Origin of the sequence: Nocardia sp. NPDC047654, assembly GCF_043205035.1 — a bacterium.
Taxonomy (GTDB): Bacteria; Actinomycetota; Actinomycetes; order Mycobacteriales; family Mycobacteriaceae; genus Nocardia.
In genome coordinates this window covers 1,696,611-1,811,953 of record NZ_JBIDDF010000001.1, presented here as the reverse complement: position 1 = coordinate 1,811,953, position 115,343 = coordinate 1,696,611, and the positions used below count along the sequence as shown (strand labels likewise).

Annotated in this window: 87 protein-coding genes and 2 pseudogenes (2 of these 89 cut by a window edge); 43 read left to right on the top strand and 46 right to left on the bottom strand. The window is 68.9% G+C overall.

Annotated features, from left to right (window positions below):
- On the top strand, nt 1-47 hold the 3' end of the coding sequence (locus tag ACGF7Y_RS08465) for a TetR/AcrR family transcriptional regulator (RefSeq protein WP_393230783.1). It extends 562 nt beyond the left edge of the window; the window shows 47 of its 609 coding nt (coding positions 563-609); its start codon lies off the left edge, out of view; the stop codon is at nt 45-47.
- A gap of 204 nt (nt 48-251) precedes the next feature.
- Here the strand turns inward: ACGF7Y_RS08465 and ACGF7Y_RS08460 are convergent, their stop codons facing one another.
- Nucleotides 252-1,109 (bottom strand): MerR family transcriptional regulator, encoded by an 858-nt coding sequence (locus tag ACGF7Y_RS08460; protein WP_393230781.1) that lies wholly within the window; start codon nt 1,107-1,109, stop codon nt 252-254.
- 209 nt (nt 1,110-1,318) lie between these two features.
- Between ACGF7Y_RS08460 and ACGF7Y_RS08455 the strand changes: the two genes are divergently transcribed.
- The 7 genes from ACGF7Y_RS08455 to ACGF7Y_RS08425 all read left to right on the top strand — a co-directional run bounded on the left by ACGF7Y_RS08455 (nt 1,319) and on the right by ACGF7Y_RS08425 (nt 7,953).
- Nucleotides 1,319-1,813 carry a DUF6764 family protein gene (locus ACGF7Y_RS08455; RefSeq protein WP_393230778.1) on the top strand — a complete coding sequence of 165 codons (495 nt, stop codon included), beginning with the start codon at nt 1,319-1,321 and terminating at the stop codon, nt 1,811-1,813.
- 66 nt (nt 1,814-1,879) lie between these two features.
- Nucleotides 1,880-2,998, top strand: a complete 1,119-nt coding sequence (locus tag ACGF7Y_RS08450) for a polyprenyl synthetase family protein (protein ID WP_393230776.1) — start codon at nt 1,880-1,882, stop codon at nt 2,996-2,998.
- A gap of 15 nt (nt 2,999-3,013) precedes the next feature.
- The gene (gene crtI, locus ACGF7Y_RS08445; RefSeq protein WP_393230773.1) at nt 3,014-4,549 is read left to right on the top strand and encodes a phytoene desaturase family protein; all 1,536 of its coding nucleotides are present in this window, start codon (nt 3,014-3,016) and stop codon (nt 4,547-4,549) included.
- A gap of 17 nt (nt 4,550-4,566) precedes the next feature.
- Nucleotides 4,567-5,487, top strand: a complete 921-nt coding sequence (locus ACGF7Y_RS08440) for a phytoene/squalene synthase family protein (RefSeq protein ID WP_393231038.1) — start codon at nt 4,567-4,569, stop codon at nt 5,485-5,487.
- 122 nt (nt 5,488-5,609) lie between these two features.
- Nucleotides 5,610-6,191: a TerD family protein gene (locus ACGF7Y_RS08435; protein WP_040871596.1), complete on the top strand. Its 582-nt coding sequence runs from the start codon at nt 5,610-5,612 to the stop codon at nt 6,189-6,191.
- Nucleotides 6,192-6,287: 96 nt separating this feature from the next.
- Entirely contained in the window at nt 6,288-7,637 is a 1,350-nt protein-coding gene (locus ACGF7Y_RS08430; RefSeq protein ID WP_393230770.1) for a family 1 glycosylhydrolase, read from the top strand.
- A gap of 136 nt (nt 7,638-7,773) precedes the next feature.
- Entirely contained in the window at nt 7,774-7,953 is a 180-nt protein-coding gene (locus ACGF7Y_RS08425) for a hypothetical protein (protein WP_393230767.1), read from the top strand.
- Between the two features lie 12 nt (nt 7,954-7,965).
- On the opposite strand, the gene ACGF7Y_RS08420 is transcribed toward ACGF7Y_RS08425, so the two are convergent.
- Nucleotides 7,966-8,793 (bottom strand): SDR family oxidoreductase, encoded by an 828-nt coding sequence (locus ACGF7Y_RS08420; RefSeq protein ID WP_393230764.1) that lies wholly within the window; start codon nt 8,791-8,793, stop codon nt 7,966-7,968.
- A 134-nt stretch (nt 8,794-8,927) separates the two neighbouring features.
- Between ACGF7Y_RS08420 and ACGF7Y_RS08415 the strand changes: the two genes are divergently transcribed.
- The 3 genes and pseudogenes from ACGF7Y_RS08415 (at nt 8,928) to ACGF7Y_RS08405 (ending at nt 12,742) form a co-directional block, all read left to right on the top strand.
- Nucleotides 8,928-10,604 (top strand): glycoside hydrolase family 13 protein, encoded by a 1,677-nt coding sequence (locus tag ACGF7Y_RS08415; RefSeq protein WP_393230761.1) that lies wholly within the window; start codon nt 8,928-8,930, stop codon nt 10,602-10,604.
- Nucleotides 10,601-11,661: pseudogene (locus ACGF7Y_RS08410) on the top strand (NAD-dependent epimerase/dehydratase family protein). Before ACGF7Y_RS08415 ends, ACGF7Y_RS08410 begins: the two are co-directional and overlap by 4 nt.
- 190 nt (nt 11,662-11,851) lie before the next feature.
- A complete protein-coding gene (locus ACGF7Y_RS08405; RefSeq protein WP_393230758.1) occupies nt 11,852-12,742 on the top strand; it encodes a manganese catalase family protein in 891 nt (296 codons plus the stop codon).
- Between the two features lie 88 nt (nt 12,743-12,830).
- On the opposite strand, the gene ACGF7Y_RS08400 is transcribed toward ACGF7Y_RS08405, so the two are convergent.
- The 4 genes from ACGF7Y_RS08400 to ACGF7Y_RS08385 all read right to left on the bottom strand — a co-directional run bounded on the left by ACGF7Y_RS08400 (nt 12,831) and on the right by ACGF7Y_RS08385 (nt 17,621).
- The gene (locus tag ACGF7Y_RS08400; protein WP_393230755.1) at nt 12,831-13,394 is read right to left on the bottom strand and encodes a hemerythrin domain-containing protein; all 564 of its coding nucleotides are present in this window, start codon (nt 13,392-13,394) and stop codon (nt 12,831-12,833) included.
- 96 nt (nt 13,395-13,490) lie between these two features.
- A complete protein-coding gene (locus tag ACGF7Y_RS08395) occupies nt 13,491-14,816 on the bottom strand; it encodes an FAD-binding domain-containing protein (RefSeq protein WP_393230752.1) in 1,326 nt (441 codons plus the stop codon).
- 133 nt (nt 14,817-14,949) lie between these two features.
- Nucleotides 14,950-15,633: a TetR/AcrR family transcriptional regulator gene (locus ACGF7Y_RS08390; protein WP_393230750.1), complete on the bottom strand. Its 684-nt coding sequence runs from the start codon at nt 15,631-15,633 to the stop codon at nt 14,950-14,952.
- Between the two features lie 185 nt (nt 15,634-15,818).
- On the bottom strand, nt 15,819-17,621 hold the full coding sequence (locus ACGF7Y_RS08385; protein WP_393230748.1) for a CocE/NonD family hydrolase: 1,803 nt from the start codon (nt 17,619-17,621) through the stop codon (nt 15,819-15,821).
- Between the two features lie 271 nt (nt 17,622-17,892).
- Here ACGF7Y_RS08385 and ACGF7Y_RS08380 point away from each other — a divergent pair, with 271 nt between their 5' ends.
- Nucleotides 17,893-18,549: a maleylpyruvate isomerase N-terminal domain-containing protein gene (locus tag ACGF7Y_RS08380; protein WP_393230746.1), complete on the top strand. Its 657-nt coding sequence runs from the start codon at nt 17,893-17,895 to the stop codon at nt 18,547-18,549.
- Nucleotides 18,550-18,552: 3 nt separating this feature from the next.
- On the opposite strand, the gene ACGF7Y_RS08375 is transcribed toward ACGF7Y_RS08380, so the two are convergent.
- Entirely contained in the window at nt 18,553-19,776 is a 1,224-nt protein-coding gene (locus ACGF7Y_RS08375; protein WP_393230745.1) for a cytochrome P450, read from the bottom strand.
- A gap of 285 nt (nt 19,777-20,061) precedes the next feature.
- Here ACGF7Y_RS08375 and ACGF7Y_RS08370 point away from each other — a divergent pair, with 285 nt between their 5' ends.
- Nucleotides 20,062-20,418, top strand: a complete 357-nt coding sequence (locus ACGF7Y_RS08370) for a nitroreductase/quinone reductase family protein (RefSeq protein WP_393230743.1) — start codon at nt 20,062-20,064, stop codon at nt 20,416-20,418.
- 72 nt (nt 20,419-20,490) lie between these two features.
- On the opposite strand, the gene ACGF7Y_RS08365 is transcribed toward ACGF7Y_RS08370, so the two are convergent.
- Nucleotides 20,491-21,111, bottom strand: a complete 621-nt coding sequence (locus ACGF7Y_RS08365) for a TetR/AcrR family transcriptional regulator (protein WP_393230741.1) — start codon at nt 21,109-21,111, stop codon at nt 20,491-20,493.
- A 240-nt stretch (nt 21,112-21,351) separates the two neighbouring features.
- Between ACGF7Y_RS08365 and ACGF7Y_RS08360 the strand changes: the two genes are divergently transcribed.
- The 5 genes from ACGF7Y_RS08360 (at nt 21,352) to ACGF7Y_RS08340 (ending at nt 25,466) form a co-directional block, all read left to right on the top strand.
- Complete coding sequence (locus ACGF7Y_RS08360) at nt 21,352-22,278, top strand: metal-dependent hydrolase (RefSeq protein ID WP_393230739.1); 927 nt, start codon at nt 21,352-21,354, stop codon at nt 22,276-22,278.
- An 11-nt stretch (nt 22,279-22,289) separates the two neighbouring features.
- The gene (locus tag ACGF7Y_RS08355; RefSeq protein WP_393230737.1) at nt 22,290-23,450 is read left to right on the top strand and encodes a hypothetical protein; all 1,161 of its coding nucleotides are present in this window, start codon (nt 22,290-22,292) and stop codon (nt 23,448-23,450) included.
- Nucleotides 23,451-23,598: 148 nt separating this feature from the next.
- Entirely contained in the window at nt 23,599-24,054 is a 456-nt protein-coding gene (gene msrB, locus ACGF7Y_RS08350; protein WP_357030550.1) for a peptide-methionine (R)-S-oxide reductase MsrB, read from the top strand.
- Entirely contained in the window at nt 24,051-24,566 is a 516-nt protein-coding gene (msrA, locus tag ACGF7Y_RS08345) for a peptide-methionine (S)-S-oxide reductase MsrA (RefSeq protein ID WP_393230735.1), read from the top strand. Before msrB ends, msrA begins: the two co-directional genes overlap by 4 nt.
- 303 nt (nt 24,567-24,869) lie before the next feature.
- Nucleotides 24,870-25,466 (top strand): DUF2165 domain-containing protein, encoded by a 597-nt coding sequence (locus ACGF7Y_RS08340; protein ID WP_393230733.1) that lies wholly within the window; start codon nt 24,870-24,872, stop codon nt 25,464-25,466.
- 21 nt (nt 25,467-25,487) lie between these two features.
- On the opposite strand, the gene ACGF7Y_RS08335 is transcribed toward ACGF7Y_RS08340, so the two are convergent.
- Nucleotides 25,488-28,397: a UPF0182 family protein gene (locus ACGF7Y_RS08335; RefSeq protein ID WP_393230731.1), complete on the bottom strand. Its 2,910-nt coding sequence runs from the start codon at nt 28,395-28,397 to the stop codon at nt 25,488-25,490.
- A gap of 67 nt (nt 28,398-28,464) precedes the next feature.
- Complete coding sequence (locus ACGF7Y_RS08330; RefSeq protein ID WP_393230729.1) at nt 28,465-28,866, bottom strand: TetR family transcriptional regulator C-terminal domain-containing protein; 402 nt, start codon at nt 28,864-28,866, stop codon at nt 28,465-28,467.
- Between the two features lie 68 nt (nt 28,867-28,934).
- Here ACGF7Y_RS08330 and ACGF7Y_RS08325 point away from each other — a divergent pair, with 68 nt between their 5' ends.
- Nucleotides 28,935-31,163 (top strand): glycoside hydrolase family 3 C-terminal domain-containing protein, encoded by a 2,229-nt coding sequence (locus ACGF7Y_RS08325; protein WP_393230727.1) that lies wholly within the window; start codon nt 28,935-28,937, stop codon nt 31,161-31,163.
- 14 nt (nt 31,164-31,177) lie between these two features.
- Here the strand turns inward: ACGF7Y_RS08325 and ACGF7Y_RS08320 are convergent, their stop codons facing one another.
- On the bottom strand, nt 31,178-32,476 hold the full coding sequence (locus ACGF7Y_RS08320) for a DUF3533 domain-containing protein (protein ID WP_393230725.1): 1,299 nt from the start codon (nt 32,474-32,476) through the stop codon (nt 31,178-31,180).
- A gap of 65 nt (nt 32,477-32,541) precedes the next feature.
- Here ACGF7Y_RS08320 and ACGF7Y_RS08315 point away from each other — a divergent pair, with 65 nt between their 5' ends.
- Entirely contained in the window at nt 32,542-33,141 is a 600-nt protein-coding gene (locus ACGF7Y_RS08315; RefSeq protein ID WP_393230722.1) for a TetR/AcrR family transcriptional regulator, read from the top strand.
- Nucleotides 33,142-33,168: 27 nt separating this feature from the next.
- Here the strand turns inward: ACGF7Y_RS08315 and ACGF7Y_RS08310 are convergent, their stop codons facing one another.
- The 6 genes from ACGF7Y_RS08310 to ACGF7Y_RS08285 form a co-directional block, all read right to left on the bottom strand.
- A complete protein-coding gene (locus tag ACGF7Y_RS08310; RefSeq protein WP_063917340.1) occupies nt 33,169-33,315 on the bottom strand; it encodes a hypothetical protein in 147 nt (48 codons plus the stop codon).
- Between the two features lie 61 nt (nt 33,316-33,376).
- Nucleotides 33,377-34,264, bottom strand: coding sequence for a VOC family protein (locus ACGF7Y_RS08305; RefSeq protein ID WP_393230719.1), 888 nt, complete (start codon nt 34,262-34,264; stop codon nt 33,377-33,379).
- Nucleotides 34,265-34,280: 16 nt separating this feature from the next.
- Nucleotides 34,281-35,330, bottom strand: coding sequence for a 2Fe-2S iron-sulfur cluster-binding protein (locus ACGF7Y_RS08300; RefSeq protein WP_393231035.1), 1,050 nt, complete (start codon nt 35,328-35,330; stop codon nt 34,281-34,283).
- 77 nt (nt 35,331-35,407) lie between these two features.
- The gene (locus tag ACGF7Y_RS08295; RefSeq protein ID WP_393230716.1) at nt 35,408-35,635 is read right to left on the bottom strand and encodes a hypothetical protein; all 228 of its coding nucleotides are present in this window, start codon (nt 35,633-35,635) and stop codon (nt 35,408-35,410) included.
- A 10-nt stretch (nt 35,636-35,645) separates the two neighbouring features.
- On the bottom strand, nt 35,646-36,788 hold the full coding sequence (locus ACGF7Y_RS08290) for a Rieske 2Fe-2S domain-containing protein (RefSeq protein ID WP_393230713.1): 1,143 nt from the start codon (nt 36,786-36,788) through the stop codon (nt 35,646-35,648).
- 93 nt (nt 36,789-36,881) lie between these two features.
- Nucleotides 36,882-37,388: a flavin reductase family protein gene (locus ACGF7Y_RS08285; RefSeq protein WP_393230710.1), complete on the bottom strand. Its 507-nt coding sequence runs from the start codon at nt 37,386-37,388 to the stop codon at nt 36,882-36,884.
- Nucleotides 37,389-37,612: 224 nt separating this feature from the next.
- On the opposite strand from ACGF7Y_RS08285, the gene ACGF7Y_RS08280 reads away from it, so the two are divergent.
- The 4 genes from ACGF7Y_RS08280 (at nt 37,613) to ACGF7Y_RS08265 (ending at nt 42,760) form a co-directional block, all read left to right on the top strand.
- Nucleotides 37,613-38,455: an IclR family transcriptional regulator gene (locus tag ACGF7Y_RS08280; protein ID WP_393230707.1), complete on the top strand. Its 843-nt coding sequence runs from the start codon at nt 37,613-37,615 to the stop codon at nt 38,453-38,455.
- 37 nt (nt 38,456-38,492) lie between these two features.
- On the top strand, nt 38,493-39,068 hold the full coding sequence (locus tag ACGF7Y_RS08275) for a PadR family transcriptional regulator (protein ID WP_393230705.1): 576 nt from the start codon (nt 38,493-38,495) through the stop codon (nt 39,066-39,068).
- Nucleotides 39,069-39,126: 58 nt separating this feature from the next.
- Nucleotides 39,127-40,362: a bifunctional 3,4-dihydroxy-2-butanone-4-phosphate synthase/GTP cyclohydrolase II gene (locus tag ACGF7Y_RS08270; RefSeq protein WP_393230702.1), complete on the top strand. Its 1,236-nt coding sequence runs from the start codon at nt 39,127-39,129 to the stop codon at nt 40,360-40,362.
- Nucleotides 40,363-40,480: 118 nt separating this feature from the next.
- Nucleotides 40,481-42,760: a LuxR C-terminal-related transcriptional regulator gene (locus tag ACGF7Y_RS08265; RefSeq protein ID WP_393230700.1), complete on the top strand. Its 2,280-nt coding sequence runs from the start codon at nt 40,481-40,483 to the stop codon at nt 42,758-42,760.
- A gap of 19 nt (nt 42,761-42,779) precedes the next feature.
- Here ACGF7Y_RS08265 and ACGF7Y_RS08260 read toward each other — a convergent pair whose 3' ends face one another.
- The 3 genes from ACGF7Y_RS08260 to ACGF7Y_RS08250 form a co-directional block, all read right to left on the bottom strand.
- Complete coding sequence (locus ACGF7Y_RS08260; RefSeq protein ID WP_393230697.1) at nt 42,780-43,634, bottom strand: alpha/beta fold hydrolase; 855 nt, start codon at nt 43,632-43,634, stop codon at nt 42,780-42,782.
- Nucleotides 43,634-44,797 (bottom strand): 3-hydroxy-9,10-secoandrosta-1,3,5(10)-triene-9,17-dione monooxygenase oxygenase subunit, encoded by a 1,164-nt coding sequence (gene hsaA, locus ACGF7Y_RS08255; protein ID WP_393230695.1) that lies wholly within the window; start codon nt 44,795-44,797, stop codon nt 43,634-43,636. Before hsaA ends, ACGF7Y_RS08260 begins: the two co-directional genes overlap by 1 nt.
- 97 nt (nt 44,798-44,894) lie before the next feature.
- Nucleotides 44,895-46,376 carry an FAD-dependent oxidoreductase gene (locus ACGF7Y_RS08250; RefSeq protein WP_393230692.1) on the bottom strand — a complete coding sequence of 494 codons (1,482 nt, stop codon included), beginning with the start codon at nt 46,374-46,376 and terminating at the stop codon, nt 44,895-44,897.
- 163 nt (nt 46,377-46,539) lie between these two features.
- On the opposite strand from ACGF7Y_RS08250, the gene ACGF7Y_RS08245 reads away from it, so the two are divergent.
- Complete coding sequence (locus tag ACGF7Y_RS08245) at nt 46,540-48,942, top strand: PEP-utilizing enzyme (protein ID WP_393230689.1); 2,403 nt, start codon at nt 46,540-46,542, stop codon at nt 48,940-48,942.
- A gap of 79 nt (nt 48,943-49,021) precedes the next feature.
- Nucleotides 49,022-49,927: a tyrosine-protein phosphatase gene (locus tag ACGF7Y_RS08240; RefSeq protein WP_393230686.1), complete on the top strand. Its 906-nt coding sequence runs from the start codon at nt 49,022-49,024 to the stop codon at nt 49,925-49,927.
- A gap of 218 nt (nt 49,928-50,145) precedes the next feature.
- On the opposite strand, the gene ACGF7Y_RS08235 is transcribed toward ACGF7Y_RS08240, so the two are convergent.
- From ACGF7Y_RS08235 to ACGF7Y_RS08225, 3 genes are all read right to left on the bottom strand, one after another.
- Entirely contained in the window at nt 50,146-50,835 is a 690-nt protein-coding gene (locus tag ACGF7Y_RS08235) for an esterase/lipase family protein (RefSeq protein WP_393230684.1), read from the bottom strand.
- Nucleotides 50,836-50,949: 114 nt separating this feature from the next.
- The gene (locus ACGF7Y_RS08230; protein ID WP_393230681.1) at nt 50,950-51,735 is read right to left on the bottom strand and encodes a tyrosine-protein phosphatase; all 786 of its coding nucleotides are present in this window, start codon (nt 51,733-51,735) and stop codon (nt 50,950-50,952) included.
- Nucleotides 51,725-53,887 carry a pyruvate, phosphate dikinase gene (locus ACGF7Y_RS08225; protein WP_393230678.1) on the bottom strand — a complete coding sequence of 721 codons (2,163 nt, stop codon included), beginning with the start codon at nt 53,885-53,887 and terminating at the stop codon, nt 51,725-51,727. Before ACGF7Y_RS08225 ends, ACGF7Y_RS08230 begins: the two co-directional genes overlap by 11 nt.
- A 281-nt stretch (nt 53,888-54,168) precedes the next feature.
- Between ACGF7Y_RS08225 and ACGF7Y_RS08220 the strand changes: the two genes are divergently transcribed.
- The gene (locus ACGF7Y_RS08220; RefSeq protein WP_393230675.1) at nt 54,169-55,764 is read left to right on the top strand and encodes a FadD3 family acyl-CoA ligase; all 1,596 of its coding nucleotides are present in this window, start codon (nt 54,169-54,171) and stop codon (nt 55,762-55,764) included.
- 243 nt (nt 55,765-56,007) lie between these two features.
- On the opposite strand, the gene ACGF7Y_RS08215 is transcribed toward ACGF7Y_RS08220, so the two are convergent.
- From ACGF7Y_RS08215 to ACGF7Y_RS08200, 4 genes are read right to left on the bottom strand one after another with little or no spacing between them, the layout of a single operon-like run.
- Nucleotides 56,008-56,826, bottom strand: a complete 819-nt coding sequence (locus ACGF7Y_RS08215) for an SDR family NAD(P)-dependent oxidoreductase (protein WP_393230673.1) — start codon at nt 56,824-56,826, stop codon at nt 56,008-56,010.
- Nucleotides 56,827-56,884: 58 nt separating this feature from the next.
- Nucleotides 56,885-57,616 carry a glucose 1-dehydrogenase gene (locus ACGF7Y_RS08210; RefSeq protein ID WP_393230671.1) on the bottom strand — a complete coding sequence of 244 codons (732 nt, stop codon included), beginning with the start codon at nt 57,614-57,616 and terminating at the stop codon, nt 56,885-56,887.
- Nucleotides 57,616-59,319 (bottom strand): 3-oxosteroid 1-dehydrogenase, encoded by a 1,704-nt coding sequence (gene kstD, locus ACGF7Y_RS08205; protein WP_393230669.1) that lies wholly within the window; start codon nt 59,317-59,319, stop codon nt 57,616-57,618. The genes ACGF7Y_RS08210 and kstD overlap by 1 nt, the downstream gene beginning before the upstream one ends.
- A 13-nt stretch (nt 59,320-59,332) precedes the next feature.
- On the bottom strand, nt 59,333-60,088 hold the full coding sequence (locus tag ACGF7Y_RS08200; RefSeq protein WP_393230666.1) for a glucose 1-dehydrogenase: 756 nt from the start codon (nt 60,086-60,088) through the stop codon (nt 59,333-59,335).
- Between the two features lie 217 nt (nt 60,089-60,305).
- Here ACGF7Y_RS08200 and ACGF7Y_RS08195 point away from each other — a divergent pair, with 217 nt between their 5' ends.
- Genes ACGF7Y_RS08195 through ACGF7Y_RS08180 form a run of 4 tightly spaced genes read left to right on the top strand, consistent with a single transcriptional unit; the run spans nt 60,306 to nt 63,576 of the window.
- Nucleotides 60,306-61,433, top strand: coding sequence for an LLM class flavin-dependent oxidoreductase (locus ACGF7Y_RS08195; RefSeq protein ID WP_357030635.1), 1,128 nt, complete (start codon nt 60,306-60,308; stop codon nt 61,431-61,433).
- A gap of 35 nt (nt 61,434-61,468) precedes the next feature.
- Nucleotides 61,469-62,227 carry a glucose 1-dehydrogenase gene (locus ACGF7Y_RS08190; RefSeq protein ID WP_393230662.1) on the top strand — a complete coding sequence of 253 codons (759 nt, stop codon included), beginning with the start codon at nt 61,469-61,471 and terminating at the stop codon, nt 62,225-62,227.
- A gap of 16 nt (nt 62,228-62,243) precedes the next feature.
- The gene (locus ACGF7Y_RS08185; protein WP_393230659.1) at nt 62,244-63,191 is read left to right on the top strand and encodes an alpha/beta hydrolase; all 948 of its coding nucleotides are present in this window, start codon (nt 62,244-62,246) and stop codon (nt 63,189-63,191) included.
- A 31-nt stretch (nt 63,192-63,222) separates the two neighbouring features.
- Entirely contained in the window at nt 63,223-63,576 is a 354-nt protein-coding gene (locus ACGF7Y_RS08180; protein ID WP_393230656.1) for a VOC family protein, read from the top strand.
- Between the two features lie 59 nt (nt 63,577-63,635).
- On the opposite strand, the gene ACGF7Y_RS08175 is transcribed toward ACGF7Y_RS08180, so the two are convergent.
- The 6 genes from ACGF7Y_RS08175 to ACGF7Y_RS08150 form a co-directional block, all read right to left on the bottom strand.
- Nucleotides 63,636-65,201 (bottom strand): flavin-containing monooxygenase, encoded by a 1,566-nt coding sequence (locus tag ACGF7Y_RS08175; protein WP_393230653.1) that lies wholly within the window; start codon nt 65,199-65,201, stop codon nt 63,636-63,638.
- Nucleotides 65,202-65,829: 628 nt separating this feature from the next.
- A complete protein-coding gene (locus ACGF7Y_RS08170) occupies nt 65,830-66,354 on the bottom strand; it encodes a hypothetical protein (RefSeq protein ID WP_393230650.1) in 525 nt (174 codons plus the stop codon).
- 218 nt (nt 66,355-66,572) lie between these two features.
- On the bottom strand, nt 66,573-67,145 hold the full coding sequence (locus ACGF7Y_RS08165; RefSeq protein ID WP_393230648.1) for a GNAT family N-acetyltransferase: 573 nt from the start codon (nt 67,143-67,145) through the stop codon (nt 66,573-66,575).
- A 60-nt stretch (nt 67,146-67,205) separates the two neighbouring features.
- A complete protein-coding gene (locus ACGF7Y_RS08160; protein ID WP_393230645.1) occupies nt 67,206-68,633 on the bottom strand; it encodes a phytoene desaturase family protein in 1,428 nt (475 codons plus the stop codon).
- A 26-nt stretch (nt 68,634-68,659) separates the two neighbouring features.
- Nucleotides 68,660-70,480 (bottom strand): DUF3556 domain-containing protein, encoded by a 1,821-nt coding sequence (locus ACGF7Y_RS08155; protein WP_393230644.1) that lies wholly within the window; start codon nt 70,478-70,480, stop codon nt 68,660-68,662.
- A gap of 98 nt (nt 70,481-70,578) precedes the next feature.
- Nucleotides 70,579-72,045 carry a class I adenylate-forming enzyme family protein gene (locus ACGF7Y_RS08150; protein WP_393230641.1) on the bottom strand — a complete coding sequence of 489 codons (1,467 nt, stop codon included), beginning with the start codon at nt 72,043-72,045 and terminating at the stop codon, nt 70,579-70,581.
- 170 nt (nt 72,046-72,215) lie between these two features.
- Between ACGF7Y_RS08150 and ACGF7Y_RS08145 the strand changes: the two genes are divergently transcribed.
- The 4 genes from ACGF7Y_RS08145 to ACGF7Y_RS08130 all read left to right on the top strand — a co-directional run bounded on the left by ACGF7Y_RS08145 (nt 72,216) and on the right by ACGF7Y_RS08130 (nt 75,721).
- Nucleotides 72,216-73,442: a PucR family transcriptional regulator gene (locus tag ACGF7Y_RS08145; RefSeq protein ID WP_393230638.1), complete on the top strand. Its 1,227-nt coding sequence runs from the start codon at nt 72,216-72,218 to the stop codon at nt 73,440-73,442.
- 149 nt (nt 73,443-73,591) lie between these two features.
- Complete coding sequence (locus ACGF7Y_RS08140; protein ID WP_393230636.1) at nt 73,592-74,512, top strand: TIGR04222 domain-containing membrane protein; 921 nt, start codon at nt 73,592-73,594, stop codon at nt 74,510-74,512.
- On the top strand, nt 74,505-75,377 hold the full coding sequence (locus ACGF7Y_RS08135) for a DUF692 domain-containing protein (protein WP_393230634.1): 873 nt from the start codon (nt 74,505-74,507) through the stop codon (nt 75,375-75,377). The genes ACGF7Y_RS08140 and ACGF7Y_RS08135 overlap by 8 nt, the downstream gene beginning before the upstream one ends.
- Nucleotides 75,374-75,721, top strand: coding sequence for a hypothetical protein (locus ACGF7Y_RS08130; protein ID WP_393230631.1), 348 nt, complete (start codon nt 75,374-75,376; stop codon nt 75,719-75,721). The genes ACGF7Y_RS08135 and ACGF7Y_RS08130 overlap by 4 nt, the downstream gene beginning before the upstream one ends.
- Nucleotides 75,722-75,732: 11 nt before the next feature.
- Here ACGF7Y_RS08130 and ACGF7Y_RS08125 read toward each other — a convergent pair whose 3' ends face one another.
- Entirely contained in the window at nt 75,733-75,861 is a 129-nt protein-coding gene (locus ACGF7Y_RS08125) for a hypothetical protein (protein ID WP_393230629.1), read from the bottom strand.
- Between the two features lie 266 nt (nt 75,862-76,127).
- Between ACGF7Y_RS08125 and ACGF7Y_RS08120 the strand changes: the two genes are divergently transcribed.
- Nucleotides 76,128-76,628, top strand: a complete 501-nt coding sequence (locus ACGF7Y_RS08120) for a metallophosphoesterase family protein (protein WP_393230626.1) — start codon at nt 76,128-76,130, stop codon at nt 76,626-76,628.
- A gap of 67 nt (nt 76,629-76,695) precedes the next feature.
- Here the strand turns inward: ACGF7Y_RS08120 and ACGF7Y_RS08115 are convergent, their stop codons facing one another.
- From ACGF7Y_RS08115 to ACGF7Y_RS08095, 5 genes and pseudogenes are all read right to left on the bottom strand, one after another.
- Complete coding sequence (locus ACGF7Y_RS08115; protein ID WP_393230623.1) at nt 76,696-77,487, bottom strand: class I SAM-dependent methyltransferase; 792 nt, start codon at nt 77,485-77,487, stop codon at nt 76,696-76,698.
- A 74-nt stretch (nt 77,488-77,561) separates the two neighbouring features.
- Entirely contained in the window at nt 77,562-78,653 is a 1,092-nt protein-coding gene (locus tag ACGF7Y_RS08110) for a mechanosensitive ion channel family protein (RefSeq protein ID WP_393230620.1), read from the bottom strand.
- 207 nt (nt 78,654-78,860) lie between these two features.
- Nucleotides 78,861-79,007, bottom strand: a complete 147-nt coding sequence (locus ACGF7Y_RS08105) for a hypothetical protein (protein WP_393230618.1) — start codon at nt 79,005-79,007, stop codon at nt 78,861-78,863.
- Between the two features lie 137 nt (nt 79,008-79,144).
- Nucleotides 79,145-80,602: a lipase maturation factor family protein gene (locus tag ACGF7Y_RS08100; protein WP_393230615.1), complete on the bottom strand. Its 1,458-nt coding sequence runs from the start codon at nt 80,600-80,602 to the stop codon at nt 79,145-79,147.
- 76 nt (nt 80,603-80,678) lie between these two features.
- Nucleotides 80,679-82,228 (bottom strand): annotated as a pseudogene (locus ACGF7Y_RS08095) (acyl-CoA carboxylase subunit beta).
- Between the two features lie 220 nt (nt 82,229-82,448).
- On the opposite strand from ACGF7Y_RS08095, the gene ACGF7Y_RS08090 reads away from it, so the two are divergent.
- Nucleotides 82,449-82,784, top strand: a complete 336-nt coding sequence (locus ACGF7Y_RS08090) for an MmcQ/YjbR family DNA-binding protein (protein ID WP_391465335.1) — start codon at nt 82,449-82,451, stop codon at nt 82,782-82,784.
- Nucleotides 82,785-82,803: 19 nt separating this feature from the next.
- Here ACGF7Y_RS08090 and ACGF7Y_RS08085 read toward each other — a convergent pair whose 3' ends face one another.
- Complete coding sequence (locus ACGF7Y_RS08085) at nt 82,804-84,207, bottom strand: hypothetical protein (protein ID WP_393230613.1); 1,404 nt, start codon at nt 84,205-84,207, stop codon at nt 82,804-82,806.
- A gap of 928 nt (nt 84,208-85,135) precedes the next feature.
- Between ACGF7Y_RS08085 and ACGF7Y_RS08080 the strand changes: the two genes are divergently transcribed.
- Both ACGF7Y_RS08080 and ACGF7Y_RS08075 read left to right on the top strand, forming a co-directional pair.
- Nucleotides 85,136-85,894 carry a PP2C family protein-serine/threonine phosphatase gene (locus ACGF7Y_RS08080; RefSeq protein ID WP_393230612.1) on the top strand — a complete coding sequence of 253 codons (759 nt, stop codon included), beginning with the start codon at nt 85,136-85,138 and terminating at the stop codon, nt 85,892-85,894.
- 102 nt (nt 85,895-85,996) lie between these two features.
- On the top strand, nt 85,997-86,479 hold the full coding sequence (locus ACGF7Y_RS08075) for an adenosine-specific kinase (RefSeq protein ID WP_393230610.1): 483 nt from the start codon (nt 85,997-85,999) through the stop codon (nt 86,477-86,479).
- A 112-nt stretch (nt 86,480-86,591) separates the two neighbouring features.
- On the opposite strand, the gene ACGF7Y_RS08070 is transcribed toward ACGF7Y_RS08075, so the two are convergent.
- Nucleotides 86,592-87,467 carry an LLM class F420-dependent oxidoreductase gene (locus tag ACGF7Y_RS08070; protein WP_393230608.1) on the bottom strand — a complete coding sequence of 292 codons (876 nt, stop codon included), beginning with the start codon at nt 87,465-87,467 and terminating at the stop codon, nt 86,592-86,594.
- 92 nt (nt 87,468-87,559) lie between these two features.
- Nucleotides 87,560-87,922, bottom strand: a complete 363-nt coding sequence (locus ACGF7Y_RS08065; RefSeq protein ID WP_040866835.1) for a metalloregulator ArsR/SmtB family transcription factor — start codon at nt 87,920-87,922, stop codon at nt 87,560-87,562.
- A 93-nt stretch (nt 87,923-88,015) separates the two neighbouring features.
- On the opposite strand from ACGF7Y_RS08065, the gene ACGF7Y_RS08060 reads away from it, so the two are divergent.
- Complete coding sequence (locus ACGF7Y_RS08060; RefSeq protein ID WP_393230605.1) at nt 88,016-89,974, top strand: heavy metal translocating P-type ATPase; 1,959 nt, start codon at nt 88,016-88,018, stop codon at nt 89,972-89,974.
- Nucleotides 89,975-90,038: 64 nt separating this feature from the next.
- Here ACGF7Y_RS08060 and gndA read toward each other — a convergent pair whose 3' ends face one another.
- Nucleotides 90,039-91,484, bottom strand: coding sequence for an NADP-dependent phosphogluconate dehydrogenase (gene gndA / locus ACGF7Y_RS08055; protein WP_393230603.1), 1,446 nt, complete (start codon nt 91,482-91,484; stop codon nt 90,039-90,041).
- Nucleotides 91,485-91,671: 187 nt separating this feature from the next.
- Nucleotides 91,672-91,866 carry a hypothetical protein gene (locus tag ACGF7Y_RS08050; protein WP_393230601.1) on the bottom strand — a complete coding sequence of 65 codons (195 nt, stop codon included), beginning with the start codon at nt 91,864-91,866 and terminating at the stop codon, nt 91,672-91,674.
- A 40-nt stretch (nt 91,867-91,906) separates the two neighbouring features.
- Here ACGF7Y_RS08050 and ACGF7Y_RS08045 point away from each other — a divergent pair, with 40 nt between their 5' ends.
- A complete protein-coding gene (locus ACGF7Y_RS08045) occupies nt 91,907-92,545 on the top strand; it encodes a TetR/AcrR family transcriptional regulator (protein WP_393230599.1) in 639 nt (212 codons plus the stop codon).
- Here the strand turns inward: ACGF7Y_RS08045 and ACGF7Y_RS08040 are convergent.
- Nucleotides 92,540-93,061: a MarR family winged helix-turn-helix transcriptional regulator gene (locus ACGF7Y_RS08040; RefSeq protein WP_393230597.1), complete on the bottom strand. Its 522-nt coding sequence runs from the start codon at nt 93,059-93,061 to the stop codon at nt 92,540-92,542. The genes ACGF7Y_RS08045 and ACGF7Y_RS08040 overlap by 6 nt on opposite strands.
- A 217-nt stretch (nt 93,062-93,278) precedes the next feature.
- On the opposite strand from ACGF7Y_RS08040, the gene ACGF7Y_RS08035 reads away from it, so the two are divergent.
- On the top strand, nt 93,279-94,508 hold the full coding sequence (locus ACGF7Y_RS08035; protein ID WP_393230596.1) for a TetR/AcrR family transcriptional regulator: 1,230 nt from the start codon (nt 93,279-93,281) through the stop codon (nt 94,506-94,508).
- 216 nt (nt 94,509-94,724) lie between these two features.
- Nucleotides 94,725-96,560, top strand: a complete 1,836-nt coding sequence (locus ACGF7Y_RS08030) for an acyl-CoA dehydrogenase (RefSeq protein WP_393230594.1) — start codon at nt 94,725-94,727, stop codon at nt 96,558-96,560.
- A gap of 362 nt (nt 96,561-96,922) precedes the next feature.
- Here the strand turns inward: ACGF7Y_RS08030 and ACGF7Y_RS08025 are convergent, their stop codons facing one another.
- Nucleotides 96,923-115,343, bottom strand: partial view of a non-ribosomal peptide synthase/polyketide synthase gene (locus tag ACGF7Y_RS08025; RefSeq protein WP_393230592.1) — the 3' portion only. Its footprint extends 6,038 nt past the window's final position; 18,421 of the gene's 24,459 nt are visible here — the last part of the coding sequence; its start codon lies off the right edge, out of view — the gene reads right to left on this strand; its stop codon occupies nt 96,923-96,925.

Below are 115,343 nucleotides of genomic sequence, written 5' to 3'. Positions count from 1 at the left end.
AAGCCGTCCAGCTCGCCGGCGAATACCTTTTGCGTCCACCGCGGTGAAGGCCCCTGCCGAAAGGCCGCGTTCGATGAAGGCGGTTGCTGCCGGTAGCCGAATCCGATGCGCGGTCTCGGCCGTCCCCCGCGGCGGACCGCAGCGATGACGCACGCGACCGCTTCCCCGGAGCGGATGACGCAGGCCACCTCCGATGCGGCGGCGTCGGCGCTGCGACGTGCACGGTTCGAGACGCGCCGGGGCGAACGCCTTCACCCGGCGGCGCGCCCGATTTCGCACAGAGTCGCGAGGGCGTCCTCCAGCGTGCGGACGTAGGACACCTCGAGCGGCAGACGGACCGCGGACCAGCCCGGTCCGGCGACGAGCACCCGTCCCGCGGTCCGGCGCACAGCACAGATCGTTTCCGGTGTGGCGGTGGCGGGCACCTGTGACCAGAGCGTGAGCACGCACGGGCTGTCGTGGTGCGACAGGGCGTCGGTCAAGGCCGAGTCGGGCACCGCCGCGCCCAGCAACAACGCCACGACACCCCGCTCGGCCAGCGCGGCCCGCAGCACCTCCAGGGGCAGCACGTGGTACTCGCCCGCGGTACAGGAGAGCAGAATCGGCGGTTGGGAGCGCGGGCGCCGCACCGGCGGGAACATGCGGTGCAGGCCGGCGATCACCGCCCAGGACAGCAGATGCTCGACCTCGATCAGACCTCGGCCGCCGGCCTGCCCGGTGACGATCGTCGCCAATGCCGGACGGCACAGCCGGTTCCAGGTCGCGACGACACCGTCGTGTGCCAAACCGGCCATGACCTCGGTGAGCGCGAGATCGGGCTCGAGCTGTTCGGCCGCCGCCAAGAGGGGGCTGCGACCCACTGGCCCTCCCGGAGCTTCGGCGCGTGCTTGTCGTGCCGCACTGGCCGGTGTGACGCCGGCTCCGACGAGTTCGATCATGCGCCGCAAGGCGGCGATATCGGATTCGGAATAGCGACGGTGTGCGCCCGGCCGCTGTCTCGGCGGGCCGATCGCGTAGCGCTGGTTCCAGCTGCGCAGGGTGGCGATCGGAACGCCGAGCCTGGCCGCCACCGCGCCCACCGTGTAACGGGCGGATTGTTCGTCAACCATCGCCGCACCGCGTGGGCTGGTCACGGTTCGGAGTGCCGGGCGAGCCGTCAGGCCACGCACCCACGACGCCGCGGGCCGAGCGGCTGTCCGGCGGCCTCCGCATCAGCACGTCCTCCGCTCCTTTCGAACAATCGACCGATGCATCGATTTTGCATCATTAGAAGCGTAGTGTGAAGCCCGGTAAGCCAATGCTCCCGAAGGAGAACGTCATGAACCGACTCACCCTCACGCGATCGATCGGGTTGACGGCCGGTGCGGGCGCGGCATCACTGGGCCTGCTGTTCGCCGCACCCGCCGCCACCGCCGCCCCGGCGGGGTGCCCCGCTCCGGGCCTCGCGGCGACCCAGAACTCCGACGGTGGCGCCTCGTGCTCGGCGACCAGCGGCGCGGGCGGCGCCGCAGCCGCGTACGGCTTCGATGGAAAGGCCACCGCGGATGCCGCGCCGACCAGCCTCTCCCTGGCGATAGCGCAAAACGGCGGCGTCGCCACCTCGAACTCGGCGGCACTGTCCGGCCCCGCCGCGATCGCGCTCGGCCCCGGCGCGACGGTCACGACGACCGGCGCGCGCCCGGGGTTGTCGATCGGAATCGCAGGCCCCGGCGCGACGGTCTCGGTCACCGGCGTCTCGACCCCGACATGCAGCGGCGGTTTCGGCTTCGCGGGTGACTTTCAGACCTGGCAGGGCTGCTTCTCGCCTCGATAGTGCATCATTATGAGTAACATCGCTGAAGCAGCAATAGGCGCCCGAGGCGTACGAAGGGGATCGGGAATGAGCGTCGTGTCGTCCGAGCCGACATCGACCGATTCGGTCAGGGGATTTCCGGCGCTCGGTGCCGCGCCCTCTTTCTCGCTGTGGCGGGACGCGGTGCGCCGGGAAGTACTCGACGAGATCAGTGATTTTCTCGTGCGGGCGTGCCCTGCCGCGCTCACTCGCCTGGGTGCGCAAGATGTTCTGCGCCAATACGCCATGGGCGGCAAGTGTGTGCGGTCGACGTTCATGTACCTCGGCTGGCTGTGCGGAGCGCCGGATGACCCGGCAGCCCTGCGCGCGGCGGCCGGTCTGGAACTGCTGCACGCGTTCGCGCTGTTGCAGGACGACGTCATGGACCAGTCCGCGACGCGGCGCGGCGCCCCGTCCGCGCACGTCCGGTTCGCCGCGGCGCACCGCGGGACCGGTGCGCCCGGCTCCTCCGTCCGGTACGGCGAATCCGCCGCGACACTGCTCGGGGATATGTGCCTGGTGTGGGCCGAGCAGATGCTCCGGGAAAGCGGGCTCGCCGATTCCGTGCTCGCGCGGGTTCGGCCGCGCTACGACGGCATGCGGGTGGAGCTGGCGACCGGCCAGTTCGCGGATCTGCTCAATGACGCGCGCCTGGAGCCGGCGCTGGACTCCGTCCTGGCGATCGCACGAGCCAAATCCGGCAACTACACCGTGCGACGCCCCTTGGAGATGGGCGCCGCGATGGCCGGCTGCGGCGCGGCCGTGGTGGACGCCCTGGGCCGGTACGGCGCCGCGATCGGCGAGGCGTTCCAGTTGCGCGACGACGTTCTCGGCATCTTCGGGTCGCAGGCCGTGACCGGCAAACCCGCCGACAGCGACCTCGCCGAACGGACGGCGACCAGCGTTGTGGTCCTCGCGCGCGAACTGGCGACCTCGGCGGCGCGGGCCGAACTGTCGGATCTGTTGCGTCGGCCCCGGCTCGGTGCCGCCGAGATCGCCCGCGCCCGAACGCTGATCGCCGAATCCGGCGCCCCGGCGAGGATCGAGACGATGATCGCCGAGCTGGTCGACAGCGCACACGGCGCGCTGGACACCGCGAACTTTCCCACACCGATGCGGGCCGCCCTCGCGCACATGGCAGCCGCCTGCACCGAACGCGTCGCCTGACAGGAGGTCGAACCGATGCGCACCGTCGAAGGCGCCACCGATCGAATCGTGATCGTCGGGGCCGGCTTGGCGGGGTTGTCCGCAGCCCTGCACCTGGCCGGCCGATCACGCGAAGTGATCGTGGTGGAACGCGACTCGGTACCGGGCGGGCGAGCCGGGCACGCGGAGGTCGGGGGCTACCGGTTCGACACCGGCCCGACGGTCCTCACCATGCCGGACATCGTCGAGAGCGTCTTCGCCGCCGCCGGAGCGCGGGCTGCCGACCATGTGCGGCTGACACCCGTGGAACCTGCGTACCGGGCGCATTTCGCCGAGGGCCGGACGCTGGAGGTGCACACCGACGCCGAGCGGATGCAGGAGGAGATCCGCCGGTTCGCCGGAGCCGGCGAGGCTGACGGGTATCGCCGTCTGCGGCACTGGCTGACGCGGTTGTATCGCGCGGAGATGGACCGGTTCATCTCGGCGAATTTCGATTCGCCGCTGTCGATGGCGACTCCCGCACTGGCCCGGCTGCTCGCCGCGGGCGGTTTCGGGCGGTGGGATGCCGCTGTCCGGCGCTACATCCGCGACCCGGACCTGCGGCGTGTCTTCACCTTTCAATCGCTGTACGCGGGCGTCGCGCCCAGCCGGGCGTTGGCGGCCTACGCGGTGATCGCCTACATGGACACCGTCGGCGGGGTGTTCTTCCCGCGCGGCGGCATGCGTGCGCTTCCGGATGCGCTGGCGAGCGCGGCGACAAATGCCGGTGTTCGCTTCCGCTACGACACCTCGGTCACCGCCCTGGACCGCGCGGGCTCACGGATCACCGGCGTGCTCACCCAGGACGGCGACCGAATCCCCTGCGACGCAGTGGTCTTGACTACCGAACTGCACGAGGCGTACCGCCTCGTCGCGCGGGCGCCGCGGCGCCCGGTTCCGCTGACCTCCGCGCCGTCGGCGCTGATCGCCCATCTCGCGTGCGCGCCCACGGCCGGAATCGCGCATCACAGCCTGCTGTTCGGGGCCGCCTGGGAGGAATCGTTCGACGACATCATCGTGCGCGGACAGGTGATGCGCGATCCTTCGCTGCTGGTCACCCGCCCTACCGCGACCGATCCGGCTACGGCTCCGGCAGGACGGGACCTGCTGTCGGTCCTCGCGCCGGTGCCGAACCTCGAACGCCGCCGGATCGATTGGCAGCGAGCGGGCACCGGCTACGCCGACCAGATCCTGACGATCGCTCAGCAACGACTCGGCGCGCGACTCGGCGATGTCGAGGTCCTGCGCATCGACACGCCCGCCGACTGGGCGCGGCGCGGCATGCGCGCGGGAAGCCCGTTCGCGCTCGCGCACACGTTCACCCAAACCGGTCCGTTCCGACCGGCCAACATGATCCGCGGTATCGACAACGTCGTCTTGGCCGGGGGCTCGACCGTGCCGGGAGTGGGGATTCCGCCGGTGCTGATCTCCGGGCGGCTCGCCGCGGATCGCGTCACCGGCCTCGAGCCGCAAAAACACCGGCGCACCGTACCCGTGCGAGCCGCGCTCAGCACCAGCCGAATTGATCGATGACAGTGATCGGAGCCGAGATGACCCGCACCGCCCCCGAAACCGGAATCAGCGGCCCGGCTTTGCACCGGTCCTACCGGTACTGTCGACAGCTCAACGCACGCCACGGCAAGACCTTCTTCCTGGCGACCCGATTGCTCGCGCCCGATCAACGCCCGGCAGTGCACGCCCTGTACGGATTCGCGCGCCGAGCCGACGACATCCTCGATGAGTTCGACCCGCGTCGCGAACCCGCCGAAAGGGCCCGGCAACTGGACGCACTCGCTGTGCACTTCCGCGATCGTGACGCCGACGCCGACGCCGTGCTTCCCGCGATTCTCGACACCGCCGATCGCTATCGCATTCCAGCGGCCCTGTTCGACGCCTTCCTCTCCTCGATGCGGATGGATCTGACGGTGACCGACTATCCCGACCGCGCCGCACTCGACACCTATATCTACGGTTCGGCCGAAGTCATCGGTTTGCAGTTGCTCCCGGTCTTGGGCGCAACCTGCGCCGACGACGCCGCACCCCATGCCGCCGCGCTCGGTAAGGCGTTCCAACTGACCAACTTCCTGCGGGACGTCGCCGAAGACCTGATGCGTGGCCGGGTCTACCTGCCCACCGAAGAACTGGCCGCGTTCGGCGTCGACCGAGATCTCCTGCGCTGGTGCCTCACACGCCGGCGCACCGAGCCGCGAGTCCGCGAAGCCTTGGCGGCGCAGCACGCGATCACCCGCGATATCTACCGTTTCGCGCACGCCGGAATCGCTCTGCTGCACCCTCGTTCCCGCCCGTGCGTCACGACGGCCGCCACGCTGTACGCGGAGATTCTCGACCGCATCGAGGACAGCGATTTCGCGGTGTTCGACCGCCGCGCCACGGTGCCGAACCGGAGGCGCGCGCAGGTCGGCGCGACCGGCCTGGTCAAGGCCTGGTGGGCACGCCGCGTGGAGCGGTGATCGTTTCGGCGCGCAGGCGGCCGGGTCCTGCGATAGCGTGCCGCGACGAATCCGGAGCGCCGTGAGCAGCCGGGGTTTTCGTCATCGCGGGCGCGGCGGCGCGGCGTCAGTATCCTGATGTCGTGATTACGCTCAGAAAAGAAGACGGTGCCGCGGACCTCGCGGGGATCACGAAGTTGAGTGTGGGGGTGAGCTGGGATCCGTCCTCCGGCACGAGCGGCGGCGCACTCGGCTGGGCGCGCCGCAAACGCGGTGTCGACCTGGATCTGGTCGCCGTTCTCATGCAGGGCAGCGAACCGGTGCGCTTCGCGGGACTCGATTCGCTCGACCCACTGGGCAACGGCTCGGTCGCGCATACCGGCGACGAGCAGACCGGCGCCGCCTCCGGCGACGACGAGACCATCCACGTCACCTTCGCCGACGTCCCCACCGCGATCGACGCCATCATCTTCGTCGCCGCCGCCTTCAAGAAGGGCAGTTCGTTCGACAAGGCCAACAACATCTCCTTCAAGGTCTACGACGCCACCGGCGGCAACAGCCAGCAGGTCGCCGACATCTGGCCCTCACTGCTCGGCACCGACAACGCCAATGCGGTGGCCCGCGCCTTCCGCAACGGCGACCAATGGCAGCTCGAAGTCCTCAACCGCCAAGGCAAGATCAAACAAGGTGACATGCAGGCACTTTTGCGCTTCGCCATGCAATAGCGACGGCGAACCAGGGGCCGGGATCGTCCGCGTCTCCGAATCGCGCTGATACGCGGATTCCGCCACTCGGTGGACTGCCCCAGTTACTCTGGGCCAATGCGATCTCGGTTCCGTCGGTACGTCCTGGCCGCGCTCGCCGGCGCGGCATCCACGCTGCTGCTCGCCACGCAATCGCCGGCCACCCCGCCCGTACAGCCGGTGGCCGGCCTACCGGCACTGGGCGGGAATTTCCTCTGGGGCGTATCGACTTCTGGTTTCCAGTCCGAAGGCCATGCGCCCGACAGCAATTGGACGCGGTACATCGGGGCCACCCCCGGCTACGACGGCCTGGGCGATTCGGTCGACTTCTACGGCCGATACGCGTCGGACATCCAGCTCGCCGCGGACCTCGGCGCGCGGGTTTTCCGGATCGGAATCGAGTGGGCCCGACTGCAACCCGCGCCGGGAGTCTGGGACGACGCCGCATTCCGCTTCTACGACTCCGTCATCGGCGCCGTCGAGCAGGCCGGGATGCGACCCATGATCACGCTCGATCACTGGGTGTATCCCGGCTGGGCCGCCGACCGAGGGGGCTGGCGCAACCCGCGCATGGTCGACGACTGGCTGGCCAACATGCGCGCCGTCGTCGACCGCTATGCCTCCCGCAACCCGTTGTGGGTGACCGTGAACGAGCCCGTGGCCTACATCGTGCACGAGGTCCGCCGGGGCGCCGCGGACTCCGGCGAGATGCTGGAGCGGGTCGCACAGGTACACAACGCCGCCTACGACTACATCCATCAGAGGCAGCCGGGTGCGCAGGTGACCAGCAATGTGGGCTACGTCGCCGGCTCGGAGGCGCAGGTCAACGGCCCGCTCATCGATCGCATCGCCGATCGCCTCGACTACGTCGGCGTCGACTACTACTTCGCCTACGATCCGGCGCAGTCGCTGATCGAGTCCATCGCGCGAGCCAGCGGTTCGGCCATGCCCAACCTGCCCGGACCGCAGATCTGGGACCTGCCGTTGCGCACGGAGGGCATCTACTATGCGCTGCAATACTATTCGCGCCGGTTGCCGGGTAAACCGCTCTACATCGTCGAGAACGGGATGCCCACCGAGAACGGCCGCCCCCGCGCCGACGGTTACACCCGCAGCGATCACCTCCGCGACACCGTCTACTGGATCCAGCGCGCCGCGGCCGACGGCATGAACATCATGGGATACAACTACTGGAGCCTCACCGACAACTACGAATGGGGCAGCTACACACCGCGATTCGGGCTCTACACCGTGGACGTGCGCACCGACCCCGGCCTCACCCGCCGCCCCACCGACGCCGTCGGCACCTACACGCAGGTGATCGCCGGGGGCGGAGTCCCCGGCGACTACCGGCCCACCCGCGGCCCGGCCATCTGCGTGTTCGTCGATCCACCCGCCAGCTGCCTGTCCCCAGTAGCGGAGCGGTAGCAGTCACGGCGCCGGTGTCCAGGATCTTGGACACCGGCGCGCTCGCTCGCGTCATAGCCTGGCTCGAGTGCTGACCGGGCGATCGGTCCGGCACTCCCCCCGGAATGGAGAAGTGCTCGCTATGCCGACTGCTGAAATGAGTTCTTTCGACCGCGAACGACCCGCCATCAGACGCTGGGTACCGGTGGCCGATCCGCATCCGTACACCCTCGACGACCTGCACATCGCCGCCCGGGTACTGGGCTTCCCCGACGCCCGCACCCTGGTCGACAGCCTTCTCGAACTCAGCGCGCTGCCCCGCAGCGGCGAGGAATAGCCGGATCAGCGGTCATGGCGTGCGCCATTTCTCGTCGGTCAGCATGCTGCTCGCCTGCGGGCCCATCAAAAGCATGCCGCCGTCCACGACGTAGGACGCGCCGGTGACATAGCTTGCCTCCGGTCCGGCCAGGAACGCCACCACTGCGGCGACTTCTTTGGCGTGACCGGTTCGCCCCAGGGGTACGCCGGGGCGGGACTGCTCACGCGGATCGACGTCTTCCTGACCGGTCATCGGTGTCGAGATCTCGCCCGGCGCGACCGAATTCACGGTGATGTCGTATTCGGCGAGTTCCTGCGCCAGGACTTTCGTCAGCGCTCCCAGACCCGCTTTGGCCGCGCAATACGGCGCGGCGCCGACGCGCGGCGCGTGCTCGTGCACGCTGGTGATGTTGATGATCCGGCCACCGCTGCCCGCGGCGATCATGTGCTCGGCGGCGCGCTGGGCGCACAGGAACGCGCCGTCGAGGTCGACCGACAGCACGTGCCGCCAGGTGTCGAAGTCCATCTCCATCACCTTCTGAGCCGACCCGGTACCTGCGCAGTTCACCAGCACATCGAGGCCACCGAGTTCGTCGGCGAGTTCGTCGACGACCGACGCGGCGGACGGCAGGTTCGCCAGGTCGAGGCGGCGCACGGCGGCGGTTCTCCCCTGTTCGCGCACTTGCGCCGCGGTGTCCTCCGCGCCGCGCCGGTCGCTGTGGAAGGTCAGACCGACGTCGGTCCCGCCCGCGGCGAGCGCGACCGCGATCGCCGCACCGATCCCGGAGTCTCCCCCGGTCACCACGGCTCGCCGCGGAGCGCCTGCTCGATCTTCCGGAAGTGGAGCTGTAGTAGCCATGCTCCGCGACTACCCGGCCGGGCACCGACCACACCCGCGGTCGCGGCCACCCCTGGCCGCCGTCGGAACACGCGACGTTACGACTTTCGATTCCGGGTACCCGACCTGCAGCGAACCGAGAGGAGAGCGTGACGATGGCTGCGGAGGCCCCTTGGTGGCGCGACGCCGTGATCTACGAGATCTACATCCGAAGCTTCTGCGACGGTAACGGCGACGGTGTCGGCGATATCGCCGGCATCCGGTCTCGGCTGCCCTATCTCCGCGACCTCGGGGTGGACGCGATATGGATAACTCCCTGGTACCCGTCGCCGATGGCGGACGGAGGCTACGACGTCGCGGACTACCGCGACATCGATCCGCGCTTCGGCACGCTGGCGGACGCGCAAGCGTTGATCGAAGAAGCGCACGCGCACGGCCTGCGCGTCATTGTGGACCTGGTCCCCAATCACACCTCGGATCGGCACCCCTGGTTCGGGGAGGCGCTCGCGGCCGGGCCGGGTTCGCCGGAGCGAGCCCGCTACCTGTTCCGGGACGGCGCGCCCTCCGGCGGTCCGCCCAACAATTGGCGAAGCGTGTTCGGCGGCCCGGCGTGGACTCGGGTGACGGACGGGCAGTGGTATCTGCACCTGTTCGACGTCCACCAGCCGGATCTGGATTGGGCGCATCCGGATGTCCGTGCCGAATTCGAGTCGATCCTGCGTTTCTGGCTGGATCGAGGCGTGGACGGCTTCCGCGTCGACGTGGCCCACGGGCTGGTCAAACACGCCGATCTGCCGGATATCGAGACCGATCACGAGGACATCTTGGAACCGCCGGATCGGACCGGCCACCCGCACTGGGACCGGCCGGAAGTGCACGAAATCTACCGCGGCTGGCGCGAGATCGCGGATTCCTACGGGCCGGATCGCGTCTTCGTCGCCGAAGCGTGGGTGGCCAAACCCGAGCGCCTCGCCTGCTATGTGCGTCCGGACGAACTGCACACGGCGTTCAACTTCGATTTCCTGCGGTGCTCCTGGAATGCCGCCGCGCTGCGGGCCGTGGTCGATTGCACGACCGAAGCGCTGGAGGCGGTCGGGGCCCCACCGACCTGGGTGCTGTCCAACCACGACATCACCAGGCACGTGACCCGCTACGGCCGGGCGTCCACCCGCGGTGGCGGTTCGCAACACGAACCGCACGGCCCTGTCGACGTGGCGCGGGGGCGGCGGCGCGCCAGGGCGGCGTTGCTGCTGATGCTCGCGCTCCCCGGCAGCGCGTACCTCTATCAGGGGGAGGAACTCGGCTTGGAGGAGGTCGAGGATCTTCCCGCGGAGGTGCTCGAGGACCCGACCTGGGAGCGCTCGGGCCACACGGTGCGCGGCCGCGACGGGTGCCGCGTCCCACTGCCGTGGAGCGGGTTCCGGCCCCCCTTCGGGTTCGGTCCGGACGGCACGCCCCCCTGGCTGCCACAGCCCCGGCGCTGGGTGTCATCGACAGCCGAACTCCAGATGCGGGAACAGGATTCGATACTGGATCTCTACCACAGGGCGCTGCGTCTGCGCCGCGACCATCCCGCGCTCGGGGAAGGCGCTTGGTCGTGGTTGCCCAGCGCGACAGGGGTGCTGGCCCTCCATCGCTCCCCCGGCCTGGTCTGCGTGGTGAACATTTCGAGCGCGCCGATCGCGCTGCCCCGGCACGAGCGGGTCTTGCTGTCCACCGAGCCTCGGACGTCGGACACCCTGCCCGCCGACGGCGCGGCTTGGCTCGAGGTCACCGACCACCAAGACGCCCCGGCGATGGTCCGGAACGGGTTCGAGCGGGGCCGCGTATGAAGGTGGTCGTCACCGGCGCCAGCGGCAATGTGGGGACGGCGTTGCTGCGCGCGTTGCGGGCCGATGGTTGCGAGATCGTCGGAATCGCTCGCCGCATCCCGACCGCGCACGCGAACCGTATTCATCGGTGCGGTGGGTGTCCTGCGATATCGGGCTCGCCGGTTCGGTCGAGACCCTGCGTGCCGCCTGCGCCGGTGCCGATGTCCTCGTTCACCTGGCATGGGCGATCCATCCGCGTCGCGGTGATCCGCCGATGCGGCGGACCAACTCGATCGGCACCGACAACGTGCTGCGCGCCGTGGCGGAGGCGGCAGTGCCGCAGCTCATCGCCGCGTCTTCGTGCGCCGCCTACACCTCCGCCGAACGCTGGCGGCGGGTATCGGAAGGATGGCGGCTGTCGGGAGTGCCCGGCAGTGCCTACAGCGTGTCCAAGGCGGAGTTGGAGGCGAAGCTGGACCGCTTCGAGGCGAGCCACCCCGAAACGCGCACTGCGCGTATTCGCCCGTGCGGCATAGCCCAGGCCGAGTCCGCCGCCGAATTGGCGGACTGGATTCTGCCGCCGTGGCTGCCGCGGTGGCTGCTCGGCCGACGCCTGTTGCCCGTGCCGCTGTGGCGCGATTTCCGGCTGCAGCTGGTGCACAGCTCGGACGTGGCTTCCGCGATCGGGCGCATCGCGCACCAACGGGCGGGGGGAGCGTTCAACCTCGCCGCCGAACCGTGCCTGGGCGCGGACGCGCTCGCGGCGGCATTCGGGGGTTTCCGCCTGCCGGCGCCCCGGCGGGTACTCGACGCCGCCGCCTGGACGGGATGGCGCACCGGCCTCCTGCCCCTGCACCCGGCGTGGCTGACCCTCGCCGACCGCGCGTGCCTGATCGACTCCTCGGCGGCGCGACGGCAACTCGGCTGGGCGCCGCGCTTCGGCGCGCACGAGATCTGCGCGGAACTGGTATCCGCGATGCGTACCGGGCAGACCGGTCACAGCGCACCGCTCGCGCCCTCCCGGCGGATGCGGATCGGACGCCCGTCTCACCAAAGTCAGCGGCCGCGCGGCCGCTAGCGACGTCACCGCCCGGGACCGAAAGCGACGGAGTGTTATCCCCTTTCCACCGCTCGTGTCGTTGCGAACGACCGGGTCCCGGAACCCGTATCGTCGCCAGCGAACACGTAACGCATCTCTTGCTCGTCCTGCGCTGGATCAGGCACTGGAAGCCATTTCGAACAGCCGACCCGTACTGGTAAGGAGAGCGATGTTCACACACAACAAGGATTTGCAATTCGAAGTTCGCGTGGACCGGCCGGATCCGCGTTTCGCGACTCTGCTGCAAGAGCAGTTCGGCGGCGCCAACGGCGAATTGAAGGCCGCCATGCAGTATTTCAATCAGGCGTTCCTGCTGCGCGGTAAGCATCCGAAAACCTACGACCTGTTCATGGACATCGCCACCGAGGAACTCAGTCACCTCGAGATCGTCGGCGCCATGATCACCATGCTGCTCGACGGGCTCAACGACGATCTGAAGCAAGCCAACGAGCGGTGCGACTGGATGCCGATGGTGTCCACGTCCGACGGACGTGACCAGGTGATCCATCAGGTCGCGGCCAATCCGTTGTACTTCGCGCTGAGCGGCGGCGGGCCCGTGGTCACGAACGCCGCGGGCGTGCCGTGGTCGGGTTCCTACGTCGACGCCAACGGGGAACCCTCGGTCGACCTGCGCAGCAACCTCGCGGCGGAGTCTCGCGCCAAGATCGTCTACGAGTATCTCAAGCAATTCACCGACGATCCCGGTGTGCAGGACACGCTTTCGTTCTTGATGACCCGCGAGATCGCGCACTTCCAGCAGTTCACCGCGGCGCTGAACGAATTGCCGGTCAACTTCCCGCCGGGAGCACTGCCCGGAGACGACCGGTTCCAGAATGTCGCGTTCAACATGTCCAACGGCGCCGCGAGCGCCCGCGGCCCCTGGAACGAAGGACAGGGACCGTGGCCCGCGGGCACGGAATGGCGCTACATCGATAATCCGGTCACCGAATGGCTCGACTCCGACGAGCGAGTCAATCACGGCGCCGAGACCAACCCGGAAGGCGAGCCCGCGGTCCGAGGCACCAAGCCGTTCACCCACGAACTGCACATCCCGGACTGACCTGCGATATGCCCGACGGGCGGTCGGGCGTCCGACGACGCGGCGCGCGGCACCTCGGGGCCGCGCGCCGCGGGCATTCACGTCGGGATCAGTGCCTCGGCCTGCTGATCATGTCTTTGGCTCGGTCCATCATCGCCGCGAACGGACCGACCAGCACGTTCGCGGTGGCCGATTCCACGCCGGGATGCGGCCGGGTCGGCGCCATCGTCTCGGCGAGTTCGACCGTCTTACGCAATCGCCGCAGGGCTTCGTCGTCGAGTTCCTCGCGCAGCCGAGTGAATTCCTCGCGTTCTTCGTGGTCGGCATGCGCCAGTACCGCTGCACGCAACTTCGCCAGCCGCACCTGGAATTCCATCGAGCTGATGTCGAGCGATTCCATCTCGGCGAGCTGTTTTTTCGCCTTGTTCTCCTCTTCCAGCCGTGCGTCGACGATGGACGCGCCATCACCGATCTCACGCCGGGCGCGCGGGTGGATGATCTCTTCTTCGGCGGTCTCGTGCACGGCGAGCAGGCGCCGCAGTTCGAAGAACTTGCTCTCCCGCTCCACGGGGTCGGAGGTGTCGGCGGTCTCGATGAACAGTTGCTTGATCCGGCCGTGCTGATGGATGAGGAAATCGATCGCGTCGGTGGTGGAGTCGATCGTGGTTGCCATAGTTGATCTCCCCTCGGGCTCTCGAGTCGGGCTGACGAACTACGTCCGTCGCGGCGGTACCCGGCAGCGAGCACGCGAAACCGCGGGCCCGGCCGGTCAGTTGCTGGTGGTGCCCGTGATGGGAGCGGGATAGACCGAGGTCGGCACGCTATGGCGCCACGGGCGATGGATCTCCGAACCCGGCAGCGAAGCCAGTTCCGGGATCCAGCGCCGCACATAGTTACCGTGCGGGTCGTAGCGTTCGGCCGTGCCGAGGGCTCCCCGGTACAGACGCCCCGCCTGCTGCCAGGTGCAGCGGTCGCTCGCTGCGTCGGCATCGAGCAGCCATCGCCGGAAATGGTCGGCGCCGACTCGCCAGTCCACCCGCAGCGTCGTGGTGAGAAAACTGGCGGCGATCACCCGGGCGCGTTCCGGCATCCATCCCTGTGCGGCCAATTGCCGCATGCCCGCGTCGACGATCGGGTATCCGGTACGGCCGTCGCACCAGGCACGGGCCGCGATCGGATCGTGCGCCCGCCGATCACGCGGGCGGTCACCGGACCGCGCGATGCCGGCGCGGGCGGCGAGGAACTGGAGCCGGAAATCGCGCCGGGCGAGCAGACGGACGAAGGCGCGTCCGTCCGCCGTCGCCATGTCGGTGCGATACACCATCTCCGCCGCGGACAGGCAACCGAAATGCAGGTAGGGCGACAGCCGGGAACATCCCTCCCGCGTGAGGTCGCCGCTGGAGGGGTCGCGTGGTTGTTTCCGGTCGGCGGTGCAGCCCCGCCACAGCGCGCGACCCGTGATCTCGCCGCCGACGGCCAGTTGCGGTGAGACAGCGGCGTCGCCGAGTTCGTCGAACTTCGGTACGGGATCACTGTCGACGCGCGGGACGATCAACTCGGTGGGCGTGTCCAGCGGACGCCGCTTGGGAACCTCCAGCCACCGGCGAAAGTAGGTAGCGAAGTCCGGAACCGGGTCGTTCGGTCCGCGCGAGGCGCAATCGAACGGATCGACGGCCGTGAGGGTGGCGGAATGGGTGTGCAGTAGGCAACTGCGTCGCGCCAGCCGTTCACGCAGCGCTCGTGCTCGGCACCGGCCGTACCAGGTGGCGTCGTCGGCGATGTGGACGCTGTCGGCGTGCACCTGTGCCGCCACCCGATCCACCGCGTCGACGTAGTCACCATGCCGGATCACCAGTTGCCCTCCGGCGCAGCGCAGTTCGGCATCCAGTTCGGCCAGCGCGGCGGAGAGAAAGCGCAGCTGATTCCCGGCCGGGTGGGCACTGCCGACGATCCGGTCGTCGACGACGAAGAGCGGAACCACCCCGGCACCCTCGCGCACCGCGGCCAGTAGGGCTGGATTGTCGTGCACGCGCAGGTCACGCGTGAAAAGTGCGATTGTTACGGCCATTCGATGGTCATTTTCGACGACAGGCATCCGTCGCGATCGACGACGGCGGTATCGGACATTCGGCTGCGGCCACGCGGATGCGGGCAGGTATCGGGGTAAAATTATTTACGCCAATGCTGAGGGACGGTGACTGTCGTGTCAAGCCGGCGACGCGGTCGCCTCAGCGTTCGCGGAAGAGATCGGTGAGCCAGGGTTCCAGGTCGGCGCTGAGCGCGGGCAGATCCGGTGCGTCCGACTCGTCGAGCGCGTCGGCGGTGAGTTGGCGAACGGCGTAGACCACGCCCATGTAAGCCGTGACGGACAGCAATGGTTGCCGATTGCCGGTCGCGGCCTGCACCAGACCGCGAATGAACTCGGCGAACAGCCGGATCGAGCGCCGTCTGCGCCGCCGCACCGCGGGCCCGAGCGCGTCGATCTCCACCTGGTAGGCGCGAGCGACGACCAGGTCGTTCTGCAGGGAGCGAAGGTACCGACCGAGCGCGTCGGCGACGATGAACCGGCGGTCTCGGCCCCTGATGTCAGCGCCGGTCAGTTGGGTCAGCAGCACCTGGATGAAGCGGTCGTATCCCGCGAAGACACATTCGTCCTTGTTGGCGAACGCGTCGTAGAAGGCCGCCAGCGAGACGCCGGCCCGCTTCGCGACGTCGGTGGGCCCGAATCCGGCGTAACCGCGAGCGGCGAGCAATTCGGTGACCGCGGCCAGCAGCCGTTCCCGCTGGGCGGCCATCACCTGTTCGCGCCCCAGATTGTGCCGACCGCGCGGCAATGCCGCCGGAAGCGTGAAGAACACTCCGTCTCGCACCGGAACGATCGGTGCGTCGGCGTCGGCAGGCGCGGCGGACACCTCTGCAGACTACCGAGCCGGCCGCGGCCACGCGCCCGGGCCGCTGCGACCGATGCCGGTCGCGTCCGACTCCGCTCCCGGCGGTGCTGCGATCGACCGCTCGACCGCCGATGGGACGGGACGCCCCCGGCCGTCACCTCGGACGTGGCCCGGAACCGATGGCTGTCCCGGGCCACGCGCAGCGGTCAGCCGAGCGGCAACTCCAGGCAGGAGGGAGCGCCATCCGGGGAACTGATGGTGATCCGTGCGCCGACACTGTTGGCGCTGGAATAGAAGGGATCCAGGCCGTCGATGACCAGCATCAACCGGTGACCGTCCGGCACGTCATAGGCGGCCGCCTGCAACTCCCACGAGACGGTGGCGGGCAGGTCCGACTCGATGGTCTTCGGCTCGTGCGTGACGATCGTCGCCGAACCGTCCTCGTCGACATCGAGCAGGTAGGCCACCACGGTCGCCGATCCGTCGGTGCTGTCCACGGTCACCTGCAGCCGGGGGATCCCGCGAATCTGCCGCGCTACACCATCGCGCGCCGCGAGTAGCGGCCCCGTCGACCAGACCAGGGCGTGGGTGCGGTCGATCTCGGCGGTCCGGTAGATCTTCGGGTTGCCCGCCCACTCCTCCTGGCCGGTCACCATGAGCTTGTCCATGGCGACGACCTCGGGCTGCTCGCCCACGATGAAACTGCGTTCCCATCCGGAAGCGACGTCGGGGCTCAGCGCGCCGTCCCCGCCCTCGCGCTCATCGGTCAGGGCCAGTGATTCGCCGTCGGTCGTGACGTCGGCCCACGACGCCTTCTCCTCGCGGCGCGCCGGTTCGATGATCACGTTCTGATCGTTCCCGGAGGCCGGCGTGGTCACGTAGGTGAACATGACCTGATTGCTGATCTCCGGCCACCCGTCGACACCGTTCTGCTCGTCCTTGAGGTAGTGATCGAGCCAGGCGTACGCCTCGAGCAGCGGCACGTTCGGCCCGGCCCCGGCCGCGGGCGGAGCGATCAAGCCGGGCCCTTCCGGCGCGGCATGGTCGCCGATCCACATGTTCAACCGTTTCCGGCCCGGGATCTTCTCGAAGGTCTCCAGAACCTGGTTGACCGGGAAAAGGCCCTCGTGCCAGGTGTTCGAGAAGAAGGTCGGAACCTTGAGGGAACCGACATAACTTTCCGGAGCGCGTTCGGTGCCCCAATCGACCACCGGGTCCATGTCGTCGCCCTCGGCGAATTTCGCCAGGATCTCCAGCGCCTCTTCGTCGAACTTGTCCTCTTTGGCTCCGCCGGTCAACCCGATCAGCGCTTCGACCGCCCTGAGGTGGCGGGTACCGTTGTCGTACATGCTCGTGGCGAGGTTGCCCCAGGTACTCAGGGCGACGACGACGTTCACTCGGGGGTCGTGCGCGGCCACGATCTGGCTGATGCCCGAGCCGTACGACTCGCCCATGAAGGCGACGCGGCTGGGGGCGAGCTCATCGATCGCGTAAGTCAGCACCGTCGAGCCGTCCACCCGGTCCCGCGGACCGGCCACGTCGACCGTGCCTTCGGACGTGCCGAACCACGGTATGTTCGTCCCCGGCAGGGCGGACAAGCCGATGCCGCGTGGGGTGTACGCCAGCACGTGATAACCCTTGGACGCCAGCACGAGGTAGGCGTACTCGAACAACGGCCACCCGAACGGCGTCCATCCGGCGGGAACGACCACCAGCGGGCACGGCCGGGTGGTGGTCTGCCGCAGCATGTGCGCCGAGAGCCCGATTCCCCCCGACGCCTCGATGCGGGGAAACGACGGCACGGCAACGTTCAGTGCCCGGCTCACCAGGTCCGCCACGTCGTCGGGCACCAGCCCCTCGCCACTGCGGTTCCGCACCGCGGTCACCAGGTTCGATGCGAACTGCACTGCTTCCGGGCGCACCTGCCCCCGAGCGTCCCAAGCTCCCTCGACGGCGATCCGCGAGAGCTGCTCGGACGTGGTCCCGACGATCGGATCTCCTTGCGACATAGACGTCATCGATCCTTCCGTGCCAGTTTGCTGCGAATTTGCGGACCGCAGCAGCGTGACATGGCATGTGATCAGTTGTCCCAGGAATCGCCGATGCGTTCCTCGTTCGCAACAGGCCGATTGACCTGCGGAAACGTTGCAAGATTCGACGACCCGGCCGCAAGTGGGCCTGCTTCGCCCCGCTACCGTGGGCTACCGGTCTCGGCCATTCGGCGAACCCGGAGCGCCGAATCCGTCGCGGGCCGCGCCGCACACTGCTAGCTTCCGGGCCGTGGATGACTTCTCACGCTCCTGGACAGCGTTGCGCACGGCGGTCGCCGACCTTTCGGACGAGGATTTCGCGCAGCCGTCCGGCTGCACCGGCTGGCTCGTGCGAGACCTGGTGTGCCATCTGATCATCGACGCCCAGGACATCCTGATCACCCTCGTGACCCCTGCCGAAGCCGAACCGACGCGCGACGCGGTGACCTACTGGGAGGTGGCCGATACGGCGCCGACCGGCGACGACCCGCTCGACGCGCTGATCGTGCGGCTGGCCGCGGCGTACCGGGAGCCGCGGTTGCTGAAAATTCACTTCGAGGACGTCGGCGCGGCCGCCGGGCGCGCGGCCCGCCTCGCCGACCCCGACCTGCGGGTCGGCACCCGCGATGAGGTCCTCACCGCGGGCGACTACCTGTGCGCGTACGTCCTGGAGAGCACCTTGCACCACCTCGACCTGATCGCGCACCTCTCCGGCGCGACCGAGCCGCCCGCGCAGGGTCTCGGCCGGTCACGCGAGATGCTGGAGAAGATCGCCGGGGCCGCGTTCCCCCTCGCGTTCTCCGACACCGACGCGCTGCTGATCGGCACCGGTCGACGGGCGCCGACCGAGACGGAGAAGGCCGAACTGGACGAGCTGGCCGCGCGGCTCCCTTTCGTCCTCGGGTGAGCGCTACCGCGCTCCGCCACCCAGTTTGACCGGCACGGACAGCGGACCGATGGTGAAGAAGGACGGCGAGTACGGGATATCGGCGGGGTCGATGGCGAGCTCGAGGTCCGGCAGCCTCCGGTAGAGCGAGGCGAGCGCGAGCCTGCCCTCCAGACGGGCCAGGCCCGCGCCGATGCAGTAACGCGGTCCGTGGCCGAACCCGAGATGTCCGCCCCGCTGCTCGCGGGTGATGTCGAATTCGTTCGCGGTCTCGCCGTATTCGGCGGGATCGATCCCACAGGCCTGGTAGGCGACGCCGACCGCCTTGCCCTTGGGAATGGCCACGCCGGCCACCGTGACATCGGTCAACGTGAACCGCCAGCTGGTCATCATCACCGAATGCCGGTATCGCACAGTCTCTTCGACCACGTCGGCCCAGCGATTCTCGGCCTTGGCCAGCGCGAGCTGATCGGGGTGCCGCGACAGCGCCAGGATGGCGTATCCGAGCATGTGCACAGTGGTTTCGTGGCCGGCGACCAGCATGATCCACAGGACGGCGACCAGTTCCTCGGCGGTCAGCTTGTCGCCCTCGTCGCGGGCTTGCACCAGGCCCGTGGTCAGGTCGTCACCCGGCTGCTGCTGCTTGCGATCAGCCAATTCGTACAGGTACAGCATGAGCGCGTTCTGCGTCGCGAACGCCTCTTCGGGCGGAGTGGTGTGCGCCAGCAGAGTCGCGGTCCAGCGCCGCAGTCGATCCCGCTCGTGCTCGGGCACGCCGAACAGTTCGCAGATCACCGCCATCGGCAGCGCTTCGGTGAAGGTGGGCACCAGGTCGACGCCGTCACCGGCGGCCACCACCTCGTCCAGCAACCGGTCGATGATCTCTTGGACCCGCGGCTCCAGCGCCTTCACCCGGCCAGGGGTGAAGGCCTTGCTGATCAGGCCGCGAAGCCGCCGATGGTCGTCACCGTCCTTGGTGGACAGGTGATCGCCCTGAACGATGGCGCGCAGGGGCCAGTCCTCCGGAATGGAACCGTCGTACAGGGCCGGCCAGTGCTTGGGATCCCGGGCGAACGTCTTGTTGTCCCCGGCGAGGATCTCGCGCACCGCGTCGTGCGTCAGCGCCAGGTAGGCGGGCACGCCGCCGGGAAACTCCACCTCGACCACCGGCGCGATCTCCCGGAGCCGGATGCAGGTGTCCAGCAGATCCTCGTTCGGGGCGGGGAATGCGGGCAGGCTGGTTGTCATGGGGAATTCCCTTCTGCGCGTGAACCCTTCAGCCGTCGTAGGGACGGTCGTGCACGAGTATCACGGCGCGTTCGGCCGCGCGGCCGAGCAACGGACGGATCCTGCCTCCAACCAGAACTCGAGCGTCGGAAAACGAAATTCCGGACCTGCGGAACAGCGAGTGCCGGTTGGCAGGAGCGAGGGCACGTCGACCGAACGGCCGCCCCCGCCGGCACGGCCGAGAACCGATGCGGCGGTTAGAGTGGCGTGTTCGGATTTGTCCACGGGACCGGCCGGGAGGAAATTGTGGAACCGAAGACGGCGCTGGGACGCACCGTGGGAGCGCTGAACGCCGGGGTGGCTTCCCTCCTCGACCTGCCGCTGATCGGGCGGCTGCTGGGCAAGGGATTCGTGGTGATCACCTACGTGGGGCGGCGATCAGGGCGGACGTTCAGCACGCCGGTCAACTACCGGCGCAAGGGAGACGAACTCGTCATCGGGGTCGCCATGCCGGACAAGAAATCCTGGTGGCGGAACTTCCTGGACGATGGCGGCCCGATCACCCTGCGGCTCGACGGCGCTCAGCGGCACGGGCACGCGGTAGCGCAGCGCGACGAACGCGGGCGGGTGCTCGTGAAGGTGCGGCTGAACGACGCGACCTGATCGCCGCATCTCCCCCGCCGGCATAGGAAGCGCGTGCGACGCGGCCACGCCCGAGGGTGCCACCCGGCGGCGCTAGACACTTGCGGACGGCTTCAGCTGAGCGATGATCGCGGCGCCCATCCAGCGTCGTAGATACCGCCGCAGCTCCTCCTCGCTCCGGGGTGGATTGCCCGGGGAGATGAAGAAGGATTGCATCGTCCGCAGGACGTATTCGACGAGCTCGTGCAGCGACTCGTCGTCGTAGCCGTACCGCCCCCAATCGACGTCGAAGCGTTTGATCATCGTCATTCCGAAGGCTTGCGCCTCTTCGGACGTCAGGCTTTCGGGGTGGACGTTCGAGTAGGTACTCGACAGCAGGATGCCGAGATGAGGTGTTCGACGCACCTCGGCCAGGGTGTACACCACTCCCTCGGTCATCGCTTCCACCGCGTCCTCGATACCGCTGACGTGTCGTGCCAGCCGATCGAGGAACCCGTCGACCGACGCGATCGCCGCGGCCGTCATCAGCGCATCGGCACTGGGAAAGTATCGGTAGACCGTCTGACGGATGACGCCCAGCGACTCCGCGACGTCGGCGATGCTGATCTCCGACCCCGTCCGGCCGATCAGGTCGACGGCGGCGGCGACTATCCGACGAGACGCCTCCTCGTCATCTTTCGGCGGGCTCCCGCCCCACCCGCGCCTTCCTGCCACTGCCCGCTTCCTCGACTCGACGCCCGTCGCTTGCGAACCCGCTGATCAGAAAGCCTGCCGGCACCCCTGACCAAGGGCTCGACGGTATCACAAGGCGGTGCCGTCGACCCTCCCGCGATTCGACCATCGATTCTGATCATACACAAATGCCGTTGTGTGTATGATCACGTCCAACGTGGCTCGGCGACACCGGAAGACGCCGCCGGACCTGTTCGATCCCGAAAGACGAGGTACAGCCCAGTGACCGACCTTCAAGTCCGGAAAATGCGCTTCGCGTTCGCGGACTACGACGTGCCCTTCTTGTGGAACGAGGAGAACCCGGCCTTCTCCTCGATGGCCAATGCGGTGTCCTTCCTGGCGATCGGCTTCGAGAAGATGATCGTCAACATGATTCGGGAGGCCATGCCTCTGATCACGGATCCCGAGGTCGCCGAGGAAGCCGACGCGTTCGTGCGGCAGGAAGGCCAGCACTCCACCGCGCATCGCCAACACGCCAACGCCCTGATCCGGCGATACCCGGGGTTGCAGGAGACGCTCAACGAAGTGATCGCGGAATTCGACCGCCTCACCGTGAACACCTCGGTCGAATACCGGCTCGCCTACACCGCCGATCTGGAGGCGACCTTCACCCCGGTGTTCAAACTGATGCTCGACAACGACGCGACCCTCTTCCGGCCGGGAGACGACCGGGTCGCGTCCCTGTTCATCTGGCATTTCGTCGAAGAAGTCGAACATCGCAGTTCGGCGCTGATCATCTTCGACTCCGTCGTCGGCAGCGACGTGTATCGGATGCGCATGGCGCCGTCGATCTTCCGTCACGTGCTGAAGGTGATCAGGGTGGCCTGCGCGGGCTTCAACCGGCATGTGCCGCTGGAGGAGCGGAAGGTCGACGCGTTGTCGATGTTCGCGTCCTACCGTCGCAAGCAGAAACTACGCGCGTGGTTGCCGATCCTCCGGTCGGAGGACCACGGTCCGATGCCGCGGGCGTTCGACCATCTCCCGCTCCGTGAGCAACTCGTCGCGTTGGCGGGCGTCGTGCGCAGCCAGCTGCCCAAGCACAACCCGGACCACGAGAAGCTGCCCGCGCTCGCCGACGTGTGGTTCCAGCGCTACGAGGACGGTTACGACGTGTCGCACTGGTACACCGCCGGCACGGTCGCCCCCTAGGAGCCGGACCGATGGCTGATCATTGCGCACCCACCTTCGACCGGCTCGCCACGGCGCTCGGCTTCTCGTGCGAGCAAGCAGGCGGACCGGTCGAGGTGCGAAACCCCTTCGCGTTGGAGAACTGGACGCTACCTGTTCTCGAGGTCACGATCGTCCTGGGCGCGGTACTCGCCCTGATCTACGCGATCGTGCGGTTGCGCCGCCACGGAGATCCCACCAACCTGGTGCTCTGGTTCGGCGCGACCGCGTACCTGTTCATCATCGAACCCCCGCTGTACTTCCCGGCGGCCTTCGGCATCGACGACCACGTGGACACGATGTTCGCGCACAACTTGTTCACCGTGGAATTCCTTTGGGGCCGATTACCGCTCTACATCGTCGCGATCTACCCGTTCATGGCCACCCTGGCCTTCGAGATCGTCCGGATACTCGGAGTCTTCCGGCAGCACGGGGTGCTCATCGGGTCCGCTTGCGTGGGCTTCGTCCACCATGCGTTCTATGAGATCTTCGACCATCTCGGCCCGCAGCTGCGCTGGTGGGAATGGTCGATCGACAATCCGATCAATCAGCCGATGTTCGATTCGGTGCCGCTGCCGAGCGTGGTCGTCTTCGCCGCCCTGTGGCCGATGTCGCTGGCGTTCTGCGTCCAATGGTTCGTCGGCCGGCACGTCGAGCAGGGGCAGACGTTCTCCGGGGTGCAATTGGTCTGGCGTACGGTCGTCATCGGCGTGCTGGCATCGTTGGGCACAGGCGTGTTGCCGATACCCGCAACGGTATTCGGCATGGGGAGTACCACCGTGCGCGGAGTGCTCTACGCCGCCGAATTGGTCGTCGTCACCGTCGTCGCCGTCCTGATTCTCTCCCGCCGATGGCTCCGGCTGCGGCGCGACGGCGCCGACAGCGCGCCCTATTCCAACGACTTCGTCCGTATCTACAGCGTGGTGTACCTGGGCGTGATGGCGTTGCTCTGGGTGACCGCGCTGCCCGACTTCTTCGGCGCCGTCGACGGCAGGACGGGCGAGGGAGACCCGATCGGGAATCTCTGGTACACACTCGCCTGCTTCGTGGTCGCGATTCTCTGCGTGATCGCCGTGTTCACGGTGCCACGGCCGAAGCCGGCGGAAAGCGCGGTTGTCACCGCTCCGGCAACAGCCGCGAGTCCCACGGCATAGCAGGCGGCGAGGAACCGGAGCCGCCGGTAGCGCCGAGGTGGGGCGGCCCTGCCGTGCGGTCGGCCCGGCCGTGGTGTGACGCCCGGCTCGCCCGGGATTTTCCGAGCCTGCGCCCGGGTTGTACGTGGGGCCGATATGAGGAGGTCATGTGGCACGGGAGTACAACCGGAATCCCGCGGCGGTCGCCGCCCTTTCCCCTGAGCAGTACCACGTCACTCAGGAGAACGGGACCGAGCGGGCGTTCACGGGCGAGTACTGGGACAACCACGAGCCGGGCATCTATGTGGATGTGGTCTCCGGTGAGCCGTTGTTCGCCTCGGTCGACAAGTTCGACAGCGGATCGGGATGGCCGAGTTTCACCAAGCCGATCGACGCCGGGAACGTGGTGCAGAAGCGGGACTTCAGTCATCTGATGGTCCGCACCGAAGTGCGTTCGGCGCACGGAGACAGTCATCTCGGGCATGTGTTCACCGACGGCCCCCGCGAGGCGGGCGGCTTGCGGTACTGCATCAACTCGAAAGCGCTGCGGTTCATCCACCTCGACGACCTCGAGGCGGAAGGCTATGGGCAGTACAGGACTCTCTTCGCGAAGGAGGAGGCGTGAGCGACACGCGGAAGGCCATCCTGGCCGGTGGATGCTTCTGGGGGATGGAGGACTTGATCCGCAAGCAGCCGGGGGTGGTGTCGACACGCGTCGGCTACACCGGTGGGCGCAACGACCATCCCACGTACCGGAACCACCCGGGCCATGCGGAGGCCGTGGAGATCGTCTACGACCCGGCCGGGACGGACTATCGGGAACTGCTGGAGTTCTTCTTCCAGATCCACGATCCCTCGACGAAGGACCGCCAGGGTAACGACATCGGGACCAGCTATCGGTCGGCGATCTTCTACCTCGATGAGGACCAGAAGCGTGTCGCCCTGGACACCATCGCCGACGTGGATGCCTCCGGGCTGTGGCCCGGCAAGGTGGTCACCGAGGTCACCCCGGCGAGCGAGTTCTGGGAGGCCGAGCCGGAGCATCAGGACTACCTGTTGCGCTACCCGGACGGGTACACCTGCCACTTCCCCCGCCCGGGCTGGAAGCTGCCGAAGCGGCAGACCACCGCGCAGTAGGACGCGCGGGCTCGGCGGCGCCGCGCCCCGATAACCGCCGAGACGTCCGAGCCGAAAGTATGCGACTGCGCCACCCTCCCGGGTGGCGCAGTCGCCGCGTTCCGACCCGTGCCGCGGAACCGTCGGGACCGAGGCGGGCACGCGAGATCGCCGTTCCGCCCGGCGGGACGGAAAGACTTGCGGTAGAGGGTTTTCGACCGGCTCCGACTCCCCCGCCATGGGGAGAAGACGCATGCGTACGCCGATATGATCGTCGGCGCCTGGATGTCCGGACCTTCATGCCAGTCGACCCGAGGTAGGCAGATGACGCGCAGCGGCGCACGGTTTCTCGATGTGGTGGGTAGCCGCCGGATGGCGGTGGCGACACTGGCCACGATCACCGGCTTCTACTATCTGTTCGTCGCGTTCACCAATTGCGTGGACACCGACACCAATCGCAACGGGGTCGCCGCCGTGCTGTCGATGAAGGCGACGATCCACAATCCGGGAACGGACTGGCGCGCGATCACCAACGGCAACGTCGCGCTCGTCGCCTACATTCTGGTCGTGATCTGGGAATTCCTGATCGCCTTCGTGCTGCTGGCCGCGGGAGCCGCGTGGGTCCGGGTGCTGGCCGGACGGCCGCGCCGGCTTCGAGCCGGTCTCGATGCGGCCGTGCGGCTGTCCAGCCTGGGCTGGACCATGGCGGTGCTGCTGTTCCTGGGCGGGTTCCTGACCGTCGGCGGCGAATGGTTCCGCATGTGGGCCAACGACGATGTGAACGCGTCGTCGGCCGCGCTGCAGAACTTCCTCATCGCGGGCATCGGCCTGATCCTCGTTCACCTACCCGACGCTCAGCGTAGCTCCGGACCCGAAAGCGTCTCGACGGCAACGCAATCGGACCAGGTTCTGCCGCGATAAGCGGGGTCACCGACGCCCGCGTCAGCGACCGTTGCGGTCGAGTTCGTTCAGCTGCTTCTGCAGGCTTTCGAGGGCAGCGCGGATCTCATCGATCTGCCTGTTCAGGTCGGCGATCTTCGCTTGATCCACCGGCGGCGGCCCTTGCGCCTGCGGTTGCCCCGACGGCGGCGCCACCGGCTGCTGCTGGCCCGGTGGCAGTGGAGCGCCGGGGCCGCCGCCGGGTGGTGTGGCGAGTCGGCCGGTGCCGGGCCCGAACACCTGGTCGAGCGCCTCGGCGAGAGTCGGCGCGTATCCCACGAGGACGCCACCGGTGCCGGGTTCGCGATAACTGACCAGCACCCGCGCCAGCTGCGGGAAGGTCGAGGCGTTCGGCGCCGTCGAGATCCGTTCGGTGAACAGCGGCTCGGCGTAGAGCACGCCTCCGTCGGCGATCGGCAAGGTGAGCAGATTGCCGTATTGGATCCGGTTCGAGCGCTCGAGCAGGGTGCGCTCGGATGCCACCCTGGTGTCGGAGATCATCGAGTTCTGGATCTGCTGCGGCCCCTGGGTGAGGGTGTCGGTGGGCAGTTGCAGGACGGTGATCTTGCCGTAGTTCTCGGGATCGGAGCGGACGGAGACATAGGCGGAGAGGAATTCCCTGTTGTAGCCGACCATCGCGCTGGCCAGCCGGAACGACGGCTCCGCGCTGCCTTGGCCACCCAGTAGGACGTAGAACGGCGGTTGGTGCGGATTGGTTTCCACGGTGGGATCACTGGGCACCGACCAGAAAGCGTTGGTGGTGAAGAACTCCCGCGGTTCGTCGACGTGATATTTGGCGAGCATCTCGCGCTGGATCGTGAACAAGTCCTCCGGATACCGGAAGTGGGCGCGCAGTTGCGGGGTGATCGATTCCTCGGGTTCGACCGTGCCGGGGAAGACCTTCATCCAGGCCGCCAGGACCGGGTCTTGCCGGTCGATCTGGTAGAGCCGCACTGTGCCGTCGTAGGCGTCGACGGTGGCCTTGATGGAGTTGCGCACGTAGGAGACCTGCCGAGGCGATCCCCGGTCGGTATCGTCCCCCGGTTCGAGCGCATCGAGCGAGCTGCGTTTGGCGTAGGGGTAGCCGTCGATCGAGGTGTACGCGTCGACGATCCAGACGATACGGCCGTCCACCACCGCAGGATAGGGATTGTTGTCGGTGGTCAGCCACGGTGCGACGAGTTCGACGCGGTGGCGCGGATCGCGATTGAAGATGATCTTCGACCCGGGACCGATCGCTTTGGAGAAGACGATGTTGCGCTCGGTGTAGGTCGCGGCGAAGGCGAGGCGATCGAGCCAGTTCCCGATCGGGACGCCACCGGCGCCGGTGTAGGTGTACGAAGTGGTGTCGGTGTCGTACTCGCGTGGCTCCGCGCCGCCGCCCACGATGGCATAGTCCGGGCTCGCGTGGGCGATCACTTCGCCGAAGTAGACGCGGGGCTGATCCACTCGGATCACCTGATGCCCGGCGGCTTGGGAGGCGATGTCGCCGACCGCGTAGATCGGATATCCGCTGTTGCTGCTGGCGGCATCGCCCGCGGCCTCGCGGACCGCCGCGTTGACCCGGTTGGCCGGTGCGGCGACGAATCCGTTGCCGTGCGTGTAGACGGTGTGCCGGTTGACCCAATGGCGCTGATTACCGCTCAGCGCGCTCGGCGTCAGCTCCCGCGCCGCGACCACGTAGTCGCGCAGTTGTCCACCGATGCGATAACGGTCCAGGTCCAGATGCGGTGGGAAGCTGTAGAAGTTCTTCAGCTGTTGCTGCTGGGTGAACGTCCGGGACAGCACGTTCGGGTCCAGGAGACGCACGTCGGCGAGCGTCGTGACGTCCGAGGGAACCTCCGACGGCGGCTTGGTTCCGACACCGGAATACGGCTGGTACTCGACTCGGTCGCCGCCGATCCCGTAGGCCTGCCGGGTAGCGGCGATATTGCGTTCGATGTAGACGCGCTCCATGTCGGCGGCGTTCGGGCGGACGGAGAACTGCTCGACGGCCAACGGCCAGACGGCTCCGACCAAGATCGACGACAACAGCAGCAGCGCGGCGGCCATCGCCGGGATCCGCAGATCCCGCACCACGATCGCGGCGAAGACCGCCGCCGCGCAGATGAGCGCGATCGCGAAGAGAATCAGGCGAGCGGGGAACACCGCGTTGATGTCGGTGTAGCCCGGGCCCGCGAAGGTGGGTTCCTTGCTGCTACTGGAGAGCAGCGAATACCGGTCGAGCCAATAGGCGACCGCCTTCAACACGATGAAGCTGCCTGCGAGTACCGCGAGCTGGACGCGGGCCGCGTGGGTCAGGCCGCCCGCCTTTCCGGACAGCCGCAGCCCCCCGAGCAGGTAGTGCGTCGCGAGCCCGGCGACGAAGGCCAGCAGGACGGCGACGAACAACCAGTTGACGACGAATCGGTAGAAAGGCAGGTCGAAGACGAAGAACCCGACATCGTGCCCGAATTGCGGGTCCGGCACACCGAACGACCCGCCGTGGACGAACAGCTGGACGGTCATCCAGCTCGACTGCGCGGCGAGGCCGCAGACGAGTCCCACCGTGACAGCGACACCCAGACCGAACCGCCGCGGACGCCGGATCACCATCGCCCGAAACGGCCGGAGGCTGTCCTCTTCCCCGGACTCCGGCAGGAAGAGCGGGCGGAACCGGAACGCGAGCCACATCGCCACGAACAGGACGCCGCCGATGATGAGCGCGATGACGAAGAACAGCGACAACCGCGTGAGCAGCACGGTGAGCCAGACGCCACGGAAGCCGACTTCACCGAACCACAGCCAGCCGACGTAGCCCCTGATCAACCGGGGCACGATCAACAACGACACGACGAACACCGTGGCGGCGATCACCAGCAACCGTGTGCTGCGATGCCACCGCCGCAGGCTGGGGCCGTCGCGTGCGCTCATTTCCCACTCCCGTGGCTGCCGCCCGGCCGATGACGGTACGGCCGACGCGAAACCGCTGAGTCCGATACTACCGGGGTGGGGAAAACCGTTCGGGCCGGTCGGCCGGGCGCTCGATCAGCTCCCACAAGTACGCCACGTGGTCGGCCATGTCCACGTCCGGGTCGTACAACCATTGCGTTTGCAGGGCGTCGAGGAGGGCCATGGCGATGACGGCGAAGCGCCCGGGGTCGAGATCGGCGGGAAGGCGGCCGGATTCACGCAGGTCGGCGACGGCGCGGGTGAGGGCGTCCCGGACGGTGCGGTAGCGGTCGCGGAAGTGCTCGTGGACGGGGTGGCCCGAGCGGGTGGCCTCAGCGGAGAAGCGAGTGTAGAGCTCGACCAGGCCGGGGACTTCCGCGTTGTGCCGGATCAGGCCCAGCAGCGCGGCGGGCAGGTCGGGCGGCGCGGGCCGGGGTGGTGAAGGCCGCACGGTCGGCCTCGTCGCGACGTGCCAGGATGGCGGTGAACAGCTGCACGGTCTCGACCCGAGGAGCCTCGATGACGAGCAAGCCCGACCTCGCCGATCTGGCGCCCGAGCAGCGCGCCGCGCTCGGCAGCGGCGCGGACTTCTGGACCACCAAGGCGATCGGTCCCGTCGCCTCGGTGACCATGACCGACGGCCCGCACGGTGTGCGCAGGCAGGCGGGGGCTACCGATCACCTCGGGCTGGCCGAGAGTCTGCCCGCCACCTGCTTCCCGCCCGCGGTGGGGCTCGCGCAGAGCTGGGACACCGAACTGGTGCGCCGGGTGGGCGCGGCCCTGGGCCGGGAGGCCCGCGCCCTGGACGTGGACGTGCTGCTAGGGCCGGGCGTCAACATCAAGCGGGATCCGCGCGGCGGCCGCAATTTCGAGTACTACTCGGAGGATCCGCTGCTCACCGGCCTGCTCGGCGCGGCGTGGGTCACGGGGCTGCAAAGCACCGGAGTGGGCGCCTCCCTCAAGCATTTCGCCGCCAACAACGCCGAGCACGACCGGATGCGGTCGAGTTCCGATGTCGACCCGCGCCCACTGCGCGAGATCTACCTGCGCGGGTTCGCCCATATCGTGCGCACGGCCCGGCCGTGGACGGTGATGTGCTCCTACAACCGGGTCAACGGTGTGCCCGTCGCGCAGAATCGCCGGCTGCTCACCGACGTGCTGCGCGGCGAATGGGGATTCGACGGTGCGGTGGTCTCCGACTGGGGCGCGGTGGCCGACCGGCCCGCCGCCGTGACGGCCGGACTGGATCTGGAGATGCCGGGCGGCAGCGGCCTCTCCGACGCCCAGGTGATGGCGGCGATGGCCGCGGGCACCCTCGACCCGGCGGACGTCGATCGTGCCGCGCGGAACGTGGCGACGCTGGCGGCGCGAGTGGTGGCCGGTCGCGCTATGGCCCACACCGTCGACACCGATGACCACCATCGCCTGGCCCGCGAGGTCGCCGCACGCTGCGTCGTCCTGCTGCGGAACGACCGTGGCCTGCTGCCACTGGCACCGGGGCGCTCGCTGGCGGTGATCGGCGAATTCGCGACGGAACCTCGATATCAGGGGGGCGGCAGCTCACACGTCAACCCGACCCGGCTCGATGTGCCGCTGGACGAGATCCGCGCGCTCGCGGGCTCCGGAACGGTTTCCTACCGCCGGGGTTTCGCCACGGATGACACGGACGCGGACAACGACGCGTTGCGCGCGGAAGCCGTCGCCGCCGCGGCGAACGCGGACGTCGCGGTGCTGTTCCTGGGCCTGGCGGCCACGCAGGAATCCGAGGGCTTCGACCGTGAGCACCTCGAGCTGCCCGCCGAGCAGCTGGATCTGCTGGACGCGGTGGTGCGGGTACGACCGGACACGGTGGTGGTGCTCGCGCACGGCGGCGTGGTGCGGCTGGGCCCGGTGGCCGCGTCGGCGCCCGCCATCCTGGACGGCGGGCTGCTCGGCCAGGCCGGGGGCGGCGCACTCGCCGACGTGTTGTTCGGTGTGGTGAATCCGTCGGGGCGACTCGCCGAGACGGTGCCGGTCCGCTTACAGGACACCCCGGCCTATCTGAATTTCCCGGGCGAGAATTCGCACGTGCGCTACGGCGAGGGCCTGTATGTGGGCTACCGCTGGTACGACAGCCGGGAGATGGACGTGTGCTACCCGTTCGGGCACGGCCTGTCCTACACCACGTTCGATTACTCCGATCTCACACTCACCGCGAGCGACGCGGGCATCACGGTGCGCGTCGGCGTCACCAACACCGGTTCCCGCAGAGGCCGCGAGGTGGTGCAGGTGTACACCGCGCTGCCCGGCTCCTCCGTCACCCGTCCGGCCCGCGAGCTGAAGGGCGTCGCGGTGACCGCCGAACTGGAACCGGGTGCGCGCGAGGAGATCTCGATGCTGCTACGACACGACGATCTGGCCTATTGGGAGACTCGGGTCGACCGCTGGATCGTGGAAGGCGGCGCCTACCGGGTCTGGGCAGGCGCTTCCAGCCGGGATTTGCGCGTCAGCGGGCTGGTCGACGTCGCCGGAGACGAACTGCGGATCCCGATCACGGCGGAGTCGACCCTCGGGGAGGCCTTGGCCGATCCGAGGGCGGCGGCCGCGCTGGCCGACGTGTTCGGCGGCATGTCCGAGAGCATGGGCGACGCCTCGGCACTCGGGGTGGACATGATGCGGATGATCGCCTCCATTCCGCTCAATCGCCTCACCGGCTTCGGCGTCGACCCGCGGAAGCTCGACGCGCTCCTGGCCGCCACCGGCGACTGATCGCCCGGACCCGTTCATCCGGCGACGGCGGGCGCGCCCACGGCGGGGGCACTGCCGAGAGGCGTTGTCGCGCGGTGCAGTCCACGGCGGTCGTAGGAGTACGTGGCCGTGACACCGAGGACCAGTCCGATTCCGAGGCCGAGCAGCGTCATCCACAGCCCGTGGCCCAAACCGGCTCCGGCGTGGGCGTCGAAGAACATGATGGCGCGCACCGCCAGGTAGATCTGGTGCATCGGCTCGAAGGCGGCCAGCTTCGCGATATAGACCGGCGTCGCCTCCAGTGGGACCGTGGCGGCCGACGACGGCAGGCCCAGGACGACGAACAAGATCAGGTTGACCAGTAGGCCGGCGGTGCCGAAGGTGGCCAGGACGGCCAGCGCGGTCACGCCGACGGCGACGATGGCGAGTATGCCGTAGAGCCACAACAGCAGTGGGCTGCCCAGCGGAACACCCAACGCGGCGGCCACGGCGAGGAATATCCCGGACAGGATCGGCGCCGCGGTGAGGACGACCGCCCACTTCACCAGCAGTGTCCGGAATCGGGAGATCCCGGTGGCCGGCTGGTGGACGAACCACGGACCGTACTCGGTTGGCGTGAAACCGAGTACCGAGTCGACGAGCGTGTGGATGATCATGGCGCCGGTGAAGCCCGCCAGCAGCAGGATCAAGGTGTAGAAGAAGGCGACGAGGCCTTGGCCTGCACCGTCGTCCATGGGGCGGTACGGCGCGGTGACGATCTGCACCGGGTCGGCGAGCATCAACCTGGCGGCGCCGGTGAGCTCGACCGGCGCTCCCGGACCCGCCGCGAGGGCGGCGTTCACCTGCCCGGTCAGGTTCTTGCCGACGGTCTCGTCCACCTGGTTCAACGCGCGATCGGCGACGCGCTGCATGATGCCGGTGGTATACGGACCGATGCGCGGATTGGTATGGACCGTGATCACCGGCCGCTCGATCTCCCCGGGGACCACGGCGGCCGCGCCGAGGATGGCCAGACGCTTGGTGAAGTCGGACGGGATGACGATGGCGCCGTACACCTCGCCGTCCTGCAACTGTTCGCGCGCCTGGGCGATGCCGAGGACGCGCAGGTCGATCTTCTCCGCCGGGATCCCGGCGACCAGCGCGTCGGTGACCTGGGCGCCGATGTTGGCGGGTTTGCCGTCCAGCGTGTCACCCACGTCCTGATTGACCAGGGCGATCGGGAAGTCGTGCAAGTTCTTCTCGGTATTGCCCGCGTAGCCGAGGTACATGGTGGCGAGCAGCGCCGCGAACACCGTCAGCACTGCGATCGGGGCGGTGAAGGTCCGAACCGTCATGCGAGTAAATGTAGTCACCGCCTACAAAGTAGGCAATGCCTACATTTTGTTATCCTGCAAACACCATGCCGATCACTCGAAGCCGGTCCTATCACCACGGCGACCTGCGCGCCGAACTGCTGCAGCGGGCCGAGGCGACGCTGCGCGAGTCCGGCGTCGACGGCCTTTCGCTGCGCGGGCTGGCCCGTGACGTCGGAGTCAGTCATGCCGCTCCGACCCGGCATTTCAAGGACAAGCAGGCATTGCTCGACGCCATCGCGGTGTCGGGCTTCCAGCGTCTCGCCGCCGCCTTGGAACAGACCGCGGCCGGGAGTGCCATGGAGGGGCGCTTCCGCGCTCTGACCCGGACCTATCTCCGATTCGCCACCGAGAATTCCGCGCTGGTGGCGCTCATGTTCGCCCGCAGGCACAGCCCTGCCGCGGGCGATGTGATGTCCCGAGCCGTGGACGCGGCGTTCGCGACGCCGGTCGCGCTCATCGCCGAAGCGCAGCAGCGGGGTGAGGTGATCGCCGGCGACCCGCGGCGCATCGCGCTGTCCGCGGTCGCCGCACTGCAAGGCCTGGCCACCTTCGTCGGCTCGGGCGTGATCGCCGTGGAGGCCGCCGACGAACTGCTGGACGAGACCACGACGCACATGATCGAGGGTCTGCGTCCGCGGCCGTGATGCTCCGGGCGCGCCCGGAGCTCTCGGTCAGTACGCGATGAACAGGATCTCGTCGCGTGAGTAGTCGTGTCCGGGGTGCTTCTCCGCCAGGTGCGCTTGCGTCTTCGCCACGAGATCGTCCTCGTCGGTTCCGACGATCGATTCTCCGCAGGGGCAGTTCAGATTTCGCTTCATCAGCGTTCCTTCCTCCTCGAATCGCCAGTCTAAGTCCTCGGCACGTGACCGCCCCGCCGGGTCAGCTACGAGACCATTCGTGGCCCCAGTAGCTGTCCGCGGTGATCTCCTCTGCGGTGTAGGTGGATTCGTCGACCAGCAAGCCCTCGGTGCCGTATTCGAGATCCCAGCCACCGGGTGTGCGGACGTAGAAGGAGATCATCTTGTCATTGGTGTGGCGGCCCAGGGTCGACGACAACGGATAGCCGGCCCGCATGACGCGGTCCAGCGCGCGGCCGACGGCGTCGAGCTCGTCGACCTCGACCATGATGTGCACCAGGCCCGGACCGTCGGAGCGGGTGCCGGGGATCAGGGCGAGGCTGTGGTGACGCCGGTTCACGCCGAGGAATCGCACGCGAATCGGGCCCACCTCGGGCGGGGTGGGCACCCGGAACGATCCGCGCGGCAGGAATCCGAGCACCTCACAGTAGAAGCGGTTCGCCTCCTCGAGGTCGGGCACCGGTAGCACGACATGGCCGAGCCCCGATCCGGCCGTCACGAAGCGGTTGCCGTGCGCGGTCACGACCGGGCTGTGGTCGAGCACCGGGCCGTGGAAGACCTCGACGGTGAACCCGGCGGGATCGACGAAGGTGAAGGCCTCTTCCACCCGCAGGGCGTCGACCCGATCCTGGGCGAGCGATGCGACAGCCACGCCCGCCCGCTCCAGTGTGTGCCGCACCCGGGCCAGGGCGCGGTAGTCGCGCACCTCCCATCCGACGGCGAGCACGCGGTCCTGTTGCGCGGGAACGAGTTCGAAGCGGTAGGCGTGCTCGTCCATCCGCAGGTACAGACTGTCCGGATTCGGGCCGGCGCCCTGCGCGAAGCCGAGAACGTCGAACGCGAAGGTCCGCCAGGCCGCCACATCGGCGACGGCGATCCGGACGTAGCCGAGCGAGGCGATATCAGCCATTGATTCGTCGTACTCCTCAGGAATAGGTGACTTGCACCGTGTCGGTGATCGGGACCGCCTGGCAGGCCAGCACGTACCCCTCGGCCAGATCGGCCTCGTCGAGAACTTCGTTGTGCCGCATCTCCACCCGCCCCGAAACGATCCGGCAGGTGCACGCGCTGCAAGCGCCCTCGCGGCAGGAGTAGGGCGCTTCCAGTCCATTGGCCAGCAGGACGTCGAGTAGCACCTGCTGCCGCGGCCACGGAAGTTCGCGTGTCTCGCCGTCGAGATCGACCGCCACGGTGGCGCGATCGCCGGAGTCGAGGACTTCAGGTGCGCCGCTGTCGAACGGATTGCCGTTGAGCGACACGAACTTCTCGACGTGCACGCGCTCGCGGCCGGCCCCCAGCCCGATCAGTGCGGCGGAGACGGCGTCCATGAACGGACCGGGACCGCAGACGAACGCCTCGCGACCCGACCACGGTCCGGCCAGCGCCGCGAGCTGCGCGCGGCTCGGTAGCCCTTGCACGCTCTCCAGCCAGTGCACCACGACCAGGCGGCCGGGATGCCGGGCGGAGAGGTCGGCGAGCTCGGCGGCGAAGATCACCGAGCGCTCGTCGCGGTTGGCGTAGATCAGCGCGCAGTGCCCGGACCCGGCGGCCAGCACCGATTTCAGGATCGACAGCACCGGGGTGATGCCACTGCCCGCCGCGAACAACAGCAGGTCGTCGTCGAGCGACGCGGGGGTGAAGACGCCCGCGGGCGGCAGGGCGTCGAGGACCATCCCCGCTATCGCGTTGTCGCACAGCCAGTTCGATGCGTATCCGTCGGGGGTTCGCTTGACGGTGACCTTCAGCGGACCCTGCTCGTGCGGCGCGCTCGACAAGGAGTAGCAGCGGCTCACCGAGCCGGTCAGCTCGCTCGGTATCCGCAGCGTCAGGAACTGACCCGGACGGTATGCGATCGAATCCGGCTGCTCGGTGACGGCATCCAGCTCCAGCGATACCGCATCGTGGGTTTCCCGGATCACCTGCGCCACGCGCAGGGGCAGAACCGCTCCGGGCCGGCTCTCGTTGTCGCCGGGGATACCCGTACGCGGCGGCACCACCGCGGTCGCTCGCGCCCCATTCACTGTCGTGTCCCCTCTCCGGTCGTCCACGGCGTTCACGGCACGTCCCCGTCACGGGTGCCGACTTCGATGCGACCGCCGGCGACCGCGGCATCGATGCTGTCGCGCAGCGCGGCGCAGGTCCGCATTCGCGCGCTGTCCGCCCCGGTGAACTCGGCGCAGACCGCCACCGCGCTCGCGGTCCACTGCACGCTGGTGTGCTGCGGGCTGAATTTCTCGACCAGCACGCACGTCGCGCAGGTACGGCAGGTAACCGGTTCCATCGCGGGCCGCTCAGGCCTCGGCGCCGGCGCGCTGCTCGGCGAGATTCTCGGCGACCTCCGCCTCCCAGGCGGTGACCGCCCGGGTGGTGTCGACCTCGAACTCGAAGCGATCGGTCATCTTCGGGTCGATCTCGGCCACGTCGGTGTAGAACTGCTCATACCAGCGGCGCAACTGGTAGACGGGTCCGTCCTCCTCGCACAGCAGCGGATTGTCGATGCGGGTCTTGCGCTGCCAGATCGCTGCGTCCTGTTCGAAGCCGCGGCCGAGACCACCGGCGAACTTCGCCGCGATGTCCTCGGCCTGTTCCGGCGACACGCCGTGCGGCTTCTTCACGATGGCGCCGTATTGCAGCACGAACTCGGTGGGAGACACCGGGTAGTGACAGTTGATCAGGATGCCCTCGACCGTCAGGCCCGCGCTTTCGCTGCGCAGGTGATCGATCATGTAGGAAGGGCCGTAGTAGGAGGCGTCGGAGTGCAGGACATTCTTGCCGCCCAATGCCTTCGCGGTCTCCCCCATCATGTCCTCGCGGGACACCGAGGTCATGTACTGACTGGCGATGTGACCTTCGAAGACGTTCTTGAAGTAGGTCGGGAACCCGAAGTGCACGTAGAAGAAGTGCGCCATGTCCACCACGTTGTCGATGACCTCGCGGCAGTTCGCGCCGTCGATCGTCATGGTGTTCCAGGTCCAGTCGGTCCACTCGTCGCTGAACGCGCCCTCGATGCGCGGGATGGCGACGTGTTCCGGCGGCGGATTGCCCTCCGGGTCGTTCCAGACGAACAGCTGCTTGTTCTGCTCCAGCGTCGGCCACGATCGGGTCCGCGCGCGGGGTGGCACCCGGCGGCCGTAAGGGATGCCGGTGCAACGGCCGTTGCCGCCCCAACGCCAGTCGTGGAACGGGCAGGCGATCGAGTCCCCCTTGATCCGGCCGTCACCCAGGTTCCCGCCCATGTGCCTGCAGTAGGCGTCCAGGACGTTGAGCTCTCCGCTCGCGCCGGCGAAGACCACCAGTTCGGTGCCGAAGATCTCGACGGTATGCGGTTTCCCGTCCCGGAAGTCCTGCGCCAGCCCCAGGCAGTGCCAGCCACGCGCGTACCGGGCGGGCGGAGCGCCCGCGTCGATCACTCGAACCTCGGTGTCGGTAGTCATCGGTTCCTCCACAATTCACGCACGTTTGTCACCTCGATATTTCGGTTCGGCATGGCGGGGCGGAAATGCGCAGTCCCACTGGCCGGGAGGCGCTCAGGCCGGATCGAATCGTCCGAACGCGGAGCGGTAGAACAGCAGCGGTGGCGCCTCGCGATGCTCCGACAGCGCCGTGACGCGCGCGATGACGATCGTGTGGTCACCGCCGTCGACCTCCTGTTCGAGTTCGCAATCGAGCCAGGCCACGGCGCCGGCCAGCCGCGGCGAGCCGTTCGGCGACGGCTCCCAGTCGACTCCCGCGAACTTGTCCGTGCCGCTGCGCGCGAGCTGCCCACAGATCTCCTGCTGGTCGTGGGCCAGGATGTTGACGCAGAACCGCCCGACCTCGCGGATGCGCGGCCACGACGTAGACGTGCGCGCCGGGCAGAAGCAGACCGCGGGCGGCTCCAGCGACAGTGCCGAGAACGACTGGCAAGTGAATCCGGCAGGCCCGGCCGCCGACCGCGCGGTGATCACCGTGACGCCGGTGCAGAAGCGACCCAGCACGGCTTTGAAGTCGCGCACGTCCAGTGGCGATCCGTCCATCTCGAGCACCGGTTCCATCGGGCCTCCTCTTTCGATCAGGCATATACCTGACAGCTATGACAGCAGCCGCCGCCGGAGCGAGGTCAACATCGGAGTCCGGTCACCGAGACGGAGATCCGTGGAAGCTACGTAGTTCTCCCGATTCCTCCCGGTCGCGAACCCGTCAGTGTGATGGGAGACACAAACGATCGGACACGTGGTGCCTGGTCGACGTAGACCGAATGCGACCGACGGAGGTTCGAATGACCGTCACCCTGCTACCCGACGCCGAGCCGCACACCACCCGGCTCCCCCACCGCGGCCGGCCCGACGGGGCCGACCCCGGCTCCGCCGACGTGCCGGTATCGATGATCGAGCGGATGACCCTCATCCTGGACGCGTTCGACGCCGCGACCCCGACGCTGACGCTGCTCGGCCTGGTGGAGCGCACCGGCCTGCCGCGCTCGACAGTCCATCGGATCCTCGATCAGATGATCCGGCTGCGCTGGCTGGCCCACACCTCCGGCGGGTACCGGCTCGGCATGCGCACCCTGGAACTGGGCGGACTCACCGCCGATCACAACGAGATCCGCGACGCCGTCAGCCCGCTGCTGCACGAACTGTGTCAGCGCACCGGCATGGTCGGCCATCTGGCGGTGCTCGACGGACGCGAGGTCGTCTACCTGGACAAGGCCGGTGGCCGCTTGGCCGCGCTGCTGCCCACCCGCCTCGGCGGTCGCATGCCCGCGCACTGCACCGCGCTCGGCAAGGCGATGCTGGCGGCGCTGGAACCGAGCATCGCCGAAGCGGCGTTCCATACCAGGCTGCCGCGCCTGACCGCGCACACCATCACCGAACCCGGCGCGCTGCATCGCGCCTTGGCGCAGATCCGGCTGCGCCAAGGCGTGGCGCTGGACCGGGAGGAATCGATGGACGGAATCGCTTGCGTCGCGGCGCCGTTGCGTGGCCGTGGCACGACGCCCGCGGCACTGTCGCTGTCCGGGCGGGCCGAGGCGATGAGTTTCGACAAGCTGGCACGGGTGCTGCTCGAGATCTCCCACGAGGCGGGCCGGACGTTGTTCCCCCGCCGGGCGCGCTGGCGATAGCCCGAGTCCGAATATGCCTGAGCGGTACAGTCCGACCATGACCGATGGCGGCACACCCGCGGTGCCCGACCTGCCGACCACCGCGTGGGCCGTGCTCGGAATGCTCTCGCACGCCGATGAACTTTCCGGCTACGACTTGAAGAAATGGGCCGACTGGAGTCTTCAGTTCTTCTACTGGAGCCCGTCGTTCAGCCAGATCTACGCCGAACTCAAGCGTCTGGAGAAACACGGCTACGCCAGTTCCCGCACGGTGGTGCACGAGGACGGCGTGCGCGGCAAGCGGATGTACGCCATCACACCGGAAGGCCGTGCCGCCGCCGCGAACTGGGTCAACCACGCGCCGGTCGAGGCGCCGGTGCTCAAGCACAGCGTGATGCTGCGAGCGTGGCTGGGCAATCTCGCCGAGCCCGAACGGATGCGCGAAATCCTCACCGAGCACATCACATACGCCGAGAAGATGCGTAAACGCGCCGAGGCCGACGCGAAGGGCGCCGAGGCGAATCCGGACTGGGCCTATCCGGAACTGGTGCTGCGCTGGTGCGTGCGGCACTACGAGGCCGAGCGTGATTTCGCGCGAGAGTTGCTGACGGATATCGATCGCCTCACTGAGTGAGACCCCGCCTGGCTGTTCCGGCCCCGTCATATTTCTATTAGGCATATGGAGGTGGCGGATGATGACCGGTGAACTGGACTCGGTGCCTGCCGCGGTGGCGGCGATCGCGAGCGGCGGCATGGCGCTGGTGGTGGACGACGAGGACCGCGAGAACGAAGGCGATCTGGTGCTGGCCGCCGAGCGGGCGACCGCGGAGAATATCGGTTTCCTGGTGCGGCACACCAGCGGCGTGCTGTGCGTGCCCATGATGGGCGGCGATCTGGACCGGCTGGAGCTGCCGCCGATGACGGCGGTCAACCAGGATCCGAAGGGCACCGCCTACACGGTCTCGGTGGACGCGGCGACGGGAATCGACACCGGCATCTCGGCCGCCGACCGCGCCCACACCATGCGCCTGCTGGCCGATCCCGCCGCCACACCCCGGGATCTCACCCGTCCCGGGCACGTATTCCCCTTGCGGGCGCACCCGCGCGGCGTCCTCGGTCGGCGAGGGCATACCGAGGCCGCCGTCGATCTGGTACGGATGGCGGGACTACGCCCCGCCGGAGTCATCGCCGAGGTGGTGCGCGAAGACGGGTCGATGGCCCGGCTCCCCGAGCTGCTGACCATGGCCCGGGTGCACGGAATCCCGATCATCTCCATCGCCGACCTGGTCGACCACCGCCGCGGGCTCGAGCCGGGCGTGCGGCGCGTCGTCGAGACCCGGCTGCCGACCCGTTTCGGCGAGTTCCGGCTGGTCGGCTATCGCGATGAGACGAACCGCGCCGAACATCTCGCGCTGGTGCTCGGCACACCGGGCGAGCGCGACGTGCTGACCCGGGTGCACTCGGAATGCCTCACCGGTGACGCGTTCGGCTCGCTGCGCTGCGACTGCGGCGAGCAGCTCGACGCCGCCATGCAGGCCGTGGCCGCCGAAGGCCGCGGCGTCGTGGTCTACCTGCGCGGCCACGAGGGACGCGGCGTCGGACTGCTCAACAAACTGCGCGCCTACCAGCTCCAAGACGCCGGTGCCGACACGGTCGACGCGAACCTGCGGCTCGGGCTGCCCGTCGACGCCCGCCACTACGGCGCCGCGGCGCAGATCCTCGCCGACCTGGGCGTGCGGTCGGTCCGGCTGCTCAGCAACAATCCGGCCAAACAGGCGGGTCTGACCGCCTACGGTATCGCCGTCGAACGGCGAATTCCCCTGCAGACCGGTACGACCGAGCACAACGTGCGCTATCTGCGCGCCAAGCGTGACCGGATGCGTCACCAGTTGACCGAGGTCGACGACGCCGCTGTCGCCGTCCGATGAACCGGAGCGGTTCGGTTCCACCGCCCCCGTGCCGGCGCGCCACGCCGGCACATCCACCGGAGTCGATTTTGTCCAGAATGCTCCTGCGCGCCACGCGCGGTACCTAGGGTTGACACCCATGGCGCGGCGTCCCATCGGCAACCTCCCTGCCGAGGTCACCAGCTTCGTCGGGCGCCGGGAGGAACTCGCCGCCGCGAAGCGGCTGCTGCCCACGACGCGGGTGCTGACGCTGCTCGGCCCGGGCGGTGTCGGCAAGACCCGGTTGTCCCGCCAGGTCGGCGCGGTGGTCGCGCGCGCGTTCCCGGACGGAGTGTGGACGGTCGAGCTGGCCGATGTGCACGACCCCGACCTGGTGACGGTGACCGTCGCGGAGGCGCTGGCGCTGCGCGACGACACGGCGGCGCCCTTGCGACGGCTGACCGAGTTCCTCGCGGACAAACGGTTGCTGCTGATTCTCGACAACTGCGAGCACCTGATCGACGCGTGCGCGCGGCTGGTCGGCAGGATCGTGGCCACCACCCCTGAGGTACGGGTGCTGGCGACCAGCCGGGAGGTGCTGGGGGTCCAGGGCGAACAGGTCATGCCCGTGGCGCCCCTGCCGCTCGCAGAGGGGGAGAGCGCGGACAGCGATGCGATGCGGCTGCTCGCCGAACGGGCGGGCGCCGCCAATCCCGGATTCGTGGCCACCTCGGCGAACCGGGGTGCGCTGGCCGCGATCTGCCGCAGACTGGACGGCATTCCGCTCGCTCTGGAACTGGCCGCGTTGCGGTTTCGGATGTTCACTCCGGAGCAGATCCTCGCCCGGCTCGACGACACCATGGGCCTGCTCAGCGCGGGACCGCGACTCGCGCCGGAGCGACAGCAGACCATCGAGGGTGCGATCCGCTGGAGTTATGACCTGTGCACGCCCGCCGAACAGCGGTTGTGGGAGCAGCTGTCGGTTTTCGCGGGCGGCTTCGACATCGACGCCGCCGAGGCCGTGTGCCTGCCCGCGTCCGGGGCGCGGACACTCTTCGACGCGCTGACCGGCCTGGTCGACAAATCGGTGCTGAGCCTGCGCTACGACGGCGATGTCGGCCGGTACTCGATGCTGGAGCCGATCCGGCAGTTCGCCCACGACCGGCTGGCCGAGCGGGGCGACGAGCCCGCGGTGCGCGCGCGTCACCGCGACCACTACCGGCGGCTGGCGTTGCGCGGCCGGACCGCGTATTGGAGTTCCGACGACGTCACATGGTTTCGCGCACTGAACCGCGAGCACGCGAATCTGCGCGCGGCTCTGCAATCCGGCCTCGTCGACACACCGGAGTCGGCACTGGAGATGGCCGCGGTGCTGCGGCCGTTCTGGGAGCACAACCGCTTCCTGACCGAAGGGTATCGCTGGCTGACCGATGCGCTCGCGAAGTCGAGCGAACCGACCGAGCTTCGCGCACGCGGGCTGTCCGCGGCCGCCTCGCTGGCGGCGCTGCTGTCCGACCGCGGGTCCGCTCGCCAATTGGTGGACGAATGCGTGACCCTGGCACGAAAACTCAATGCCCCCGATATTCTCGCCGAGGCGATGCTCGATTCGGCACTGCTGGCCTTCAACGACGGAGACACCGTCCGCGCGCTCGAATTGGCGGAAACCGCGACGCATCTGGCGGCCGAATGCGGCCATCACGCCATGGAGATGGACAGTCTCGCCTTCGCGTTCGTGTGCGCGCTGGTGCTCGCCGACGCGCGCTCGACCGTTTTCGCCGAGCGGTTGCTCGCGGTCGCCACCGAGCGGGGACCGTCTCTGCTCGGCGGGCTGGCACAGTGGTCGATGGGCCTGGACCATTGGCGACGCGGCGATCAGGCCGCCGCGACCGGCTATCTCGCCCGGTCCATCGAAATGTTCAGCCTGTTCGAGCGGTGCGTCTGGCTCGCCTCCGGATTCGAGGGGCTGGCGTGGACGGCGGTGGACCGAGCCGACTTCGAGCGGGCCGCGCGTCTGCTCGGCGCCGCGGAGATCCTCGCGCGCAGCACGGTGCGCCTCGCGCACGCCATCACCGGCGTCTTGGGTGACAAGATGCGTGGTCGCGTCCGAGAAGCGCTGGGCGAACGCAGGTTCCAGGAGATCTTCGACAGCGGTGCGGCGCTGTCGTTGGGCGAGGCGATCGACTACGCGCTGGGTCGCACGCCCGTCACGGCGCGTCCGCCACAGCCCACTTCGGCCGGCTTCGAGGCGGCCGACGTCCTCACCCGGCGGGAGAAGGACGTCGCCCGGCTGGTCGCGGCCGGGCACAGCAACAAACGCATCGCCGCGGACCTGGTGATCTCGGTGCGCACCGCCGAGACCCACGTCGAGCACATCCTCACCAAGCTCGGCTTCACCTCGCGAACCCAGGTCGCGGGATGGGTCCGCGATCACGGGCTGTGACCGACGTGGGCGGCGGCGATCAGAGCCCGGCGGCGAGGAAATCGATGACGGCGCGTTCGAACGCCGACTTGCGCTCGATCTGCACCCAGTGACCACAGCGGGCGAAAACGCGCAGATCGGCGTCGGGGATCTGCCGTGCGGGCAGCAGCGACGCCTCCACCGGTGTCACTCGATCGTCGCGCCCCCACAGGATCAGTGTCTGCGGGCGCAGTCCGCGCAGCCGGGCCCACAGCGGAACCGGTTCGGCGAGAACGGGATCGGCGAACGTCGCGTAGGCGTCGCGCAGCGCGGCGATGGCGGCCGGATCCGAGGCGGCGGCCAGCCGGGCTTCGATCAGGTCCTCGGTCAGAGTGCCCGGGTTCGACACCATGGTGCGCAGCCAGGGCACGAGGCGCTCGCGGGTGGGGTCGGCGCTGAACTCCAGCAACCGCGTGATGCCTTCGGACGGTTCCGGTCCCAGGACATTCACCCCGACGCCGCCGGGCGCCATCAGCACCAGCCGATCGATCCGGTCGGGATGTTCCAGCGCCAGCAACGTCGCGACCGCGCCGCCCATCGAATTACCCAGCAGGTGGACGCGGTCCAGGCGGAGGTCGTCGAGCAGCCCGAGCACCGCGTCGGCGGAGACGCGCAGGTAGTTGCGTTCGTACGCCGCCGGGCGGCCGCTGGCGCCGAAGCCGGGCTGGTCGACGATCAGACAGCGGAAACGCTCGGCCAGCACCGGCAGGTTCGCGCCGAAGTTGGCCCAGCCCGAGACTCCCGGCCCCGAACCGTGCAGCAGCACCAGGGGCGCACCAGCCCCCGCCTCGTGGTAGCGCAGTTCGTAGCCGCCCGTCGTGCTCCAGCGCGTGGTGTTCTCGGCGGTGAACGTCATCAGATCATCCGATCCGTGACCGGCAGCCCGAACGCGTTGCGGCCGTAGAGGACCAGGGCGCGCTCGACATCGTTGATGACGTGCACGCTTCCGGCGTGCGCGTCGCGCCAGTGCCGCTCGATCGGATTGGGTTTGCGGATGGCGTGGCCGCCGGAGTTGTCGAACAGCAGGTCGATGGCCTCGATGGCGCGTTCGGTCCCGCGCACCTGATCGCGGCGGCTGCGCACCCGCAGTTCGAAGGGGATCTCCTCCCCCGCTTCGGCATAGCGCAGCTGCTCGCTGATGTTGCGCTCCATCTGCAGGACGGCCGCGTCGATCTCCGAGGCCGCGCGAGCGACCCGGACGTGCGCGAACGGGTCCTCGGCGGCCTTCTGCCCGCCGTAGGAGATCCGCACCCGCTCACGCATCCGCTCGATGTGCGCTTCGTAGGCCCCTTGGGCGGCGCCGATGATGGGTGCGGTGATGGTGTTGGAGAACACCGCGCCGAACGAGATCCGATAGAGCGGGGCGGTATTCACCTCTTGACCGGGTCCGCGTAGCTCCGCCTGCTCACTCGCGCGGTAGGTCCGGTGGGCGGGCACGAACGCGTTCTCGATGACGATGTCGTTGCTGCCGGTGCCGGACAGCCCGGACACATGCCATACGTCCTCGATGCGGTAGTCGGTGCGCGGCACCAGGACGGTCAGGTACTCCGCTCCCCCTTCGTCGTTCGGCACGACCGCCCCGAGGAAAGCCCAGCGGGCGTGATCGCATCCGGAGGAGAAGCTCCAGCGACCGCTGATCTCGAAGCCGCCCGCGCCGGGCGTCAGCTTGCCGGTGGGCGCGTACGACGAGGAGACCAGCGTGTCCGGATCGGCGCCCCACACGTCCTCCTGTGCCCGCAGCGGGAACAAGGCGAGCTGCCACGGGTGCGCGCCCAGCACCGACGACACCCACGCCGTGGACGGGCATGCGGTGGCGATAGCCCGGATCACCTCGTAGAACGCGACCGGGGACGATTCGTCGCCACCGAAGCGAGACGGCTGCAGCATGCGGAACACCCCCGCGTCGGTCAGCTCTCGCATGCTCTGCTCGGGCACTCTGCGCTGCCGGTCGGCGTCGGTGGCTCGCTCTCGGATCGCGGGCAGCAGATCCCGTACCCGATCGAGCACCTTGTTGGTCATATGCGGTAGTCCTCCTCGTAGTGCCGTCTTTCGACGCTAGGCCGGTGCGGCGCCGTCGGCCCCGATCCATCCCGATGACCGGAACCCACCGGCGGGATCAGTCGGTGCGAGCCGCGGCGGCGCCCGCGCGGCGGCCGAAAAAGGTGCCGTCGCCGAGCGAAGTGCCGCTGATGTAACCCTCGCCGTGCAGGTTGCTGGCGGCCCGGCCGGCGGCGAACAGCCCGGGGATCGGGGCGCCGTCGATGTCGAGCACGGCGCCGTCGAGCGAGGTGTGCAGACCGCCGAGGGTGAAGACGGATGCGCCGGTCCCGCGGCGATCACCGGACTCCGACGGTGGCCGCACCCCCGCCCGCACGTCGATCGCGGCGAGCGGTGGCGCGAGGGGCCGAAGCCAGCGCGGCGCTTTCCCGAATTCGGGATCCACGCGGCGGGAGGCGAAGCTGTTGTACCGGCGGATGGTGTCGGCCAATGCGGCCGCCGGTAGGTCCATCAGATCGGCGAGTTCCTCGGCGGTCTCCGCCACGTGGGTCGGCCGCACACCCCACCGCTGGGGTTCCGGTACTTCGTCGAAGGCCCGTTCGTCGAGCACGACCCAGGTCCGCATGTCCTGCCGGAACAGTGCCGCCTGGCCGATCCGGCCGGGATAGGTGTCCTCGTTGATGAACCGCTGCCCGTTCCCGTTCACCACCATGCCGCGCGCGGCGAGGCCGGGAACGAGTGAGATGCCCACCTGGCCGGTGGCCATGTGCCGCACGGCCGCGCCGAGCGCCTGTGCCATCCGGATCCCGCTTCCGTCGTCGGTGCCCGCGCTGACCTTGGTGTGTCCCAGCAGTTTCGGCGCGTGCGCGGCCAGCATGGCGTCGTTGTCGACGAATCCGCCGGTGGTCAGTACGACGCCGCGGCGGGCACGGACGGTCAGTTCCGTGCCGTACCGCCGGGCCACCACGCCGACGACCGTGCCGTCGCCCGCGACGATCAGGCAGGTGGCCCTGGTGTCGGAGAGCGCCGTGGCACCGGCGGATCGAGCGGCCCCGGCAAGGCGGTCCATCAGCAGCTTGCCGCCGAAGTCGGCCGCGGCCGGGCGATGGCCACGGGGCGCGGGCGCGGCGAGTTCGGCGAACGGCCCGCTGTTCTCCCCCAGCCACATGAGCCCGTCATCCGTCGGCGGTACCCAGGCCGGCGCGTCCCACAGCGTGGGTTTGAACGGCACACCGCGGTCGGCGAGCCAGTGGAAATGCGCGACGCTGTCCGCGCAGTAGCGGGTGATCTTGTCCGGGTCGGCGCCCGGCCCGAGCGCGGCCGACAGGAACGCGGCCATCGCCGCCGGGTCGTCATCGAACCCGCAGGCCCGCTGGATCGGTGTGCCACCGCCGAGATAGATCTCGCCACCGGAGAGGGCGGATGCGCCGCCGGGACCGCTCATCCGATCCAGCACCAGTACCTGCGCGCCGCCCGCCGCCGCCTCGAATGCCGCAGCGGACCCGGCGCATCCGTAGCCGACCACCAGCACATCGGTCTCGATGTCGTAGGCGCGCACGTCGGCGGCCGCGCGGGGCGCGACCGAATTCCGATCACTCATGGAGTCGACCTTCCCGCTCCGCGCTCGGTGGCCGCAGGCCCGTCTTGGTGAGCGACCCTCCGGTCCCGGTGATCGGGACTGCGCACCAGCACGGGGGCGCCGGGTGGCGATGGTGTGTGAACGGCGTCACGTCTGCGTGGGCGCCAGCGAGGAGGAAGAATTCATGCGGGTCCTGGTCACCGGAGTTTCCGATCCGACCGGTCGCGCGGTGGCGCGCATGCTGCTGGCCGCGGGCCACGACGTGGTCGGGCTGGATCGCGAGCGCCACCGGTACGTCGATCCTCGGGTCGAGGTGATCACCGGTGACCCGGAGGGGCCGGCGATCTGCGCGCAGGCCGTCGCCGACTGTGCGGCGGTGGTACACCTGGGCGGTTCGCTCGCCGCGATCGCGCGAGCGGCCCGAGCGGCGGGGGCGCGAATCGTGGTTCCCGTAGGCGCGGGATCGGACGCGGTCGCCGAGGATGCGGTGCGGTCCAGCGGGGCGCAGGCGCTGATCGTGCGCACCGCGCCGGTCGCGGGCAGGCGCGTCGAGGGCTCGAGCGGGCGAAACCTGCTGCGGCTGCTGGGTTCCCGCCCGGCGGGCGGATTCCAGGTGCTGCACACCGACGACTTCGAACGCTTCCTGGTACTGGCCGTGGGATCGGGACGTACCGGCGTCGTGGAGCTGGCCGCGCCCGGCGTGGTTTCCGCCGAGGACGCGCGCCGCATCCGTGCGGCGGCGGGAACACGGCGGCTGCGGCGAAAGTCGCGCACCCGGCCCGCACCGCGGGTGGATTCGACGGCGGCGCGCGACGAGTGGGGATTCCGCTGCGGGTGGACCGCGTCGGAAGTGGCGGCGGATATCGTTCGCGGATTGGGCGGCCGCAAGGTCGACGGCGGCGAACTCGTCGCTCGCACCGGCGCGATCCCGCTGCCCGGCTATCTGGTGCCCAGCCGCGCCGCCACTTCGGACGGCCACGCCCTGGTGTCGGTGGCGCCGGAAGGTCTCGAGGGCGAATTCGACGATCGCGTCGACCCGGCCTATCCGGTGCACACCGCGACGAATACCTCCGAGGCGCTGCCCGGCCCGCTCACGCCGCTGACCGTTGATCTGCAGGCGGGCGCGATCCGGCTGGCCAACGCGGCGATGGGCCGGATGATCGCGCTGGAGGGCATCGCGCTGGAGCACTGGACCAGCCGGGTCACCACCGTCCTCGGGCACCACATCTACATCAACGCCTCCATCGGGGTGCTGGCCGCGGAGAACATGCCGGGCTGGGACGAGCAGAGCATCCGTCGCGACGTCTACGGCAACATCCCGGCCGAGATCTCGCTGACCCCGCACGGCAAACCACCCACCCCGACCGGTTTCGCCAGTACCCGCGCCACCTGGCGCGCCGCAGGCCGGGTGCTGCGCACGGCGCTGCGTTATCGGGAGACCACCGACGGTATCAACGCCGCCGCGCACCAGGAGACGTTGAGCGCCGCGGCGATCCGCGAGCTCACCGACGAGCAACTGCACGCTCGGGCCCTGCTGTGGCGGGACCGGCTGAACCACTCGTGGGCGGCGGCGTCCATCGGCGTGATGATGACCGGCGCGGCAACGGCCATCCACTCCCGTGGCAAGGAATCGGCGGACGTGCCCATCGACCTCGAGCGGTTGGAGTCGGCCAGGACCATGCTCGCCGTGGAACGGCTCGCCGCGCTGTGCCGGGCCGACACCGCGTTGCAGGACGCGGCGCACTCGGGCGATGTCGGCGCGACGCGGGCGATCTCCCCGGCGTTCTCCGCCGCGCTGGACGAAGAACTGCACCGGATCGGGCATCGCGGGCCGGGCGAGTGCGAGCTGATCAACCCCACTTTCGGCGACCGTCCCGAACTGCTGGTCACCGCCGCAGCCCGAGCGGCCGCGATGCCCGCGCCCAAACGGGAACCGGTCGACTCGTCCCCGAGCCGCACCGCGCGGATGGCGGCGGGAGCGACGATGGCGCGCGAACGCGTCCGCGACGCCGTCGTCCGGTACACCCACTGCCTGCGCCTCGCCGTGCGCGAGCGGGCGGGCCGGCTGATCCGGGAAGGGCGGCTACAGCAGACCGAGGACGCCTGCTTCCTCACCCTCGACGAAATCCTCTGGGCGCCCGCTGATCTGACCGAGCGCGTAGCACGGCGGCGGGCGGAACTCATCCGGCTACAGGGCATCCGGATGCCGGACGTGATCGCGGGCGATTGGGAACCGCTCTCGGACGCGGACGCTTTGGCGCCCGGGGAAAGCCTGAACGGCATCGGAGTGTCCTCCGGCGTCGTGGAGGGCACCGTGAAACGCGTGCTGTCCCTCGACGACGACATCGAGCCGGGCGACATCCTGGTCGCGTCGGTCACCGACACCGGCCACACCGCGATGTTCGCCTACGCGGCCGCGGTGGTCACCGACATCGGCGGATCAGCTTCCCACGCCGCCATCGTGGCCCGGGAATTCGGCATCCCCTGCGTCGTCGACACCAAGACCGCCAGCGCGGCCCTCGCCGACGGGCAGCGGGTGCGCGTGGACGGGTCGGCCGGCACGGTCACCCTGCTCGCCGACGCATGAGCCGGGGCCGGGGGCGCGCACCCCGGCCCCTCGCCGGTTCGGCGCCGCCGGGCCGCGACCCTATGGAAGGAATGATCCAGTGACGATTTCGCGTGCTGTTCGCGGGGCGATGACCGGTGTCGCCGCCGCACTGATCGCCGTATTCCCGTCCACCACCACCGCATTCGCGGGCCCCGCCCTCGTGCACACCGTGCACGACCGTTCCATGCAGCTATCGGCGGCGCCGAATGCCAGGGACATCGGCGACTATCCGACCCAGGGCAACGGCAAACTGCGGACCGGCGTCGTCTTCCGCACCGACGCCCTGGACAAGCTCACCGCCGCCGACCAGCAGAAGCTGGTGGCCGCGGGCATCACCGCGGTGATCGATTTCCGCAGCCCGGCCGAGTCCGGGGCCAATCCCGACAAGCTTCCCGCGTCGATTCCCGCCCTCGCGCGTCCGGTGTACGACCCGGGCAACGACTTCTACTCGATGGTGGGCAAGGCGGTACAGGGCGGCCCGGCCGTGCAGCAACAGATGTTCGGCGACGGCAAGGCCGCGGGCATCATGCGCGACTACTACCGCTGGCTGGTCAGCGACGCCACGGCGCGCGGCCAGTTCGGCGCCGCGATCCGGGATGTCGCGAACGCCACCGGGCCGGTGCTGTTCCACTGCACCGCGGGCAAGGACCGTACCGGCTGGATGACCGCGATCTTGATGACGGCGCTCGGCGTCCCGAAGGGTCAGGTGTACAAGGATTATCTGGAGTCGAACGACAACCTGGCCGCGGGTAACAAGGCGCTGATGGACGGGCTGGTGGCCAAGGGGCTGGTCACCGATCCCGCGCTGTTCGATCCGATCCTCGGCGTGCAGCGCGATTTCCTCGATGCCGCGTTCGACCAGGCCGGCGCGTCCTTCGGTTCGTTCGACCGGTTCGTCTCCGAGGGGCTCGGCGTGGACGGTCCGACGCTGGAGGCGCTGAAAGCCAAGCTGCTGTCGCGGTAGTCGAGGACAGGGCGGGCCGGTGATCTCGAATCACCGGCCCGCCCGGCCGTTCAGGGCCCGCCGGCCGCGGAGACCACCCGCCTGGGAAGCGGTGATCGCACAGCTTGCCACCCCCGGTGTATCGGCGTGCGCGCCGAAACCGCGCGACTATTCAGCCGGTGTTCGGGATTCGACGCGGCCTCGCGGATGCGAGACGGGGTCGGGGGGAGCTCAGCCGACTACTTCACGAAGTCGCGCACGCCCTCGAAAACCGGCGATGCCGACAGCAGCGCGATATGGCCGAGGCACAGCGTCTGGGTGTTGGTGGCACCGCCGAGAATGGTGCTCGCATCGGGGTTGATGATCTCGTCGCACGGTGACCACCAGGTGCCGTAGTTCACCCGGCCGGGGGTCTCGTCGGTGCTGTTGAGTTCGGCCAGGAAGGCCGAGCCGGGCCGCATCTCCTCGCAGGAGGCGTCGAGGCATCCGTTGGCGACGTCGGTGCCGTGATTGGGGCCGGCGATGGAAACCCAGTCGTCGACAGAATCGAGGCCGTCGAGCTTCTTCAGATACCAGCGACTGTTGAGTCCGCCCATCGAGTGGGTGATGATGTCGACCTTGGCGGCACCGGTTTTCGCGCGCAGCGCATCGACCTGCGCTTTCACCTCCAGCGCGATGTCCTTGTTCGACTGGGTGGTGTTGTAGCTGAATCGTGCCATCTCTTCCGCGGAGTACCCCGCGTCCCGGAATCGGCCCCACATGTAATTCCAGTCCGACGCCGACCCCTGCCAGCCGTGGACGAAGAGGATCGGATCTCGCGCCGGCGCCGCAGCCGCCTGTGGCGTGGCGATGCCCAGTGAAGCGGTAGCCGTCGCGACCAGTGTGATCGCGGCCATCACAAGGCGGCGCTCGATCGATGTGTTGTGCATGAAGTGACTCCGATCTGCTCGCTGCACTGCGAGCAGACAGAAGATAGCGCGAGGGCTCATCCGGGGTACCGGGAAACTTGGTTACTCGATTTGCCGCCAGTTCCCACCACCGCGCTATCCGCGTGCGATCAGCACTTCGCGTAGCCGGGCCAGTTCCGCGGTGGTCAGCCCGCCGACCAGCAACCATTCGGCCGCGCCGCCGTGTTCGGCGGACAGGTTCGCGAGGAAACGTCGCATCACCTCGGCCTCGACGCCGAGAATGCCGGTGCTGACCGGGGGCAGTCCCGCGTAGGAGGGGAGCGCGTCGAGCCGGTCGCGGACCCGGTGCATGCGTTCACCGGTCAGCGCGTAGTCCGCCGCGATCGCCTCCGGCGGAACGCCGACCGCGTCCAGGAGCACCGCCGCGAGCAGGCCGGTGCGATCCTTGCCGGCGGCACAATGGAACAGCACCGAGTGACGGCCCGTGTCGACGACCAGCCGCACGGCCGCGACGATGGAGTCGGCGCTGCCCGCCAGCAGCTTGTCGTACAGGTCCGCCAGATCGACCCGGCTGGAGTCCGGCACCAGATCCCGTGCCGCCAGCGAGGATTGCGGCGACTTGCGCACCGGCAGGCAGACCCGCCGCAGGTCGGCGGTGGCCAGCAGTCCGTAGCCCTCGCGCTCGACTTCGTCGGGCAACCGCAGATCGATCAGCGTGCGCAGACCGATCGGGCCGAGCAGTTTCGCCATATCGGCTTCGGTGAGGTTCTGCGGCGTGCTGGAACGGTAGACCACCCCGAAACGGGTGGTGCCGCCGCCCTGCACGGGTAGCCCGCCCAAGTCGCGCACGTTGTCGATCTGGGCGAACTCCACCCACCGGTCACCGGGCACGGTGGATTCGCCCGCGAGGTCAGTGGGCACGGCCGGCCGCCGCCTCGTCGGCGCGGTTCAGGCCGCACAGTCCGATCAGGTCCTCGTGCAGCTCGAACCACACGGTGTGGTAGCTGTCCAGTACGGGACGGGCGACCCAGGAGTGGTCGCCGGCCGCGATCCGCTCGATCGCGTGCGCGAACCGACCGGAATACCGTGCCAGCCGCGGTGCGACATCGCCGATCCGCCGCAGTAGCGGTTGCACGCCGCGGTGCAGTTCGGCCAGCCGGGTCAGGACAGCGCCGTCGTACTCGGCGTCGGCGTGGTCGTTGACGGTGGCCGGATCCTTCATCTGCCACGCGGTCACGATCTCTTTCAAAGTGCCGTTGAAAGCACAGAATTCGGCGTAGACCGAGGCGATCGCGGCGCGGTCCACCGCCCGTCGTTCCGTCGCCAGCAGACCGTCGAGGTGCTGTCTGCCCTCCGGGGTGAGACGCACACCGATCGGCGTCGCGGCGCACCAACCCTCGGTCACGAGCTCCTCGCATCGGGCGGCGACGGCCTCGGCCGACGCGCCTGTGCCCGCGGCGAGCGCGTCGTGGGCGGCCCGGCCTTTGATCCCGATCAGCCGTAGCAGATCGAGGTCGGCGACCTCCGTCACCGCAGGCGGGAGTGCCACGGTTACCTCTGCCGAGGCGTCGGCCGCGCGCGCGTCCAACCACGCCGCGAACCCGTCGATGTCGGTGCCCGCCCAGCCGGCCAACCGGCCGACGTCCGCGAGAGTGCTCCCGTCGACGGGTTTGCCTTCTACTCGACCCGGCCACACCGTGCCCGCGCCGCCGTCCACGGTCACCACCTGGCCGGTCAGCGCCGCGACGACGCCGGGACCACAGCCGACCACACACGGCCTGCCGATCTCGCGGCCGACCAGCGCGGCGTGCGAGGTGACACCGCCCAGTTCGGTGACGATCGCCCGGGCGGCGATCATGCCGTGCAGGTCGTCGGGGCTGGTGGTCGGGCGCACCAGAATCACGTCCTCGCCTGCCTCCGCGCGGCGCTCCGCCTCGTGCGGATCGCTGACGACGACACCCGCCGCCAATCCGGGACAGGCTGATTCGCCGCGCGCCAGCGGCGTCCCCGCGTACTCGCCGCTCGCCGGGCGCAGCACGGCACGCACCTGATCGGCGGTGACCCGCGCCAGCGCCTCCTCCGCGCCGATCAGGCCCTCGTCTGTCATGGCCACCGCGGCCCGCACAGCCGCGCGCGCCGAGCGCTTGGCGGGGCGGGACTGCAACAGCCACAGGGCGCCGGATTCGACGGTGAATTCGATGTCCTGGATATCGCGGCCATCGCGTTCCAGCAGGCCGGCCGCCGCGACGAGCCGGCTGTGCACCTGCGGCAACAGGGTGGCCAGCTCGTCGAGCGGCCGCGGTGTGGTCCGGCCGGACACCACGTCCTCACCTTGCCCGCCGACGAGCCATTCGCCGAACATCGCGCGCTCACCCGTGTTCGGGTTGCGGCTGAACAACACACCGGTGCCGGATTTCTCGTCGAGATTGCCGAAGACCATGGCTTGCACCGTCACCGCGGTGCCCAGGGTTCCGGACACGCCGCGATTGCGCCGATACGTCTGCGCGCGGGGCGAGTCCCAGGACCGGAACACCGCGCTGATGGCCGCTCGCAGCTGCTCCCAGGGATCCTCGGGCACCGCACCGGCCGGGTCGCCCAGCACGGTTTCGCGATACTGGGCGCGAAACCTCTCCCGGGTGTCGACCGCGTAGTCCGGGTTCCCGGTCTCCGCCGCCAGCGCTGCCGCGACTGCCTCGTTCATGCCGAGGTTCAGCACCGTGTCCATCATGCCCGGCATGCTCACCGCGGCGCCCGAACGGACCGACACCAGCAGCGGCCGGGCGCCGGACCCGAAGACCCGGCCGGTGCCGCGCTCCAAGGTGGCGATTCCGGCCCGAACCGCCCGCCAGATGTCCTCGCCGATCACCCCGCGCGCCGAGAAGTCGGCCCAGCCCTCGATGGTGATCACGAAGGCGGGCGGCACCGGAAGACCCAGCGCGCGCATCCGGTTGACGCTCCACGCTTTCCCGCCGATGCTTTCCCGCGACAGCGCGCAGGCGCCGTCGAGTTCGACGACCGGCGCCGCGCCCGCTGCCTCGTCGTTTCGCTCCGCTAGCTCTGCTCCGGCGGTCATGTCACTCCTTTGCGATCACTGCGCATTCCGCGCCTCAGTGCGATTCGGCCTCGTGCACCCGACCGGGCGCGAACCGCGGCGCGCACACCTGTAGCTCTGTTCGAGCCTGCCGTGCCGCCCGTCATCGGTCGTACCCGAGGTCCCGCTGAGCAGGATCGAGCTCCGTCGAAGCCCGGCGTCCACGGCGCGGTGCGGGCGCCGTGTGGAAAGACGTTCCCGGTCAGCGGGATATGTGGCGGCGATCGGACCGGATGGAACGGCGGGTGCGGCACCATCGCGGCATGGATCGACGGCGTGCGGCGACCGGTGAACTCGCGACGGTTCCCGCGGTGCTGGCCGACCGGGCACGACGCGACGGCGCGCGGGTAGCGCTGCTGGGGGCGGAGGGCCCGCTCACTTACGCCGAACTCGCCACGGCTGCGCGGCGCGTCACGCGGGCGGTGATGTCGCGATCGGTGGCGCCCGGGGATCGAGTGGCGATATGGGCACCCAATACCGCGCGATGGGTCATCGCGGCGCTCGGCGTGCTCGGCGCGGGCGCGACCCTCGTGCCGATCAGCACGCGGCTACGCGGTCCCGAAGCGGTCGACATCCTCGCGCGCAGCCGGTGCCGCATGCTGCTCACCGTTGGCGATTTCCTCGGCAACGACTACGCGGGGATGCTGCGGGAAGCGGGGCGTACGCTCCCGGAGCTGCGGACCACCGTGAAACTCGACGACACCGCTGAGGCCGATGATCTCTCGTGGGCTCGGTTCCTCGCCCTCGGCGGCGAAGTGCCCGTCGCCGCGGCCGATGCGCGGAGTTCGTCCGTGGACCCGGAATCGGTCTCCGACATCCTGTTCACCTCCGGCACCACGGGTGTTCCGAAAGGTGTGCCGGTCACCCATCGGCAGACGATCGAGACGTTCACCCGCTGGGCCGATACCGTCACTCTCTCTGGCGACGACAGATACCTACTGGTCAACCCGTTCTCCCACACCTTCGGCTTCAAGGCGGGGATCATCGCGTGCCTCTCGCGAGGCGCCACCATGGTGCCGGTGGATCGATTCGATCCGGAACAGGTGCTCGGCGTCATCGAGCGTGAGCGGATCACCGTGCTGACAGGGCCTCCGACCCTCTTCCACGACCTGCTCGCCCACAATCGGCGCGGGACCCATGATCTGAGTTCGCTGCGTCTGGCGGGTACAGGTGGTTCGAGCGTGCCGACCGGATTGGTGGAGCGCATCCGGGATGAACTGGGTGTCGACAAGGTCTTCACCGGATACGGACTGACCGAATCGACCGGCGTCGCCACAATCTGCTCACCCGACGCACCCATGCACGTCATCGCCGTCACCGTGGGAAAAGAACTGCCGGGTACGCGGATTCGTGTCGTGGACAGGTCCGGGCGGACCGTACCGGTCGGTGAGCCCGGCGAAATCGTGGTTCGCGGCCCCAACGTGATGCACGGTTACCTCGACGACCCGCAAGCGACAGCGGCCGCGATAGATTCCGCAGGCTGGCTGCACACCGGCGACATCGGCGCCGTGGACGCCGAAGGCTACCTGCGCGTCACCGACCGCCACGCGGACATGTTCATCGTGGGCGGATTCAACGTCTATCCCGCCGAAATCGAGCAGATCCTCCGCACGCATCCCCGCATACAAGACGCCGCCGTAGTCGGCGTTCCCGACGCCAGGCTCGGCGAGGCCGGCTTCGCCTTCGTCGTCCCGGCCGGACCCGCCGACCTCGAGACCACGGAGATCATCACGTGGACCCGGACCCGAATGGCCGGGTACAAGGTCCCACGTCACTTCGAGTTCGTAGCGGAACTACCCCGAAACGCCGACGGCAAGGTGCTCAAACGCGTTCTGCGCTCACGTCGGGCACAACGATGAGCGGTGCTCGAGATGCGCCACATGAGGATCGACCCGCGTACCAGCGGGATGCGGCAACTGATCGAGGCGTCGCCCGAGAAATACCGAGACCAGCCGAACTCGCCTGCACGTCACGCAAAACACGCAGTTGAGCCGTTTCGCGCCGCCTGACACCAGCGTAGAGGCGTTCGGCCCGTAGGTGGCCGGAGCCGTAGCACTCGCCTACCGGCCCAAGGACTCTCCGGCCACCCGCCGGACGCACTGTCAGGCGACTTCGTTCTTCATCTGAGCGGTGAGGATCTTCTGGTAGCCCGCGCCGAAAATTCTGGGCAGCCAGTCGATCACGTGGGCGTCCGTGCCGATCAAGATCTTCGCTTTGTTCTTGCGGATGCCGTTGACGATGACCTGGGCGGCGTGCTCGGGGGTCGTCTTGGCCAGGCGGTCGAAGTTGGCGGCCAGGGCGTCGCGGTCGCGATCGCCGCCCGCGCGCGCTTTCCAGGCGATCTCGGTCTTGATCATGCCGGGGTGCACGCTGCTGACGCCGACCGCGTGACCGGCGATGTTCATCTCCTGCCGCAGCGCGTCGGTGAAGGCGCGAATGGCGAATTTCGTCGCGCTGTAGGCACCTTGGCTGGGGCACGCGGCCAGGCCGAACATGCTCGACACGTTCGCGATGTGCCCGTCACCGGAGGCGATGACGTGGGGCAGGAACGCCTTGGTGCCGTAGGCGACGCCCCAGAAGTTGATGCCGACGATCCATTCGAAGTCCGCCCAGCCGAGTTCTTCCACGTTCGCGGTGAGCGAGACTCCGGCGTTGTTGACGACCAGATTGATCCGGCCGAAGTCCTCGGCCACCTCGTCGGCGTGGCGATAGACCGCCTCCCGGTCGGTCACATCCAGCTTGTAGGCGCGGGCTTGCGCACCCTCCTCGCCACACAGCGCAGCGGTCTCGGCGACGTTCTCCACGTTGCGGCCCGACAGTGCCAGGCGGGCGCCGCGGCGGGCGAGTTCGATCGCCAGTGCCCGGCCGATGCCCGCGCCCGCGCCGGTGATCACAGCGGTTCTGCCCTCGAAGTTCTTCACGGTTGATTTCCTTGTCTCGCTCGGCGGTCGGTCCGCCGGGTTGCCCTGCCGGACGTCGTCACAGGGACGTGTAGCCGCCGTCGGCGACGAATTCCGAGCCGGTGCTGAAGCTCGACTCGTCGCTGATCAGGAACAGCACCAGGTTCGCCAGTTCCTCCGGTCGCCCGGCCCTGCGCATCGGCTGATTGCCCGACATGCCCTGCGAGCGCGTGGAATCGGCGGTCATCTCCGTGGCCACCACACCGGGATGCACCGAGTTGACCCGGATGTCGTCGGCGGCGAACTCCTGCGCGGCGGTCTTGGTCATGCCGCGCACGGCCCATTTGGACGCGGTGTAACCGAGGATGTTGGAGAAGGCGATGATGCCGCCGATCGAGGAGATGTTCACGATGGAGCCGCCGCCTGCCCGGCGCATCGACCCCAGCACCGCCTTCATGCCGAGGAACACCCCGACCTGATTGACGTCGATCACCTTGCGGAAGTCGGCTTCCGACAACTTCTCGATCGGATCGACGTGCACGATGCCCGCGTTGTTGACCAGACCGGAGACCGGCCCGAAAACCTTCTCGGTGTAGGCGATCACGTCGTTCCACGCCGACTCGTCGGTGACATCCAGCGGCAGGAAGGTCGCGGCGTCGCCCAGCTCGGCGGCCAGCGTCACGCCTTCGTCCACCAGCACATCGGTGATCACCACCGTGGCGCCCTCGGCGACCAGCCGCCGCGCGAAGGCCGCGCCCATCCCCCGTGCGCCGCCGGTGACGATGACGTTCTTACCGTCGATCCGTCCCATCAACGCTCTCCTTCCACTGCGTGCCGCGCGGTCGCGCCAGGCTGGTTGTCGGCGAGGTGACCGGCCGCGATGTAGCCGAACACCATGGCGGGCCCGATGGTCGCGCCCGCGCCCGCGTAGTCGTTGCCCATCACCGAGGCGGAGTTGTTCCCCGCCGCGTACAGGCCCGGGATCGGCCGGTCGTCGGAGTCGAGGACGCGAGCGTGCTCGTCGGTGACCAGACCGCCCTTGGTGCCCAGATCGCCCGGCACCATCTCCACGGCGTAGAAGGGGCCCTGCTCGATCGGGGCCAGACACGGATTCGGCCGCACGGTCGGGTCGCCGTAGTACCGGTCGTAGGCGGAATCGCCGCGCCGGAAGTCCTCGTCGCGACCGGCGCGGGCGAAGCGGTTGAAACGCTCCACCGTCGCGGTCAGCGCCGCAGGCGGCACACCGATCTTCGCCGCCAGTTCGGCCAAGGTCTCGGCCTGGTCGATGATCCCGGCATCCGCGTACTTCTGCGGGAGCGGACGTTTGGGGAAGTTCCCCAGGAACAGGTACCGGTCGCGGAAGCGCTGATCCATGATGAAGTACGCCGGAATGTGCCCGACGCCCGCCGCTTCCTGCTCGTACATCTTGTGCACCACGTTCACGTACGGGGCCGATTCGTTGACGAACCGTTCGCCCGCGTGATTGACCATGATGCCGCCGGGCTGGGAACGCTCGGCCAGGCAGAAGAACGGCGGCCCGTCGGGATTGCGCACGGACGGGCCCCACCAGGCGTCGCCCATGAGATCCACCGCGCCACCGGCCTTCTGACCCGCGACGATGCCTTCACCCACGTTCTCGGTGGCGCCCACCGTCCACTCGGTGGACTGTGGCCCGCTCATGTACTGCTCGCGCATCCGCAGGTTGTGCTCGAAACCGCCCGCCGCCAGCACCACACCGCGGCGCGCCTTGATCACCACCGGCGTGCCGTCGTGCTCGGCGCGCACACCGACCACCGCGTCCGCCTCCGTGATCAGGTCGGTCAGCGGCGTGTTCAGCCACACCGGCACTCCGGCGTCACGCAGCGACAGCCACAGCCGGGCCGCGAGCGCCTTGCCCAGGCTCAGCGGCAGCCGTCCGCGTAGCTTGTTGCCCACCGCTTGCATACCGACCCTGATCGCGGTGCGCTTCCCGGCCCAGGTGCGGGCGATCATGTTCAGATCGTGGAAGTCGCTGACGGTGAACGCGATTCCCTTGGGGCCCGACATGGTCGGCTGATTGATCTTGTGCAGATCGCCGCCGAGCAAGCGTCCGTCCAGCGGCGCGGGTTCGATGCTGCGCCCCTGGGCCAGACCGCCGGGGAACTCCGGGTGATAGTCGGAATAGCCGCGGTCGTAGACGAACTCCCAGTATTCGCTGCGAGCGCCGAGGTAACGCATCATCTCGGGGCCGCGTTCGAGGAAGGCCCGCTGTTTGGCCTCCGGAACCCGATCACCCACCACCGCTTTCAGATAGGTGCGGGCCAGTTCCGGGCTGTCGGGCACGCCTTCGCGCTGCAACACCGGGTTGTTGGGGATCCAGATACCACCGCCCGACCGTGCCGTGGACCCGCCGAAGGATCTGCTCTTCTCGATCAGCGTCACCGACAGTCCGCGGTAGGCGGCCGTCAGAGCGGCCGTCATGCCCGCGGCGCCGGAACCGACGACCACCACATCGAATTCGAATTCCTGAGTCATCGCGTCGCTTCCGTCAGTAACCGCAACCGGTCAGCATGCCGCCGTCGACGACGAATTCGCCTCCGGTGCAGTAACTGGCCGCGTCGGAGGCCAGGAACACCGCCACGTGGGAGACCTCGACGGGCTGTCCCCAGCGCGGGATCGGCAGGCTCGCGAAGAAGCCGTCGCCGTCGACGCCGGAGGCTCCGGACACCGCGGCGGTCATGGGTGTGGCGATGCCACCCGGGTGCAGCGAATTGACCCGGATACCCAAGTGCCCCAGCTCGCGAGCGGCCGACTTGGTGATGCCGCGGATGGCGAACTTGCTCGCGCTGTAGGCGGACAGACCGGCCGCGCCGACGAACCCTTCCACCGAGGAGACGTTCACGACCGATCCGCCTCCGGTTTCGGCGAGCGCGGGCGCGGCGGTCTTGATACCGAGCCAGCTGCCGGTCACGTTGACGTTCATGATCGTGGTGAAGTCCGCCAAGGCCATCTCCGCGATCGGGACGAACCGCAGGATGCCCGCGTTGTTGACCACCGCGTCGAGCCGCCCGTAGTGGGTGACCGCCTCGGACACCGCCGCGGACCAATCCGCTTCACTGGTCACGTCGTGGTGCACGTATCGCACCGCGGAACCCAGCTCCGCGGCCAGCGCCGTTCCCTCGTGGTCGAGCACGTCACCGAACACCACGCGCGCGCCCTCGGCCACGAACCGCCGCACGTGCTCGGCGCCCATCCCCCGCGCCCCGCCGGTGACCAGCGCCACCTTGCCGTCGAGTTGTCCCACCGAATTCCGTCCTCTCACCGTCGCTTGCTCACCGACGCTAGGTCGCCCATCGAGGCGCGGCACCGGACCGTCCCGGCCACCGGGACTAGGGCCTGACCTGAGAAGTTCCGCCGGACATATTTCGATTAGGCATACCGCTGCCGGCTGTCCCGCACCGGGACCAGACACCCCGACGAAACCCGAAAACGCCCGATCGGGCACTCGATAAGGAGACCGGATGAAGTTCTCGATGATCTTCGAAGCCCAGATGGCCGACCCATCGCGCGAGCACGAGCACCAGGTGCTGCGCGACTGCGTCGAGCAGGCGGTGCTCGCCGACGAGATGGGGTTCGACACCGTGTGGGCGGTCGAACACCACGGGCTGAAGTGGTACGCGCACATGAGCGCCCCGGAGGTCTTCCTGACCTGGGTGGCCGCCAAGACCGAGCGGATCCGGATCGGGCACGGCGTGGTGTGCATGCCGTTCAACTTCAACCACCCGGTGCGCGCGGCCGAACGCGCCGCGATGCTCGACGTGCTGTCCGGCGGACGGCTCAACCTCGGCGCGGGCCGCGGCGCGACGCCGGTGGAGACCTCCATGTGCGGTGTCGACCCCGAGCGCACCTACCAGGAGGTCGAGGAGTCGCTGCGGATGATCGGCAAGGCGTGGCAGGATCCGGAAGCCGAATTCGAGTACAACGGCGAGCTGTTGCAGGTCTCGCCGCATTCACTGCTGCCGCGGCCGGAGCAGTTGCCCCATCCGCCGCTGTTCATGGCCTGCACCAAGAAGGACACGCTGAAGATGGCCGCCGACTACGGAATCGGCGCGCTGGTGCTGGGTTTCGCGGGCGTGGAGGAGATCGCGGAACTGCGGCGCACCTACGACGAGGCGATCGCCGCGCGCACGGGTGAGCGTTTCGTGTCGACCGTGGTGAACGATCATTTCGCGGCGCTGTGCCCGACCATCGTTCTCGACGACCGGGAGAAGGCCCAGCGGATCGGCGCCCGCGGGCAGCGCTTCTTCGCGCAATCCATCAAGCACTACTACGGCGCGGGCCCCGCGCCCGACGAGGCCGTCGACCCGAACGCCGACGAGCTCGCCGCGATCAAACAGGCCGCCGACGACCACGTCGCCTACCTGCACGAGGCCAAGATTCCGGTGCAGACCGGCGCCACCTCGGTCTTCAACGCCGACCACGCCTACGGCAGCCCCGAGGACGCCATCGCCTACGTCGAGCGTCTGCAGGCCGCGGGCGCGGACGAGATCCTCTGCCTGATCCAGATGGGCACGGTGCCGCAGGAGGCCTGCCTGGAGACCATCCGGCACTGGGGCGAGAAGGTCATCCCCCACTTCCGCAACAGCTGATCTCGGCGATCGCCGACGACAACGAGGAGTTCGACATGGTTGACCTGAGTGGAAAGGTCGCCCTGATCACCGGCGCGGCCCGGGGACAGGGCGCCGCCGAGGCACGGTTGTTCGTGCAGCGCGGCGCCCGCGTGGTGATCACCGACGTTCTGGAGGAAGAAGGCACCCGGCTGGCCGAATCACTCGGCGCCGCAGCACGTTTCGTGCGGCACGACGTCGGCAGCGGCGGGGACTGGGAAGCCGCCGTGGCCGAAGCGGTTTCGGCGTTCGGCAAGCTGGATGTCCTGGTGAACAACGCCGCCATCTACACCGCGAAGCCGCTGGCCGAGACCACGCCGGAGGAATTCGAGCGCATTCTGCGCGTGAACCTGATCGGGGCGTTCCGCGGCATCCGGGCAGCGGTCGGTCCGATGACGCGGGCGGGCGGAGGCTCGATCGTCAACATCTCCTCGCAAGCGGGCCTGGAAGGGTTGATGGGTCACGCCGCCTACGGCTCCTCGAAATGGGGACTGCGCGGCCTGACCAAGACCGCCGCGCTCGAGCTGGGCCCGGCCGCGATCCGGGTCAACTCGGTGCACCCCGGCCCGATCGCGACGCCGATGGTCCCGTACCTGACCACCGGGTCGGGCAGCTTCCCGTCCTTGCCGCTGCAACGCACCGGCGTACCGGAAGAGGTTGCCGAACTGGTCGCGTTCCTGGCCTCCGACGCCTCTGCCTACATCACCGGCGCCGAGGTGACGATCGACGGCGGCTTGGCAGCGGGCAAGTTCCTGCCACCGGACGCACAGCAATAGCGAAGGAGCGAGCCTGATGCCGCTGACACCCGAAGCGCAGGTGGTCGTCGATGCCGCAAGCGCCGCGTTTCCCGCGTTGGGCACCGAAGTGCTCGACGCCACCGAGGCACGGCGGCTGCTCGCCGCGCGTGCCGCACCGGCCGCGCAGCCGATCCCGGTCGCCCAGGTGTGGGAGCGGCGGATCCCCGGTCCACCGGGCGCACCCGACGTTCGCGTCCGGATCTATCGGCCCGCGAGCGCCGTGGCGCCGGCGCCGACGGTGGTCTTCTGCCACGGCGGTGGGTTCGTGATCTGCGGCCTCGACAGCCATGACCGGTTCTGCCGGGCCATGGCCGTCGGAGCGGACGCGGTCGTGGTGTCGGTGGACTACCGGCAAGCGCCCGAACACCGGTTTCCCGCGGCGGCCGAGGACGCGTACGCGGCGCTGTGCTGGGTCGCCGACCACATCGCGTCGCTGGGCGGCGATCGCGCCCGCCTCGTGGTGGCGGGGGACAGCGCCGGCGGCAATCTCGCCGCCGTGACGGCGTTGATGGCACGAGATCGCGGCGGCCCCGAGATCGCCCGGCAGCTGCTGCTGTATCCGATGCTCGACCCGGCTTGCGACAGCGCTTCCTACCGGGAGAACGCCGACGGCTATTTCACCACCGCCGCGCACCTGCGCTGGTACTGGCGCCAATACCTGGGCTCGCACGACGGCGCCGACCCGTACGCCGACCCGCTCGACGCCGACCTGTCCGGACTCCCGCCCGCGCACATCGTCACCGCCGAATTCGATCCACTGCGCGATGAGGGCGAAGACTACGGGCAGCGGCTGAGGCGAGCCGGTGTCGCGGCCGAGATCCGCCGATACGACGGGATGTTCCACGGCTTCATGAGCATGGCCGACACCCTGCCCGAGGCGGTACTGGCGAACACCGCCGCATACTCGGCCGTTCGTGCCGCCTACGCCCAGCGGCGTCCCTGACCGCGCCCGCACACACTGTTACGGAGCACAGATGACGATCCAGCGAATCGGCCCCGCCTACCCCACCGAAGACCTGCCCACCACCGTGGCACTGCTGACCGCCGTTTTCGGCGCCGGGCCCACCGTGGTGGACGGCGACCGCTGGGCCCAGTTCGACAGCAATGGCGTCCGGGTCATGCTCGCGGGCACCGACCGTGACGACGACACCCCGTTCCTCGCGATCAAGGTGGACGATCTGGATCTCGCGCTGCACCGGTTGCGCACCGGAGGTTTCGAGGTCGCGCAACCGGTCACCGGACCGCACGAGCGCCGCGCCGTCATACGGCCGACACCCGGTTCCGTCTGGCACATCGCGCTCTACGAACCGAGCACCGCCCAGACGTGACGCGACCGAGCCACGCGGACACCGAAGTAGCGGTGCGAGCGCGGCTCGGCCGAGACCGCTCATTCGGCGCGGATCACCGTCGGTTCTTCGGATTGCACCGACGGCGCGGACTTCCTCGTCCACTTCACTCGTTTCGGGCGCTTCCGATCCGGCGTGGCCGGATCGGACGGAACGGTGCCGAACGATTCGGACGGCGGTCGCCGCATAGCGCGGTCGAAAGTGCGGGCCGAGGCAGGCCACGGATTGGTGACGCGCCCACTGTCGTGCTTGTACCAACTCGGTCCCACGGCGGGCCAGACCGTCTTCGCGACAGCTCGCTCGATCCACTCCTGGTGTGTCCGCATCGCGGACGCGCGGACTTCGATCGTGGTGGCGCCGATCCGGTCGCGCCAGCGCAGGCAGCGAATGATGTAGTCGATCTGGCATTCCTTCATCCCCGGATTACTTCCCGCGGGGTTGAAGCTGTTCGGTCCGGCGATCAGGAAGGCGTTCGGAAACCCGGGGACCGCCACACCCAGCAGCGCTGTCGCGCCCGAGCGCCATTGGTCGTGCAGGAGGACTCCCCCGCGTCCGCGCACGGTGATCGGAACCAGGAATTCCGGAGCGCGGAAGCCGGTGGCGTAGATGATGACGTCGGCCCGATGGTGCGCGCCGTCGGTGGTGAGCAGTCCGTCGCGGGTGATCCGGGCGATCGGGGCGGTCACCAGCTCGACATTGTCCCGGGTCAGCGTCGAGTAGTAGTCGCTGTCGAAGATGATGCGCTTGCCCCCGAGCGGATAGTCGGGTGTGAGTTTCGCGCGCAGCCGTGGGTCCTCGATCCGGCTGTGCAGATACCGGCGGGCAGCCCATTCGGCGGGACGCGCCGACCAACCCCGGCGCATGATCGGCGCGAGCACGACGTCGGCACCGTAGTACAGGGCTCGGCGGTAGAGACGGTGGGCGCCGGGAAGCCGCAGCACCGTTCGGGCGAGCGGTCCGAAATCGGCCGGCGGTTTGGGCAGTACCCAGTGCGGTGTGCGCTGGAAGACACGGACGTGGCGGGCGGTCGCGGCCAAGGTCGGCAGCATCTGCGCCGCGCTCGAGCCCGTGCCGATCACGGCCACGTCCACCCCACGTAGGTTCTGGCCGTGGTCCCACCGCGCGGAATGGAAGGACGGTCCGGCGAAATCCGTCCGTCCGGCGATGTCGGGAACGTTCGGCCGGTGCAGCTGTCCGACGGCGAAGATCACCACGCGGGCGAACACGCGCTGTCCATCGGAGGTGGTCAGTTCCCAGCCGCCCTGGTCTTCCAGATAGGTGGCCTCGCTGATCGCGGCGCCCAATCTCAGGTGCGGCGCCAAGCCGTGGTCGGCGGCGACCTGGCGCAGGTACTCCAGGATCTCCGACTGGCGCGGAAACCGGGTGCGCCGGCTGCGGTAAGGGGCGAACGAGAACGAATACAAGTGGGACGGCACATCACAGGAGCACCCCGGATAGGTGTTGTCCCGCCAGACCCCGCCCACGTCGCCGCCCCGCTCGAAGATCACGAAATCGGTGATCCCGGCCCGTCGCAACCCGACTCCCATCCCGATGCCGCCGAACCCCGCGCCGACGACAGCCACCTCGCAGGTCATCGCGTTTGCCACCCCTCCTCCTTCACAGCGCATAGTCAACATTGAGCTACCTGAACTCTTCGTTGGCTGAAGCGCTGCGGATGGCAAGATCGTCGAGCTGGGTATTCGGCCACCCATGGCGAGCCAGAAGTGCGCGGCCCCACCGCAAAAGGCTTCGTGACACGATCAGCGGGACGATGCCCGGCGACCCGTCCGCGGCCGCCCGACAACCTGCGGCGCACAGTTCGTCCCCCGATTTCCGAGCCGAACAGCACACCTTTCGCTATCCAGAGGAAGCGGTATAGACACGCATCGTTCCAGGCCGGAGGCCCTGTCGGCTTCCCGCCGAATCGCGCACGAGATCCCGCGCCCGGCTAGACCACACCACACCGGCGCGCTCCGTCGCCGAGCGCGTGACCGCGGGACAGGTTCGTCGGGGCGCTCGGCAACGGCACATCACCATTCGCGGTCCGAGCGATCGATTTCGTCGGCCGAGACCGAAATCGGCTGAAGCACACCGAGTAAGAGGAACATGCCACCGGCGCCGACTCCGGCTCACAGCGGCGACGCCACAGGCGCGCAGGAGAACCCGACTCCGCCCTTCAGCGGCCCGAGCATCGCTCGGGTGAGTTCCCGCAACTCGGGCCGCCCTCCCCGCTTCTCACGCCGTAGTAGTAGCGGTCAGGTCGTCGAGCAGAATCATGACCTCCCCTTCCCGCTTCACCACCTCGCCGAGCCGGATCGTCAGAGCGACGAGGTCGCTGTCGTCCACGGGGTCGGCCGGTTCGTGCTCGAGACGCTGCCATTCACCGGCGGCGGAGACGCTGCCGAGGATCAATTCTCGCTCGCCGTGTCCGGCGCCGTGCAGTCGCGCGGACACCCTGATCGAGGCGTGCGGCGAACGCACCCACAGGCGCAGGGCCGTCAGCCGTCCGGCGATCGAGAACGCCTGCCCGGGTTTGGCCACGAGATCGACCTCGAGATCGTCGGTCGCCGACCGGACCAGTAGGACCAGCGCCCGGTGGTCGGCGCCCGCGACGCCGTCGGCGTACACGCCGGGGCGCTTGCTCGGCGCGCCTTCGGCGAATGTCGTGAGATGCGTCCGGTCCGCACCGGCCCCGGCGATCTCCCACCTGTCCTTGCTCTCGAAGTCGTCCAGGAGCACCTCGACCGAAGCGTCCGACATCCCCGCCGTCCCTTCCTCCGCGCCGGACATTTCTCCGGCCCCGCGCAAACCCTACAAGTCACCGAATATGGTTGCCGCGCCGGAACGGAGGACGCACCCGCGGCACCTCTGCGTGCCGGTTCCACCGACCGGATGCGCCGGGTGTCAGCCGGACACGGCGTTGGACCCGGCCACTACCGGCACGAGGTACGTTCGTGCGAAATCACCGAGTTGCGTGATCACCGCCGCATGACCCAGTACATTCCGCGACCGGACTCCGCGGGCGCAGTCCTTTCCCGTGGCTCGATCCGATCCAGCCGGTAGCCCAGCCGCCGGGCGACCGCGGCACTGCGGATATTGGCCTCGTCGCAATGGATCTCGACACGGTCGACACCGGGTAATGCCAACGCGATACGGGTCAAGGCGGCCGCGCTCCGGGTGATCACTCCCCGGCCGGAGTGCGCGGTGTGACACCAGTAGCCGATCTCCACGGCTCCTGCGCCGAGCCGGTCGTGCAGACCGATCGCGCCGAGCACGTTGCCCTCGGCGTCGAAGATGCCGAAGTTGAAGCTTCCGGCGGCGCTGGGCCAGCTCTCGTCCGTTTCCCGGCCGAAGGCGCGTTGGCCCTCCAGCGTCGCCGGTTCGGGCAGCCAGTCCATCCAGGGGTGGATCTCGTCGAACGACGCGTTGATCGCCGCGAGCCGCGGCAGCAGATCCTCCGGCAGCCAACGCCGCAACAGCAGTTCTCCGACTTCGATTCGTTGCGGTGGCCCCACACCCGGTGCAAGTGCGTAGCGCGGTTCGATGTCCATGCCCGTCTATGGTGCTCGTTCGGCGCATAAGCGGGCAAGCCGATAGCGGCGTGCGCGACGCTAGGACGGCTCTGGAATGCCCGCTTGCCGCAGAGCCCGCTGCGCGGCGTTCGCCCCGCACATGCCGTGCGCACCAGGGCCCGGCGGTGTGGCCGCGGAGCAGAGATAGTGGCCCGGCACACCGATGTCATAGGGTTGCAGAGTCTTTCGAGGACCGAACAGCAACTGCGGAATGTCTTTCGCCCCCGTCATGATGTTGCCGCCCACGTAGTTGGGGTTGTACTCGGCGAATCCCGCCGCGCTGCGCACGCTGGTCCCGGCTATGCGGTCGCGGAAACCGGGAGCGAAGCGTTCGATCTGGGCGGTGATCGCCGCTGTCGCGTCGCCGGGATAGCCGTGCGGCACGTGGGCATATGCCCAGATCGGATGGATGTCGCCGGCCGACCGTTGCGGATCGGCGAGGTACTGCTGGCCTACCAGGACGAACGGGCGTTCGGGCATGCGTCCCGCGTGGATCTCGCGTTCGGTGGCGGCGATCTCGGTGAACGTGCCGCCGAGATGCACCGTTCCCGCCCGTCGAGCCGTCTCCGCCGTCCACGGCACGCCGCCGTGCACGGCGAAGTCGACCTTGAACGCGCCCGGTCCGTACCGGAACGCGCGGTAGGACCTCCTGACCCGAGGGGGCAGGCGCTCACCGAGGATGTCCGCGACCGCGGTGGGCGCGAGGTCCCACATCGTCAGTCCCGCCTGCGGCAGATCGGACGCCGATCGCACGTGGACACCCGTTTCGATCTTCCCGCCGAGGTCACTCAGCACCGCGGCCATGGCTTCGGTGATCCGTTGCGATCCACCGGCGGCGACCGCCCAGCCGTAGGTGTGGCCCGCGGTGAGGATGCCCAGGCCGACGCTGGCGCTGAGCGGCCGATGCAGCGGGTGGAAGGCATGCGCGGCGACGCCGCCGAACAGTCCCCTGGCCTGCTCGGTACGGAACAGGCCGGCAAGCAGCGTGGCCGAGGCCAGGGCAGGAATCCCGAACCGGGCCAGCCGGATCGGATGGCGCGGCAGGCGAAGCAGCGGCCGCATGATGTCGGCGCTCATCCGGTCGTAGCCCGCCACCGTCCGTTCGAACAGCAGCCGCCATGCCCGGCCGTCGCCGCCGAGACCGGCCGCGGTCTCGGCGACCGAGCGCAGCAGCACGCCCGCGCTGCCGTCGTCGAGCGGATGGACGCAGTCGATCTCCGGCCATGCCCAGGACAATCCGTAGCGTTCCAGGTCCAGGCCGCGCAGGAAGAGAGAGCCGACCGCCATCGGGTGGATGGCCGAGCAGTGGTCGTGCAGCAGACCGGGCACGATCGCCTCGCTGGTGCGGGTGCCGCCCCCGATCTCGTCGGCGCCCTCCAGCACGGTGACGTCCAGTCCGGCCCTGGCCAACGTGATGGCCGCGGCCAAGCCGTTGGGGCCGCTGCCGACCACGACTGCGGTGCTCATATCGCTCTCCTGTCCGTGCGAGGGCCTCAGCCGACCGGCTGCGGCGCGAGGACCCGAGTCGGGTCGTCCGGCGGCATCGGCACCGTGTAATCCGCGCGCCGCCAGGTCACCTCGTGCGGGATCGGGCCGTCGGGCAGCCACGGCTGCGTCTCCACCGCGTCGCGCACTCGCCAGGTGCCGCGTTCGACGACGCCGAGCGCCGCGTCGATGACCTGATACCGCTGGATACCCCGGTGGATGGGCTGCGACTCCACCCACACCACGATCCACTCGCCAGGCGCGAATCCGACCCGGGACTGCACGGCCTCGATCAGATCCAGGTTGTGCAGGTGGCCGTCGCCGAAGTTGAAGCCGATCAGCGAATTGCAGCCGAACTCCGCTTCCCGGACGGTCCACCGGTCGATCGCGGGAATGTGCTTGTACAGCAGCGAGAACAGTCCGCGCCCTTGACTGTGCATCGAGCGCCACGCGATGGTCTGCTGCATGGTGATCTCCGCGACCTCGGGCGGGTAGCCCATGGCCTTCAACTGGTCGATCTGATTCAGCGTGGGCCGGTGCGCGATGGTGTTGAGCTTGTCCTCCGCGCCGGGCGCGAAGGCCCACAATGCGGACGCCCAGTTGCCGGCGTACTGGCGCATCGACGGCAGGAACGACACCAGATCCGGGCGCAGATTCCCGAGGATCGGGAAGAACACCAGCGCCGCGACGATCACCAGCGCCAGCCACGGGGAGGAGATATCACCGAGGCCGTACCCGCCGCCGTTGGGGAAGCCCAGGAACAGGAACACCGTCAGGTACGCGAACAAGACGTTCCACTCCAACGGCACCGCCAGCGGGAACGTCGAGGTGATGAACGCGTGGAAGACCACCATCAGCACCACACCGGCCAGCGTCAGCCGGTGGTCGGTGGAGAACAGCAGCACCAGCGGTGTGACGATCTCGACGGTCGTGCCGCCGACATGGGCCAGGAACGAGGCGACTTCGGAGGGGCGGATGTCCCGGGGGAAGTCACGGTAGTGCAGCCGCTTGACCCACTTGGCGGGCACGCCGGGGCTGTTGGAGACCATCGGCGGTACCACGTTGCTGAAGTGCCGCCCGAACTTCGACACACCCGCGCCGATCCACACCGCGCAGATCAGCAGCTTGGCGGCGATGATCATGTCGGCGAACGGCAACGCCGCGAAGAACACCAGTGCGGGCAGGTACTGCTCGCCGCGGGCGGCGAGGAAGATCGTCTTGTCCCGCAGGCCGCACAGCACGTACAGCGCGATCGGAGCGATCAGCAGCGCGGGATTCACCAAGCCGGAGGCGTTCTCGGGCAGCACCGCGCTGAGCGAAGCGCTCGATACGCCGGGCAGCACGATCGCTGCCAGCAACGTCGCCAGGAACGCCAGGTACAGCAACACATCGATGACCGTGCGGGTATCACCGCTGGTGAACGGCACCCGCCGCCACGGCCGCAGGCGGATGGTGCCGGGGCGCGCGTAGAACAGGATGCCTCCGGTCATGGGCTTGAACTTGCCCGCGAGCGGCCCCCACGACCCGGCGATGCCGATCGCTTCGATCAGGACGGTCCACAACACGAGCTTCTGATAGACGACCGGCTCGTTCCACCATGCCGAGACATCCCAGAACGGCCCGACGCCGGAACTCCAGGTGGCCACGGCGACCCCGCCCAGCACCGAGACCAGCAGCACCTTGAGCAGATAGATCGTATGGATCATCTTCGGCGTGCCGAAGCCGTATTCGGCCCAGTGCAGGGCGAGCGTTCGCATCCGCTCCCGCAACGGTTGGTCGAGGAATGTCGTCACGTCGACGGGCGGAAAATCCGCTGTTTTGAATCCCATTGTTCGGCCTTTCTCATCCGATGAATCGAGCGCATGCGAGGACCCGGGTGATTTCGTTTCGGATCATGGATTTCCACTCGGCACCGAGCGGAGAATGTCTATGTGGTGGCGATCGTGTCGGCGACGAGCGCGCGGAGTTTACGTTTGTCGATTTTTCCAACCGGATTCCGAGGTAGTTCCTCGGTGAGTTCGATCGACACCGGTACCTTCGCCCGGGCCAGGGACCTGCGGCAGTGCTCGAGGAGATCCTCGGCACCGACCCGCTCGCCGGGCATCGTCACCACATGGGCGACCGGGACTTCGCCGAGGACCGGATCGGAAGCGCCGACCACGGCGGCCTCCAAGACCGCGGGATGGGCGTGCAGGACGTTTTCGATCTCTTTGGGGTAGATGTTCTCGCCGCCCCGGATGATCATGTCCTTGATCCGATCGACCAGGACCAGGTATCCGTCCTCGTCGAAGTAGCCGACATCCCCGGTGTGCAGCCAGCCGTCGACCACCGTGCGGGCGGTCGCCTCCGGCCTGCCGAGATAGCCGCGCATCACGTTGGCGCCCCGGATCACCACTTCCCCGCTCGTCCCGGCGGCCACGATCGCTCCTTCGGCGTCCATGATCGCGACGGTCTGCCCCGGCAGCGGCAGCCCCACCGTTCCCGGTTTGCGCGGCCCGCCCGGCGGATTCAGCGTCGAGGCGCAGGTGCCTTCCGACAGTCCGTAGCCTTCGACGATCGGTACACCGAAACGGGTTTCGAATCGCGCGATCAGTTCCGCGGGCATGGGCGCGGCCCCGCAGATCACGCGGCGCAACGACGAGGTGTCCGGCGTCGAACTCGCCTGCTGCGCGACCAGCATCGCGTAGATGGCGGGTACGGCCGAGAAGTAGGTGGGCCGAACGCGTTCCACGATGCCGAAGAACGCCGAGGCGGAGAAGCGGCCCGCGATCGTGGCGCGGCCGCCCGCGAGCAGCGGCGACAGGATGCCGACCACGATTCCGTTGACGTGGAACAGCGGCAAGGTGAGCAGGCTGTGGTCGGTGTCGTCCAACGCCAGTGCCTCGACGAGCATCTCGCACATCGCGGCGATGTTGGCGTGGTCGAGAACCACCCCCTTCGGTTGCCCGGTGGTGCCGCTGGTGTAGATGATCAGCGCGGGAGCGCCGGGGTCGACGGGCGCCGGTTCGGCCGCGGTGACATCGCCGCCGGCGCCCGCCACGTCGGTCATATCGAGCGTTCCCGCTCCGCGCCCGCCTTCGGTGACGACCACCTTCGCCCGGCAGTCCTCGATCTGATAGCGAGCCTCCTCGAAAGTGGAATCCGGCTTCACCGGGGTGACCGCGGCGCCGAGCCGCCACGCCGCGAACAGAATGACGACGAATTCGAGTCGATTCGGCAAGACGAGGGCGACCACATCGCCTTCGCCGACTCCGTTCGCGGACAGCACAGCGGCTGCCGCGCATACCCGTTTCGCGAAAGTCTGATTGTCGAGTTGTTCGCGGTCGTCCGCGATGCAGGGACCGGACGGATTCCATGTCGCCCGGACCTCCGGAATTTCTACGACGTGCTGCACGATTTCCCCAGATGATCGGGTGTGACGGGAATTACATTTCCAAGGTAGGTGCGGTGTCAGAACCCGGCTACGGGCCCGCATCCCAGTGTTTTCGTCCGGCTTTGTACCGACGGCACAAAAGGATGCGGAATGCGTCGGAGCCGCCGCACGGGGTCGGGTACGGTCCCGGCATGAGCGTTGACGTGGACAGAACCATCCGCGATGTCGCCGGACGCGTCAAAGCCGAGATCGACCGCCTGACCGCCGAGATGACCGCGATGTTCAGCGAGGTGATCCCGGAGTTCCGCCACGACGACGAGGTGCGGCGCCTGATGATCGCCAGCACCGCGTCCAACCTCACCGCGATCCTCGACATGCTCACGCTGAGCATCTCCCGCGACGACATCACGGTGCCGCCCGCCGCCGCCGAGTACGCCCGGCGCTTCGCCCAGCACGGGATGTCCCTGGAGGCCCTGCTGCGGGCGTACCGCCTCGGCGAACACATGTTCATGCAGCGGACCATCGCCACACTCCGGCGCTCCGAGGCCTCGGCCGATCTGGCCCTGGAGACCACCAGCCGGATCGGCATGCTGGTCAACAGTTACATCGACCACGTCATCGAAGGTGTCATCGACATCTACGAGAGCGAACGCCGGCGCTGGGACGCGCGCACGGACAACACACGCGCGGCGCAGATCCGCGCCGTGCTCGACACCGAGGACCTCGACTTGGCCTCCGCCGAGCAGATGCTCGCCACGTCGTTGCGGGGATGGCATATGGCCGCCATCGTCTGGGTGCGCGAACCCGCCGGGTCATCGATCGACCTACTGCGCGCGGGAGCCGAGATGCTCACCGCCGCGACCGGGAAGCACCCGCTGACGGTCCTGGTCGACGAGCAGAACTGCTGGGCCTGGATTTCCTCCGTCGGGAAACCGTCGCTCGACGCCGAACGGCTGGAGCGAGACCTGCGCCGGAGGCCCGGTCTTCGCGTCGCGATCGGCGACTCCGGCGCCGGACTGACCGGCTTCCGGCAGACTTTCCGCGATGCCCAGCGTGCGCGCAACCTCGCGTTGATCGCCGATCCCGCTCGCCCGCTGACCTTGCATTCCCGAGTGGCGCTGGCGAGTCTGCTGATCGACCGGCTGCCCGATACTCGAGCGTGGGTGCACCGGGTGCTCGGTGACCTCATGGGCGACGACGAGACCACCGCGCGTCTTCGTGAGACGGTGCAAACCTATCTGGAAGCCCGCGGCAGCCTCACCGACGCCGCCGCGCGCATGCACGTCCACAAGAACACCGTGCACTACCGGATACGCAGGGCCGAAGAAGTACTCGGCCACCCCTTGACCGTGAACCGGCTGGAGACCGAAGTCGCCCTGATGGTCTCCGAGCAACTCGGCCTCGGCCAAAGGAGGTGAGCCGGGTCCGCCCCGCTCCCCTGGCGAATCATCCAGGTGAGCGCCGAGGCAATACTCGGCGACATATGCGTGCCACGGCGATTCGCCATGGCGCGCGGACACCCGCGGCCCGATACTGAGTGCAGGTTGGACCGATTCCGAGGTGGAAGATGAATGTAATCGGGGTGGACTCGGACGGGCTTGTCGCGGCCGGTGATACCTGGGGGATCTCCGGGCCGCAGTTCCTGGCCATCTACTTGCCGGTGGTGCTGGTCGCGGTGATCGCCGGGATCTGGCTGCGGTCACGGGTCACGGGCGCGGATCCGGACGCCGACGCGGTCACCGTGCCGGGCGGGGAGTTGACCTCACCCGAGGTGGGGCTGCTGTTCGGCGACCAGAACGCCGCATTGGCGGCGATGGCGCGGCTACGCGCTCTCGACGCGATCGATTCGGGAGCCACGACGGTTCGCGCCCTCACAGCGCAGGAGCGGGCGCAGCTGGATCCGTTCACCGTGTCGGTGTACGACCGGCTGGCGACGGGTGAGCGCAAGAACGTGAGGGCGATAGTGGGCGGATCACCCGCCGCCCTCGACGCGCTGCGCGCCAGGATGGTGGACCTCGGGTACTTCCCCGGGCCCGCCGTGCGTCACGGGCTGCGCGACGCGGGGATGCCGATCCTGGTCACCGGCGCGCTCGGCGTGGTGCGGATCATCGCGGGGGCTTCGCACGGAAACCCGGTCGGCGTGCTGGTGGTGCTGGTGATCGCGCAGGCATTCGGTTACTGGCTGGTGGTTCGAAAGCCCCGGCTGACCGCGCTCGGTGTCCGTGCCAGGGACACCGCGGCCGAGCGCAACCGGCATCTGGGTCCGAGCTATTCACCGTCCTACGCGACCTATGGCGCCGAGAGCGCGGCGCTCGCGGCCGCCGTTTTCGGTATCGGCGCGCTCATCGCGCTGGATCCCGGCCTTGCCCAGGCAGTCGTGCCGCCGAGTGCGTCGGGCGGCGGAGACGGGGGCGGCGACAGCGGCGGCGGAGACGGGGGCGGCTGCGGAAGTGGGTGTGGCGGGGGCTGCGGCGGTTGCGGTGGATGAGTCCGGACCGCTGCCGCCGGGGGCGCTCGGTATCGGCTGGCGGCCGGAGATCTGCGGGGTCATCGCCACCTTGACGGGGCTCGGGTTCTGCGAGGTCATCGCCGAATCGTTGCCCCGGGATCGCCACCGCGCCGGGCAGCCGGCCGTGCCCGAGGAGCTGGCCGCTCTACGCGCGCGAGGCGTCGCCGTTGTGCCGCACGGCATTTCGCTGTCGCTCGGTAGCGCCGAACCCGTGGCGGGCCATCGCATCGAGCACTTGGCGGCCTGCGCGGCGGCCGTCGCGGCTCCGCTGGTGAGCGAGCACGTCGCGTTCGTCCGGGCGGGCGGACTGGAGGCAGGCCATCTCCTGCCGGTACCGCGCACCAGGGAAGCGCTCGACGCACTCACCGGCAATATCGCCCGCACCCGGGCGGCGCTGGAGGTCCCCCTCGCCCTGGAGAACATCGCCGCGCTGTTCGACTGGCCCGACGACGAGTACTCCGAAGCGGAATTCCTGGCCGAACTCGTCGACCGTACCGGCGTGTTGCTGCTGCTGGATCTCGCCAATGTCTACGCGAACGCCCGCAACCGGGGTCGCGACCCCCTCACCGAGCTCCTGCGCCTGCCCGCCGAACACGTGGCCTACTGCCACGTCGCGGGCGGTCACGAATCCGGCGGCCGCTACCACGACACGCACACCGATCCGCTGCCCGCCGAAGTTCTCGCGCTGGTCGCGGAATTCACCGCCCGGCATCCGGCGCCGATGATGTTGGAGCGCGACGGCAACTATCCACCCGCCGCCGAGTTGCTCGACGAATTGGACGCCATCGCCACTGCCGCCGCCCGGTCGCCGGTCACAGCCGGTGCCAGAGCGGAACCGGCGTGACTTCCCTGCCGGAGCACCCGACTCTGGCCGAGCGGCAAGCGGCGCTGGTGCGGGCACTGGTGGCGGGGGCGGCGGTACCCGCGGGATTCGATGTGGATGCCGTCGGTGCGGCGGCGGACGCCTTGCTCCACAAGCGCGCCGGTGCGGTGGCGCGTCGTTTCCCGCTGCTGGCGCACGCGTGTGAGGGCGACTTCACCGCACGCTTCACGGCGTGGGCTCGCACGCACCCGAAGACGACGACGTCCGCCGATGCGGCGGCCTTCGCGGCTGCCGCGGGCATCGACTGGAACGCCGGGCCCCGACGCCGGGAGAAGACGCGCTGGTGGCACCGGCTGCACGGCTGAGCGCTGGGCGCTTACGACTGGCGCGCTTCGACAGGCACCGCGGAGTCGGCGGCGTCGCGACGCTCCTCGAGCCACACGCTGACCGCCACCGTCGCATACGCAGCGACGGTCGCCATCCCCGGCAGCATCAGCATCAGCATGAGAAATGAAAGCATCGAAGACACAAGCCCTCCCGGACAACGCGATGGAAACTGTCGCACCGGTGCGCCGCGCTGCGTCACCGTCACGCCCGGACATACCCACGCTCGGAAGTCCAATCTCGTCGAGACCACCGAGGGTGGTGTGATAGATCTCACTCGAGAAATGCACTACGCGGCCTATGAGTCGACCGGGATAATCCGGCGCAGCCGAAACCGCTCATCCGCGAGGCGGCCGGTCCACATCCCGGCGTGGTACACCGGTCACCATGCGGTTGCTCATCATGTCCGATACGCACGTGCCCAAGCGCGCGCGTGATCTGCCGGAGCCGCTCTGGCGCGAGGTCGAGGCGGCCGATGTGATCGTGCACGCGGGCGACTGGGTGGAGGTGGCGCTGCTGGATCGGCTCGAAGCGCGCAGCGCACGCCTCATCGGCGTCTACGGCAACAACGACGGGCCGGACTTGCGCGCACGGCTGCCCGAGATCGCGCATGCCGAAGTCGGGGGCCTCAGGCTGGCGGTGGTGCACGAGACCGGACCCGCGAAAGGCCGGGAGGAACGCTGCGCCCGGAATTTCCCGGACACCGATCTGCTCGTCTTCGGGCACAGCCACATCCCCTGGGACAGTGTCACCGACACCGGGTTGCGCTTGCTCAATCCCGGTTCGCCGACGGATCGGCGCCGCCAACCGGAGCACACCTACCTCACGGCGCGGATACAGTCCGGCCGACTGAGCCGGGTGACCTTCCATACCCTCCCGAAACACTGACCCGGCGGCACGCTGCGCGAGCCCATCGCTCCAGCCTCGCCGGTGCGTCCCGGACCACCGGCGACCGCTAGCGCTTCGTAGCGGTCAGCACTTCCAGGGTCACCGGCTCTGCGAAACATCCGTCCGGGTCGATCGCGAGCAGCGTCTCGGTGATCGCTTGTTCGAAGGCGGACCGCCGGTCACCGAGAAGCCGCCGCAACGGCAAGGAGGTCGAGTAGAGGTAACCGATCGCCTGCTCGATCGTCCATGAGCGGGGGAACTCGTGCACCAGCCGGTGCACGCGGGAGAAAGACGATCGAGCCAAGATCTCTTCGTGCGACTCGTGGCCCTCGGCGGCGGTCGACCTCCCGGACCGCTGTTCAGGAGGCAGGAAGCGACGTTGCACGTCCTCGATGGCTTGCTGCCACTGCGTAGCGGGGCGCACGAGGCAGCTGTCGTTGGTGATCACGATCGCGCCGTCGTCGTCGACCATGCCGGAGAGAGCCGCCAGAACTCGCGCGCGGTCCATCCAGTGGAACGAGCGGCCCATGGTCACCAGCCGGAACCGGCCGAAATCCCCCGGCAGATCGGCCGAACTGCCTTGCGTCCACGTAACGTTGGTAACGCCCGCCGCCCGCGCGTGGCGGGCGGCTTCGACCAGCATCGTAGGCTCGGGATCGACGCCGACCGCTTCGGCCACGTGCCGTGCGAACGGGACGGTGAGTTGACCCGTGCCGCAGCCCAGATCGAGAAGCCGCCCGGTGCCGTCCAGACGCAGCCGCGGCACGAGGTCGTCGAAGAACCGCTGCGGATAGTCCGGCCGGTAGCGCGCGTAGTGCCAAGCGGTGCCTGCGAATAGGTCTCCGGACGCATCACCCATGGTCGGCCCTCCCCCACTTGCGAACTCGCACCTCGTCCGGCGGACACACGAAGACTCGATGGTAGCGGTCCGGGTCAGTTACCGTAACCGTCGCCGCGGTCACCGGCCGGCGCCAGATGGCGGTCGTCGGTGGAGGAGTCGGTGATGGCGGTGGCGATCTTCGGCAGCGCGTGGGGATGGTTGCGGCCGAGCCAGTCGAGCATTTCCTCGCGCACGGCGCAGCGCAGGTTCCACACGTCGTCGGCATCGGCCGCCGACATCGTGGCGCGCACCACGATATTCGTCGGCGTGCTGTCGGTGACCTGCAAACCCCAGTCGCGACCGTCCCAATCCGCGCGCGTGCGCAGATACTCCTGCAGATGCTCACGCAGCAGCGGCACCGGTGTGCTGTGATCGAGAAACAAGTAGACGGTTCCGGTGATCTGCGGGCCGCCACGCGACCAGTTCTCGTACGGCTTGTTGTTGAAGTAGGAGACCGGCATGGTCAGCCTCCGGTCGTCCCAGATCCGCACGGTGAGGAACGCGAGGGTGATCTCCTCGACGATGCCCCATTCCCCCTCCACGACGACGGTGTCGCCGATCTTCACCGAGTCACCGAAGGCGATCTGCAAACCGGCGATCAAGTTGCTCAAGGTCGACTGCGCCGCGACCCCGGCGATGATGCCGATCACCCCCGCCGAGGCCAGCAGTGAGGTGCCCAGGGTCCGCAGACTCGGCACCAGCAGCAGGATCGCCACGGCGGCGGTCGTGACCACCAGGACCGAGGTGACGATCCGGCGCACCAGGCCGAGCTGGGTGCGCAATTGCCGTACCCGCGTGATGTCCTGGGTACGCCGGGCATAAGAACGCAGCATGTTCTCCGCGACCGCGTCGGCGGCACGGATGACCACCCAGGCCGCCGCCATGATCGCCGCGGAGGCCAGGATGGTCCGGATCATCGTGTCCTGGCGCAGATCGAGGTGCGCCAGCGGATAGGTGGCGTGCAACGCCAGCGCGCCGAGCAACACCTGCACGGGCAGTTGCACCCGGCGCAACAGTGTGGGGAGTTGGGTGTCCGGACGCTTCCCGGCGATGTAACGCAATAATCGGTCGATCAGCAGCCCGACCGTCACAGTGATCGCCACCGTGCCGAACACGACGACGAGCGGCCGTAATACTTCCTCCAACAGAACGAACTCCTTCTCCTCATCCACTCGACACCGATGCTCCGCAGGGTCTTCACGGCAGGGGCGACGGGATGCGCGGAACGTCGAGCACCTGGTGCTGCTCAGCTTCTGTACACGTGAGTGGAATGCTCTCGTTGCGGCTCTGGCGCAACGGCGTTCGAACCGTCGTCGTTTCTCGCCAGGCCTTCGTCGGCCAAGGGGGTGTTCTTACAGCAGCGCCAGCGCGATACTCAGCACTGTCAATACCAGAACCCATGCCGCGACGGTCCATTCGATGGGGCCCTCGGAGCCGGGATAACCGCCGTCGCTTTGTCGGGCGGCGCGATACTGCGAGCGCGAGGCCGAAATGGACATGACATCCTCCTTCGGTCGGTTGCGTCATCCAGGCGCATACCCGCTTTCGCCGCCGATCGTCGCCGACGCACTGTGGCGAATACCACCCGATCCTCTGACCTCCGGCGCAAGCCGTTGCCGGGCACGGGTTCTCGAGTTCAGTGACGGCCGGGGTGGCTGTGGTAGCCCAGGTCGTCCAAGGCAAGGGGCGGAACGTAGCGGCTGACCAGGGTGCGGTGCCACCACGCTCGGGTGCGAGCCAATTCGCGCGGTGTGGTGAAGCGATACAGATACAGTTGCGCCCGCACGAAACGCGGCGCGGCATCCGGGAATGGATTGTGCCGCAGCAGGCGCAGCGTGGCCGGGTCGTTTTCCAGCAGCCGCGCCAGGAAGGCGGCCAGCCACGACTGCGCGTACCGTGGCGAGGTCGCGGCGAACCACATGAGCCAATCCAGGCGCAGGTGGTAAGGGGCCCATTGGCGTGGCAGCCGCCGCGGATCGCCGGGTTTGCCCTTGAACTCATATTCCTTCCACTGCGTCCGATCGGTGACGGTCGACTCCTCGGTGCCTTCGACGACCACCTCGTAGCGGGTGCGACCGATGCTGCCGAACGCTCCGTAGGTGTTGACCAAGTGATAGGGGTCGAACGATCGGTTCATGGCCTGATGACTGGAGATCAGGTTGCGCGCCGGGCGGTAGCTCAGGAAGACCACCAGTGCGGTGAACGCGATGACGAGGCCCACGAACCACGGCGGCGGCCCGGGCAAAGGCGGCGGTGCGGGCACCGGTAGCACCGCCGCCACCGCGGACCCGCTGATGGCGCCGCACGCGAGGACGATCGTCAGCCAGTTCAGCCAGGCGAAATTGCCCGATACCACCAACCACAGCTGGGTGATCACGATAACGGCCGCGGCGATGCTCGCCACCGGCTGCGGTGCGAAGAGGCCGAAGGGCACCACGAGCTGCGCGACGTGATTGCCCACCACCTCCGCCCGGTGCAGCGGCTTGGGCAGGTGGTGGAAGAACCAGCTCAGCGGTCCGGGCATCGGCTGGGTCTCGTGGTGGTAGTACAGGCAGGTCAGATCGCGCCAGCACCGGTCACCGCGCAGTTTGATCAGTCCGGCGCCGAACTCCACCCGGAACAGCAGCCAGCGGGCGAGCAGGAGCACCAGCACCGGCGGCGCGGTGCGGTCGTTACCGACGAAGATCACCAGGAACCCGCATTCCAGCAGCAGTGACTCCCAGCCGAACGCATACCATTCCTGCCCCACGTTGACGATCGACAGGTACAGCACCCACAACGTCGCCCACAGCAGCATCGCCGCCCACAGCGGCACCAGGTCGGCCGCACCGGCGACCAGCGCCGCGGACAGCGCCGCACCGAACCAGGAGACGGCGGCGAAGAAACGATCGGAATAGTGGACGTGGAAGATGCTCGGCACCCGCCGGAAGGACCGCCGGGCCAGCAAGCGCGGCACCGGAAGCATGCCGTGCTCACCGATCAGCGCCCGGAACTGCCGTGCGGCGACCAGGAAGGCGATCAGATAGACGGCCGCGACACCGCGCGTCAGCACCTGCCTGCTCAACCAGTATTCGGATGCGGTGAACCAGTCCATGCCCGCAACTCCTCCGACCGCGGACCTTCACCCCCACACCGCCGCATACCCAGCCCGGCAGCGGGAAAACACGGCACTACATCGGGTACAGGCTGTGCTTGCGCGGGTTGGGCTCGGCGGCTGCTTCCTTGTCCCGCAGCAACTGGAGCGCATGCCGTATCTCCAGCCGGGTACGGGATGGTTCGATCACCGCATCGATGTAGCCGCGTTCGGCCGCGATCCACGGAGTGGCGACGGTGGCGTTGTACTGGTCGATCATGAATTCCCGCACCGCCGCGCGCTGTTCTTCCGGCACCTGGAGCAGCTGGCGCCGCCCCGCGATGTCGACCGCGCTCTCCGCGCCGATCACCGCGATGCGGGCGGTCGGCCAGGCCAGGCTGATGTCGGCGCCGAGCTGCTTGCATGCCATGAAGCCGTAGGCGCCGCCGTAGGACTTGCGCACCACGACGTTGATGATGGGCACGGTCGCCTCGATGATCGCGCGGAACACGCGTCCGCCGCGGACGATGACACCGTTGCGTTCCTCTTCGACTCCGGGAAGCACGCCGGGAGTGTCCACGACGAACACCAACGGGATGCCGAAGGCGTTGCACAGCCGGATGAAATGCGTTGCCTTGTCGGAGCATTTCGCGTCGACCGCTCCCCCGAGCACCAACGGCTGATTGGCGACGACCCCGACGCTGCGTCCGTCCACGCGCGTGAAGCCGGTGATCAGATTGGCCGCGGTGGCGGAGCGGATCTCGTGGAAATCACCGTCGTCGAAGATGCGCAGCAGGATCTCGTGCATGTCGTATCCCTCGCGATCGGAGTCCGGGATGATCGACTCGAGCTCGAGGTCGGTCGCGGTGATCTCCGGCTCGAGACCGGGGTTCACCAGCGGCGCCTGCTCCAGGCAGCTCGACGGCAGGTAGCTCAGGTACTTGCGGGCCCAGTCGAATGCCTCCTGTTCGGTGCGGTCACGTGGTGGATCGTGCCGTTGCGGGCCTGCACGTGAGCGCCGCCCAGTTCCTCCGCGGTCACGTCCTCGCCGGTCACCGTCTTGATGACCTCGGGACCGGTGACGAACATGTAGGAGTTCTCGGTCGCGACGAGAACGTCGGTGTTCACCGGGCCGTATACCGAACCCGCGGCGCACTTGCCGAGCATGATGGAGACCTGCGGGACGAATCCGGACAACCGCTCTTGGCGTCGGCTCATGTGGGCGAACCAGGCCAGCGAGGTGACCGCGTCCTGGATCCGGGCGCCGCCGGAATCGTTGATCGCCACCACCGGGCAGGCCTTCTCGTACGCGAACTTCAGGATGTGCGCGACCTTCCGGCCGAACATCTCGCCGACCGAGCCGCCGTAGACCGTCTGGTCGTGCGCGATGACCACGACCGGTCTGCCGTCGATGCGACCGTGGCCGGTGACCACTCCGTCGCCGTACTTCGCGTCCGGGGCTCCCGGTGTGCGCGCGAGTGCGCCGATCTCGACGAACGTTCCGGGATCCAGCAACGATCGCACGCGCTCACGGGCACTCGGGATGCCCTTGTTCTGCCGTTTGGCGATACCGGACGCACCCGCCGGTTCCTCGGCGGTCGCGAGGGTGTCCCGCAATCGCTCCAACTTCTCGCGCGTGCCGACCATTCGGATACTGCCCTCTCGACCTCACCGACAACTGCGCCGAACGATAGGGGGCTGGACGACGAGCGCTGAGGTCACGAGACGATTACTGGGCACTTCACAACGCGCCGGCCGTCGCGTTGGCACCCCGGCCTATTGATCCGACCGGCCCCGCACCGGCGATCTCGTCGGGGGGGCGGACCACGCACGGGGAGTTCCATTCCGGCCTGGAAGGATTCGGTGCATGAGTTTCACCGGGGACGATGTCCGGTCCTTCGCGCTGTCGCTACCGGAGACATCCGAACAGTTCACCTGGGGGATGCCGACCTTCCGGGTCGCGGGCAAGTTGTTTCTCACCCTTCCGGAGGCGGAGACCTCGATGGCGGTGCGCTGCCCCATCGCCGATCGCGACGAACTCGTCGTCGCCGAACCGGGCAAGTTCTGGATCGCCGCGCACGAAGCGAACAACGCCTGGGTCCGCGTGCGTCTGACCGCCCTCGACGACCTGGCCGAACTGGAAGCCATCGTGCTCGACTCGTGGCGGCAGGCCGCACCCCGGCACCTCCTCGACGCCGGGTGACCTGCTCGCGCCACCCGCCTCAGCGTGCGCGGCGGCGGCGGGGCCGGGGCGCGAGTTTCAGGCCGAACAGCAGATCGGTATTGCGGACCGGCGCCGGTTGTTCGGACATCCGGAGCAGTCCGGCACGGCGGATCCAGCTGTGGTGCCAGTGGTACAGGTCCGGAAGGCTCACCTCGCATGCCGCGGCGAGCCTGCGAAGGCGGAAGCCCGCGCCGCCGATGGCCCCGGTGAACAGTTTGCTGTTCGGGGTGGGTCGCGATTCCTGCGAGACGCGGGCGTCGTAGAGCAAGGTGCGCGCAGGCGGCGGTATCACCCACACGTACAGGTCGGGTGCGTGGGCGTAGCCGATCGGGCCGTTGAAGATCAGCGCGTCGGCGGTCAGCGCGACACAGGGAATGGCGTTGAGTTCCATCGCGGTGGCACCGGTGAAGAGTGCGGTGACGAGCGCCGCCGCGTCCACCGGATCGGCGGTCCTGGCCCGGACACGGGCGATGACGTCGTGGTCTATCGGGACCGTGGTCAGCCCGGGCCCGACCGAGTAGGCCAGATCCGGCGGCAGATCCAGCCGCAAACCGTGCAGCAGGAACGCGGCTTGGGCGCCGCGCAGGCGCGTGATGGTGTGCCCGCGACTGGGGCTGTCGGCCACCAGGCTGCCGAGGAACCGGTACAGGCTGAGGATGTCGTTCCACTCGTCCACCACACCGGCGCCGGGACCCGGCTGGAAGCGATTCGGCGAGCTGAGTCGTGGTTGCAGCACCGACAGCATGTATTCGGCCAGACCGGCCCCGCGGGGACCCAGCCAGCTCCCGACGCCGTTCTGGTTCAGGTCGTGACGGCACTGCCTGCCGGTGTGTTCGGCGAGCCACCGACAGGTCGTCTGGATCCCCTCGGTGTAGACGGCGTCGATGCGCGCGAACTCCTGCGGCGGCAGGCTTCGGTAGGCATCGGCCAGGAAGGTGGTGACATCGCCGTCGGAGATCTGCGGCAGCAGTCCGCCTCCGGCCGCTTCCGACAGCATGATGATGCGCGACGGCCGGTGGCCGACCTGCCCGTACCCCACCTGCCGGGTCGGCGGCTCGAAGCCATCGATGCGCGTGGTGGGCGGGTCGGGGACACCGATGCGCGTCGTCGCCGCTTCAGGGGCATCGGTCTGCGTGGTCGCGGCCTCGGGGGCATCGATCCGCGTAGTCGGTGCGTCGGGAACATCGACGCGTGAAGACGCGGTCTCGGGGACATCGATGCGCCTGGTGGGCGCGCTGGCGGCGCGGCGGTCCGCCAGCCACCGCCGCAGGTCCTCCTCCGGCACGCCCAGCCGCTGCGAGGTCGATCGCATCCGTTCGGCAGAAAGTTCGTTGTGTTCGTCGAGCTGGGCCAATCTTTCCAGCTCGGACGGACGCAGCGTGGGCACGCTTGCGTCGACCACAGCCACAACCTCCTGGATTTCTGTACCCACGGCGCAACACGGCGGGTTCGAGACGTCAGTTGTAGAGCATTCGATCACGTACCCGCCGGTAGGGCGGGGAATTCAACGGAGTTTCGTCTGTTGTCTACGTCACCGACAACTCCACGATCTACCGAAATCTCGCGCACCGAATGCGTTTTGCCTAGTCAAGATGTCTGTCGCCCCCAGCGACGGAAAGACGTGGCCGATGCCGACACCGGAAATTTCGGCGCCCGTGTCTACGGTGCTGGACACCGCCGATTCGGCACACCGAACATTGCCGCCCGAGTCCGGCTCGACGCGCCGACCCGGCGCACGCCGGGACCGCCGAGCCGATATCCGACCACCGCGCCGCCCACATGTCCTCGCCGTGCAGGAGCGGCCCGCTGCCCGGGACCACCCGCCGACACAATCCGGGCAGCGGCGAACATATCCTGTCCCGGAAGCCGCGCTGGGCCGTAGCGAGCCGACGGCTCCGAGTTTGCGGCCGTCGCGGTATCGGGCGCACTGTTCGCCTTGGGCCCGCCGAGCGGACGAGAGGAATCGGCCTCGGAGTTACACGCTGCGCGCGTCCCTGCCGCACCGACGAGAAGGTGAATACGCCGAGCAGCCGGCAGTAAGCCGATTGATTGCCGGAATCCGGAAGCGATGTTGCGAATTGGGAAGTTCGGCGGGAAATAATGATCGATTTCGCGCCGCCGCATCCACCCGCGGTCGGAATCGATCGAATACGAGACGCAAAGCACACCGAATGCTCGGCGGAGCGGACTCGGGATGCCGGCCGTGACCGGATCGAGAGCGAATTCTCAGTGTCCCCACAACGAACTCTCGACAAGCCCAAATACCGGTGCGGTCTCCTTGAAGGGTGCTGGTCGGCAGCACTCGAGCCCAGCCAGGAGGAGACCAGTTCATGTACACCGGCACTACTGCAAGTCTGCCGCGGATCCAGATGCCGTGGCTGGGCGCGGCGATGGGCGCCTCGGCCAGTCGGCGTGCGTCACGGTCGATCAACGCCGACGCCGTCGCGATCGAGACCGACGCGATGAGCGGAGCGACAGCGTTCGTGGTCGCCGACGGTGTGGGAGACCATCTCCTCGGCGCCCGGGCGGCACGCACGGTTGCCACGGCGGCGGCACATGCGGGCGCCCGGGACGGGGCGCGAGCGGGAATCCTCGCGGCGCAAGAAGAATTGCTGCGGGAAGTCCCGGAACCCTCCGCCGACAGCGTGCTCGTGGTGGCGGTATTGCCGACCGCCGGTCGACCCGATGGCCCCTGCGAGGTGGCATGGGTCGGCGACTGCCGGGCGTATCGCTGGAACGGGCGGGTGCTGCACCAGATCACCACCGACCACACCGTGGCCGAGTCGTACCGAGCCCGCGGGCTGGCGGTCACCCCGCGAATGAGCCACCTGGTCACCACCTCGGCCCGCACCGTCCGACCCGACGAGATCGGGTATGCCGCCACCGGATCGAGCACGGGCAGACTGCTGCTGAGCACCGACGGAGTGCACAAGCCACTCGGCATCGCCGCCGTCAAGGCCATTCTCGCGGACGGCGACGCGGCCCACGCCATCGCGAACTCCTTGGTCGACGCCGCCCTCCTGGCCGGAGGAAGGGACAACGCCACCGCGCTGGTGGTGGACCTGCCTGCCCGCACCGCCGACAGCTAACTCCTGCGACCGGCTCGGGAGTCACCGCGGGCTACACGCGACGCGTTCGAAAGAAATGTCGAAATGCTATGAATCGGCATCGGTGGGGCGCAGTATGTCGCTGTGGAGTTGACAGCCGTACGCATCGACAAACCGGACGAACTCAACGTCATCATCGGACAGTCCCACTTCATCAAAACCGTGGAAGACCTGCACGAAGCGCTGGTCGGAGTAAGTCAGCACCTGCGCTTCGGGCTGGCGTTCTGCGAGGCCTCCGGCCCGCGCCTGGTCCGCCACTCCGGCAACGACGACTCGCTCGTCGAACTCGCCATCAAGAACGCGGTCGACCTCGGGGCCGGGCACTCGTTCATCGTCTTTCTGCGCGAGGGCTACCCCGTCAACGTGCTCAATGCCGTGCGGCAGGTCCCTGAGGTCTGCGGAATCTTCTGCGCCACAGCCAATCCCGTCGAGGTTCTGATCGCCGAGACGGAACTCGGCAGAGGAATCGTCGGCGTGATCGACGGTTCGGCGCCGCTCGGCGTGGAGAATGCCGACGACCAGGCAGCCCGTAGGCAGCTGTTGCGCCAGATCGGCTACAAACTGTAGTACCGCGATCGGCGACCTTCCAGGCCGCCGACCGCGACATGTTCATCCCCGAGTCCGCAATCCCTTACCGCGACACCTCATCCGCAGCGCCTTCGCGTTCCGCCGCCGCGCCTCAGCCGAGTTCCGCCAGTTGCGCCACGGCGGGCGCCATGCCATCGATCCAAGCCGCCGGCGAGCCGGTGGTCGGAGTGACGATGGCGGTATCGATGCCGAGTTTCGCGTAGTCGGCCATCTGCCGGACGAAATCGTCGCGGTTGTCCGGGCTCGGCCGCGGATTGTTGGCGATGATCGTCTTGCGGATCTCGTCATAGTCGCGGCCGACGTCGTCGCAATGCCGTCGCAGCACATCGAGCTTGTGCTCGACGTCCGCGGGCGAGGAGCCGAACAGGTTGCAGGCGTCCCCGTATCGCGCGACCAAGCGCAGCGTCTTGCGCTCTCCCCCGCCGCCGATGAGCACCTTCGGCCGATTGATCGGCTGCGGCGAGCACAGCGTCTCGGCCAGTTGGTAGTACTTCCCGTCGAACGCCGCGTTGTCCTGGGGGTCCCACATCTGGCGGCAGATGCGCAACGTCTCTTCCAGCCGCTCGAAGCGTTCGGCGGTCGAGGGAAACGCCACGCCGAGCCCACGGTGTTCGCGCTCGAACCAGGCGGCGCCGATGCCAAGGACCGCCCGGCCGCCCGACAGGACGTCGAGCGTGGTGACGATCTTGGCGAGCAGCCCGGGGTGGCGATAGGTCACGCCGGTGACGAGGAGGCCGAGGTCGACGCGCGACGTGTGGGCGGCCAGATAGCCGAGAGTGGTGTAGCCCTCCAGCATGTTCGCCTCCGCGGGCAGGCCCGTCGGCTCGATCTGGAAGTAGTGGTCCATGAACGACAACCAGGTCGCCCCGGACGCCTCCGCTGCCGCGCCGACCCGCGCCAGCTCACCGGCGATAGCGGTCGTACCACCGTCGATATCGAAGATGGGTACGTGAAAACCGAGCTCCATGAAGCGGTCCCTTCTGCTGGTCAACCGTGTACGAGCGCACACTAAGTGCTGGAGTGCGCTCCAGGTCAAGGGAGCGGATCAGGGCAGAGCGGTCAGCCGGCGGTTTCGGGGCGGTCGGACAATCCGAGGCGCAGATGTTCGCTGTGGTAGATCGCCTCGTCCAGCAGCTGGGCGACGTGGTTGTCGTAGAGGCTGTAGACGATGCTGCGGCCGGTGCGCGCACCCGTGACCAGCCCCAGATTGCGCAGCAGGCGAAGCTGGTGGGAAACAGCGGACTGTTCCATGCCGATCGCGTCGGCCAGCGCGCTCACCGACAGCGGCCCCTGGCGCAGCTGCGTGAGGATCATCAAGCGGCTCGGGGTGGCCAGCGCCTGCAATGTGGTCGCCACATGGTTGGCCGATTCCGGATCCAGGCGCGCGGCAGGGCGATCCCTGCCTTCGACACCGTGCCCCATGAGTGAACAGCATACTCCAGGAACAAATGAAGACATGTTCATGTTTTCTGATATGGTCGGGCGGTCTGTCCGTTGCTGTCCTGGAGGTGACCCGTGGCCGCGCCGACCCTCGTGCCGACCCGTACGACTTCGCCGACCGGTCGTGTGTCCACGCACCGGACCCGGCTGTTCGCCCTGCCGGAAGTGCGGTGGGCCGCAGTGGCTGTCGCGTTGTTCCTCGCCGGTCTGGCGACGCAGCTGGCCGACGGACCGCGAGGGGTGTGGTGGGGTTTGTACCTGGCCTGTTACGCCGCGGGCGGATGGGAACCGGGATGGGCCGGGCTGCGGGCATTACGCGACAAGACGCTCGACGTCGATTTGCTCATGGTCGCCGCGGCGATCGGCGCGGCGGCCATCGGCCAGATCACCGACGGCGCCTTGCTGATCGTCATCTTCGCCACCTCGGGCGCCCTGGAAGCGCTGGCCACCGCCCGGACCGAGGACTCGGTGCGCGGACTACTCGACCTCACACCCCAGACCGCGACCCGGCTCGCCGATGGCGGAGAGGAGCAGACGGTGCGCGCCGCCGACCTGCGCGTCGGTGATCTTCTCGTGGTGCGTCCCGGTGAACGGATCGCCGCCGACGCGACGGTGCTCTCCGGCGGCAGCGAGGTCGATCAGGCCACCATCACCGGCGAACCGCTGCCGGTGGACAAAACCGCAGGCGACGAGGTGTTCGCGGGCACTCTCAACGGCACCGGAGTGCTGCGGATCCGGGTGGATCGCCGTGCGGAGGACTCCGTGGTCGCGCGGATCGCGGCCCTGGTCGAGCAAGCGGCCCGAACGAAGGCGCGCGCACAGCTTTTCATCGAGAAGGTGGAGCAGCGCTACTCGATCGGCATGGTTCTGGTCACCCTCGCCGTGTTCGTCATTCCGCTGCTGTTCGGCGACACCCTGCGGCGGGCGCTGCTGCGGGCGATGACGTTCATGATCGTCGCCTCCCCCTGCGCGGTGGTGCTGGCCACCATGCCGCCCCTGCTGGCGGCCATCGCCAACGCCGGGCGCCACGGCGTCCTGGTCAAATCCGCGGTGGTCATGGAAAGGCTCGGCGCCACCACGCACGTCGCCTTCGACAAGACCGGCACGCTGACCCGCGGCATTCCCGAGCTAGCCGAAATCCGCTGCCTGGACGAACGATTCACCGACGACGAGTTGCTCCGACTGGCCGCCGCGGCCGAGCACCCGAGCGAGCACCCCTTGGCGGCGGCGATCGTGCGCGCGGCCCGCGCCCGGGGGCTGCGACTGCCCGAGGTCACCGCGTTCACCGCGAACCCCGGTCGCGGCGTCACCGCCCGCGTCGGCGACCAGCTCATCGGCGTCGGCTCCCCCACCGCGTCGGAACTCGCCCCCAGCCTGCGAACAACCGTCGAAGCGCTCCAGGCGAGCGGCTGCACCGCCGTGGTCGTGACCTGCGAGCACCAGCCGATCGGGGTATTCGCGCTGACCGACCGGCCGCGGCCGGAAGCGGCGGCGGCGGTGCGGGCGACCACCGAGATCACCGGCACCGCACCGGTATTGCTGACCGGCGACAACGCCGCCACCGCCGACCGGCTCGCCGCCCGGGTCGGCATCACGGACGTTCGAGCCGAACTCCTGCCCGACGACAAGGTGACCGCGGTGCGCCTGCTGCAGGCCGAGGGGCGGAAGGTGACGGTGGTCGGCGACGGAATCAACGATGCCCCGGCCCTCGCCGCGGCCGAGGTCGGCATCGCCATGGGCGGGGCCGGATCCGATCTGACCTTGCAGACCGCGGACGCCGTCGTCGTGCGCGACGATCTGACGACGATCCCGGCGGTGATCGCGTTGTCCCGGCAGGCGCGGCGGGTGGTGGTCGCCAACCTGGCCATCGCCGCCACCTTCATCGGCGTGCTGGTCGTCTGGGACCTCGCCGGAACCCTGCCGCTCCCGCTCGGCGTCGCCGGACACGAGGGCTCCACCGTCATCGTCGGGCTCAACGGATTACGCCTGCTCCGCCGGACGGCGTGGGCACGAGCCGCCCGGACACCGGATTGACACCGGCCCCGGCATGCAATGCCGCAGCGCGGGAACGATTTCCGCACTGCGGCAGCGCGACCGGCTAGTCGGCGCGAACCTCGCTGCGGTCCTCGCTCCAGAGCGTATGGAATTTGCCTTCGGCGTCGACGCGTTCGTAGGTGTGCGCGCCGAAGAAGTCACGCTGCCCCTGGGTGAGCGCGGCCGGGAGGCGCTCGGCACGCAGAGCGTCGTAGTAGGACAGCGACGACGCGAACGCCGGCACCGGAATGCCGAGCAGGGTCGCGGTGGCCACGACGCGGCGCCAGCTGTCGATCGCGGTCTCGATCGCCGCGCGGAAGTACGGCGCGAGGATCAAGCTCGGCAGCGCCGGGTTCTCGTCGTAGGCTTCCTTGATCCGGTTCAGGAAACGGGCGCGGATGATGCAGCCGCCGCGCCAGATCGTCGCGAGGTCGCCGGGGCGCAGACCCCAGTCGTATTCCGCACTGCCCGCGGCGATCTGGTCGAAGCCCTGGGCGTAGGCGACCACCTTCGAGGCGTAGAGCGCCTGCCGGATGTCTTCGGTGAATTGCTCGACGTCGGTGGGCTTTTCGGCCAACCGGCCGGAGGCGAGACCCTGCGCGGCCTTGCGCTGCGCACGGGAGCCCGACAGTGCCCGGGCGAATACCGCTTCGGCGATGCCGGTCACCGGCACACCGAGGTCGAGTGCGGACTTCACCGTCCAGCGTCCGGTGCCCTTCTGCTCCGCCGCGTCGACGATCACATCGACCAGCGGCTTGCCGGTCTTCGCGTCGACCTGATTCAGGACCTCGGCGGTGATCTCGACGAGGTAGCTCTCCAGGTCACCGGAGTTCCACTGGGTGAACACATCGGCGATCTGCTTCGCGTCGAAGCCGAGCGCGTCGCGGAACAGGTGGTAGGCCTCGCCGATCAGCTGCATGTCGGCGTACTCGATGCCGTTGTGCACCATCTTGACGAAATGCCCTGAGCCGTCGGGACCGATATGGGTGCAGCAGGGCGTACCGTCGACCTTCGCCGCGATGGATTCCAGCAGCGGCCCCAGCGAGTCGTAGGACTCCTTGGGCCCGCCCGGCATGATCGCGGGGCCGTTGAGCGCGCCCTCCTCGCCACCGGAGATGCCTGCGCCGACGAAGTTCAGCCCGCGCTCGCGCATCGCGGCTTCCCGCCGAATGGTGTCGGTGTAGAGGGCGTTCCCGCCGTCGATGATGATGTCGCCCGGCTCCATCGCGGCCGCCAGTTCCTCGATGACCGCGTCGGTCGGGGCGCCTGCTTTGACCATGATCAGCACCCGGCGCGGCTTCTCCAGCGCGGCGACGAACTCCTCGATCGTCTCGGTCCGCACGAAGTCGCCGTCGTCGCCGTGCGCCTCCAGCAGTGCGTCGGTCTTGGCGACAGTGCGGTTGTGCAGCGCGACGGTGTAGCCGTTCCTCGCGAAGTTCCGTGCGATGTTGCTACCCATGACCGCCAGACCGGTGACCCCGATCTGTGCACGCGCTGTAGAGGTCGGCATCAATCAGCTCTCTTCGTTCGACAGGGCGGCGCGTCCGCGCGAAACTGTTCGGCGGCTGCATCGTGGCGTCCGTTCCACGACGCTTCAGACCTTACTTACCCGCCCCGCCGCGGCGGGCACGGAGGGCAGCGCGAGCCTCGGCGCGGTCACCTGCCCGCCCGGCCGCGTGACTTCACCCACCGGCCGATCAGGGGCCGGAGGTGAGCCCGTCGCGGATCTCGGCGAACGCGTCCGCCAACCGGTGGATGCCCGGCGTCTCGACGGGGTAGTGCCCCGCCGCGTCCAGCACGACCAGGCGCTTGGGTGCGGCGATCCGATCGAAGAACGCTTGGCTCAGGGAAAGCGGTGTCCATCGATCGGCGCCGGGATGAACCAGCCACACGGGGCAGGCGGTGAATTCCTCCGGTCGATTTCAGGACGCCATGTCGACGCACCGGAAAACCCCGCGCCAGCAGCGGTCGGAGTTCACCTTCGACGCGATCCTGGAGGCCGCTGCTCGACTTTTCCAACAGCACGGCTACGCCGCGACGACGACCAACAAGATCGCCGAGCTCGCCGGCGTCTCGATCGGCACGCTCTATCACTACGTCCCCGACAAGGACGCACTCCTCTACGCGCTCGCCGCGCGCCACCTGCGCCAGGCCTCGGTGGCCTTGCTCGAGGCGGCCGCGCGACTGCGGGCCGAGCAACCACCGCTGGAGGAAACCATTCGGCAGCTGGTCGTCGCCGTGACCCGGTTGCACACCGCTCAACCGGATATGCACCGGCTGCTCTTCGATCAGGCGCCGCGCACACCCGAAGGCGCCGCACACCTACGGGAACTCGAAGAGGTCCTCGCGGGCGAAGTGGAATTCCACCTGCGCCGTCTCGACGTCGGCGGTACCGACCCGGCGTTGACCGCCATGTTGCTCGTTCAGGCGGTGGAGGCGCAGATCCACGGTGCGGTCCTCGATCCGCCGGCCGGCCGCACCGCGGACGACTGCGGCCGAGTCATCGTCGACCTGTGGACCCGAGCGCTCGCTCCGCCGGCCGCCCCCGCGCGCCCGGCGGCCGGGTCATAGGGGGCAGTCCGCGCGAGACGACTCGTCGTCGAGGCCGGGACCACCGCCGATCAACGCCTCCGGGCCGCGATCACCGTAGGCGATGCGCTCGAGCAGATCCAGGACCTCGCCGACCTTGTGCAACTCGCCGGACCGCAGGCTCTCGGACAACGCCTGCGCCAGAGCGTCGTTCGCGGACGCCTGGTGTCCGCACACCCACGCCCGGCCTTCGTCGGTGAGGGTCAGATTCACCCGGCGCCCGTCGTCCGGATCGCGCACACCGACGATCAGGCCCTGATCGCGCAGCCCGTCGACCACGTTGCGCATCGTCTGCGGCCTGAGCATCTCCAGCCGCGCCAGGTCGACCGCGGCCAAGGCGCCGTATCGGTGCAGACGCCCCAGCACCGCCCACTGCGTCGCCGACAGCCGCCGTTCATCGGGATCCCTCCGGGCGCGCCGCAGAATCACGGTCGACGCGATGCGCAGGCGGGCCGCCATGCTCGACAGTGCTGTGGCGTCCGCGGTGTCAGCGCTCACGGGCGGGCTCCCTCTGCTTACCTGATCGACAACGATCCACGGGCTGGTGATAGCTGCGGGAAGCCTACTCGACAGTAGGAGCCGTACGTCGGCTATGACGAAATCGTCATACATATGGGTGGCCGCGCCGGATCCCCCGTGGCATACCGGCCAACGGATCGCGCGCGGAGGCGGCCCGGCACCGCCGCGGACCCTCCGATACGCGACACTGACCGCGATGGGCACACAGGCGAACGGCGCACAGCCGCGGCGGAGACCACCTCATCGGCGCGAGATGATCCTGCACGCCGCGGTCGACGCGTTCGCGCACGGCGGCTATTACGGCACCACGATGGCCGACATCGCCGCGGCGGTCGGCATCTCGGCGACGGCGCTGTATCGGCACTTCCGCAACAAGCAGCAGCTTTTGGGCCAGTGCCTGCTGGTCGGGCTAGACGACACCTTGAACCGGCTGGACGCCGCGTATCGCACCGACGACTCCGGTGACGCCGTGCTCGCCGAACTGGTCCGGGTGGCTCTGGAACTGCGCGGCCTGCCGCGGTTGTGGCAATTGGAGTTCCGCAACCTGACCACCGCCGACAAGACCGCCGTGCTGGTCCGCGCCTCGCGGATCACCCGCTATCTGCGGCACACCATCGGCATGCGCCGACCGGAGTTGAGCGGCGCGGATGTCGAACTGCTGAGCTGGTGCGTGCTCTCGATCGCGGTCAGCCCCTCCTATCACCGCGCCGAGCTGCCCGCGCCGGTTGCCGCACAGGTGCTCGACGCCGCCGTCGCGGCGGTGATCACCACCGAAATGCCCGAGCACCCGGCCGGCCCCGCGCCGAACCGGCCACCGCGCACCGAGACCGGCAACACCGCGCTCGATCGAGCGCTGCGGTCGGAGCGGATGCTCGCCGAGGCGGCGCGATTGTTCAGCACCCGCGGGTATGCCGCGGTGGGAATCGAAGACATCGGCGCGGCCGTCGGGGTCACCGGCCCCGCTTTGTATCACCACTTTTCGAGCAAGGCGGAGTTGCTGGACCAAATCGTCCGGCGCCAGGACGAGTGGCTTCGGCTGCTGCTCGCCCGGGCGATCGCCGATGGCCGCAGCGCCGAGGAATCGATGCGCTCACTCATGCGAAGCTTCGCGCAACTGGGCGTGGACGAGCCCGATCTGCTGGCGATCACCGTCAGCGAGACCCGACACCTTCCCGGAGACGCGGTGCAGCGCTACCGGAGGGTGCGCTTGGACGGCATCGCCCAGTGGGCCCGCATGCTGCAGGCCGTGCGGCCGGACCTGCCCGCTCCGGCCGCGCGGGTGCTGAGCCGAGCCGTCACCACCGTCGTCATCGATGCCGTCCGCAACCCGCGCTTCCGGCGCAGGGCCGATCTCGTCGACGTTCTCGTGGCCATCGGAGAGCGGATCGAAACGGCCGGAATCCCTGGCCGCGTTTCCGCACCGTGATTTATGCCACTTAGCCATCATTAACTTAACTTCACCAATTGCGCGCTAGCAGCGGATAGAACACTGTCGGACATACGACCATCTACTTAGTGGTCATTAACATGGGATTGCTTTCGGGTCATCGGTGCCGCACAGTGTGCCGTGGGTGATCGCCGCTGCGCGCGCCCGCCGAATCCCTTGCCGGTACACCGGCCGTTTCTCGAAAGGCATTGGCCCGTGAGCCATTACAAGAGCAACGTGCGCGACCTCGAGTTCAATCTGTTCGAGGTGTACGGACTCGACGACATCCTCCGGAACGGAGCATTCGGCGACCTGGACGGCGACACCGTGCGGTCGATGCTGGCGGAGGCCGCGCGCTTGGCCGAAGGACCGGTCGCCGAACCGTACGCCGACACCGACCGCAACCCGCCGGTGTTCGATCCGGCCACCCACTCGGTCAGCCTGCCCGAGTCGTTCAAGAAGGCGGTGCGCGCCTGGTACGACGCGGAATGGTGGCGCGTCGGCAAGGCCGAGGGTGTCGGGGGCGTGCCCGCCCCTTCGATGGTCAGCTGGGCGATCACCGAATTCGTCCTCGGGGCGCAGCCCGCGGCTTACATGTACCTGACCGGACCGTTGATGGCCCACATCACTTATGGCATCGGCACCGAGCAGCAGCGGCGCTGGGCCCAGTTCATGACCGAACGCAACTGGGGCGCCACGATGGTGCTGACCGAACCGGACGCCGGTTCCGACGTCGGCGCGGGCCGCACCAAGGCGGTCGAGCAGGAGGACGGCTCCTGGCACATCGAGGGCGTCAAGCGGTTCATCACCTCCGCCGACTCCGATGACCTGTTCGGAAACATCATGCACCTGGTGCTGGCCCGCCCCGAGGGCGCCGGACCGGGCACCAAGGGCCTGTCGCTGTTCTTCGTACCGAAGTTCCACTTCGACCACGAGACCGGCGAACTCGGCGAGCGCAACGGCGTCTTCGTCACCAATGTCGAGCACAAGATGGGCCTGAAGGCCTCCGCCACCTGTGAGGTCACCTTCGGCGGCCACGGCATCCCCGCCAAGGGCTGGCTGGTCGGCGAGGTACACAACGGCATCGCGCAGATGTTCCAAGTCATCGAGGAAGCGCGGATGATGGTGGGCACCAAAGCCATCGCCACCTTGTCCACCGGCTACCTCAACGCCCTCGAATACGCGAAGACACGCGTGCAAGGCAGTGATCTCACCCGGATGGCGGACAAGGCCGCGCCGAAGGTGACCATCACCCGGCACCCCGACGTGCGCCGGTCGCTGATGATGCAGAAGGCGTACGCCGAGGGTCTGCGCGCGATCTATCTCTATACCGCAGGACATCAGAACGACGTTGTCGCGCAACATATCTCGGGTGCCGACGCGGATCTGGCCGCTCGGGTCAACGACCTGCTGCTGCCGATCGTCAAGGGCGTCGGCTCGGAGCGGGCCTACCAGTACCTGACCGAGTCGTTGCAGACCCTCGGTGGTTCCGGCTTCCTGCAGGACTACCCGATCGAGCAGTACATCCGCGACGCGAAGATCGACTCGCTCTACGAAGGCACCACCGCCATCCAGGCGCAGGACTTCTTCTTCCGCAAGATCGCCCGCGACCGTGGCGTCGCACTGGCCCACCTCGCGGGCAAGATCCGCGACACGGCGCAATCCACCGACGGCAACGGCCGGCTCAAGGCGGAGAAGATCCTGCTCGCCACCGCACTCGAAGACGTCCAGGACATGGCGGGCCGCTTCACCCAGCACCTGCTCACCGCCCAGCAACAGCCCACCGAGTTGTACAAGATCGGGCTGAACTCCGTTCGCTTCCTGCTCTCCGTCGGTGACCTCCTCGTCGCCTGGCGGCTGATCGTCGCCGCCGAGATCGCCTCGGCCGCACTCGACGCCGGCCCCGGCGAGCAGGACCGCGCCTTCTACGAAGGCAAAGTCGCCGTCGCGTCGTTCTTCGCCAAGACGGTCCTGCCGCACCTCAGCGCGGAATGGTCGGTTATCTCCGACGTCGACATCAGCGTCATGGATCTCGCCGAAGCCGCGTTCTGACGGGGGCCACCGCGCGAAGGCCCGGGGGCGCGTTGGCGGAACGGCGGCTCGGCAGCAGAGTGCGGTCACGAAAACCACGCCGGGGAACGCGCGATCGGGGAGAGCAGCCGGCACGGGAACAGTCCGGAAAGCTCCGGACTGTTCCCGTGCCGGGTCGAACAGTCTTCGATGCGATGGCGGCGGCCGCACCGCGCCGGTCGAAGAACGCCTGTCAGACGGTCTCCTGCCGGATGGCGTAGATCTCGCGCACTTCCGAGACGACGGCGCGGATGCGTCGCCGGTCCGTCTCGGCTACGGCCAGCGGCACGCCCAGCTTCGCTCGCCCGACGTCGATTTCGAGCAGGCCGGTCGGTCGAGAGTCTTCAGCATTCGTTCATGAACCTTTCGAGGATCGGGCCGATGACGGCCAATGCGTGCGGGTGGGTCAATTCGAGATGTCGTGCGTCGACGACCGTGTTGCGCAGGTCGCCGGTGACGAACGGCCGCCACGTCCGCACGGCGGCGTCGTGGTCGGCGCGGTCCTTGCCTGCGGTGAAGAAGACCAGGTCGCCGTCGAAGATGTCCGGCCGGTACTGCTGGGCGATGACGGTGGCGGTCTCGAAACTCTCCATCACCCGGTCCACCTGTTCGGCGGTGAACATCCCGGTGGCGGTCACCTGGGCGCGGATCACCGCCCAGGCCTGCTCATGGGTGTCCGCTGCCACCTCGGCGCCGAGATCGAACAGCTCACGCCAGCCACCGAGCAGATCGGCCAGTAACTCACCCGGCGCGGGCTCGTTCGCGGTGGCGCTCATCGACGCGGCCAGCGCCTCGGAGTCGCCCACGGCGCTGTCCATCATGGCCAGCATGCCGACCTGCTGACCCGCGCGCTGGAGCCGGACCGCGATGGCGTGCGCGATCGCTCCGCCCAGCGACCACCCGAGCAGGTGATACGGCCCGCTCGGTTGCACTCGGCGTATCTCGGCCACATAGCGTTCCGCCAGTTCGCCGACGGAATGCGCAGCTGGTTCGCCCGCTACGACATGCGGATCCTGCAAGCCGTAGACCGGCCGGTCCTTGTGCAGATGCTCGACCACGCCGCCGTAGAACCAGGCCAGCCCGCCGGCGGGATGTACCGCGAACACCGCGGGTTTCCGGCCGTGCGCGCGCAGCGGCAGCAACACTTGCAGCCCCGAGCCGCCTGCCGTGCCGTCGGCCCTGGCCGCCAGCGCTCGCGGCGTCGCGTCGTCGAACATCCACGGCAGCTGGATCGTCACGCCGCGGGTGCGCAATTCGGTCACCACCATCGTCGCCAGCAGCGAGTTGCCGCCGAGATCGAAGAACCCGTCGGTGATCCCGACACGCTGGACACCCAGGATCTGCGCGTAGACCTCGCCGATCACCTTCTCGGTGTGCGTCCGGGGCGCCACGAACGCGGACGTCGATTCCTCGAACTCGGGAGCGGGCAATGCCTTTCGATCGAGCTTGCCGTTGACCGTCAATGGCAGCGCGGGCAGCACCATGATCGCCGCGGGCACCATGTAGCCGGTCAGCACCCGAGCGGCGGTCTCGCGGACCTCGGCCGGATCGATCCGCTCGCCGTCCACGCCCACGACGTAGCCGATCAGCTGGTCCACGCCGCGATCGTGCCGGTGCACCGTGACCGCGGCCTGGGTGACGAGCGGGTGGCGCAGCAGCGCCGATTCCACCTCGCCGAGCTCGATGCGGAAGCCGCGCAACTGCACCTGCGCGTCGGCCCGGCCCGCGTACACCAGTTCCAGCCCGCTCGCGGACTTCCGCCACCTCCCCACGTCCCCGGAACGGTAGAGCCGGGTGCCGTCCCGATCGAACGGGTCGGCCACGAATCGGCCCGCGGTCAGCGCCGCTGCTCCCAGATAACCTCGCGAGAGCTGGCCACCGGCCACGTAGATCTCGCCGGCGACGCCGATCGGAGCCGGACGCAGCCGGTCGTCGAGGACGTACACCCGCAGCCCCGGGAGCGGAGCGCCGATCCCGGCCGCGCTCGTCCGCGTGACCTCGCAGAACGTCACGTGCACGGTCGTCTCGGTGATGCCGTACATGTTGACCAGCCGCGGCGATCCCGGCGCATGCGCGGCGAACCAGTCGTCCAGCCGGGCGGCGTCCAGCGCCTCGCCACCGAAGACGACATACCGCAGAGCGAGATTCCCTGCGGGACAACCCGATTCGCGATAGCGGCGCTCGGCCTCGGCGAATCCGTAGAACGCCGAGGGGGTCTGGCTCAGCACTGTCACGCCCTCCCGGGCCACGACCTCCACGAACGTCTCCGGCGACCTGGAGGTGTCGTAATCCACCACGACCACCTTGCCGCCGGACAGCAGCGCGCCCCAGATCTCCCACACCGCGAAATCGAAGGCGTAGGAATGGAACATCGTCCACACGTCGTCGGGCCCGAGGTCGAATCGCTCGGCCGCGTTGGTGAACAGGGTGACCGCTTCCCGATGGCTGACCGTCACGCCCTTCGGGCGGCCCGTCGATCCCGACGTGTAGATCACGTAGGCGACGTTGCCCGGCCGCGCACCCGATACCTCCGCCGGATCGGAAGCCTCCGCGCAGTCCTCTACGAGCAGTACCGGTGCGGCGCACTCCGGAACCGCCACGGACATGCCCGCCGAAGTGAGAACCGCGGCCGGACGAGCGTCGTCGAGCATGAATCGCAGGCGCTCCGTCGGATACGCCACATCCAGCGGCAGATATCCCGCGCCTGCGCGCAGGACGCCGAGCAGGCCCACCACCAGGTCGACCGTGCGTGGCAAGGCCACGGCCACCAGCGATTCCGGGCGCACTCCGTGCTCGGCGAGCCGGGCGGCCACCGCGGCGGCGCGGCGATCCAGCTCCGCGTAGGTCAGCTGCGATGCCCCGTCGGTCACCGCGATCGCGTCCGGTCGCGCGGCGGCCCGGGCGATGAACAGCTCGGTGAGTGTCGTGTCCGCCACCGCGGCGCCGGCGCTACCGGCCGCGTCGAGCAGCTCGCGGCGCTGCGCCGGGCCCGCGAGGTCGATGTCTCCGACCGCGAGCGCGGGATCAGCGGTCACCTCCTCCAGGATCCGCACGTAGGCCTGCGCGAACCGGGTCATCGTCTCCTCGACGAACAGATCGGTGGCGTAGGTCAGGCGTCCCCGCATGCCGTCCGGCTGCCCGTGGTCACCGGTGCGTTCGACCAAGCTCAGATTCAGGTCGGCCTGCGCCGGTTCGAATCCGTTCTCGACCGGTTCGACGGTGAGCCCGGGCAGCTCCAACGCGGCCTTGCTCAGGTTCTGGACATCGAGCGTCACCTGGTACAGCGGCAGGTGCGCGGTGGACCTGGGTGGATTGAGCGCCTCCACCACTTGCTCGAAGGGCACATCGGCATGCGCGAACGCCGCCAGATCGGTGTCGCGGGTCGCCGCGAGCAGATCGGCGAACGACTGGTGCGACGATACCCGCGACCGGAGCACGAGGGTGTTGACGAACATGCCGATCAGATCGTCGAGTTCGCGCTCCCCGCGTCCGGCCACCGGAGTGCCCACCGCGACGTCGCCGACCCCGGCCAGCCGCGACAGCAGGACGGTCAGCGCGGCGTGCATCACCATGAAGACCGTCGCGTTCGCCGTGCGCGCGACCGCGCCGACGCGCTCCCGCAGCGAAGCGGAGATCTCGAAATCCACTGTCCGGCCGCGCATGGACGCCACCGGCGGGCGCGGCAGGTCGGTGGGCAACTCGAGCAGTTCGGGCAGCCCGCCGAGCGTGTCCCTCCAGAAGCGCAGCTGCTGGGACATGATCGAGCCCGGATCGTGCTCGTCACCGAGTACGTCGCGTTGCCACAGCGTGTAGTCCGCGTACTGGACCGCGAGGGCAGGCCAGACCGGTTCCGTCCCTTGCTTGCTCGCCTGGTAGGCCACCGCCACGTCCCGCGCGAGTGGCAGCATGGACTGCCCGTCGGCGCAGATGTGGTGCACGGCGATCACCAGGACGTGCTCGTGTTCGCCGAGCCGGAGCAATTCCATGCGCAGTGGCGGCGCCTGCGTCACGTCGAAGCTCGCCGAAACGGTGGCGAGCACGCGCTCCATCAGCCGCTCCGCCTCGACCGGGACGGCGGCCAGCGCGGCCGGTACCTCCCGGGCGGGGACCGCGACCTGGTGTGGCGTTCCGTCGGTCGTCGGGAACTTGGTCCGCAGGGACTCGTGCCGCTCGATGACCAGCTCGCACGCACGGCGCAGCGCGTCGATGTCGAGTTCACCGGTCAGCCGGATCACCAGCGGGATGTTGTACGCGCCGACGGAGGTGTCGAGCTGGTTGAGGAACCACATCCGCTGCTGTGCCAGCGACAACGGCACCAGCGCCGGACGGGTGCGCGCCACCAGCGGTACACGGACCGTCCGCTCGGAGTTGTCCAGACGGGCGGCGAGTTCGGCGACCGTCGGCGCTTCGAACAGATCGCGAACGCCGACGCTCACTCCGAGCGCGGTACCCAACTGGGCGGTCACCCGCGTCGCCGACAGCGAGTTGCCGCCGAGGTCGAAGAAGCTGTCGGTGGCTCCGACCCGGTCGATGCCGAGGACGTTGCCGAAGACCTCCGCGACGTGCCGTTCGGTTTCGGTCCGCGGCGCGGTCCAGGCCCGCGCCGCCGAGAACTCCGGTGCGGGAAGCGCCAGGCGATCGAGCTTCCCGGTTCGGGTGAGCGGGAATTCGGCGAGCACCATGCACAGGTCGGGCACCATGTGCGCGGGCAGCCGCAGCCGCGCGGCGGCCCGGACATCCTCCGGATCCAGGTCCGCGGAGCCGACCAGGTAGCCGACGAGCCTGCCGACGCCGCGCTCGTCTTTGCGCAGCACGACCACCGCGTGTTCCACGCCGGGCTGTCCGGCGAGAACGGCTTCGATCTCACCGAGCTCGATGCGTTGACCGCGGATCTTGACCTGGAAGTCGCCGCGGCCGAGGTATTCCACGGTGTGTTCCGGGGTCCAGCGAGCCAGGTCGCCGGTGCGGTACATGCGTGATCCCGGCGCGCCGAACGGGTTCGCCACGAACGCGCCCGATGTCGCCACCGGCCGGTTCACGTACCCGCGGGCCAATTGCACTCCGGCGAGATACAACTCGCCGACCACGCCGACCGGCACCGGTCGCAGCCACGCGTCCAGCACGACGGCCTCGACCCCGCGGATCGGACCTCCGATCGTGACGGTTTCGCCGGGATACAGCGGATCGCTGATGCCGGCCAGAATCGTCGTCTCGGTCGGACCGTATCCGTTCAACAGTCGCCGTCCCGGCGACCACTGCGTGACGATCTCCGGTGTCACCGCCTCGCCGCCCGCCATCAGCACCCGGAGGGAGTCCAACCCCTTCGGGTCCATCGTCGACAGCACGCTCGGCGTCATGAACGAGTGCGAGACACGTTGCCCACGAATGAATTCCGCCAGTTCCGGGCCGCCGAAAACATCCGGCGGCGGCACCACGAGCACCGCGCCGTTGGTATGGGCGAGCAGCAGCTCGAGGACCACCACGTCGAAACCGGGAGCGGACGCGTTCAGCACCCGCGACCGGTTGTCCACGCCGAAGCGATCACGTTGCACGGCGGCGAAATTGGCCAGTCCCTCGTGGGTGACGGCGACGCCCTTCGGCGTGCCGGTCGAGCCCGAGGTGTACAGCACGTAGGCCGTGTCGCGATGATGCGGCGTCCGCACCCTGTCCCGGTCCGTCACCGCGGCCGAGGACCGCGCCTCGATCGCCTTCCGGGTTTCGGAATCGTCGAGCGCCAGCCGCCGGACGGGGTCGGGGACCAGTTCTCGCGACGCGCCCACCGTGATCGCGACCCGCACCTGCGAGTCGGCGACCATGTGCCCGACGCGTTCTGCCGGATTCCGTGGATCAACGGGCAGGAACGCGGCGCCGGTCTTGGCCACCGCCCACATACCGACCACGAAGTCCACCGACCGCGCCATCGCCAACGCCACCTGGTCGCCCGGCCCGACACCCCAGTCGATCAGCTCGCGCGCGACACGGTTCGACCTGGCGTCCAGCTCGGCGTAAGACATCGTGCATTCGTTCGAGACCACCGCCGCCGCTTCCGGATCCACCACGGCACCGGCGGACAGCAACTCCGCCAGCACTCGGGGTGATTCGGCGCGGCCGCCGCTGGCCGGCACCAGATCACGGCGCTCGGCTACGGACAACAGGTCGAGCCCGCCCAGCCGCGCCCGCGGATCGCTCGTGATGGCGCGCAGTACGGTCTCCAGGCGGGCGGCCAGACCCGCGGCCGTCCGGTCGTCCACGCGTGCCCGCTGGTAGCGGATCATGACGTGCAGCCGGTCGGTCTGGTGGGCCTGCACGGTGATCGGGTAGTGCGCGGCATCGCTGCCGTCCGCCGCGACCACCCGCATGCCGTCGATGTCCGCGTCGCCCAGGCCACTGCTGTCGACCGGGTACGACTCGAAGACGACCAGGGTGTCGAACAGCTGGGCAGCGCCGGCGGCCGACAGGATCCGGGACAGCTCGACGTCGTGATGATCGAGCAGGCGGGTGTTGTCGGCCTGCAACCGCCGCAACGCGTCCTCGATGGTCGAAGTCCGCGGGACGTGCACGGGCACCGGAATCGTGTTGATGAACAAACCGATCATCGATTCCACGCCGGGCAGGTCGGCGGGACGGCCGGAGACCGTGCCGCCGAAGACCACGCGCTCGACGCCGAGCAGGTTGCCCAGGACCACCGCCCAGGCGAACTGCACGATCGTCGCCATGGTCACCGCCCGTGTCCGGGCGAATTCCACCAGTTCGGTGGTGGCGGCGCGATCCAGGACCACCGCCAGGTCGACCGGAATGCCGACCGTCGTGTGCGTGCGCGCATCGGCGACCACCGTGGGTTCGGTGAATTCACCGAGGGCGTCGCGCCACGCCTCGATACCGGCGGACGGGTCGCGCCGATCCAGCCATTCCAGGTAGCCGCGGTACGACGCCGCGGCGGGCAGCAGTTCGGCGCGCGCGCTCACCGCGTACAAGCCGATCAGCTCGCGCCACAGCAACGGCAACGACCAGCCGTCCAGCAGCAGGTGGTGTGCCGTCAGCACGAGCCGGAAGTCCTGCGGCGCCACGGCGATGAGCAGGAACCGCAGCAGCGGCGGATCGGCGGGATCGAACGGGACCGCCCGCTCGGCTTCGATCAGTTCCTCCGGTGTCGTCGTGCCGTCGCGCAGATCGACCCGTCGCCAGCGCACCACCGTGGCCGCCGGAATCACCTGCGCCGGAACGCCGTCGGCAGTTCGGACGAAGGCGGCGCGCAGGTTGGGATGACGCTCCAGCAAGGCCGCCGCGGACCGCTCGAGCCGATCCTCGTCGATCACGCCGGCGAGGGCGAGTGTCGATTGGGCCGTGTAGACGTCGAGATCGCCTGCGGCGAGTTCGGCGTGGAACAGCAGGCCCGCCTGCAACGGAGCCAGCGACCAGACGTCGCCGAGGGATCCGTAGCGCCCGGCGAACGTGTCCAGGTCCGACTGCGTGACCGCGACGAGCGGAACGTCGGCGGGTGAGAAGCCCCAGTCCTCGTCGGCGCGGGCCGCCATGGCGATCCCGGTCACCGCGTCTACCCACGCGTCGACGAGTTCGGCCACGTCGGCGTGCTCGAGCAGCCGGGACGCGTAGCCGACATGCGCCGACAGTCGCGGTCCCTCCTCGGTGTCCACGATGTTGACGTCGATCGTGACGGCCGCCGCCGCGGGCATGTCCGGATCGAAGGCGCCCCGCCGGTCGAACGGCTCGTCGGTGGGAATCCACGCGAGGTCCGACAGCGTCGTCAAATCGACACCGACCCGGCCGAGGTTGTTGAAGCTGATCTGCGGCTCCGGCAGTGCCGCGAGCCGGTCGGACGTGCCCGCGTGCAGGTAGCGCAGCAGGCCGTAACCGATTCCCTTGTCCGGGATGCGGCGCAACTGGTCTTTCACGGACTTCATCGCGGCGCGCGGATCGTCCGGTTCGACACCGCTCAGGTCCAGCGCCACCGGGTAGGTGTTGGTGAACCACCCCACCGTGCGGGAGACATCCGCGCCCTCGGCGATCTGCTCCGCCCGGCCGTGCCCTTCCAGCAGGACTTTCACACCCGCGTGCGCGATACCGCGCCGGTGCCGCCAGCCTGTCGTCGCCATGGCCAGACCGGCCAGCAACGCGTCGTCGACGCTGCCGTGCGCGGCCCTGGGCACCGCGTCGAGCAGTGCCGCGGTGACCTCCGCCGGGAGGGACACCGTCAGATGCCGCACGGTCGAGTGGGTGTCGAGGGCGGGATCGAGCACCGCGCTGCCGAGCAGCGGATCGGGGGCCGCGCCCATCCGGTGCCACAGTTCGAACTCCTCGGCGCGGGCCGCTGCGGCGTCGGCCACCGCGTGCGCCCACCGGCGCATGGAGGTGCCCTGTGCGGGCAATTCCACCGCGCGTCCCCGCGTGACCTGCTGCCAGGCGGTCGCGAAGTCGGGAATCAGGATCCGCCACGACACACCGTCGACCGCCAGGTGATGGACGACGACGAGGGCGCGCGCTTCGGCGTCCACACCGGGTTCGGGCAGCAGGCACACCACCTGCACCATCCGGCCCGCCGCCGGGTCGAGACGGTCGGACGCCTCTCCCAGCGCCGCTTCCACCAACACGGTGAAACCTTCGCTGCCCGGGGTTTCCTCGGCGCGGAAGGTGCGCGTGAACACCGCGCTCGCGGCGTCCGCGGCGCTGCGCGGCGGCACCTCCAGGCATTGTTCGCGCAGCCGCGCGCGCAGCATGTCGTGCTGTTCGAGCACTGCCCGCACGGTCGCGGTCACGTCGTCGACTCGCGCGTCGCGCGGCAAGCGCACCAGCATCGACTGAGCGAACCGCGGGGCGGCGCCGAGACGCTCGGTGAACCAGGAGACCACCGGGGTGAACGGGACCTCGCCCACGCCGCCGCCCGGCAACTCCGCGAGCGACACCCGTTCGGCGGCCGCGGCGACCCGCGCCAGCCCCCGGACGGTCTTGTGCTCGAAGATGTCGCGCGCCGTCACGATGACACCCGCCGATTTCAACCGCGAAGCCAGCTGGATCGACAGGATGGAATCACCGCCGAGGGTGAAGAACGAGGTGGTGACGCCGACCGACTCGATCCCGAGAACGTCCGCGAACGCGGCCGCGACGATGCGCTCCACCTCCGTCGACGCCTCTGTCGCATCGTCCCCGGCGGCTCGGAAAACCGGTTCCGGCAGCGCTTTCCGATCCACCTTGCCCGTCGAGGTGATCGGCATGCGGTCGAGCACGGTGACCACCGACGGCACCATGTGCGCGGGCAGTACCGACGCGACGTGATCGAGCACGGCGTCCGGGTCGACGGCCGTCGCGGCTTCGGTCACGATGTACGCGGCCAGCAGCGGCTGCCCGCTCGGTCCGGTACGGCTGACCGTGACCGCCGCGGCCACCTCGGGATGCGTGAGCAGCGCGGCGTCGATCTCACCGAGTTCGATGCGCTGACCACGGATCTTGATCTGGAAATCGCTGCGGCCGACGTACTCCAGGGTGCACTGCGCCGTCCAGCGGACGATGTCGCCGGTGCGGTACATCCGCGCACCCGGCCCGCCGTAGGGGTTCGCGACGAACGCACCAGCCGTCACCGCGCGCCGGCCGAGGTAGCCGCGCGCCAGCTGCGCCCCCGAAAGGTACAGCTCCCCCGCGACCCCGACCGGCACCGGGCGCAAGCGCGCGTCCAGCACCAGTGCCTCCGCGCCCCGGATCGGGCCGCCGATCGCGATCGGATCGCCGGGCCGCACCGGATCGCTCATCGTGATCACGATCGTGGTCTCGGTGGGGCCGTAGATGTTGTGCAACCGCCGTCCGGGCGCCCAGGTGGCGATCAGCTCCGCGGGCACCATCTCCCCGCCGACCGCGAGCATCCGCACCGACTCGAGACCGGCGGGTGACATGGTCGCCAGCACACTCGGCGTCAGGAAGGCGTGCGTCACCCGATGCGTGCGGATCAACTCGGCCAAGTCCGGGCCGCCGAACACCTCCGGCGGCGAGACGACCAACGTCGCGCACGCGGCGTGCGCCATCAACGCTTCCAGCAGCACCGCGTCGAAGGCGGGCGCCGCAACTTGCAGGACGCGGGAGGACCCGTCGACCCGATAGCGATCACGCTGCTCGGCCGCGAAGTTCGCCAACCCCGCGTGCGTGACCACCACACCCTTGGGCGTTCCCGTCGAACCGGATGTGTAGATCAGGTAGGCGGCATCCTCGATCCGCAGAGCACGTCCGCGGTCCACGTCGGTCACCGAGCGGTCGGACTGTGCCGCGATCTCGTCGGCCGTGTTGGAATCGTCGAGCGTCGACCAGCGCACGCCGTCCGGCAGCGACGCGCGCGCGGCCGCGAGCGTGATGCCGATGGCGACACCGGAATCATCGACCATGTGCGCGATCCGCTCGACGGGGTAGCGCAGATCCACCGGAACGAAAGTGGCTCCGGTCTTCGCGATCGCCCACATGGCGACGTGATAGTCGACCGACCGTGGCACCGCCAGCGCCACGAACACGCCCGGTCCCGCGCCTCGGCCGATCAGATGGCGGGCGAGCCGGTTGGCCCTGCGGTCGAGTTCGGCGTAGGTGAGGGTTCCGGTGTCCCCGATCAGGGCCATCGCCGACGGGGCCGTGGCAACGGCCGTGGCCAGCAGGTCCGGCAGCAAGCAAGGCCGTGTGCCTTCGCCGCCCCGCGCAGGCACCAGACGTTCGGTGTCGGCGGCGCCCAGCAGACCTATGCGCCCGATCGGCCGCGCCGGCTCGGAAGTGACCGCCTCGAGGACCCGGACGAACCTCTCGGCCAGCGAATGCGCTGTCGACTCGACGAAAAGATCGGTGGCGTAGATGATCTCACCGTCGATCCCGGCGGGCCGATCGCCCTCGCGGCGTTCGGTCACCAGGACGGTGAGGTCGGCCTTGGCCTGCGCGATACCGGGGTCGAGAACCTCGACACCGATGCCGGGCAGCTCGAACCGGGCCGCCCGGGTGTTCTGCAACCCGAACATCACTTGGAACAGCGGCGAATACGCCGTGGAACGCGGACGGCCGATGACGTCGACCAGCCGTTCGTAGGGCAGGTCGGCGTGGGCGAGCGCTTCCAAGTCCACGTCGCGCACCGCGGCGAGCAGTTCCCGGAACGATCGGTCGTCTTCGATCCGCGTGCGCAGCACGACCGTATTCACGAACATGCCGACCAGATCGTCGAGTTCCGGCCTGCCACGACCGGCGACCGGGGTGCCGACCGAGATGTCGTCGCTGTGCGCGGTGCGCGCCAGCAGGATCGCCAGCGCCGCGTGCAGGACGACGAACACGGTGACGCCCTCGCGGTGGGCCAGCCGCACGATCTCGTCGTGCAGCCGCGCCGGCATCTCGAACCGGATGTTGCCGCCCGCGGTGGAGATGGTGGCCGGGCGCGGCCGGTCCGTCGGCAGGGCCAGCAGCTCCGGGGAGCCGTCGAGAGCGTCGGTCCAGTAACCGATCTGCCGCGCGATCAGCGACGACGGGTCGTCCTCCGAACCGAGCAACTCCTGCTGCCACATCGCGTAGTCGGCGTACTGCACCTCCAGCGGTTCCCACCGCGGCGCGTGGCCGCTCACCCGCGCCCGGTAGGCGGCGAACACGTCGCTGGCCAGCGGAGCCATCGACGCGCCGTCGGCCGCGATGTGATGGACCACGACCACCAGCACGTGCGCGTCGGGCGCGCTGCGATACAGCCGCGCCCGCACGGGCACCGACTCCGTGATGTCGAATCCCGCTTCGACGTCTTCCCGGATGCGGCTGGCCAGTTCCGTCTCGCCGTCGACCGGCTCCGGTGTGAACGTCACGTCCGTGCCGATCGTGGCGACATCGCGCACGACCTGGCAGGGTTCGCCGTCCACGAGCGGATACACCGTCCGCAGCGGCTCGTGCCTGGTCACCACGTCGAGGAACGCCGCCCGCAGCGCATCGGTGTCCAGCGAGCCGGTCAGCCGGGCCGCGAAGCAGATGTTGTAGGCCGCCGAGGCGGTGTCGAACTGGTTGAGGAACCAGATCCGCCGTTGCGCCGCCGCCAACGGGACCGCACCGAGACGTTGCCGCGCGGTCAGCGGAACCACGGTGGACCGGGTCCGCATCGAAATCCGTTCGGCCAGAGACGCTATCGTCGGCGCGTCGAACACGTCCCGGATGCCGACGTCGACACCGACGGCTGTCTGGGCCCGCGCCGCGAGCTGGGCGGCCGAGAGCGAGTTCACGCCGATCTCGAAGAGGTTCGCCGTCACGCTCACCCGGTCCGCGCCGGTGAGTTCGGCGACCAGGCGCGCCAGCACCGCCTCGGCGTCGGTGCGCGGCGAGACGAAGGTTTCGCCGTCGCCGAACACCGGCCGGGGCAGCGCCGACCGGTCGAGCTTGCCGTTGGCTGTGAGCGGCATCGCCTCCAGCACCTGCACACCGTCCGGCACCAAGTAGGACGGCAGTGTGCGGGTGAGCTGATCGCGGATCGTGCGGCCGTCGATCACCGCGCCGGGCACCGATGTCACGTATCCGACGATGCGTTCGGTGGTCACGATCGCCACCGCGCGCGCCACCTGCGGAATCGCGCGCAGCGCGGCTTCGATGTCACCGGGCTCCACCCGTTGACCGCGCACCTTCACCTGGAAGTCGCTGCGGCCCAGATACTCCAACTCCCCGGTCTTGCGCCAGCGAACCAGGTCACCCGTCCGGTACAGCCGCTCCCCCGCCGCACCGAACGGGTTCGCGACGAAAGCGGCGCAGGTGAGTCCGGCGCGCGCGTGGTAGCCGCGCGCCAACTGGACGCCCGCGACGTACAGCTCACCGACCACGCCGACGGGCACCGGTCGCAACCGCGAATCCAGGACGTAGACCCTCATGCCCGCGGCAGGCGCTCCGATCGGCACCGTCGCCGCGGTCGTCGCCTGCGGCGCGCACCGCTGGGCGGTGACCACCTCCGCCTCCGCGGGCCCGTACCAGTTCACCACCTCCGCCCGCGTGAACACGTGCGCCGCGGCGTCGACCGTGCGTTGCGCCAGCGCCTCACCCGCGACGAACACCTGCCGGACCGAGGGCAGTTCGGCGACGCCCGCGGATTCGAGCAGGACATCGAGCATCGACGGCACGAAGTGAACGGTGGTGATCTCGTGCCGCGCGATGACGTCCGCCAGGTACGCGGGGTCGCGATGTCCGTCCGGTTCGGCGACGACGATGTGCGCACCGGTCTGCAACGGCCAGAACAGCTCCCACACGGCGATGTCGAACGTGATCGGCGTCTTGTACAGCACGGCGTCGGACGTTCCGTGCGGCCACTGCCGCTGCGCCCACGCCAACTGGCTCACTGTGGCGGCATGCGTCAGGGCCACGCCCTTGGGGACACCGGTGGACCCGGAGGTGAACAGCACGTAGGCCAGATGGTTCGGCCGCAGCGGTGTGCGCCGCTGCGCGTCGGTGATGCGGTCGCCGGACAGATCGGTCACGTCGAGCCGGTCGATCGGCGCGTACTCGAAACCCTCCGGCAGGTCGCCGCCATCAGCCGCGGTCGTCAGCACCAGCAGCGGACGGGCCGCGCCCAGTACGTGCGCGATCCGTGCGCTCGGGTGATCCGGGTCGATCGGCAGGAACGCCGCGCCCGCCTTCACCACCGCGTAGACAGCCATGACGAGTTCGGCCGACCGGCGGACGGCAACCGCGACGATCGTCTCCGGCCCTGCGCCGCGTGCGATGAGCCATCGGGCCAGCTGGTTGACCCGTGCGTCGAACTCCCGGTAGGTCGAGGAACTGCCGTTCGGAAGTCGCAGCGCCGTGTTGTCCGGGGTGCGCGCGACCTGTTCGTCGAAGACATCGACGAGCGTACGGCCGGGTGCGGCGGAGCCTCCGGTGTCGTTCCACCGCTCCAGCACCTGAGACCGCTCCGCCTCGTCGAGCAACCCGATTTCGCCGACGGTGGCCTCGGCGTTTCGAGCCGCGGAGTCGAGCACTCCGACGAATCGGTCGGCGAAGCGCCGCACCGTGTCCTCGTCGAAGAGGTCCGTGGCGTAGGTCAGGCGCAGCGTCATGCCGGTCGGCTCGTTGTGCGTGCCGTGGCTTTCGCTCACCATCAGCAGCAGGTCGTAGATCGCCGCGCTGTCGCCCGGGTCCACGTTCTCCACGATCAGCCCCGGCAACTCGACGCGGGCCCGCGCCATGTTCTGGTAGGCCAGCAGCACCTGGAACAGCGGCGTGTGCGCGGTCGAGCGCACCGGGTTGAGCGCGTCCACCAGTTGCTCGAACGGCACGGTGGCATGGTCGAACGCCTCGATATCGGTGCGCCGCACCTGGTCCAGCAGGCTCGAGAAGCTCTGGTCGAGCGTGATCGGCGTCCGCATCACCAAGGTGTTGACGAACATTCCGACCATGCCGTCCAGCGACCGGTCGCCGCGTCCCGCGTGCGGCACGCCGACGGTGACGTCATCGCTGCCGGACAGCCGAGACAGCAGCACCGCCAGGGCCGCGTGCACCACCATGAACGTGGTGGCCCCGGACCGCCGCGCCAGCGCTTCCACCCGGCCTTGCAGTTCCCCGGGGATGGGGACCTGGAGCACCGCGCCACGCTGGGACTGTTCGAGCGGCCTCGGCCGGTCGGTCGGCAACTCGAGCAGATCGGGCACACCCGCGAGTTGTGTTCGCCAGTAGGCGATGTCGCGGGCCACGTACGAGTCCGGGTCGTCCGCGGAGCCGAGGACCGCACGCTGCCACAGGGCGTAGTCGGCGAATTGCACGGGCAGCGGCGCCCAGTCCGGCGCGGTGCCACCGGAGCGCGCTCGATACGCCGTCACCAGGTCGGCGGCCAGCGGAGCCACCGAGAAGCCGTCGCAGGCGATGTGGTGGGCGGCCAGCGCGAGCGTCCACGCCTGGTCCGACAACTGGTACAGCGCCACACGCAGTGGCACGCCCACGGCGACGTCGAATCCGGTGCCGCAGAACTCGGCCAGCCGGTGCGGCAGTTCCCGCTCGCCCACCGCCTGCGGGGTGAGGTCGCACGTCGCCAGCACGTCCTCGGCCTTCAGCACGACCTGGGTGGGCGTACCGTCGACCGCCGGGTACATGGTGCGCAGGCTCTCGTGCCGCTCGACGACATCGCCGACAGCGGCCGTCAAGGCCGCCGCATCGAGCTCGCCCTCCAATCGAATCGCCAGCGGCACAATGTATCCGGGGGCCGCCGGATCGAACTGGTTGAGGAACCACATCCGGGTCTGCGCGTGCGACAGCGGGATACGGTCCGGCCGCGGGGCCGCGGTCGGCGCCGGAAGACTCGGGACCGCGCGCAACCGGGCGATCCGCTCGGCCAGACCGGCCACGGTCGGGGCCTCGAAGATCGCGCGCACCGGAATGGTCACGTCCACGACGTCGCCGATCCGGCTCAGCGCGCGCGTCGCGACCAGCGAGTTGCCGCCCAGCTCGAAGAAATTGTCGTCCGCGCCGATCTCGGGCCGGTCGAACAGTTCCGCGAAGACCGTGGCGATCGCCTGTTCCACCAGGCCCCGGGGCGCACGGAACTCGGACTCCTGGACACCCGGGTCCGGCTCGGGCAATGCCCGGTAGTCCACCTTGCCGTTGGCGTTGAGCGGAATCGAGTCGATCCGGGTCACCGACGACGGCACCATGTAGGCAGGCAGCCGATCCAGCAGGAAGCCCCGGACCTGCCGCACGTCGAGCGCCGCGTCCGCGACCACGTAGACGACCAGCCGCTGCTCGCCGCCGTCGGCGCGTACCTGTGCGACGGCCGCGTGCACCTGCTCGTGCGCGATCAGCGCGGCTTCGATGTCGCCGAGTTCGATGCGCAGACCGCGCACCTTCACCTGGGTGTCGGCGCGGCCGACGTAGCGCAGGTCGCCGGCCTCCTCCCAGCGAACGAGGTCGCCGGTGCGGTAGAGGCGCGCGCCGTCCGCGCCGCCGAAGGGATCGGCGACGAACGTCGCCGCGGTCAGGCCCGGACGGTCGTGGTATCCGCGAGCCAGCTGGACGCCGCCGAGGTACAGCTCCCCGGTGACGCCCACCGGCACCGGATGCAATCGCGAATCCAGCACGTGCACGGTCACATTCGCCTCGGGCACGCCGATCGGTACGGCCACGCCCTCGACCGTGTCGATCCGATGCGCGGTGACGCTGACCGCCGCCTCCGTCGGGCCGTACAGGTTGTCGATGCGGGCATCGCTGAATTCCCGGAAACGGCGCACCGTTTCGGCTGGCAGCGCCTCCCCGATGCACAACACACGCCGCAGGGCCGGGAACTGCCGAGGGGCAGCGACCTCGAGGAAAGCCGAGAGCAACGACGGCACGAAATCCACCGTGGTCACCCGGTACTCGGCCAGCAGCCGGGCAACCTCACGCGGATCGCTCTGCGCGTCGGGACCGGCGACCACCAGCGCCGCGCCACAGGTCGGCGCGCAGAACAGCTCCCAGACCGACAGGTCGAACGTCACGGGCGTGCGCAGCAGCATGACGTCGTCGCCGCCGAGACGGTAGTGCTCGCGCATCCAGCGCAACTGGTTCACCACCGCCGCGTGCGGGACGGCCACGCCCTTGGGCACACCCGTCGAACCGGAGGTGTAGATGACGTAGGCCAGATCCTCCGGGCGCAGCGGCCGCGTCCGATCGGCATCGGTCAGCGCCGATCCGTCCGAGTGCTCGGCCTCGAGATCGCCGAGCGCCCAGACCGGCACGCCCGTGGGCAGATTCGCCCGGTCGTCCGGACGGGTGAGCACCGCGACCGGCCGCGCGGCGGAGAGGACGGCACGCACCCGGTCGGCCGGGTGGTCCGGATCCAGCGGCAAGTAGGCCGCCCCCGCCGCATGGATGGCGTACAGCGTGGCCAGCAGATCCACCGAGCGGCGCATCGCCACCGCCACCACGGTTTCCGGGCCCGCCCCGCGCAGGATCAGCGCACGGGCCAGAGAATTCACCCGCGCACCGAATTGCCGGTAATCCAGCCGCGCCCCGCTCACGGCGTCGATCACCGCCGGGTATTCCGGAGTCAGTGCGACCTGCACGGCGAACAAGTCCGCGACCGTCACCGCCGGAGCCCGGGTAGCCGCACCGCTCGACCGCTGCGCGATCCGCCGCGCCTCCTGCTCGGTCAGCAGATCGATGTCGCCGATGGCCCGGGTGGGATCGAGGACGATCGCGCGCAGCAACAGCAGGTAGCGGTCGAACATCGCCGCGACCGTCGCCTCGTCGAAGAGATCTGTCGCATAACCGAATTCGACCGCCATGTCACCCGGTTCGCCATCCGGCTCCAAGGCGTCGACCAGATTCAGGTGCAGGTCGTACTTCGCCACGCTCGGATCGGCCATCTGCGCCGAGACCGTCAGGCCCTCGAACCGCACCGTGGGGATCTCGATGTTCTGGAACGAGAAGCCCACCTGGGTCAGCGGCGCGTGTGCCGTGGAGCGCGGCGGATTGAGCACCTCCACCAGACGCTCGAACGGGATGTCGGCGTTCTCGAACGCGGCGAGGTCGGTGGCCCTGACCTGATCCAGGATCCGGACGAAGGACGCGCCGGGCGCGATGTACGTCCGCAACACCAGCGTATTGACGAACATGCCGACCAGGCCGTCCAACCCCGGCTCGCCGCGACCGGCGATCGGTGTGCCGACCGCGATGTCCCCGGTGCCGGACAGCCGCGCCAGCAACGCCGCGTAGGCCGCGTGCATCACCATGAAGACCGTCGCGTCGTGACGGCGGGCCAAGGCGACCACCGCACGATGCAGATCCGCGGGCAGGACGGCCGAGACCGTCGCGCCGCGGAACGACTGCTTCGCGGGCCGCGGACGGTCGGTCGGCAGATCCAGCACCTCGGGCAGGTCGGCGAGGGCCGCGAGCCAGTACCGCGTCTGGGCGACGGTCGGGCTGTGCGGATCGTCCTCGCCGCCCAGCATCTTCCGTTGCCACAGCGCGTAATCGGCGTACTGCACCGGCAACGGCGCCCACTGCGGCGCCTGGCGCCGGACCCGAGCCCGGTAGGCGGTCATCAGGTCCGCGGCCAGCGGCGCGAGCGAGGACCCGTCGAAGCTGATGTGATGGACGACGAGCACCAAGGCATGGTCGCCGGGTGCGCTGCGCAGCAACGCGACCCGGAACGGAACCTCGGTGGTGACGTCGAAGCCCACCGTGACCTCGGCGGCGACGCGCGCCTCGACCTCGCCGGCCGCGACCGGCACCGGTGTCAGCGGGGGCAGCGCCGTATCCACCGGGACGATCACCTGGTGCGGCCCGCTGTCGCTGTCCGGGTAGACGGTGCGCAGCGCCTCGTGCCGTTCCAGCACATCCGCGACGGCCGCGTGCATCGCGGCCACGTCGAGGTCACCCGACATCCGCACGACCAGCGGAATGTTGTAGACCGGTGAGCTCGTGTCGAACTGGTTGAGGAACCACATGCGGGCCTGGGCGGGCGACAGCGGGATCCGGTCCGGGCGCTCCTGCGGCGCCAGCGGCACCCGGGTCGCCGCGTCGGCGCTGCGCAGGCGTTCGGCCAGCGCACCGATGGTCGGCGTCTCGAAGATGGCGCGCAGGGGCACCTCGACACCGAACGCGCCGCTGAGTTGCGCCGCCGCGCGGGTGGCCGACAGCGAGTTGCCGCCGAGATCGAAGAAGCTGTCGAGCACGCCGACGCGGTCGATGCCAAGCACGCCCGCGCAGATGTCGGCGACGATCTGCTCGGTCGCGTTGCGCGGCGCGACGAACTCCACGGCGGGCGCGAATTCCGGTTCCGGCAGCGCGGCGCGGTCGACCTTGCCCACCGAC

Excerpts from the sequence above, each read along its gene's own strand:
- ACGF7Y_RS08145 (WP_393230638.1), top strand. The coding sequence starts at position 72,216 with ATGAGCGTTGACGTGGACAGAACCATCCGCGATGTCGCCGGACGCGTC.
- ACGF7Y_RS08140 (WP_393230636.1), top strand. The coding sequence starts at position 73,592 with ATGAATGTAATCGGGGTGGACTCGGACGGGCTTGTCGCGGCCGGTGAT.
- ACGF7Y_RS08400 (WP_393230755.1), bottom strand. The coding sequence starts at position 13,394 with ATGGCAACCACGATCGACTCCACCACCGACGCGATCGATTTCCTCATC.
- ACGF7Y_RS08270 (WP_393230702.1), top strand. The coding sequence starts at position 39,127 with ATGATGACCGGTGAACTGGACTCGGTGCCTGCCGCGGTGGCGGCGATC.
- ACGF7Y_RS08455 (WP_393230778.1), top strand. The coding sequence starts at position 1,319 with ATGAACCGACTCACCCTCACGCGATCGATCGGGTTGACGGCCGGTGCG.
- ACGF7Y_RS08155 (WP_393230644.1), bottom strand. The coding sequence starts at position 70,480 with ATGGGATTCAAAACAGCGGATTTTCCGCCCGTCGACGTGACGACATTC.
- ACGF7Y_RS08325 (WP_393230727.1), top strand. The coding sequence starts at position 28,935 with ATGACGAGCAAGCCCGACCTCGCCGATCTGGCGCCCGAGCAGCGCGCC.
- ACGF7Y_RS08185 (WP_393230659.1), top strand. The coding sequence starts at position 62,244 with ATGCCGCTGACACCCGAAGCGCAGGTGGTCGTCGATGCCGCAAGCGCC.
- ACGF7Y_RS08080 (WP_393230612.1), top strand. The coding sequence starts at position 85,136 with ATGTACACCGGCACTACTGCAAGTCTGCCGCGGATCCAGATGCCGTGG.
- kstD (WP_393230669.1), bottom strand. The coding sequence starts at position 59,319 with ATGACTCAGGAATTCGAATTCGATGTGGTGGTCGTCGGTTCCGGCGCC.
- ACGF7Y_RS08220 (WP_393230675.1), top strand. The coding sequence starts at position 54,169 with ATGGATCGACGGCGTGCGGCGACCGGTGAACTCGCGACGGTTCCCGCG.
- ACGF7Y_RS08355 (WP_393230737.1), top strand. The coding sequence starts at position 22,290 with ATGGCTGATCATTGCGCACCCACCTTCGACCGGCTCGCCACGGCGCTC.
- ACGF7Y_RS08405 (WP_393230758.1), top strand. The coding sequence starts at position 11,852 with ATGTTCACACACAACAAGGATTTGCAATTCGAAGTTCGCGTGGACCGG.
- ACGF7Y_RS08235 (WP_393230684.1), bottom strand. The coding sequence starts at position 50,835 with ATGCACAACACATCGATCGAGCGCCGCCTTGTGATGGCCGCGATCACA.
- ACGF7Y_RS08335 (WP_393230731.1), bottom strand. The coding sequence starts at position 28,397 with ATGAGCGCACGCGACGGCCCCAGCCTGCGGCGGTGGCATCGCAGCACA.
- crtI (WP_393230773.1), top strand. The coding sequence starts at position 3,014 with ATGCGCACCGTCGAAGGCGCCACCGATCGAATCGTGATCGTCGGGGCC.
- ACGF7Y_RS08045 (WP_393230599.1), top strand. The coding sequence starts at position 91,907 with ATGTCGACGCACCGGAAAACCCCGCGCCAGCAGCGGTCGGAGTTCACC.
- ACGF7Y_RS08195 (WP_357030635.1), top strand. The coding sequence starts at position 60,306 with ATGAAGTTCTCGATGATCTTCGAAGCCCAGATGGCCGACCCATCGCGC.
- ACGF7Y_RS08120 (WP_393230626.1), top strand. The coding sequence starts at position 76,128 with ATGCGGTTGCTCATCATGTCCGATACGCACGTGCCCAAGCGCGCGCGT.
- ACGF7Y_RS08310 (WP_063917340.1), bottom strand. The coding sequence starts at position 33,315 with ATGAAGCGAAATCTGAACTGCCCCTGCGGAGAATCGATCGTCGGAACC.
- ACGF7Y_RS08415 (WP_393230761.1), top strand. The coding sequence starts at position 8,928 with ATGGCTGCGGAGGCCCCTTGGTGGCGCGACGCCGTGATCTACGAGATC.
- hsaA (WP_393230695.1), bottom strand. The coding sequence starts at position 44,797 with ATGACCAACAAGGTGCTCGATCGGGTACGGGATCTGCTGCCCGCGATC.
- ACGF7Y_RS08320 (WP_393230725.1), bottom strand. The coding sequence starts at position 32,476 with ATGACGGTTCGGACCTTCACCGCCCCGATCGCAGTGCTGACGGTGTTC.
- ACGF7Y_RS08170 (WP_393230650.1), bottom strand. The coding sequence starts at position 66,354 with ATGTCGGACGCTTCGGTCGAGGTGCTCCTGGACGACTTCGAGAGCAAG.
- ACGF7Y_RS08160 (WP_393230645.1), bottom strand. The coding sequence starts at position 68,633 with ATGAGCACCGCAGTCGTGGTCGGCAGCGGCCCCAACGGCTTGGCCGCG.
- ACGF7Y_RS08385 (WP_393230748.1), bottom strand. The coding sequence starts at position 17,621 with ATGTCGCAAGGAGATCCGATCGTCGGGACCACGTCCGAGCAGCTCTCG.
- ACGF7Y_RS08305 (WP_393230719.1), bottom strand. The coding sequence starts at position 34,264 with ATGGCTGATATCGCCTCGCTCGGCTACGTCCGGATCGCCGTCGCCGAT.
- ACGF7Y_RS08115 (WP_393230623.1), bottom strand. The coding sequence starts at position 77,487 with ATGGGTGATGCGTCCGGAGACCTATTCGCAGGCACCGCTTGGCACTAC.
- ACGF7Y_RS08100 (WP_393230615.1), bottom strand. The coding sequence starts at position 80,602 with ATGGACTGGTTCACCGCATCCGAATACTGGTTGAGCAGGCAGGTGCTG.
- ACGF7Y_RS08035 (WP_393230596.1), top strand. The coding sequence starts at position 93,279 with ATGGGCACACAGGCGAACGGCGCACAGCCGCGGCGGAGACCACCTCAT.
- ACGF7Y_RS08090 (WP_391465335.1), top strand. The coding sequence starts at position 82,449 with ATGAGTTTCACCGGGGACGATGTCCGGTCCTTCGCGCTGTCGCTACCG.
- ACGF7Y_RS08460 (WP_393230781.1), bottom strand. The coding sequence starts at position 1,109 with ATGGTTGACGAACAATCCGCCCGTTACACGGTGGGCGCGGTGGCGGCC.
- ACGF7Y_RS08420 (WP_393230764.1), bottom strand. The coding sequence starts at position 8,793 with ATGGCTACTACAGCTCCACTTCCGGAAGATCGAGCAGGCGCTCCGCGG.
- ACGF7Y_RS08375 (WP_393230745.1), bottom strand. The coding sequence starts at position 19,776 with ATGACAACCAGCCTGCCCGCATTCCCCGCCCCGAACGAGGATCTGCTG.
- ACGF7Y_RS08225 (WP_393230678.1), bottom strand. The coding sequence starts at position 53,887 with ATGACCGCCGGAGCAGAGCTAGCGGAGCGAAACGACGAGGCAGCGGGC.
- ACGF7Y_RS08210 (WP_393230671.1), bottom strand. The coding sequence starts at position 57,616 with ATGGGACGGATCGACGGTAAGAACGTCATCGTCACCGGCGGCGCACGG.
- ACGF7Y_RS08340 (WP_393230733.1), top strand. The coding sequence starts at position 24,870 with ATGACGCGCAGCGGCGCACGGTTTCTCGATGTGGTGGGTAGCCGCCGG.
- ACGF7Y_RS08295 (WP_393230716.1), bottom strand. The coding sequence starts at position 35,635 with ATGGAACCGGTTACCTGCCGTACCTGCGCGACGTGCGTGCTGGTCGAG.
- ACGF7Y_RS08275 (WP_393230705.1), top strand. The coding sequence starts at position 38,493 with ATGACCGATGGCGGCACACCCGCGGTGCCCGACCTGCCGACCACCGCG.
- ACGF7Y_RS08315 (WP_393230722.1), top strand. The coding sequence starts at position 32,542 with ATGCCGATCACTCGAAGCCGGTCCTATCACCACGGCGACCTGCGCGCC.
- ACGF7Y_RS08430 (WP_393230770.1), top strand. The coding sequence starts at position 6,288 with ATGCGATCTCGGTTCCGTCGGTACGTCCTGGCCGCGCTCGCCGGCGCG.
- ACGF7Y_RS08070 (WP_393230608.1), bottom strand. The coding sequence starts at position 87,467 with ATGGAGCTCGGTTTTCACGTACCCATCTTCGATATCGACGGTGGTACG.
- ACGF7Y_RS08260 (WP_393230697.1), bottom strand. The coding sequence starts at position 43,634 with ATGACGTTCACCGCCGAGAACACCACGCGCTGGAGCACGACGGGCGGC.
- ACGF7Y_RS08425 (WP_393230767.1), top strand. The coding sequence starts at position 7,774 with ATGAGTTCTTTCGACCGCGAACGACCCGCCATCAGACGCTGGGTACCG.
- ACGF7Y_RS08450 (WP_393230776.1), top strand. The coding sequence starts at position 1,880 with ATGAGCGTCGTGTCGTCCGAGCCGACATCGACCGATTCGGTCAGGGGA.
- ACGF7Y_RS08180 (WP_393230656.1), top strand. The coding sequence starts at position 63,223 with ATGACGATCCAGCGAATCGGCCCCGCCTACCCCACCGAAGACCTGCCC.
- ACGF7Y_RS08285 (WP_393230710.1), bottom strand. The coding sequence starts at position 37,388 with ATGGAACCGGTGCTCGAGATGGACGGATCGCCACTGGACGTGCGCGAC.
- ACGF7Y_RS08190 (WP_393230662.1), top strand. The coding sequence starts at position 61,469 with ATGGTTGACCTGAGTGGAAAGGTCGCCCTGATCACCGGCGCGGCCCGG.
- ACGF7Y_RS08280 (WP_393230707.1), top strand. The coding sequence starts at position 37,613 with ATGACCGTCACCCTGCTACCCGACGCCGAGCCGCACACCACCCGGCTC.
- ACGF7Y_RS08105 (WP_393230618.1), bottom strand. The coding sequence starts at position 79,007 with ATGTCCATTTCGGCCTCGCGCTCGCAGTATCGCGCCGCCCGACAAAGC.
- ACGF7Y_RS08125 (WP_393230629.1), bottom strand. The coding sequence starts at position 75,861 with ATGCTGATGCTGATGCTGCCGGGGATGGCGACCGTCGCTGCGTATGCG.
- ACGF7Y_RS08395 (WP_393230752.1), bottom strand. The coding sequence starts at position 14,816 with ATGCCTGTCGTCGAAAATGACCATCGAATGGCCGTAACAATCGCACTT.
- ACGF7Y_RS08290 (WP_393230713.1), bottom strand. The coding sequence starts at position 36,788 with ATGACTACCGACACCGAGGTTCGAGTGATCGACGCGGGCGCTCCGCCC.
- ACGF7Y_RS08440 (WP_393231038.1), top strand. The coding sequence starts at position 4,567 with ATGACCCGCACCGCCCCCGAAACCGGAATCAGCGGCCCGGCTTTGCAC.
- ACGF7Y_RS08265 (WP_393230700.1), top strand. The coding sequence starts at position 40,481 with ATGGCGCGGCGTCCCATCGGCAACCTCCCTGCCGAGGTCACCAGCTTC.
- ACGF7Y_RS08165 (WP_393230648.1), bottom strand. The coding sequence starts at position 67,145 with ATGGACATCGAACCGCGCTACGCACTTGCACCGGGTGTGGGGCCACCG.
- ACGF7Y_RS08245 (WP_393230689.1), top strand. The coding sequence starts at position 46,540 with ATGCGGGTCCTGGTCACCGGAGTTTCCGATCCGACCGGTCGCGCGGTG.
- gndA (WP_393230603.1), bottom strand. The coding sequence starts at position 91,484 with ATGCCGACCTCTACAGCGCGTGCACAGATCGGGGTCACCGGTCTGGCG.
- ACGF7Y_RS08250 (WP_393230692.1), bottom strand. The coding sequence starts at position 46,376 with ATGAGTGATCGGAATTCGGTCGCGCCCCGCGCGGCCGCCGACGTGCGC.
- ACGF7Y_RS08065 (WP_040866835.1), bottom strand. The coding sequence starts at position 87,922 with ATGGGGCACGGTGTCGAAGGCAGGGATCGCCCTGCCGCGCGCCTGGAT.